Genomic DNA, 111761 nt, shown 5'->3' on the forward strand with positions numbered 1-111761 from the left:
GGTATCACCTCCATCATTTGAGAACATCTTATCAAATGATGGAAGGGATTTGAAGATACGGATGATTACCTACTTACAGATGATTTTTGCGGTGCCCTCTTCAACTTTTTTAATTAATATACTCTACATCCAAATCTGGAAGAGTCACCTGCTCTCCCATAACAGTATTAGCGGTCGTTGTTCCGTTGCATTTTCCATAAATCGTAACTAATCCTAATTCAGATATGACAGGTATTGCACAAAATGCACCAACTGATTAATTCTGAACAGCCACACTCAACTGATATGGCTGAATATCCTCTTCCCAATTTTCGCTGTACCCTTCAGCATAAAACTGGAAATCTGTATTTGCGTCAATCGTTGGGAACACTAAGACTCCTGAGCTCTCTGTGCCAGGAAGAACTTCTGATTGCAAATCAGGGTAATCCGCGTAAAAATTCGTTTCCGTTTCATACTGCTGTCCGTTCTGGATTAGTTTTGCACTATAACTAAATATACTGAATTTGCTTCCGCCATTATTCTTTACAGTAATATATATTCTAGTTTCTAATTCAGCATATTCCACTTTATCTATGGAAACAGAATATCCATATTGATCTATTGTTAAAGCATCAAACTCACATTCTTTTATTGTAGGACGTACTACATCTTTATAACTTGAGATTTCTACTTTTTCGGCATCAATTATAGGAGCACTTACTATTCCTCCAACTAAATTTGTCCCTGTTACCATTCCCTCAATTTTCCCGTCTACAACAACATATGATTCACTCGTATATTCTGTTCCATCTTTTGGTGCTTTAACCAAAAAATTATTTTTAGAATTTTCCGGGTCATTCCACACTTGAAGTTCAACGTATTCACCTGTATCTTGTGGAGCTGTAAAAACTTCCCCCGTAAGCTTTATATATTTTCCTTTAAAACTATCTGGATCTAAAAAGAACTGCGGAATTTCTTCATCGGTTAGATATACCTTTTCATCAGTTTCTATATCATCCGTATCTATGTTTGAATTCACATAATCCCCAAAATTCCATACTGTTTCATATTTCCCATCATCCTTTTTAATATCAATTCTTGCCAAATCCATTATTTCATAATCATCTACCACAACACTAACGGCCGGGAGATTCAGAACATCAGAAAATCCTTGGTATGTCCCAAATATTCTGACATTTTCACCACCTATTTCTTCTATTTCTGACTCAGACGGAACATTTACATCCCATCTATTCTTGTCCTCTTGTTCAACAACTATTGCTAATAGAGGCGGCTCACCTTCATCGCTATCTATTTTTGTCTGGTTTATAACTTTTCCCTCAATATAAATTAACGTTCCATCGAGTCCATTTTCAGAAGCATATGAATTAAATTTATCATATTCAGCTCTTTCAAATCCGTCGATTATTTCTTGTTCTTGTTTAAGTTCTTCTTTATTGTTATCATGTCCCTCACTAATACCTTTGGATGAATTACTAAACCAAACAAACATCATTACTACAATAAGAATAGCAAGAGCAGACATTGCAATTCCTGCTATGGCCATTCCCTTTCCTTTTCTTTTTTGTTTCAAAACAATTATACCTAAAACAAGTCCTATAATTGCAGGAATGACTCCAATCCAAACACATATCGTCAAAATTGAAACAATCCCTAAAACCATAGATGCAATTGATAACCCAATTTTTTCAGAATGTATTTCGTTATCAACTGTATTTCTCGTCTGAGATTGAATTGGATAACCACAATTCGGACAGCTATTCAGATTTTCATTAATTTCAGTTCCACATTCTGGACATCTTACCAGTGCCATACGTTCTTCCTCCTCATCCTTATCGCATATTCCCAATTATATATATTAACAGCAAAAAAATTATAAGAATTGTAATAATAATTCTTGCTGTAGATGAAAAATGTTTGTATTTCCACATCGTATACATGCCTACTGGCCAAAAGAATAAAAGAAATATAAAAGAACATAATGGCCTTTCTACAAACCTCATGTTTTCTTCATCAACTATATTTGAATTCGCTGTTCCTACATTCCTCTCTTGTATTTTTATGTTACTTATAGGATAACCGCAATTTGGACATGAACTTGCTTTATCACTTACTTCTTTTCCACATTCTGGACACTTTATTAATGCCATATTAATCCCCTCCCTTTTGTACAAATGTATTATATCATTATTAGATGCTAAAAGGAAGAATTATAGGGACAGACTAGAAAATTGTACTGTCCCTATAACCTTGCTGTTAATATGACGCAACCGGATTCATCCTGTAATCAAGGCTTTCAAATCCTTTTTGTACCGATCTGGCGAGAACCTCGTTATCTTCGGTACGGAGTTCTGAATATATCGTTAGATTGATTGGCTTCTGCTGCTGATTCATCATTGCCATAGCAACACCTTCAGCAACTGCTTGCTTCATTTCCTCTTTTGTGAGTCCAGACCCTGATGAAGCATTATCCAAAATACTGTCGGCTATCATAGACATTGTTCTTTTGTTCTCTAACGGCAATACTGCTTCATTCCCTGCTTCACCGATGCCCGCTATCGTTGCTTTTGTAAAAAGTCCACCGGTTTTGTACCATGAAATGCTAAAGTCTGGAATTGGAATCTCCCAATCACCAACTCCTATATAATTCCAATCCCAATTGATATGTGGAAGTGGAATATATAAATTTGAAAAAGCATTTTCTATGTTACTCGCGCTTCTGTTCGCCGAATCCTCTCCATCCCTAAATATTCTGCTTAAATTATCAAAAGCATTATTCATATGATCCATTATAGAATCTGCTATATTAATAATACTGTTTTTGGGCTTGTCGGATTCGGCATCAATTCCGTTTGAAAGTCCTTGTGCCACATTTTCGCCGTATCCCTCGAATACTTTTGAAGGAGAATTAATCTCTAATTTATTAGCAAATGGATCCATCAAGGCGTTCTTTGCGAAATCTTCCATCTTATCTCCTGTTTCGCCTTTTAATTCCTCCATTTTCTCTGTGTAACCTTTAACGGAAAAAGCGGCATAGCCAGAATATTTTTCTTTTAATTGTCTTTCTAGATCTACACCATCAACAAAAGCCTTTTTAACCGCTTCTGTGATAGAAGTTGGATCGCTTTGTAATCCAGATGCATATCCTTTAATAGTTGCTTCTCCGTTGTTGTAAGAGATTGTTACTCCTTTCGGCAAAACTTCGGATATTTTGTCTATTGTAGCTTTATTTAACGCACTTCCTACTGTGTCTCCATCTTCCTCTCCACTGATTCCGGCTGCATACTGTTGTATTGTCCACTGTCCATTGTTATACGCCAATGTACTTCCTTGAGGAAGAATCTCATTAATTTTAGCTATGGTTGCATTATTAAGATTTGTTAGTAGAGAATCGCCACCATCTGTTATACCGGCCGAATATTGGTCTATGGTAAGCTTTCCATTTTCGTAGGCGATTGTGTATCCCTCTGGTAATTTGTCTCTAATAGTCTGCATTAAAGAGGTATCAAGTGTACTTCTAAATCCTTCCGTTCCTTCTGACAGTCCTTGTCCTAAACTAACAAGCACACCATTACCGATGTCATAATATCCTTGTCCGTTATCTTTATAGATACCTTCCTGAATTCCTTGGTAGATTTCTAACGCTTTTTCTCCAGTTATCTGTTTCCAGCCATCCATGCCTTTTTGCCAGATTCCGCCTACTGAATCAATAGTTTGTGCTGCATCAATAGCTAGTTTAGAAAATTCAACATCGCCAATCGCCGTGGATGTCGATTCTAACTGAGATATTAGAGGAGTAAAATCTGTTTTGTTTATTTCTTCTTTTGCATTACTAGCCTTGGTAGATAAATTTTCAAAACTTCCACCTGCATTTTCAATCGCTTCTTTTGCAATATCGGATGATACGCCCATATCTTCCATTTTATCTGCAACATCAGAAAAAATTTCGGCAGCATCTTCCCCGGAAGCTTGACCATCTGTAATTACTGTATAAAGCTTTTCCCACTGTTCCGCAGTAATTTCCCCGGATTTTTTCATATCCATTAAGGAGTCTGCTAATTTTTGAGTATTTTCTGCTGTTTCTACGCTTTCTTTATTGAAGTATTTTACAGCCTCTGTAGCTCCCCATGCTAAGACAGCTGCTCCTCCAAAAATTCCTCCGAGAGACAATATACTAGAAGACAAGGCCTTCATTCCTGTTCCGCCTGCTACTGTTGTTGCCGCTTCACCAAGAGCCGAGTCAGTTGCCCCTCCGATCGCAGAACTTAATTTAGAAATAGCTGCTTTTTCCAAAAAGTATCCTGCTAGTTTTTCAATCATTTTAAAAACAAGTGAAGAAATCCCGCCGATATTCGCCACTTTTACAGCAATAAATGCTTTCGCTAAAAATGATGCTATCTTACCGGCTGTACTACCTTCTTCCATCCCTGTAAATAGACCGCCCAGGGTCTCTTTGATAATGTCTACAACGGTTGTGAGTATCCCCCACCAATCAATCTCTCCCAGGAATTCTCCAACTTTTCTTCCGAACTCTTCCCAGTCTGTATTTTCCGCGATATAAAGAAGCTCATTTAAAATGCTAAAGACAAAGTCATTAAATGCTTCTCCCGCTTCCTTAGCGTTTAAATTGTGAATAGCTTTGTTCAAGGCAGAAGATATTTTTTCGCCAAGTCCTTCAAATGGTTTTTCCGCATTAAAGCTTTTTAGAGCAGAAAATATCCCGTTGAACCCATTCGAGAACGTCATAGCGATTGTCTCAAAATCAATTCGGTCAATAACTCCTTTTACCGCTTTTCCAAGAGCCGTCCCAAGAGATTCCCATCCTGTAATTCCTGCATCGTCTTTCCGCGACATGTCAGTAACAAAGCCAGACAGGATATTCCATCCGACCATGAAACCATTACCAAGTGCGTTTCCAAGCTCCGTCCATTCAATCTCATTAATGGCACCTCTTAGTCCAACCGAGAGTTTCTCCCCGATTTGGTTAAAATCAATTCCCCCTGGGCCTACTAAAAGATTGAACGATTTCACCAAGGTATTAATCCCTGCACCGACAGTTCTTCCCATTAGATCCCAGTCGATATGCTCTACAAGGCTATTGAATGTCTTTGTAAACGCATTGATGAACTTTGTGATTTTGGGACCCACTTTTTTCCAGTTAATCGCATCGTATATGGCTTGTAAGCCTTTATTAATTCCCCAGGCAATTTCTTCTCCCAGTTTATCCCAATCATGGTCTAAAAAGGCTTTCCTGATTCTTTCCGCCCATTCATTTACGGCATCCGGAAGTTTACTTTTCCCTAATGCATCCGTAATATTGCCTGTCCCCATGTCCACTCCTGGAACACTGACATCATCTAAATCGCCCAGATCCCCTGCGTCGGAACTTGAACTTCCAATATCAGAAATTGCAGAACTTAATTGATTAAGTTCATCAAAATCCATGACAGACAGTGCTTTGTCCAGTTCTTTAGCAGAATCAGTTGCATCATCTAATCCGTCTGACGCATCATCTCCGGATGCACCTATATTCTCCAATCCTGTAGACGCATCGCCAAGTCCGGCCAAATCATTTACTACACCACTTTGTGATCCACCGCCGTCATATCCGGTTAAAACATACATGAAGTCCCGGAATGCTTCTGCCGCCCTCTGAAGAACCGACATCAAAGCGTTAAGAGCCTGAATAGCCGGAAGAATGGCCGCAATGAAACCTTGTCCGATAGTCGCGGATAATGTCTGGAAATTCAATGCGAGAAGACGTGTTTGGTTGGCATACGTATTTTGAGTCCGAGCGAAGTCCCCCTGTTGCGCTCCAGTTACTGATAATATGTAGTTATATCTCAGTAATGCCTGTTCCGCTTGCGTCATGGATTGCCACGATTTATCAATGCCTTGAGATAAAGCGTATGATTCCATCGCCGCCACTGTCATATTTATTCCAAGCTGACGCATCGGTTCTGTTTCTCCTGCGATTGCTGCACGGAGTTTGTAAAACGCATCATCCGTACTGATGTTGTAGAATGAAGCTAAGTCTCCGGCCAGACCTGCAAGATTTACTGACATCTCTGCCGCAGCATCCTGAGCCACTCCAGTAGAATTCAGCATCGCCATCATCGTTCCTGCATACTGTTTGGCAGCCAGTTCCGATAGCCCAAATTGCTCTTTCGCTGTAGAAGCAAACTCATAGGCTTTGTCCGCCATGTTTCCAAAAGATACATCTACAACGTTTTCTACCTCTGTTATATCAGAACCAAGTTCAATTGCTTGCTTTCCAAAATTAATCAGTCCATATCCTGCCCGAAACGCAATCGCTGTTTTTGCTAATGATAAAAGACTAAACTGTGCTGATTTAACTCCTTTACTGGATGTACCTATTTTTGAAAAAGCAGTTGAAATCCCCGACGCAATCTTTTTCATGGCAGACATCGCTTTGTTTCCAATGCTTATCACGCTGTTAAAGGACTTCTGTACAATATTTCCTACACTGGAAATCTTACTAAACGAATTCTTAACCATATTTGCAGAAGAGCCAACTCTTCCACCAACCGAAGCCAGTCTCGATAAAGCTTCTGTCATTCGCAGTGTGTTTTCACTTATTTCCGGTGCATCTTTCATGACATTGAAGAATTGTTTCGTTTCTTCCGCCAGATTTTTTAATCCGGATGCAGTACTTCCAGTTTTTCCTCCGGCATTTGCAAGTCGCGCAATCGAGGATATGAAAGAATTTACTTCTGGTGCAATGTTTCTAATTCCGGAAAATGTCCTTACTGTCTTTTTCAACTGTTTTCCAAGATTCGCCAAACCGGAAGCTGATTGTCCAGTTTTTTCCCCTGCATTCGCCAACCTCGCTATCGAATTTACCATTCGGTTCACGCTGTTTGAAATATCTGGTAGTTCTCCAATTTTCTGTATTTGTTTTAATGTACTATTCAGATTCCACGTCTTAATAGAGCCTATCTTCACAGATGCAAGCCTGCTTAGTGCGTTTGCTGTTTTGTTGATTCCAGAATCATTTAAGTTTGTTTTTTCAAGCATTGATATGGAATCCGCAACCGTTTTAATGCTGTTCGCTGTTTTGATGGCACTATCCCCATCTATATCCTTTATTGAATCAAAGACACTTTTTAGTCCTTTCACATCTGGCGATTCAATTTTTATATTCTTAAGTTCATTTAAGGACTTAACCGCACCGGATAAATCTGGAATCCGTATTCCCTTCAGCTCTGACATGGAATTCGAGAATCCATTCAGTGTTGTTGACAGTTTTGAGAATCCAGAGGTATTTAACCTGTTGACCGCCTTATCCATTCCAAGCAGAGAAGAGCTTAGCCTATCCAATGCCCTGCTTGCCCTTTGTGCATCTGCTGAAACTTTTATATTTAAATTATCCACTGTTCCATCTGACATATTCCCACCTCCAATTTTTTGAGGTCAATGGCTATTCTTCTGCTTAAATAGCCAAAAAGGGCAGGAAAGATTTCTCCTCCCTGCCCTAATTCTTATGATTATTTTCAAAATTAATCTGCATGAGCTGAAGCATAGATAGCAGATTTTTCCTTTGTTTTTTGGCTTCTTCTTCCGTTATGGTTTCCTGCGCTTTGGCTTTTTCTTCATGTTTCTGCATAAAAGGCATATCCGGATATTTCCCTTTCGCTTTCTTTCCAAGTAATATCCTGCTTACTGCTACAGAAACAGCAACCATTGTATACTGATTATGCATCCATGATAATTCATCCTCTTCTTTCCTTTTTAGTCTGTTAGCTTCAAGGAATGGTTTTAAATCGCTTGGTGTGCCATCCAAAATCCGTTCCTCCTGAACGCCAATAGATAAATAAAATGGAAGAACATTCTTGTAGAAGTTTTCAGAAAAACTTAGCTGGCTTTCTTTTTGTGATCCTGCGGAATTTTCGTTGCGTTCCGAGCTTCCGCTTTCTTCGCACTTTCCTCGGTTATCCTTGATAAAAAACCGTTCTTCATAAGCTCCTCTTGCAGTTTCTCAAACATGGTGTAACCGTCCTGCGGATTTTCTTCTGTACTCTCATCTTCATAGGTGTCTAACATATCGTAGATTTTATCCAATGCAGCCTCCTTTTCAGACTCTGTCTCATAACCAAACTCGTCCCTATGGGACTTCTGAAGTCCTGCTAACAGAAGTTCCGCTACGGTTGCCATCATATTCTGAAATGCGTGTTCTTCATCTTTCTGCTTTGTAATATTCACAACCCGGTCAATCAGGTTTGTTTTACAAAGTACCCTGTAGCCAAATCTTACCTTGTATTCCTTATCATTTACCTTAAATGAAAACATAGTATTCCCTCCACTAATAAAATTTCAAAAATTATATTTCTATTTCATTTAATTCCCAGATGCCCAGGCAACCTTGGCTTCTAATGCTTTGTACTCAACAATAACAAGTGAAATAGACATAATGGCTGCCTCGTTTCCGGCAATCTCAGGAAGAGGAATCTCTCGCCCGGTTTCTGCAATAACAAAGAATGCATCTTGCATATCCGGGAACATAACCTGGAACCAAACTCCTTTTCCATCTTCTTTTGCCGTTTTAGCATCTTCATAAAGTTTCTTAATTGCCGGTATACTTTTCTCTGGATCCATGTGGAATGTAATCTCCCATGTACCACCGGTATCCTGACGTCCTGCAACGTACTGAGATATGTAATCTTCCAGAGAAGATACATCAATCTGCTCTGTTTCCAGAGAAATTCCTCCAATAGATTCACACTCTGGTAACTGTGTAAATGTGGTTGGCTTTGTTCCGGCTGTGGTTTCAATTCCATAACCAAAAGTAACCGATTTGTTATCACAAGGCTTTTTATCCTTGTTTCTGCATCATTACAATGCAGTCCAGCGTACCTTTTTACCACGCCCTCTGCAGGCGTACCACCCGATAGTGAGGACTCTTGGGAAGATTATATTCTCATGCATCTCAGCATAAGGTTCACTTCCTACGCGTTGCGGTTGACTATACTTTTAAACATAGTCTTCACTCTCTGATTACCGTTGCAAACGGCTTTCCAGCTTATTTCCTCACTCATTATCCGTAATCTACTTGATGGTTTCATTACGGACGGCATTCTGATGACTACGCATTTATTACGCCATCAGATTTTTACCTAATGTTGATAACTTCGCCATAAATTCTCCTTTCTACCCCGCAACTGTTTGGGGTCAGCGACTACCTGTCTGGTAGCCGGTGAAAACCTATCGAATTCGATAGGTTTAACATAAAAATAACCGCATGGCTTTCCATACGGTTAAGTTCTACATATCCAATTCGATTCCTTCCATGACGGCTCTTGCCTCCAATACGGCAATGTAATCCGCCATAGCCTTATCTTGCATGTTGTATGTGCTCCTGGGACAGGTCGGTGTGAAATTCAGATCCCCATCATCCCACTTTTTAAGTATTGCCTTCAGCTTCTGCCAGCGGATAACCACCTGATAATACTCAGCCTTAAAACGTTCCTTGTAGTCAGCACTTTCCATCAGTGAAATTGTATCCTTCAATTCCATATTGCTTTCCCTTTCTTTAAAGAACCTCATGCGAACCATTCGGAAATTCCGAACAGTTGATGCTTAACCCTGCACCCGGAAGATAAGAAGGATCACCTCCTCTCCTATTTCTGCGAAATCTTTGTAATCTGGTTCGCTCCTGTACTGGCTAATCCGCTTACAATTCCGACCGCCAGCGCATTGATGACATCCGTAGCCGGGAAATCTGCAATCACATACATTCCAACCACTCCCAGAACCGCTCCGGCAATGCCAACAATAACCGGAATCCATTTGTTATTAACTGCTGTTGCCTTGGCAATCACGCCTACCAGATAACAGATAACCGTAATTCCAATCACGCTCGCTACTCCTGTGAAATCCATAATTCCATGCTCCTTTCCATAAAAAATAGAGCCTGTTGGCTCCGTTGATGGTTTCTTATATGGCAACGGGAAATCCCGGTGCTTTTAAAGTGAATCGCCAAAACCGATAACTCGTTCATATTCGCTTTTAAATCTACTTACAGATGGGTCAATATTGGGTGTTGGTTCCGGTCCTGAATACCGCCTAAATCCCATTGATTCAAGAGCTTTATCTGATACTTCATCTATGAGATATGCTTGTGATATATCCTTTTGCCCTGTTGTAAAAATATCTATTTGTATAGTTGGTCTTACAACTCCACAATTACCTTCTAAATCCCAATTAACTCCCGGAAGTCCTTTAAATATACAAGACGCATATGGGAAATTTGAAATAGTTCCGCTATTTTTCATCCCATAACTATCCCCAACATATTCCGATACCGCCTCAGCCCATTTCTCATAAACAGTTTCTACGATTGTTTTTACTGTCAGCATTTAATCACCGCCATAAATTTCTTCCAATGCAGATTCTAAACTTACATAGCGTCTTATATAAGGAGAAGAAAAGCCATTTTTTTGGTAAATTAATCTTTTCTCACTATCTGATTCTGTATTTAAAACCGATTCCAATGCCACTAAGGCATGTTTTACTCCATCATCATACTGCGCCAGATTTTCTTTTGTTTTCACTTCCTCTGCATGTTTTCTTAATTCGCTCAATACTCTTTGGGCTTCTCCCATAATGTCAACTTTTTCTACTGTCGTTTTCTTTAAATCCAAATCCATTATTCGAATACCTCCTTCGCAATCGCCAATATCTGCCGCCGGATTTCCACGCCAGTTTTATACATCGGCATAGTCGCTTTCACACCATAAGAATGATGCCATTCTCCATCATCCCCCAAGTAATACCAGCCATTTGGGTTAAAAGCATTTTTCTGATCTGGAAATGTACCAACTCCCATCCCAAATTCACTTGCCTTGGGATTTTCCGTGGCATTATACTTTATACCTGCGCCGAACTCCACCGCCAAAAGTAAATTGAAACTTCGCCCATCACTGCTTGTAACAGTCTTCCCAGTAGCCATTAAAATTGCTTTACATCCGGCTTTTTCTGGGCGAATATCTGTTGTCAATGTGATGGTTTTTCCTTGCGGAGATTCTGCAATGGCTGTTTCAGCTACCTGCACACCAGATTCTGCCAATCTCTGACATAGCAGTTCGCATTTCCTCGGCAAATCATCCCTGTATTGCTGAATCTGCTTAATGGCTGATTGCAGGCTTTTACGGTCAAACAGGTCAATTTTGATTGTTCGCTTCGCCATTACTCCACCGCCTCATATTTCTTATGAAACACATCCGGTTTACACGGGTAATATTCGCCTCGCAAACCACGGATAATGTAATCCCCCAATTCCGCCCGCATATTTCCCTCTAACGTTTTGACAACTGCATATTCATAATGCTCTAATGTTCCATATGGAGCAAAATTGCCATTGGTAAATTCCATAATTGAACAAACCGACTCATCCGAGTCCTCAAAAAGCAACGCTTCAATCTCGCACGGCTTTGTTCTGTATCTCGCCATTATTAACTCCCTCCAATTCGGCTTATCCCATACCGGGACATAAGCCCTTTACTCACGGTTCCGCCAAAACTTTCTAAAAATATTACTTAGCAAAAGACCGATTACAAACCATAAAATAGGATTATCAATCATTTCAAGTAACCTCATATTTATACATTTCCTCCGATTTTGACTATCCCATATCGGAACACAAGTCCCTTCTGCGTGACAAGTAACTTCACAATCCGGTAATCCGGCGGTGTAACAGGAATGCTATCCTCTTTCATCGCCAGTTCACCACTTGCGTCCAACTGCGGTTCCACATCAACAAAGCACATATCGCCCTCTTGAACATCCAGTTTCTTGTAGGAGGTTATGTATCGGTCATAATTAGGAACCACGCCCGCAGCAATTTCTTCAGGAGTACCGGATGTGGCGCTCACGGGCAATTCTTTCATAAAAGGCTTTGCATAAACCTTTACTTTGTCAATCCCGACATTTTTTTCCGTTACCCGGGTAAACCATACTTTCTGTTGTTGTCGCTTAAAACTCCTCATGCCGCCACCGCCTTATTTGTAAAACGTGCAATTTTTTTTGTATTTCCGGAAAACTATCTTTCCATTTACTAATCCCATCACCTGTAAATGAAAAGTATCTCATTTTTCCGCATTTTTTACAGCAATGTATTGCGCCAATTTGTTTACCATTCTCCTTAACGTCACACCAAGGAACTTCCTTATGCAACCCTATTGCACACAAAATTTTACTAAGCATAACTTCTCCTTACAAAAACGTTCCTTCGTCACTACATTCTCTGTAAATCCGCTTTATATTCTCAATCGCCAAAACAGCCTTGTTGTTTCGATAATCCGGGTGACTATTGCAATACTTCTCATATTCCGTGATGTCCTCAAGAATCTGGTCGAAATGCTCTTTGGTATGCTTTGCGTCATGCCGAATCTCGTCATCAAATCGAAGAATGCGGTAACGGAACGTAGAAGCCTGATTCTCCCCGTTCTCCCGTCGTAGTTCTCCAAGGGAATGATTTACTGAATCAAGTTTTTTCCCGAGACCATTAATAGAATCTGTCAGCTTCGTTCTAATGTCAATGCTTTGTTCATGCCATTTTGGATACTGCTCCACCTGGTCTATAACTTGATTAAATTTCTCGTTATTTTCCCTCTCTTTAAAAGCTTTATCTCTAATGTATTTTTCTATTTTTTTATATGTAGCAAACATAAAACCAATGGCGCACAGGAAAACCACTGCCTTACCAATAGTTATGTCGCCAAACAACTGCAAAAAATAATCCATCTCAAAACTTCTCCCTTTTAAGACTTGTTTGCTCCCCTGCCACCTCACACAAACTCCCTGCGCCGATAAGGAAGGTATCGACACGCTCCGTCTTTTATTAGCAGATAACTGCTATTGGAATTACATTATGCATAGAATAAATTTCTTTTTCGCTATCCCAAGAATGATTTTCCCCATTCCCAGAAAAGCTTTGATGAAACTCTACTCCCTGCTTGCTGCACCAATATAAGGTCAGATCAAATAAGCAGGCATAATATTTTTCCATGTCTTTTTCTTTTATCTCATCCGTATAACATTCAGGATAATTTCTTTTATTTTGGAATGAACAAATCGCTCTGCGAGCACAGAAGAGTAGAGAGCCTTCTTGTTCACTGTCATAATCACTTCCAAGATAATTTTTCAAATCTTGCAAAATTTCTCTCTCCACTCGACCTGCCTCCTTTAATTCTGTTGAGATAAGAATTCGCTAATCACATCTGCCTTAAGAATCTTTGTGATTTTATACCCTCTCTCCTCAGCAATTTCTTTGATTTTGCTAACCGTCATGTTTTCCAGCATTTCTTGCGTATACACTATATCGTCGGTTGTTTGCTCTGACAGAGACATTGTGCTTAAAGAATTCTCGTCTTCTGCTTTTTCTTCAAGCGTCACGGCTAAATAAATTGTACGGGGCTGAAGCTCGCCGTCCGTTCCAGTTGGAGTAGCAGTGATCACATCATCAGGGTCAACCACACGAAGAACAAGATAACTGTCGCCAGATGTCAGTGTTACTTTCTTCTGGTTTCCGCCAGTATGAGAAATCTCAATACTGGTCACTTTCTCATCGGTGAAGCTGTCTGCGAAATCAAGCGCCAGATAGTTTCCTTCCTGCTCTTCGGTGTCGCTGCCGTTAAATTCCGTGTATCCAGTCACATATTTCAAATTGCCAGAAAGGGTTATGCCGTCAAACTCCATGTTATCCATAAGCTCGGCGGCAGTCTTTCCATAATATGTTCCCTTACCTACCTCAACCTTTACAGCATCAGCCCCTGTTATTTTCCCTTATGTACCCCGATGGCCTCCTTTTTCTGATCCAGAACAAAACAATCATAACGAACACGTGCCTCTACCAGATAACCGGAGATGCCAGGCGCATCATCATGAATCTTGAATTCCTGAAGCTTAACCGGAGACGGAGAAGCAATTGGATTTGTGATAATAAAATCAACATCTGCAGGGAAGTAGGAAGTAGGCGCTTTAAACACTAAAACACCATCAACCTCACCAACAAGTCCCTTGATTGCAATCTGTGTTGCCATATCACCAACCTTTGTAAAAGACTCATCCAGTTTCAGGAAGTTATGGTATGCAGGTGTACAGATACATACTCTTCCTCCGGTCGGCGCTTTTGCATCATCCAGTTTTTCCTGAACCGCCAGAAATTCTTCATATGCATTCTCTTTTGTGACTGCTTTGGTAACGACATGTGCTGCTTTTCCCGCAATAACACCAAGGCGGTATTTATCCATTGCCGGAATTACGAGATTGTCAATGTTTTCTCTCAGAGTAGCTGCTGCCTCCATAGTTCCATTTGTGTCCTGCTGCGTCTTTTTATCAATGGTATAGGTAAAAGACTTGTCCTGGGTAATTTTCATTTCCTGAACGGCATTCCCCAGTTCATCCGGGGTACCATAACGATTTGCCCCAGTTAGATTATAATCATTTAAAGTTGTCAGCGCACGGCTGAATACCTTGACTGTCTCTACGCCGATCCAATCAAAGTTTTGGTTTACCAATGAAGCTGTCAGTGAGCCAAGCTTAAATCTCTCATCTACAATATTTGCGTATTTCTCAGCATAATTAACAGTTGCCATAAATTCTCCTTTCTACCGCTAACTGTTGCGGTCAGCGACTACCTGTCTGGTAGCCGGTGCTTTCTTTATTTTCCTGTAAAACCTTTAATAAATGGATCCTCTGCATTGGGGTCTTCCTCCGCCCCAGACTGCACATCTGGTCTGGATTTAATCCACTCTGCTTCTGCAGATTTCAGACTTGCAGCCATCATCTTTTTGATATTGGCAGAAACAGTTTCCTTATCTCCATCAAGTTCAGCTTCTGCCGTCTTTGCCGCAAGCTCCGGCTCCATTCCCATATCTGCGTATCTTGCCTTTGCTTCAATTAATGCCAGCTTCTTCTCCAGGCCAGCCACATATTCTTTGTGAGCTTCTTCTTGCTCCCTTTTTGCATCTTCGGCTGCTTCTTCCGCCGTCTGTTTTGCCCGAAGCTGTTTCTTCAGCGTTGCAATTTCACTGGAATACTTATCAGAAGCGACTTTCATCTTTTCTTTCTCAGCACGCTCCCTTGCCAATTCTGCCATCACTTCTTCAAGGGTAGGCTGCTTATCCTCCTGATTTTCCGTTCCTTCTTCCACTGTTTTTTCTTTGTTTTCTAATTCCTCATTTACATTTTTGTTCTCGTCCATAATTCCTTACTCCTTTTCTGCGAAACTTGGTATCCCGGCTTCTCTGCCGACCTGCGAAACTTAATATCCCGATTTCTCTACCGGCTTGCGCGATTATAGTCAATCTCCTGACTGTATATAAAAACAGCCGGTTTCCCGACTGCTTATATCAAAAATATTTCGTAACGCACCTGCAATTTGTCAGTTCTGATGTGCTTGCCCCCAGGCTTGCGTCATGTGCATGTTGCATTAAGGATCCGCCAACAAAAAACGGCTCATCAATGGGCAAAACAATTCCGTTTACTTCCCTGTGCGTTTCTCTTGTCTCGTGGTCTAAAATAGCGAACCACTGTTTTTTCTTTTTGCCTGTTTTCTTGGCATATTCAAAATCAGAATGGTTGAAAACCAAATTGCTTTCATTCTCAGCCATAAACATGGCCCTATCACTTGTATAAAAATAAGGGGTATCCTGATTCCTCTTAGTTGAATCCACAGCTTCTCGCGATATATCCTTTACATATCTTTTGAGGTAATTATCAGCTACCCCAAGGCTGTACAAAGCATTTATATAACCTTTTTCAAATTCCTTCTGCGCCCGTTCCCAATTTACCGAATTATATTGTTTCATGGTAAATAGCAAAGCCAGAACAAATAAAAAAGACTCCTCAAGCTTTTCCGCAAGAGAAATCCTCTGTTCCATTTGTTCATCAGTTAAATCCATTTCACCAAAATATTGTATATATGGAATTGCCTTGTGTGTTTGATTTAAACGGTTTAACTCGTCAAAAGAAATGTCAAATGTCATTTCAAATCACCTGCCCTGCACCGCCAAGAATTGGGCTATTGCTTGTCTGGTCACTCAAATCGGACATATTACGCTTATCTGCTTCACTTTCGGATTCCTTTTGTTTGTCCCACAAGGATGCCTGGTATTTTTCAATAAGAGGCCTGCTGTTCTCCCAGACAAGGTTGCTGTCCGGAAACAAGTCAACCACTTGAAATGCATCTCTTCCATAGCATCCAATTTTAATAAGCGTTGCTAAAGCATTACATTTTGTTGCCATATCATAAGTTTTGTTTCTAGTGAATTTTGGGATCATATCCGACACTCTTAATTTCAACAACGGACTATCTGCTGGAGTATCAGAAGATTTTGCAATGGCTGCAAGCATAACCTTTGCCAGCCGCATTTTGCTCTTTTTAATCAACTGTTCCTCCCTGCAGGCATCCACCTCAGCGTCGCTCCAACCGGAGCTCATACTCATTGCAGTCCCGGTAGAGCCCCCACCTGGTTCGCTTCTTAGAGGCACATGGCATTTTTGCAAAATCACATCACGTCGATATTTTATATCTGCCAAAATTCCTTCGTACTGTGTATCCATAACAAGAGGTTGTATTTTAGGACTCTTCCCCTCACCAGAAAAAGACATCACCCACTGGCCGCCAACAGGCTTTATAGTTTCTCCAGTCTCCGGATCCTTGGGAAATTCAATATCATTCCCCCACCACATCTCCTGCGTATCCTGCGCCACATTATTTGTAAAATCTGAAACCAGAATATTAAGGTTATCCATATCGGAGATCTGCCGTTCAAAGCACCCCATTCTATCAGGAGAACGGATAAATTCTATAATCGGAATCATTCCAAGAGGGTTTTTCTCTCCGCTCCTTGGGCGGAATCCCCATGTGTCCTTTTGTTCCCCATTTATGACTCTCGCCATGTTCTTAATTTCATACCGCCTGTCTTTAGTAAAACAGGTATAATATGTATTTCCATTTTTCAGAGTACGGAATGTGACTCCCATTACAGGTCTGCGATAGGGAGAACTGTCATATACAACAAATGTGCAAAGAGGATTAAGCGTCACGCAATCAAATACAGAACCACCCTCATATTCATTTTTAATATCGACCATCTGGTATCCAACGCCTGTAATTTCAACAAATCTTGCAAGCTCTTGGTCATTAGAAGGCATCCCTTCATCTTCCAACATTTCATTAAAAAGAGAAATTCCGTTATCATCGACTTCTGGTGGATTTTTTCCCAAGTCGCAATTACTTCTTTGCCCAAACATAATTGGAAATCCCCAGTTATATCCAAGCTTAAAGTCCGTCACTTCATTTGCAACGTTATCACATACTTTAATATCAATTTCTTTACGTATAATTTTCTTCCTTTTAAGAGGCTGAATTCCTTTTTCATAATTTAACAGAAAAAGTGACTGCACCGCATTAGATTCATGGATAAGCATTGCTTCTTGAAGTATAGAAATCACATTTTTTTCTGTAATCTCTTGAACGTCTAAAATAATTCGTTTTCTTCCCTTTAATTCAATGTCTGCATCAATTTCATGTGTATGGACATCCTGCAATCCTTATCACCACCTAATTATTTTCCACATATTTCCCTCCAAAAGTTACTCCGGAACCGCATGTCCTCTTTTTAAAAGTAACCGGAATATCTATCCATTTCTTTTTCTTATGTTCCTCATACTTATTTTTTGTTTTATCCATTTTTTCTCCACAAAAACAGCACCCAGCAATACGGATACGTCTCTTGTCAAGTAAACAAGAACTCCTGCCAGGTGCTAAACAATTTTTCTACCTTATCATGTTTCTTATTATAAATCATAAAAAACGGACATATCGGACAACTTTAAATTTTTTTCATAAATCTCTCAAACGCTTTTCTGATACTATCTTCTGTGTTATTCCCGCCAATTCTATCAGCGACCATATTCCAAGACAGGTTTTCAATAAACCGTAAACTAATGATTCTTCTCATTTGGCTATCCTGTATTCCCATAATGAATCTTTCTATTTCATTTGTTTTTTCAAGCAATTCGTATTCCAAAATTTCTAACGTGGATTTCCTCTGATTCAGCAAGATATTTTTCATCATCAGTTCTGATTTTTTTGTTTGGTACTCCCTTATTGGGAGTCCTTCTATTTGAAAACCTTGTATTCCTCCCATTCCGCCCTTTACTTTGTCTCTAACAGATTCCTTTTTCACTTCAATTTCTCTGAGCCTTTTTGAAATTTGGCAAATTTGTATTTCCAGACTCTTTATCTTTTCTTTCGTTTCTTTCACTTCATTCTTTAAACTTATATACTGCTTTAAAACCTTTTTTGTAACCATATGCCCCCTCCAATCAATACGGACTGTTGATGATTTCTGTTGGTTTCTGTACGGGTCTTGCTACATATTCCGCAAGCATAGCCAATGAATCAGGGCCATCATCATGCGGAGGCTTCACTTTGACTGTGTAAGTAACCACATTCTCCATAAATAAGCCGTAATCCGATTTCGGCGTATACAAACTTGGGTCTAAAAAGACGCAATGCTTTTTAATCCAGTCAGAATTAACCAGAATCTTAGTTTCCTTATTTGCCTGCGTGCGTTCCGGCTCAATCTGTGCCCGGCATTTCCCGTCAATCAATTTCTGTACATTGTGTGCGACCCTGCCCCCGGCGCTATTTGACTCAAATCGTATTTTATGCGGGTTATGCCGAATTAAAATGTTGGCAGATTTCATATCCAATGTGTCATAGTCTGTTGTATCGTCAAATACTACGTCTGGAATATAGAAATCTTCCCCGAATTGATACGCAATCGGCAATGACTCAAAGTCTGTACCGGTATCCTTCGTATCGCACACCGCCCATATAGCATCGGGTGTCCGTTCCGGCATGATGATAAATGCCGTCTGTTTCTCCGGTACTTGCTCCCGTTTAAAGAAGAAGCGGCGCAACTCATCTGTCGGGAACAATAATCCCTCACGTTCAATCGGCTGCTGCTGATACAGGCATTTAAAAGACAAATCATCCATAGATTCTTTGGCGTCCATGAAATACTTCTTTGAAAATCCGTTCACTGCAAACATGAAGTTACTCTCGCCATCCTCATTCAAAGCCGGAACCGCAATGAATCTGGCTCTTGGGTTTTCCTCATATAGCTGCTGAAGTTTCCCAATCGGGTCATGGACTGACCACCTTGTAGCGATATAGATCTCTTTACACCCTTCAAGTCTTCTGGAACGCAAGTCATTTACCACTTTTGTCCAGAGAGTTTCCAGACGTGCCTTATTCAATGCTTCCTCAATTCCTGATACCAAGTCGTCTGCGGTCAGAAAACGATTACATCTTGTGGCACCAGTCAACGAACCATCTATTGAACGAAAAGTCCATGTCTTGAATCTCCCGTTTCTTTCGAGATTCACCGTAGTTTCTTTCGCATTTGTTCCGGTCAAATTCACATTCGGAAATATCTCGTGCCATGTGTATTCCACCGGGTCGTTGATAATTTCCAGAACACCATCATACAGGGAGCGTGTCAAAATGCTACTATGCGCTGACGACAGATTGAAGTCATTTGGAAACCACCCGCCGACAAGGGATAAGAAGAAATCTTCCAGAGTGGAATTATGTGTAGGTATCAACGTTTTTCCAGCACAGTACACTCCACCCTCCACTTGAATGCAATTCCCGGTTTTGGGCTCCACTCTTTCAATAGATTTAATAGCAATCTTTCTTTGCTTTGAAAATTCATACAACTGTTTTCTTGGCAATTTGCATGGTATGTGAAAAGTTGGACTGAATCCAATCACATATACCTTTTTTCGCCCATGTATTCCGCTGCTACTTATTTTAGGTTCTATTTCTGTTACTGAACATCTCCATCCAAAAGTAGAAACCAGTTTTATAAATCCTTCTTTCAGCTCGTTTCCCGTTGTAGAAAAATGATATTTCCTTTCCTTTTTTGATAATGTTCCATCTGTGTCAAGCAGCCCCGCAAGTAATTCCAAACGCTGTTCAATACTTGCCGAAAAATATATATCCGGTATATATTTTTCTACACGTTTTCTGCTATAGCACATCCCGCATTTCTGCAAATCTTGTCGCAGTCCTTTAAGCCCTCTATATTCCACCAATGTTTCTTCGTGCGTTGTCTCCCATGAAATTGAATAACCTTCCTTCTCTATTGCTAAAAGCTCTATTCTTATATCATCTGCAGCACCGCAAATACTTGGCCCATTAGTTTTCCCATTTCCAAGCCAAGCTCCCAACGTATATGGTTGAACCGGAAGGCATTTTTCTTCCCCTTCAAACGCATTTTTCAAAGGAATTTGGTATATATATCTATGTCCTCTTTTTCCTGGAACACCTATATCAAGAGGTTTATTTAATAATTCTTTTGTTTCTACTATCCTTTCTCTGTGTTTGCACCTATCATAAATAATCCATTCATGATTTTCATGACACTGTATCTTCTCCCCATTCGTAAATGTAACAAGACAATCATCTTCGCTTTTGGGAAATACCCGAATTACCTTTTTGGATTTTCCGTCTATCCCAAAAACTTTATCTCCAACAACTAAGTCTCCATGATTTTTCCATCCATTAGTCGTTAATATGGGAGTATCATCCGCCAACTGTTTCCCGCAGCCCGGCGGGACGCTCAATCCGAAAATATCCAATTTGTCATCCATAAGATCTTGCAGGGATTGGATAATCTGGTGATTTGTAAATACCTCTCGGCGTGGTTCATAAAACCGTTCTTTGGGAATGCGATTTTTTTCAAGATACAGAAGCCCACTGTCTACAACATGGTTTCTTGCCTCCCACAGCATTGTGTTCCAATAGGTATCCGCCCAGCTTGCCTTTTGTTCTACTGCATACTTTCTGACTGCAGCCTTTTTCAGAAAATCCGAATACGCAAGACAATATTGACGTTCATTCGGAAAATCCCTTAATATGTACTGACATTGTGCAAATATCGCATTTAGAACCCGATAATCTATCCCTCGTTCCAACTGTGCTTTCAGTTTCTTCATATCAGACTTGTATTCTTCCAAAAGTTGCATAAAAAAGAGCCTCTCCTTTCCCGCAGGCGATTCCTGCGTTATTGGTTCGGCTCTCTAATGGCTCTCGAAATATTTTGTTAAATCAATGTGAAGGTCAAAATGATTAAAAGTAAAATTCCTATCAATCCGATAAATAAAGATATTGCATATACTGTAAATAACAGAATTTCTTTCCAGTCCATACTTTCTCCCGATCTGTAAGAAATACTTACAAGTTCATTTTTCTGCAATATGCGCCCATCCCACGAATAAAATGCTCTCTTTCATCATAGCTAGTCGTACAGCGAATTACTTCCCCGCTCTTTTCGCAGTGTTTTAAAAAGTCGCATTTATCACATTCAGTATCACGTTCTATTTATGGTTTACATTCTGGTTCTTTTCTTTGAAATAGTTTTCTGATAATATTAAGTATCATACATTTACCTCAAATAATCCATCAAGTTCGCATATAATTTCATCATTGTTCTTCAAAAAATATTCGCACATATCAATCGGATATTGCGCTGACATTCTGCACAAATCATTGTTTGCCTTTTTCCATCTCTCAATATCAAATGGCATCTTAAACTTTTCTCTATACCATTCAAAAATCTTTTTTCTCAATAATTCCGCATGATGAATAGAATATTTTCTCTGCTCCCCAACAACAAATGCTTCTGTTCTGTCAAAACGGCTTCTCCAATACGTTAGGCTTCTATCGTATATTTCACACTTGGCATGATAGAAGTATGCCATTTTCTCGTATATTGAATCTATTTCATCTTTCTGATAAGGGATGCACTGGTACCTACTCATAAATTCATGGCTCATACGTTTATTTCAAACTCCCTTTTACAATTTGACCCCTTGCACTTAAACTTCTGCCCCTGGATTTTGGCTCCGGGAGTTAGCTTTCTCATTTTTCTTTTTTATATAATTTCTTTCCGAACATTTTTTACACAAAACTTTTCCAGACACTGTGTTTTCATCTACTCTGTTGCAATCTCTACATATATGTAATCTTTTCTTTAGCTCTCTATACTCAGAAATCGTCATATTCCCGCGCACCGGCAGTTCTACCGTAACCAGCTTATCATTTTCATCTATGTATTTATCTAATACTGGAGTATTTACTTCAAATCTATGTCCGCAATCTTCATAGTCGCAAGTATACCAAAAATGCTCTATATAGGCGTGTTTTGTTATTTCAAATAACTTCCTTCCGCATTTAGGGCATACGCACCATCCATCCTTAATAGCAGACGAATCCAAATGTTCTATTTTACATACTTCTCCATGTATAATTCTTGTAATATGCGAACTACTCATTCCATATCTTTTTGCAAATGCTTGTATTCCATATTTCTGGTCTTTTGGAATATATCGTTCTCTCATATTCTGTATTTCGTATCGACTTAACTTAGAGTTCTTAACGTTTAGTTTTGTGGCATATGCGTGAACCATGTTGCCTTGATGTGTTACCCATTCCAAATTTTCTACGCAATTATTTTTCTTGTTCCCATCTATATGATTAACTTCTGGTAAATTTTCGGGATTGGGTATAAAGGCCTCTGCAACCAATCTATGTATTTTTACGCTTTTTACATTTCCATTCCGCCCTATCATTGTTGTCATATACCCACGACCATTATTCCCCGGCTTCATGACTTTCTCTACGATTCCAGAATATTTCTCAATATACCGAATACTTTTGAGCCTTCCCTTGTTGCTAATTTGGTATTCTCCCTCATACCCTTTTACATCTTTCCAGATTTCATCACTCAATTACTTTTCCCTCTTTCAGATTGACAAAAAAATTCTTCTTGCAGTTTGAACCTTTACACTTCAATTCTAAATCGCTTATTGACGTGTTGTCTTTAATTTTCAAATTTTTCTTTGAACAATACGGGCAACATACCCATAAATCTCCCGTCTTATAATCCCTCTGTATGTACGCTTGTCCATTCGGCGGAATTGGCTTGTTCATATATGGGAAATCGGATTCCCCGACCATCTCGTGTGCCATATCTTCAATAATCTCCGTCATACTCACTTCTTCATTATCCCCTCAAGTGATTTATTGAACATCTCGTCCATTTTCCTAATATACGGGTCATTCATGTCTTTGTCTGTAATAGTTGACATGATAAGCATATTTTCTGCATGAATGACATTCAGCATATTCATAAACGCCTTGATATAATCATTCACATCTGCCATATTTCATTTTTTCCTTTCTCTCCCTCTTTTTCCGTTCATCGTCCCTCTGAACTTTCAGCGCTTTGCACTATTACAATTATTCCGACTTTTACACGCCCAACAACCGTCATTCGCCCACCAATACCATCTCGGCGGCTGTGGTCTGGGCTTCCTTTTTGCTTTACCCATTATGCCGTCTATCCCCTGTCGCAACATACAATGTACCGGTTAAAATCTTGTTTCCAGTTTCATAATCGTCCTCAATATCCCAGTCTATAAACGGGGATATGTATTGTAATAAACCATGCTTCACTTTTTCTTTTGCATAATCGGCCGTCATTATATCATCTTGTCTGATTGTTAAGGCACTTCTTATCCTCTGCACATTCCTCTCAACCGTACAAACCGGCGGTTTTACTCTATGTAACATCTCCACCTGAGCCTTCAGCCGAATATTTTCTTCCCGCAGGCTTTTCTTGGTTTCCCGATTCTTCCATTTCTCAATCAGATTCATTTCCTAAACCTCCGTTTCATCGGAATCCCATGCAATTTCCTGAAATTATTGGTGTTCCAGATAATCCCCGTAGCAATAAATCTGGTACTCATCCATGCCGGATTCGGATTTTCTATTTCCTCGCTTCTCCATTTAATGTTTGTACAGCCCAATTTTTTTAAGGTCTGTATAAGCTGAATCAGAAATACTAACGTACTATCACATACGCAGGATGTTTCTACTACCAATTTCTCTCCATGTTGCGGAGAAGCCATTGAATAAATTTTTCGTGCTGTTTCTTTATCCACTTCAAAGGAAATTTCCCATTCTTTGTTGTCTTCAAAGCTATGAGATTCGTATTCCTCCAAATTAGAGGTTTCTATCATCTCAATACCATCATCTCCCAGCGGCGTAAGCGGCTCCCAACGTTCACCGCCTATTGTGAAGAACGGCTGTCCTTTTTCATATTCTTTCGTTGGCATAATCAATCCTCATCATTTTCAATCAATAACTACCAAGTTCTCTGAATGAAGATGGCGAATATAACGTTGTTCCATCGTTCGATTCATTCCACCAGTGACCGCCGCCGGAAGTTGTATAATCATCTGTTCCGACCATTCCGTATTTATTTTTAATAACATAATTCCCGCTTTTATCAGGCTTTCCAGAGACAAAGTCGGTAAATTTCTTTTTCCAATCTTTCTTAACCATAATCAATCTTCAACCTTTCTAAACCCACAAAAGTCTGCAAACCCATAAGAACCATCTTTGCAATGGTGTGGCATGTGTCTATGTAAATTCCTTTCACAGCGCACATTTTCCGTTGAATCCTTTACTGTCAAAGCTACTGTACAAGCCATAGCAATAATATCGCCTGTTTCCCCTTCCTGAAATTCTTCCCCGCACAGGCGGCATTTATAGATTGCTCGGTATTCTGGCATAATCACTCCCACCCATCTTGCACCATTCTTGGCTTATATTCATGTTCTGTATATCCTTCCCCATGACACAAGTCACATTCAACATATTTAGTGATCCATTTGTGCGCCCATCCGCTATCTGGAAGCCCAGGAGGGTAGTCGTCGTATTTAACGGCTACCTTTCCACTCCCACTGCACTTAGGGCATTTATGAATTTTATTTCCTTGGATTTGTTTAACCAAAGCTCCCAAAGTAGTATTGGCTCCATAATCCTTAGATAAAGCAATCGCTTCATTTATTTTCATATACCCATCTCCTTACCTTCCAATTCCAAACTGCTCTCTCAACTTCGCCAACTCGTCCACGGTCACAAGATACGCCGTCCTTAAATCATTTATCCTGATACAATCCTGCTGGTGCTGGTTTTGGAGTTCCTTATTCCGCTTCTTATAATTCATTTCTTCTGCAAAGCGCTTCACGCTTTCATAGTTAAAACGAGAAATATCATCATTTTCATCTATTTGTGGCTCATAGTCGCAAACATTTTCCAGCGATTGTCTAGCCGCCATGATAAGGTTCTGGATTTCTTCTTCAGTAAAAAGTCCAATTTTTCGCATTATGCTTTCGGCGCTTTCAGGGCGATAAATGGTTTCATAAGCATTCTTGTAATCCTCTAATTGGTGCTTGAGCGCTTTGTTATCAGCCTTTAATTTATCAATTTCCGCATTTAATTCATCAATGCTTTTCTGCATCACGGTTCTTGTCCTCCCTACTTTCCCAACAGTTACACACAAATTTTTCGTTCGTGAAATCCGCACGGCTCTCCGAATCTGGATTAAAACACACCCACGTCCAGTCATCATGATATACGCAGGTTTTGCAACATCTATCGTTATTTTCCATATCTCTCCTGCTTCCTGGCAATAAAAAACCAACCACCGAATATTGATGGTTGGCGTTGAACGGACGCTATGACGCTTTGTTTTCTACTTTTTCATTCATCGAACCCTTGTGCTTTTTCAGTTCTTCAAGCAATTTTTTCATTTCAATATTATCCGAAATCATTTCGTTAGAAACATATGATTCATTCAATGTATTTCTTAATTCCATTATTTCTGATAATTGTTTCTGTCGTATTTTTTCTAGTTCTAGCATCGTTTTTTCTATTTGTGCCTGAATCTTTTCCATTGATTCTTTTTTTTTCTTTTCTTTTTTTTTGTTAGAATTGTATTTTATTAGCGATGCCGCAAGACTCGCCATTGATAAAAAACATCCTATCCCCCCTAATATTCCAAGAAGTAGTTCATTAATCATTATTGCTTACACCTCCTAGTATCTGAATACTGAAGTTAATTATCAAACAACATACTGTAAAAAGTTTGGAATATAAATACAGCATATTAAAGCTTAACTGCATTGGTTTATAATCATTCAGCAACAATATTCCATATATTGCCGATAAAATTATGATTATAAACACCAATGATGCAAATAACAATACCTTTAAGTTTTTATCACTATCAACATCATACAATTCTTTTAATCCATCTGCAGCTAAAATCACATTAAAAAAGAACACTTCCGAACATACACTAGAATAAGTAAATGGCGTTTCAGCAACCTCGCATACAACCCACTTAAAGCCTATAGGTAAAACCCCTGCTACTATCGTGAAAAAGAGCCACATAATCAGTTTCTTAAACATAGTATTTCCTCTTTTGTTTTGGTAAATTTATTATATCTTATTTTCATTCAACCATCAATATTCAATTATCAAAGTACAAATGTGCAGGCGTGGATTTGCACCACGCATGAAAGCATTATTATCGACGGGTATCCGGACAACTGGATTCCGATGAATTCTTATTAGAGACATCTTCCCATTGAGCTATGCTTTTAGCACCGATGCGTATCTTTCTTACGTCTAAGCGTTTACCTATTCCGCCACCGCACATCACGCATTGATTATCCGGCTTAATACGCAAAGCCTCATTGTCTGGAGAGGACTCGAACCTCCGACGTCGTGCCAGTTCATGTGTACACCGCTCTACCGACTGAGCTACCAGACAACTAGGAGTTTTACAACCATCTTTTAACCTATTGGTTGTAGGATAGGTGGGGAACTCGAACCCCACACGTCTCAGCTACGATAGGCAAACAGCCTTATGCGTCCATAAGGTGGTAGCACGTTTTGTCTGTTTGCGTTGACTTTTCTACGTCTGCCACTTCCGTCACTATCCTTTCACTTTCGTATGCCCATTTTATGTCCACAAGGGCTGCGTGGGGCTAATCAATATCGGGTATTCACCCACCATGTAAGGCCACTCACCTGGTTTCAATATTGATAGCATACTATTGCGAACTTGCCGTATGCCAGGGCGCCTCCTTTAATTTCTCCTCGTCTCAAGAGATGGGATATGCCGCAAGGACATACCTGCGGATAGAGGACTGCGATATAAGTCCGGCGTCCCGCAAATCACAAGCCGTTTATCTTGTGACTGATGCCATATGTTTGACACGACTTATACATCGACTTACGTCCTTTTACCACGCCCCAGATTACCCGCCAGTCCGTGGCCACACTCGCGGAACGATTTAAGGAAATCGAAAACCATAAACCAGTAATCGCAATACGAAAACTGGATTCCTTTTCTGCACATGGCAGATAGGTAATTTCCCCTATAAAACCACTTTGCCAAAACACTTCCGGGAATCTTCCAGAATCACCGACTACTGCTCTTATCTCTCTGGAAAAGTTTTTTCACAGGACTTTCTAGCAGGTTGTTCCATCCTGTTCAGTGGAAAGTGGGACGAGAAGGCGTAGAACCTTCACCCTCTGGATTTTCAGTCCAGCGCTGCAGACCGCATAAGCTATCGTCCCATCGCGATGGCGCAATTCTTAGATACCCCATTCGCTCCATACCCACCCTGCGCCCGCCGAGTAATGAGCCCCTGGATAAATGAAATGGATTCTCTGGGACTCGAACCCAGGAACTTTCGGTTATGAGCCGAATGCTGTAACCATCTCAGCTAAGAATCCATAAACGGGGTTGCCCCCGTTACCACATTGTTTATCGTGCTGCTTCTGGCACTATGAAGTTTTCTCCTTATCGGATGAAGATTAATAACGTCCTTACTTACAACTTCTTACGAGTATGCGGTCATCACACCATCCCATGAAGCATACCAGTTCAGGCTCGGTTTAGTCACTCCGGCAAGCGTCGCAAAGAATTACCGCGGCTTCTCTGCAAAACCACCCGGGGCATTTGACGCCCCTTTCATCACAGCCTTACGCCGTAGGTGGTGAAAGGATGTTTCTATGCCAAAAATCAGAAAACCAACTGGGCTAGTGGGATTCGAACCCACGAACAATCAACACAGATTGTTTATGCCGGAGTCAAAGTCCGGTGCCTTACCGCTTGGCGACAGCCCATTAATAGCGGCGATATCAACGGTATTCATTGACACCGCCGCCAAATAATTATAAGTTTTTGCATTATACAAAATTTTCTGCCCATCCAGACTTCTGCAAGGTTTGGGGTTTAAGATATATCACAATATTTCCTTGTTTCTTTCCGAATGAGCTACATCTACACTGGATGCCTCGACCGATCCGCTTCAAAGGCAACCCCAAGCCGTTTAGAAACAGACGGTGGTTCTGTTTTTATAAATTCAACCAATTCAGCAGGAAGGCGAATTATCCGCCAACAAGGGCCGAACTGGAGAATTTCAAAAATGAATATCAGCAACTTTACCTCCACATCAAAAACATGCTTGCTATGTATCCAAATAACATTAGCGAAAATCCTGCGACAGAGAATTTATCTTTTTTGAAATCTATATTCCGCATAAAAAAGCAGATACATAAACACATCACAAAATCAATGAACATTACAAAATATCTGAACCACATATCAATCCTCCCCGATAATGCGTTTTAGCATCAACTCTGCTAATCTTTCCAAGTCTTCTTTCTTTTCATCATAAGAATTACATACCCAATCATTCTTCTCCCACTTTTCTGATTCTTGTATCACGCTTTTCATGCTTTCTAAAAATCCATTATATAAATCCCCATGCTTCAGAAGTTCTTCCCGTAGGATTTTGCAGGATTCCTCCACAACCTCCGGAAAATAATTAAAATAAACTTCTGAGATTCCCTCATAAACAATCCTGCTCACGATTCCAATATCAATTCGAGGAAATCCGTTTGGTTCAATGGTTAAATCAATGCCATTTACTCCCTTTATTTCTTCTCCGTCCTTAAAAACTATAGGTTTATACGGATTTTCCTTATCCTGTTCAATCTTCACGTTTGCTATCATTTTTCTCCGCTCCCTCCTCCATCGACTGTAAGCGCACTATGTATTTGAACATTCCACTGATTGACTTCCACCATGTAAAAGAGAAGATAACCAAAACTACGAAACAATATATATCTGGCTCAGTTATAAAAAGAGTGAAAGCGCTGCCTGCAAGCCCCATTGAGAAAATGCACATAACCATATATAAGATTCCATAAATTCTATACTTGGTTTTCGCTTTCATCTAAACCCTCCCGAAATCCATACTCATTGATTCTTCCATCCACGAACCGGATATTATGCGGTTCTACCTCGTGCATAGTACCATCCTCATATTCCACAAGACCAAAAGTAGCTGAAATCTGACCACCCGAATGTCCGCCACACAATGTAGATTCCCCAACCACTTCCGATTTGTGCGACCAACAATGAAATAGGGCTTTAACGTCTTTCCTCTGGCTCTGCGATTTCTTGATATGCTTTGCAGAATCCTCTGTCAACATGATGCCGGGTCTTCAATACTTCCCGAACATGCACAATACACGGCCTGTAATCAATTCCAATTTCGATTCTTCCATCAAGTCCTGCCATTATGCTTCTTCAACCTCTCCAAAAATTCTTATATATTCATCGACATAGTATCTTCCCAACATATCCTTCAAATAATCTTCCGTAATTATTTTTATTTCAACATACGATGTTCCAACATCTCCGTTTACACAGATTCCACTCATTTTTTTTGCCGAAAAATAACTTCCCTTTTTTGTTTTAAATATTGTTTCATCCGAAAAGTCTAAAATCACTTCTGCCCTTGCTGTATCATATAGTTTCTCGTTTAAAATTTCTTTATGATGTTTCTTTATCTCACCCATTCATTTTCCTCTCATAAATCTATCAAAATCCTTCCTGCATTTACTGCACAAATTAATTTCTTTTCTTGATGTTTTATATTTGATACAAATATCTGCAGAAAGAACTTTGGCATTACCCTCAATTTCTTTTATTTCTTGTTCTATGAATGGAACTAATCCTCCTGAAGTCACGTAATCAATGCTACATATTTTTCTTGGTAAGAAAAATACTGAATTTCTGGCCTTTTTTGGAGTCATATCAATTTCGTCCCCACATCTATCACAAGTTATCCATTTCCTTTCATGTATCATTCTGCTCTGCCCCTACATTATTTTTCTCCTTTATACGGAAGTCCGAAGTCTTCTTTGCTCGCCACCATATCGTCAATATAAATATCTGCCGCCACTTTTCTTGGATTTAACCCAAACAATTTCATATGTGTAAGATTATCATTTACAGCATCAAAAGTCAGTCCATATGACTCGCAATACTCTACCGCCTGCTTTAACCTCGAACCTTCACGACATGTCCATAAAATAATTTTGTCTCCCGCTTTTTTCCGATCAATTAGGTAATTTATCAATTTCATGTTGGGGGAATATATCTTACTGACATCAGTATCAGCGAGAGTACCATCAAAATCTACTGCTATGGTTTTTAGAAACATTTTATTTTCCTTTCCTGTGCAACCACCTGCGACCCACATTGCGGGCAATCGTAGCAGTCGTAGATTGTCTCTTCTTTCTTTCCGTTTACAGATTGGTTAATTCCTCCAGATATACTACAATCCCTTCCTATATAGTGCCTGCCCTGAACCGCCGGAAACTCTGTTCCACAGATTTTACATTTTAACATTTCAATCCACCAACTTTCTCCCACACATGGGGCAATAATTAATTTTACGAAAGGAAATCCCACTCCATAATTCGTATTGTCCATGTTTGTATCTGATATGCACAGCTTCGCTTAATTCTCCATCGGGAGATTCCGACCATATCAAATACTCATTATCATCTCTGACCTTCTTGCAATACTCACACATTCCCAATCTCCTTCCAGATCACCTCAAAAGAAGTATCAAATCCTCTCCACTCACCCACGCCAAAGTATTTCCGGCATCTAAAAATGTTATTTCATACTCATCTCTATCTTCATGTAAAACGCCTAACGCTTTATCCATGTGTTCCTTATAGGTTTTGCTTATATATGCCTTACGGTTGAAATAAGTGTCGTCTATGTATGGCTCAAAAGACGTTCTATCAGGATAAATACATAGCTTCTGTTTAATCTCAAATTTCTTGCATAAGACAACATCACCTTTTTGAAATTTTCTCATTTTCTCAATCTTCTTTTTCGTCTGATTGTCTTTCAAAAACAGTTTTACAAGAATCAATCCAAACAGGAGGTTGCGTTGAACCACTTAAAACGGACAGCCATACCTTTCCAAATAGCAACGCCGCAATCCGTTCTTTCCACCCAAGCTTCCAACAACTGATGCATTGCTCACCATCTGAATACACCCATAGAGAGCTGCACTCTTCATCTGCCATACTTGATGGTTTCAGTAAGTTTTTATTTGCTTCTTCAAATTTAATTGGTTTTACCATTCTCTTACCTCACAATTTCTTGATAAATTGCCCGGATAACCTCTGCGTCATAAAGCGAATTGTGCTTGTCCCCGGTCACAATGTCCTCTGGTCTGCATAAGTCATTCATAATCTGTTCCCGACTCATGCCAAATGCTTCATGGTCTGACATATGGAAGTGCTGCGCTATATCCATGTTTAAATCATGGCACACCGCCGAAATATTCCTCGGCAGGTCAAGCGCTGTACCACCATTTGTCAGCAGGTCAACCAGGAGAACGAAATCGTAATGGCATACATCGGAAACAAACTGGATTGTGTCGAAATCTTCAAGCCATATTTTCAAATTATCGGAAATAAACCTCTCATTTCCATAAACATTAAAGATGCCGTCTTCGATAATTTCGCCATTTATCTCTAACTCGTCAGCCCACGCACCGAGTCCCCTGTTTTTCAGGGACATATGTTTTATTACATTTTCCTTTATCCACTTATCACACTGGCTTTCGTTATAGTCCGTAAACTCCGCATAGAATCTCTTCCCATCCTCAGATACAATGCCGAGGCTGATGGGAGTAGTGTTCTGCCGCAAGCCAGTAAATTCCATATCAAAAAACAGCAAACTCATACTTCATTGAACCTCACATTTCCACACTTTTTGCATCGTTTCATAACAATAAATCCTCTGTCAGTTTTTACAGAACGTATTCTTTCGTAATCGTGACGGCAGAAAAGCCGTTTAAAGAACTTTCTCATTTTTCAATCTTCTTTCAAATCCCCAGTATAACTTCTACGTTGTAAAAAAAAATTATGCTTGTCCCCGGTTGCGAGAAAAATCAAGCCATTCTTTACCGCCATCGCTCGTCACTCTCAAAGTGCCTCCGCCCATTTCCATTTCCCACACAATAAGTGATTCTTCTAACCTTGGCTTGTCATGTGTATAAACAACGGTATCATTCACTCCTCTGTGAATTGTCGTTTTATATACCTCTTTAAGAAAATCTAAGGTATCCAGGGTTACTTCTGATTGTTTTTTATTTTCCCCAGAAATCTTTGACCGGATAATCTTTGCGCTACGTTCTTCTCCAGATTCCTCATAAGCCTCTGCTATGAAATTAGCATATGATAGAAACTTTTCTTCGTCATGCTCCATATGCGCTTCTATCAATTTTCCAATCGTGACGGCTGTAATACATTTCATTTCAATACGCTCCTTAAATACTCAATATCCCGGTTGAAATCCGCAATATCCTGTTCCTGCACTTCTTTCGACTTGTCGTTCCATAACTCGCGACCGGCGCGCTGGCCGTAAAAGAATTGCCATTTGTCCAGAATATCCAAAGCTTTGTTAATATCATTCTCCGGTAACAATTTTCAAAAGCTCCTCTTCGTCCTTAATCTGCTTTGAACCATGTTTTATTCTTGAAATACACCTCTTGTGCCATCCAGACCAATCCCATTTTGCTTCTCCCATGAAGATGTAACAATCAAAAGGATGTCGTTGGTATAATTCTGAATGATTAGATGTCGCTGAAGCAAAAACCATAAGCGCAGTTCCTGCTTTCAGTGTCCTTCTGTATTTGTCAATCTGAAAATCTAAGCCGTTTCCATGCAATAAATCACAGATTTGCTCCATCCACTGAATAGCTTCTTTTAATGTATCTGACGCAAAAAGAATTTTTGTCATGTAGTTAAAGTTCCTCCAACTGCTTTTCCAGTTCCTTAATCCGACCTGATATGTAGTCACCAATCATATCGATAATATTCTTGCTGTCTGAAATATCCAAGTGTGATATATGTGTTTCAACTATATCCGAATCTTTTTTCAATTCATATTCAACACATGAAATAATCCCGACATTGACACTTTTTTGAAAATCCTTATATTTTTGTATTTTTTCTAAAATCTTATTTCCAATCTCCAACTGTTCAATCGTCATATTCGCTCATCTCCTATAAGCTCTTTCAGAAACACTTTGTCCTCTGGTGTTTCTGCTATCAAGAAAATTCCTGTTTGCATTGAAAATATGTTTGCTAAATCTTTCTCAATGAGTTTTACTGTTGGATTATTATAATAACTTTCCCTAGCCTTTTTCTCCCCGACTATTTTCGCAAGGTCAGCATAATACATTTCCATCTTAGCAAGTATTTCTTGACACTTCTCAATCTTCAATTTGTCTGTTTCGGAAAATACCATCTCAGTCCTCATATTCGTTCAGCTCCTGTTCTGCCGCCAGTTCTCTCTTATCGTTCTTGTGTGTCCGATTCCCTTTGCACCATTCACAGCTTCCATGATTGCGGCAGGTGCAGTCTATTGCTTTTGCTCCACGGTACAGCTTTCGGTGTTCCTTTCCGGACTGGATGGATTTATCAAGACTCAAATTAAACCAATCCTTTCCTGTGGAAATATTCCGTTGCATTTATCATCGACCCATCATTTCGTTTCTCCCATTCCAGTAACTGTTTAACGCCATACTTGCTCCAATGTTCTTTTGGAAATTCTCCATGCCAGTTTCCAAAGTTACATTCTGAACACATTACGGGCTTTTTATCTCTCAAATTCTTCCAATAACCGCCCAACGCTGTATTTTCAATAGATCCGCATTTTTCACAAATGTAACTACTCATCTGGATTCCTTTCTGCACCTACCGGCTCCCTTGGATTTTCTATCGTAACAAGCCTTTGGTAAGGATAAATGTAACGGAATCTTTCTACCACTCCACAATTTTGGCATTTATGCGGATACAGCGGAGGATCGCTCATAAGTGCTCCTCCTATATATTTCATCAATCCACCACATTTATCACACTGCATATTCACTTGAAGAATTTTGGATTCAGCTACTAATTCTGCCATGTCATCACCTCTGCTCTGAATTATTTACTTTTGAGTAAATCATTTATCAAGACTCATTTCTGCCCTCTTTGACCTGTATAGCCGTTCTTCGCGTTATATCAAGAACAAACTGAGCGCCCGTCTTTCCATCATCAATTAAAATAATGTTTTCTTTTTCTCCTTGCGAAAATATAGGGTTTTCTATGTATAGTCTATCGAAAATATATTCCTCGCCGTTTTTGTATACATAAGTTTTGTGTTCGCCAAAATCACAAAAACCATAATGAAGCCTTGAATATCCAGTAACTTTCCCTGGAATATAATTCTTTAAAATTCTTTGTAGCCTTTCGTTTTGCTCAGAAACCGCCTTCATTGATTCCTGCAATGATTTAAGAACTGACGATTTGACTTCTTCTACATCTTCCTTCAGCGCAAACTTCTTTCTCCCAAACATAACTTCGCACCTCAAATCTGAATCGCCTGATAGCGTTCACTGTTCAGTACCGCATACATCATTTCAACCGGGGTCTTGTCCACACATCCGATTAAATTCTTGAATGTGCTTGCGGACTGCCCGGAAACAAGCTGCATGCCTTTACGATTTTTATCTGCCAGGAACACATCATGTCTGCTGTTTACATTCCAGAAAACCACATTCGGAATTCTATATCCATGTTCCTCGTACACTCTGGCAACATAGTCGTAAAAATTCTCTCCATGCTCCTGCTCTGTGCATCTATTGATTTCCATATCAGAAATGATAATGAGCGACTTCGGCATTTCTTCCTGTGTGCAGTGATTTTCAATCGCTACGTCAAGAATCTTTAACAAAGCAGCTTCAAGGTCAGTATCCATACCCCAGTTTGCTTTTTTAATGAAGTTGATTTTCTGGGTAATTGTATTCCCCTTGATTTCCACAAACTCCGGTCTACCCGAAAACGTCATAAACAGATTATGATACGCACCCTTATTTCGTTCTGCGAAATACATCGCCAGTCCAATAGAGGTTGCCATCGGCCTACCGTACATCGAACCAGAAACATCCGCCATAACCACGGCATTCACATCGTCGTCAACATAGTTCGGCAGATTATCCCACTGAGCCTCCAGAACCTTGCTATCTTCCCGGCCGTACAGAATTTTCCCAACAATGTCATACGGATAAAGTGTAGCTGCATTGATTTTCTGCTCTCCGGAGGAAACTTTATTTATGTACTCCGCGAACCGTTCCTGGTCATGACGGGCAAAAGCTTTTCGGTAATTCAGCATCGCCCTGGACGGCACCGCCGGATAATTGATGGTATCCCACTGACGGGCGGACATGCGCTGCTCCACTACATCAATGTGCTTTCTCAGGCGATTGCAAAGCCGCTTGTAGTCATAAACAGACATACCCAGTTTCTTTGCTGTGTAAATTCCCAGTTTCCGAGTGTTCGGACTGGAAGCATCAGCTTTTTTGAGCCATTTTGCAAGAAGGGAACACGGTTTATCATATTCCATTAAAGTTTTATCAACCTTCAATATCTCTTTAACAAGTTCCCACACTTCGCTTTCAAGCGGAGTATCAATAAGCGAATAAGCGTCATCCCAACGTCCGTACTCTGGGATTCGGTCTATATTCTTCTTTAATTCATTCGTGTGTTTTCTCGCAATATACGGAAGAAGAACCCGGAACACACGCCTCTCGCCCAGTCCCCCACGAATATCTCTGGCGTAAAACAGACACCGCATAGCGCCCAGAGGATCTTCCTGGAATGCCAGTTCAAATTTTTTAATAATCTCATCCTCAGGCCGGCTTCTCATGGAGCCGATTGTCGCAAACATATCCAGCAGCGCAGAATCCGTGGTATTCTTCACATCCGCTCCATTCTCTGTTTTTGTCCACTTGCTTTCTTCTCTCATTACATCTGAAAAATTCATAACTTCTCCTTTCATTACGCCATATACGGTCGCCTGTGACGGCGAACACGTTTAGGAATTGAACCCAAAATAGCCATCTTGTACTATTGCTGCAGGCGTGAACACAGGTTTTTAGTTGCTTTACAGTACGCATATTTTGCGGAATCGAACCACATCCTCTTTGTTTTGCAGACAAATTGTTTACCTTTGATGATTGCTGTTGCTGCGTACCACTTAATTTACAGTTCTCAAAATATAAATTCGATTGCCCTACCAACTGGGCGACACTCCATTTCTGAAATGATTGGACTTGAACCAATGACACATCTTAATTTTTGCTGTATGAGAACCAAAGCGGGAACAGAAGGGATTGAACCTTCGACAACATGATTAACAGTCATGCGCTCTCCCAACTGAGCTATGCCCCCAAACATTCCGCCATTTGAAATTTCGTTGCTCTACCCACTGAGCTACAGTCCTTTCCAGAACCGGCAAGACTCGAACTTGCGACACACGGCTTAACATGCATATTTTCATTCTTGCTGTTAGCGGAACTCTTTGTTATTTTCTTTTACATTTCCTGTTTTTCGCTCTTATAATCCCAAATTATACGCTTGTTAAATTGCAGTGCAGGAAACTATGATTCATTACGCCATAGGTCTTATGATTAGCAGTCATATCCAAAATCTGCGGTTGACGTAACTCTTTTTTGTTTTTGAAAAATTTTTAAATTGGAATTTTCGCCCGAATGGGTTTTATCTTTTGTGAAGTGATAAAAATTACTTGTTTGAGTATTTTTCTCGAAGGGATTTTACACTTTCCCTGTTCTGAATAGCCTTTTTAAGTATCGCTATCTGTTCGTCCAAGTCAATAACACACGAACCTACAATTTCGCCGGTTTTTGAGACAATCAGCTTATCACTTAAATCATACAATTTCTTATTACGCATATATTCAAGCCCCATAATAACGATTTTAGAAAACTTGAATATCCGGTTCAACATTTCCAACCGCCACCAGAATATCATCAGTGATATAGCAGCCAATCCTATAACCGCTATTATGTCGAATAAAGTGTTTTTAATTATTTCCATGTCCATAGCTTTTTCTACTTAACCACAGTCATATCATCAACCAGTTTGACCGTATTCTGAAATGCTTTATTTAAAATTTCTGAACTGATTTCCAGTTCCCGAACTTCTCCGCTCCTGGTCTTCCCGGCGCAGACGCAATCAACAATCATCTCGATCACGTCCAGAAGATTTACATCCTCCGGGCATCTGGATAACAAATGATGGCGTTCTTCATTGATGTGGAGCTGATACCATTCTCCGGAAACAAAGTCTGCTCCAACATTTATTGTTGCAAGGAAGTTGTTGTAAAACATCTTTTCATACTTCTTTTTCGTCCAGTCATGCCTTTCGCCATTCCTACTAAGCATACAACAAAGTTGACCCATCACAGCAGCAACATCTGTCATATGACTGCAGTTTGCCTCTTGGAACTGCTCGAAAGTTATACCCTTCGGGGCTGTCCTTGTGTCACCGTTTGGATTTTTGTGTAATTCAATTTGCATGATTCATTACTCCTTTTTTTGTTTTTAAAAAAATTTGAAATGGGTTATGTAAAGGGCTTTTTTATTTTTCGGGTGGTTGGAGAGGTCATTCCGGCTCAGCAAGTACTCCCTGTAGACCCCCGCCACCGTGAACAAGGTACTCTGTAATATCTTTCTCTCTAATTTCTTTCTGCTTTAATCTATACGACAAACTTATGTTTCTCGTATAGATTCATTGATTATTTTATGCATTTTGCTTAATTTATTGCTTTCGTTTTGTACGTATTTTACTTTAATGTGGAATTGTTCTTATTGTTTGTCTTATCTTTATTATTATCTGACTATTACTCATCCGGAAGCTGTCCGATCAGCTCCTCTGTGCTATACTGCAACGCCTCTTGTGCTATCTGATGCACTTCCTCCTTGGTTAGCATGGGCTTGCTCCATGCATCTGCCTGAGCTTGTATCCCCTTTTGCGTAAAGTTAAGTCCCATATCCTCCCAGTTATTAGCAAGACTCTGCTGCCCTATAGCATTATCATGCAAGTCTTTCAGCCCCATTCTTTTGGACGCTTCACGAATTTTTTTGATTATGTCGGAGTGTTTAAAGCTTGCCTCTGGTTCTGCCTCCCTATATTCTCCCTTTTCCCAACTATACAAGGTATCTCTTGCTATACCTGTTAAGGTACAAAAATCCTCTATTATTGGCAATATTTTGTATCTAAAACATAGCTCTATATAAATATCTAAAATATCATGTAATGTATATATATCACTATAATCTAATTTACTGGTTTTATTATTTACCCTTATTGTATCTCTATCAGGTTTAAAGAGATTATTATATATATAATGCCATATACAATATGCATCATTGTCATTTAAATCCCTATTCTCCAATTGCTCTGATAGATTATTGTATTGGCAATAATCTATAAACAGCGTCTCTATTCTGTTTTCGGTAACCTCTTCCCCTGAATATGTTTTAATCATATACACCACACTTTGCTACGTTAATTCGTTATATCAACAATCCTCTGCCCTCTGCAAGTTATCGCAATTCATCCAGTCCGGGCAATCCGCCCTGCTGACACTCGCCTGATTTATCATACATACATTCAAATTCTTTCATTCCTCAAAACCTCCAGAAAGCAAAAAAAGAGCCGGAATAAGCTACCCGTGCCTGTCCTCTCAAGGCTCCGAAGGTGCTTCCTAGCTCTATATGCGACTTTCCCTATTTAATTTTCTTGTACTAAACCATAGCATACTCTTCTTTATCTGTCAATAGTATATATTTTCAATTTATTATATGCTTTATAAGAAAAACAATATAATACATTAAAACAATAGATATATATACAGTAACAGTAAATTAGATACCCTATGGATACGGTATAGATACGGTATGCATACGGTATACATACGGTATAGATACGGTATCTCTTTATTATATCCTCTCTAATCATAAAAAAGACACGGGAACAGAAAATTTGCTCCTGTGTCTTTAATAAATTACAACTCTATACTAAATTCTGATTTTAAAACATCCTCAAAATCTGGATCGAGTTCCAAATACCGCTTTAAAAATTCCTCTGGTTCGCACGGTGCAAGCTCATCATGTACCTGCTCCCGTTTTTCATCATCCATGTAAAGAGCTATATCATTTAAAAATTGTTCCGTTAATTCAAATTCTTCCCCGTGTCTTGTCATAATTTCCACCTTTCCCCGGCTCTGCCGGTCTTGATTTATTTTAACCTCTGTGATATTCTTTCTTTGTCGGGGAGCGGTGGCAAGCCCGCCCTCCCTTGATTCCCTGAGCCGTTAGGCTCTTTTTTAATTGTCTTCGATACCTTTCTGGGTATCGTCGATAAGCTTATCAACCATCCTTTCGGCCTTTTCAGTTTCACCGTTTTTGATAGCTTCCTTCAAGTCTTTCAAGTCCTGCAACAGTCTCCTCAGATAACTTTTAAAAACGCTCATATCTTCCATCTTGCTCTCCTTTCTCCGCTTGCCCGGATATTGTCTTTCGGTTTCCCTCTTGACAATTATATTATAGTCTATTATCGTGTACTTGTCAATAGTCTATTTTCATGTATTTTATTTATTTTTATATTCCATGATCTGCCCAGGCTGACAGTTAAGCAATCTGCATAAATTGCATATAACTTCGCAAGTTACATTTTCGTTCTTTGTCAGCTTCGCAACTGTATTTGAGTGGATTCCGTTATTTTTTAACCATTGCTTATTCAGTTCTTTTTTCTCTATCAAAGCCCACAATTTAGAGAAATCTATATAGCCATTTTCGCCATAATTAGCCACATTCAACACCTTCTTTCTCTATATATGATAATAGATTTTTTTTGTTTCGTCAACGTCTATTTTTATGTACTATTTTTACAAATAACCGGTTCTTATTTTCGTCTATTTTTGTGTATTATCCCAATTGATTTTTCATCTATTATCGTGTATTATATAAACATAAAGAACAGCAAACAAAAAGCCGGAACCGCAAAGCCTGGACAGCACACACGGAACCGGCACCAATCAAAAAAAGAAAGGCACCCTGAGTATAACAGGGTGGAAAGGTAAAAGCAATGAAAATTACATTAAAGAAAATGGGTATGGATTTTATAACCGAAAACGTCTCCGACGTTGGAAATTATCGAGTACGGGCAGAATTTACGGATAAAGACGGGATTGAAGTTGTGGCCGATTTTGGCAGATATGACCGTATGGAAGTATACCAGAAAAAGAACGGGAAAACAGGCTGTAGAATAGCACAAAAGAACGCCCTGCACGTTGACGGAACATACAGAGACGAGGAAGGAACCGGCAGGGACTACGCCTATAGGATCCGGGAAAATGGCTTTGATTTTACAAAATACGATTTCACAATTTCCGGGATTTTGGCATTTTTATCAGATGTAACCGGAGAAAATTATACAGAAATAGAATTTTGCAATTAAACCAAAAAGAAACAGTCAGAACACGAAGTAAGCGGGGAGAAATCCCCGCTAAAGTCTTTTATACACGTCTCCGCGATTGTCTATATTTTCGATGGTTATGACTTTTATACCGTTATCTGTTATATACAATACTCGATAATCTCCCACGCGCAAACGATATTTTTCTTGCCCCTTTAGTTTTTTAATATCAGTTCCATCTGGTAATTTATAGATGGCTTTATACAGTCGCAAACGCTGCGGTTTGGGCTGCTTATCCAGGAATTTTTGAGCCGCCTTTTCAAATTTAATCTTGTAAGTCTGCATAGGTCAGCCCCTCTTTTTTCAGCAATTCGTCAAAGGATATTGTTGTTCCATCATTTTCTTTTTTGGCTTCCTCGATCATTTTTAAATCCCATTTGTCTGGCTCTACCTCTTCAATTTCTGGGATTGTTGCGCCCTCTAATATTCCTAGAATATAGATTATTTTATTTTCCGGTACTTTGTCTAACAATTGATGCGCTCTTTCTCTATTACTCATTTTTTAACGCCTCTCTTTCTATTTTTTCATTTACCGCAGAAATAATAAAACTATTCAGACTTTCCGCCCCAGTAGACAAAATTTTTTCTTTGGTTCCTTTTGGAAATCTGGTCAAAATTTTATCATATCTTTCTTTTTCAAATTTTGCCGTTGCTCTCTTTTGCGCTTCTGATACTGGCATAAAACCACCACCTTTTTATATATCGTATCTATATATTATGATAGCGTTATATCTTCCTTTTGTCAATGATATTTCGCTTATATCGTAGCTTTATACATGTTACACAAATCAATCTATATAGTAGCGTTATAAATTTGTTCACTATTCCATCTTGTTTTATATACCGTAGCGTTATATAATATAACCAAGATAAAGATAACGAACCACTAGAAAGGATGAAAAATATGTGTAAAATAATTCAATTCCCAACAAATAAAATCAGCCACACAAACGGCTACAATAATTTATCTGCACTCTTTGAGGTATGCGACAGTATGGAAATTTGTAATGTATATCTGGAGACAATCGAAAATCTGTACAACAACGGAAACATTACAGAAACCGAGATGTACACGCTCCGCCGGATTGGCAGACAGAAACGTTTAAAACTGGCAGAGCCTTCAAAACAGAAACCGCAGAAAGCAGACAAGCCCGGTACTTACCTTTACACCCCGGAAATGGGACAGGAAAAACCGGAAGGATGTAAGATCGAAGCCGGCCTTTGTTATTACGGCAGTCACTACTGGCTAAAAACTTCCCTTGAATTAAAAGGGCGCGGGATAACAGAAAATGAACCTACAAGGGACGGCATAAAAAACTATACAGTAACAAAAAGAGCTTTTGAAAAACTGAGAACGCAATACGCAATCAGTTATGAAAGCTGCTTAGATTAGCCGAAACGGGGAACTTACCCCGTCCGCTGCGGGATCGCCTCCCGGCGCTGATGAGGCAGGCGAGAAAGGGAAAACAATATGTTAAATGAAATTTATAAAAATCTTTTAAAACTGGAGCGACTGGAAGAAATCGCAAATCATGCTGAAGCAGATTATGTGCGAGAGCCAGGAAACGCCGAATATGAAGCTACATTGACCGAGCGTATAAAAATGAATTTGATGCATTTATGACCGTATCGAAGAAAATAGCGCAGTTTTCCGGAATTGACGAAAAAACAGCACGAGAAATAGTCAAGGGACAACGTGAAAAGCTGATGCAGACATTAACAGCCTAACCGTGGCAGAGGCTATCAGCCATGAGCGATACACAGAAAGGACGATTTTATTATGGAATGGAGAATAAGAAAGAATAGTCGTGGCAAATTTGTGGCAGAAAAGGGAATCAGGCATAATGGCGGCGAACCTTTTCCTGGAATAATAGGGTGTACAATGAAGGCATTTATTGTTTATGAAAGTGCTAATTTTGATACCGAGGAAGAAGCAAAAAGATACATACAGAACAAGAAAATCTGACCGCCGCAGAGGATGCCAGCCCGATCACTACGGGCGGCGGTTTTCGGAGGATTTACCCTTTTCAGACCGCAAAAGGAAAAGGGCGTTGACTGGGAACCGAGAAAGCCAGAACAAGACCGGCGGCGGCAAACCGGCAGAAAAACCGCAAAACATAAACCAGACCGGGGAGCATCGCCCCAGATGCCTTTTATCAAAAATCAGGAGGTAACGAAAAATGAAAACATTAAAAAATCAATTAGTCTATGATAATTGCAGGAATTGCAAAAGCAAATGTGAGCACGCCGGAAAAGATCGAGAATTTATCTGCCGCGGCGGTATTTCTTGCAAGGTAACTTATGCGCCTGAAGACGCAGAAAAGGCCGCGAAAGTTTTTATAGCGGCCATTAAAGAAATAGCAGCAAAACCAGAAAATTTAGAAAACTTAAAAAACTATCTTACTTTTCATTTTGCAGAGTGGTTGAACAAATACGCCGGCACCCCGGAAGGGATGGCCGAAGAAATGACACAATTTGCAAAGATGGATATTTAATTTTACTCTGTGACGGTTAAGCCGTGGGCGGTTCAGTCCGCCGCAGGGATTCCCGGAAAAGCCGGATATTTTAGAAAATGGAGGTAAAGAACATGAAACAGTTATCAGATTGCAAAGAATATTTTAATGATTTGCTTTTTAATTGCCTTGACGCCGGAGCATTCGAAAAAAGTATATTCGACAGCACGGAAAGGGCACAATTTGAAACGCTTTGTGATACTTTAAAATTTGTTTACGGCTCCGCTTTTGAGGCGATCCGCCCAACATGGACGCAAGAAGCATTAAACGAATATTATAGCAATCTTTAGGCACGCTGGAGCCGTTGCGGGGCGTTCGATTCGCCTCGGTGCTTTTTATATCCTAGCCCCCAGGGAAAAAGGGGAGAAAGCGAGAAGATGAAGCAAAAAACATATAACAATGTTTTAAAAGCCGGAAAACTGATACAGAAAAAAGGCTATGACAAAAAGGAAAGCTTAGAAATGGCCGTGAAACTGTTTGACGAATTAGGGTCCTTAAATAATGGAATGTCAATAGAATGGATGATTGACAAATTATCAATAAAGCAATAACTTGCTTTCCCGGCATCACGCCGGGATTGTTTGGCATGGAAGGAGGCGGAACACATGGCAGAATATCCAAAAATCGTATACATCCGGCGCGGGCTGAATGGTTTCCCATATGCCGCATATACGGCAGGCGGGCGATTTATAGCCAATTTCCGACACCTGCGTGACGCCCGGAAACACTGGGAAAAAGAAATAAAATGGGGACTTGTGCGTCTTGTCCGTGATTTGTAGGCGGGGAAAACCTGCATTTTCCCGTGTGCTGGTGCTTCTCGTCCGGTTCGATTCCGGCGGCACGATTTCCGCAAGCGGTTATTTTCTCCTTTAAGGCGTTTTATCTACCCAATGGATAAAAATACGGCTTGCATCGTTAAAACGCCCAGAACGGCAAAATAGGAAGCATGAGCGGCAAAAAATTCTTTACACCTTGACAATTCAAAGTTACGGCATTATGATATAAGCATTTAAAGGCGTTTAAATCCGCTTTTAGAAGACTAGACATAAAATAACGCATGACAGGTATAAAATGGATTTTAGAGCCTGTAAATGATTTGTGTAGTGTACTCCATGTTATATCATATTCAATCACGGGTACGCGCCAAAAACGGTACTAAAACGAGTACAAAAAAATATGCAGAAAAAACAGTCTTATGTATTTGATTTTCACCTATCAATTATGCACAGAAAAAGCCACAGCGTTCAAATCCGCGCCGTAACAATTCACAACTTCTAAAAATTTTCCCATTCAAAAATATGTACATAAAATCCTATAACGTTCAAACTCGCGTAGTGGAATTTGACTTATTCTCTAAAATAATTCCTTCTAAAACCTTCTTTTCGTCCTGTTCCCTATCCTTCTGGCTCTGACGCCGCTTCTTCCTTCTTGCATTCCTCTCTGTACTTGTTCCCATAGCTACTCCTCTCCGAACTTTTCTTTGATTCTCTGATTTCTGGATTTCAGGTTAATAATTTCAATCGGGCTATTCAGTTCATCCGGTATCCTGCCTATAATAACAACTCTTAATGGCTGCAATTTACCGCACATCTGATAGAAGCCCTCACAGAACTCCTCTCTTGCCCTTTTAGAACGTATTCTTCCGTTCGTGCAACAACTTACCACACTGCGCTGTGGAATCCCGTCTAAGAGCCATTCACGCCCTTCATATGGCAAAATATTTACGGACGGTATCACCGTAATTCCATTCAGAGACAAATACCAATCCAGAGCCATGCTGCGGTACTTGTTCCAGTATTGCATCACAAGGGGCATTTGAGTGTCTATGGAAAAGTCCAGTCCACATACAGAATGAAAGCATTTCAGATGTTCCAGATACTTGTCCGGGTTGTTCCACAGCTTTTGGAATTTTTCGTCGTCTATGTAAAAATTCACATTCAGTTTCCGGTGTCCTTTCAGGATACGGCTGAAGGATTCACCAAAATCCACTGTATCTTTAGGGCGAGTGTTTACTGCCGGGAGAATCGGAAATCCCATATCCGTCAGCTCTGCTCCATAGAGCAGGAACTCTTTCATCACATCATTTGATGTGGAATATCTATCATATATCATAAAAAAACCTCCATAAACACAAAAAAACACCGCAAAGTATCCTTGCGATGTCATACGTACAAGATTTCCTCCTTTATGTATTCTTTTTTGTTTTGATTACTTTTCCGCAAAAGGTAATCATAGGTAATCAAAATATTTGATAATCAAAAAACCGTGAAACCTTTGATTCTAAAGGATTTTCACGGTTTAAGAGTAGTGGACCTGGCGGGAATTGAACCCGCGTCCGAAAGCCTCTCCCTTGCGGCATCTCCCATTACAGTCGCTGTTTTAGGATTCCCCCGGCCATACGCCCGGCGACAGGCTTACAGCTTCGGTAGCTTCATCATACATCTACTGGTGCAAAGCTTAACCAGTAAGGTTTCTCACAAGTTCGACGCCAGACACTGAATGTGTGAGTGCACTCAGGCTGACGAGCAGCATTAGGCTGCTAACGCGTAATTTTCGTCTGCGTTTAAATTTAAGTTCCAGATTGATGACGCAGTTCCGGAGTCTGCGAATGGCTTCCTCAACTTCAAAGCCCCCGTCGAAACCAGTACAAGCCCTTACATCTGTCATACTGGTAAAACGAAATACTTCTTATGACTCTCCTATTATAAAAATAATTCGTTCTTCTTGTCAAGGGCTTTCCGCACATAAATTCCATCTCGCCCCAGATACGAAGATTCTCCCAGTTCTTTTTTCAGTTCTTCCAGGTGCTCCTGAATCCAGAAAGGGGATTCCTCCCGTTCAATAAAATTCCTGGGCATTCCGATGCAGATACACCTCTCTGTTTCCTGCAGGCTCTGTCCTTCCAGGAAATAGGGAACCGGAAGGAGCAATTCTACAAAATCAATTCCACACAGCCGGAGGTCTCTCATATTTTCACAATTATAGTATTCCAGAAATAATTCCCGGATACTGCGATAGTACTCCCGGATATAAGCCTCTTTGGAAAAGTCCAGTCCAATATCTCCCTGCCGACTCTCTTTCTGGATTTTGGCATTCAGATAGCCCCTTTCATAATAGGTCATACAGACCGCTTTCAGAACCGGAGATTTCCCATTTACATTTCCGATCTCCCCTGCCTGGCTGCAGCCTTTCTCCATGGCCTCTTTCATATTATTGCTTCTGCCTTTTGCTTCCCAGATACTCCAGGCATCCTGCTCTTTCTGATAGCCTATCAGCTCCTGTCGTTTCTTTTTGCCCGCTGAGTCATAAGCGTTCCCCTGTCCGTCTCTCATGTAATTCAGATGCAGCAGATACTCTGTATCAAAAAGCTTTCTGGTAATCAGAAAAGTAAAAAAGTTTCCCAGATAATAAGAGATCATGCTCTTTTCTGCCGAATCCAGATAGCTGATGCGGGAAGATTTGCGCAGATATTCCCCGTCGGTATCCAGAGCCGCTTCCGCCAGAGCCAGTTTATAGCAAAGCTCTGTTTTCCGTTTCCGTAAAAAAGCCGGAAACAGCAGGGAAATGGGCAGACTGCAGGTGAGAATCCCATGAAGAAGTTCATAATTTGTAAATTCCAGAAGAATGTCCTCTCCAATGAAAGACTCTCCCGCATCCATTTTTTCCACCAGCATTTTGTAAGTTTTTTCTTCCGTTAATGATACCAGCATTCTTCTCTCCTTAAGCAGCTTACTCGCCGAAGTCTTTGGCACATTTTTTCAGCATTTCCCGGATAGGCAGATGGTAAGGACATCTTTCCTCACATTTCCCGCATCCAATACAGGCAGAAGCCTTTACCTTTAAAGCACTGTAACGGTTCTTGGCCCATTCTGCCAGATCGTACCGTTCCAGATACCCGGCAAATAAAAAGGTGTTCGTAATGTCAATTCCCACGGTACATGGGGCGCAGTATCCGCATCTGCGGCAGAAAGAATTCCCCAGTTTTTCCCGGATAGCTGCCATCTCTGCCCTTTCCTCTTCCGTTATCTTGATTGTATTCTGACAGACTTCTAAATTCTGCTCCAGTTCTTCTACCGATCCCATACCCGGAATCGCCACAGTCACGGAAGGATTCGACAAAACATATTTCAGAGCCAGCTTGGGATTTTCGATAGCGCCTCCCGCCAGAGGTTTCATATCGATAAAGCCGATTCCTTTTTCTTCACAGGCTTTCATGAGCGCCTCTCCCTGATTTTCTACAATGTTATACGGGAACATAATCGTTTCTACCCAGTCCAGATCCAAAGCCTTTTCAAAAACTGCAGTGGAATGGGCGGTAAGACCTATATGTCCGATCTTTCCCTGAGCTTTGGCTTCCATCAGCGCCTCCAGCGCTCCGTCTGGCCCGGTCACCTGTTCCAATTGCTCCATGCTGGGATTATGAATCTGATATAAATCAATATAATCGGTTCTCAGGTTTTTCAGACTGATTTCCACATCTTTGGCCATGGCCTCTTTGGTTCTGGCCATACTTTTTGTGGCCAGTACAAACTGATCCCGGATTCCTTCCAGTCCGTATCCCAGATACTCCTCACTCACCGTATAACCTCTGGCTGTATCAATATAATTAATCCCTTCTGCAGCCAGTTTCTCCATGATTTTCTTTGTTTCCTCAGCGTCTGTTCTCTGGATGGGAATTCCTCCGAACCCCATTCTGGAAACTTTTAATCCTGTTTTTCCTAATTCACGATATTCCATCTTCCTCCACCCTTTCTTCTTAAGTTTCACTTTTATAACGATAAATAACGTAATTTCCATTTTCTGCAAACGGTTCGCATCCGGCCGCCTGTAAATACTCATGTTTGGAAAATGCCACAGGAATCACGAGATAGTCTGCTTTTACATAATTTAAAGCCCTCTGAAACGCAGGTATCTCCACTTCCTCCTGAAACATCACCACATCCATAATCCGCTTCTGCAGGCGGTACGCGTCATTTTCTTCTGTATAATGGCCTACCACCGTACTGCCATTACGAAACAGTACAAAGTCCCGGTTCAAACAGAGAATAAGCGAAGCGTCATACTGTCTTGCCAGGGTGTTCATCCCCTGATCAAAAACCACCCGCGGATTTTCTTTCTCCGAATCCTGGTGAATCATCTCACAGGCAAAAATCAAATCATCGGGAACCTTATAAGCATTCTCCGGCAGGTTCTCAACTGCCATTACGCTCTTTAACGGCGTGCCTGTACATACAAGAACCAGAACGATGAGAACCGCCAGAATTCCTTTTAATACCTTATTGGAGACCGCCAATACCAGACGCACACAGTAATAAGCCAGCCCTGCCGCCACGGGCAGAAGCCAGAAGAAGCGATAGTATACAGCCTCAAAATTCAATTTGGGTATTACATATTTTACCAGCAGCGGATTGTATACCGTCAGAAATAAAATCAGCGTATACGCCACAAACACGCGGCCTTCTTTCTCTTTTCTGTAAAAAATACTAAAGAGGATTCCTGCCAGAAAGAAAGCCGGAAACAGGCAGCTTCCCCAATAATTTTTCATACATTCCTGCACAAAGCGCAGACCGAATTCCTGGATGGTCACTCCGGCCAACGGACATCCACCTCCTTATACATAAAGGGTTATCACCCCTGTTTTCATAAGAAAATAACCGACGATTAAAACCAGATTTGGTATCACACTGAACATCAGCCAGCCTATCTGTTTCCACTTTCTGCGGTATAAAATAAAGGGCAGGGTCCCTGCCGCCGCAGCCGCCGGAAAAAACATGGCAGACTGGGAAAAGGCTATGCTTGCCAGATTGCATACAAACAGCAAAAGCCAGATTTTCCTGTCTTCTGCATCCTGGTACAGGCGGATACAGCAATAGAGAATCATTCCTGCCACAAGGTTTGCCAGAATCGCTTTTCCCTCGTAAATTCTGGTAAAAAAGAAAGTACCCGCCGTATAAATGGTATTGCTGAACAACTGAATCAGACAAATCAGACAGACCATTGCGTCCGATGCTTTGGCTTTTTCCTGAAAAAGGGCTTTACCAATCTGATAATAAATCATATTTCCCACGATTACATTCCCTGCAGCCATAATGGTCTTTGCCTGAATCAGCGGATGAATCCCGCTTATACGGCAGATTACCGCATTGTGCAGGGGATAGCAGGAAAACACATACCGGGGATTAAATGTTTCCAGTAAAAATCCACTGTATGGATTGTACCGGCTTAAGGTATCCGTATAAACTGCCGTGGTTGCTTCTCCCACATAATAAGCAGAATCTGCGCTGTAGTCCTGATAGAAAACCACCATCAGGCACTGCAGCCCCACACAGACAAGAACTGCAAAAATCCAAAAGGAATGTTCTCCCCAGACGGCAGAAATCATATGTTTTTTATTTTTCTCTCTGCTCCTCAGACACCACAAGGCAAGAAGCGCTATCGCTGCTGTAACTGCTGCCCAGGCCGCCGCCAGCAAAGTCAGCGAACCGTGAAAAATCTTCATTGGAAATGCAATACATTCAAATAAAGCAAAATAGCCAAAATAGCCCACCGCCACAGATAAGCCAAAGGGATACTTCTTTCTCTTTCCCAGCCGCAGCATGACAATGCCGAAACAGCCGAAAATCAGAATCTGCAGCGCCAACCACAATAAAATCGAAATATAAAGTGACATAAATTCTCCTTTTCAGTACCTTTTTTTCTGTAAGATACCACAACTTATATGATACTTGATATAATTCCATTCCGCAATATATAAAAAAGAATGTTTCACAAATTTATTTGTGTTATACTATATACCAAATACTCCAATGGAAAGGTGAGCAGTCATGACGCGATTTTGTGAAAAACTTCATTTACAGCTTACGCCTCCTTCCGCGGATGATACCTTATCCGATCAGGAGCGGATTCAGCAGGCATTACAGGCGACCCACGGACGGGTCTTTCTTTCTCTTTCGGTTCTTCAGAGTCTCTCTCCTTTATGTGCAGAATGTAACTGGAATCTGACCGTTACTTTAGTTGAGACTTATCAGGGGTGGCATCTGACAAAAGTCCAACCCTATGATACCACATCTTCCCTGTACGGGCTGGCGGTGGATTTGGGTTCTACCACAGTTGCCATGGAACTGGTAAATCTGAATACAGGTAAAGTCGAAGCTTCTGCCCGGGGAGAAAATAAACAGGTGCCCTATGGGGACGATATTTTAACCCGCATCATCTATGGAAAAGAAGACCCACAACGCCTTCAGAATCTTCAGAAAGCCGCCGTCTCTTCCATTGAAAAACTTCTGGACGAAATTACACGACTCTCCGGTATCCCGGCAAAAGAAAGCGCCGCCATGATTATCTCCGGCAATACCACCATGATTCATTTTCTCCTGAATCTGAATCCCTGGCCAATTTTTATGGAACCCAATGCTCCTGTTACCTGTGATCCCGGTTATTTTTACGGCAAGGAGCTGGGGATGGACTTTCCCGGAATTATTTATCTGGTTCCGGCCATTGCCAATTACCTGGGTGGAGATATTACCAGCGGACTTCTTACTACGGATTTTTATAAAAAAGATCAGTTGTCCGTGTTTTTTGATATTGGCACCAACGGGGAACTGGTTTTAGGCAACTCTCAGTTTCTTCTGGCAGGAGCAGGAGCCGCAGGTCCGGCTCTGGAGGGTGGCATCAGTCAATACGGAATGCGGGCGGCTGACGGTGCCATTGATTCTGTCTCCATACACAAAGAAACCCTTTCCTTTACCACCATCGGAAAGGAAAAGCCCCGGGGAATCTGTGGCTCCGGCATTATTGATTTAATGGCGCAGATGAGAATAAACGGCTGGATAGACATTACCGGCACGTTAAATCCCAACGCTTCCCCTCGCATTGTCTTTGACCCGGAGTCAGAAGAATACGTGGTTGTCTACGCCCTGCCCGGGGAATCTCAGTCCGGGAAAGCCCTTTTCTTTTCCCAGACCGATATTCTCCAGTATCTGGATACGAAAGCGGCTGCCCACACCATGGTGGACTGCCTGCTGGAAGCTGCCGGTATCGAAGAAGACCAGATACAGAACTATTATACAGCAGGCGCATTCGGTACCTATGCCAATCTGGAATCCGCCATTACGGTAGGTATCTTTCCGGATTTGCCCCGTAAGCGCTTCCACTGCCTTTCCAACAGTTCTCTGGCCGGTGCCCGGCTCCTTCTGCTGGATAAATCAAAGCAAAAAGAAATCGCATATCTGAGAAAAACCATTTACTATCTCCAGTTTGCCTCACAGAGCGACTTCCTGGTAAAAATGCAGGCTGCAAAATTTATCCCCCATACGGATACCACGCGCTACCCTACAGTAATGGAAAAATTAAAAGAAAGCCCGTCCTAATCCGGACGGGTTTTCGAAAGAAGGGCTGTTGTTGTTTCTGAAAATACAAGCATTCCCTTTTTTAATATTTCTTCATTAAAATCAAAATCGGGCTGGTGAAGAGCTGCCCTGGTCTCTGTGGCAAGCAGCATGAATACTGCCTGACCTCCGTGTTCCTGTACCCGTTTCATAAGATGGGCCACATCTTCACTGGCAGGAAAAGAAATCCCTGTTTTCCGGGAGGGAATCACCGGACTTTCCGGAGTGCCAAAGAGTTTCCGAATCCTTTCTGCCAGCTGCAAATCACTGTGAATGGACGGCGCGCTTCCGGTTGTTTCAATCTCAACCCTGGTATTATGCATCATAGCGCAGGCTTTTAAAATCCGTAAGGCATACTCTTCCATATACTGATTCAGTTCCGAAGTTTCTCCCCGGACTTCCAGCTCCAGCTTTCCCTGATCGGCAATTACATTTCTGCCTGTTCCCCCGTTTATGGTTCCCACATTAATAAAGGTTGCTCCCCGGCTGTTTCTGGGGATGGCCTGAAGGTTCAGAAGGGCAGATGCCAGAGATAAATTTACGTTATCCCCCTCCTGAGGCATGGAGCCATGAGCGGTTCTTCCATGGAAAACAGCATTCAGCTTGGTGGTAGCCAGAGAACCTTCCACTGCCGGAAGGAAATCAGCCTCTTCTCCCTTTAGAATTTCCCGACTGTAAATATGAGCTGCCAGAAAATAATCGGTGTTGTCCAGAATCCCGCTGTCTGCCATGGCTTTCGCTCCCCGGCATCCTTCCTCCGCCGGCTGGAACAAAAGCTGAATGGTTCCGGAAAGCTTTCCGCGCATCCGGGATAAAAGGATTCCTGTCCCGATTCCAATGGCTGTATGTCCGTCGTGTCCGCAGGCATGCATCCATCCTTCCCGGCGGGAGCAAAAACCCTCTTTCACAGGGATATGACTTTCTTTCTCACATTCAGAAACCGGCAGGGCATCCATATCAAACCGCATAGCAATCACCGGTCCCGGTCCGCAGTAAAGACTTGCCAGCACCCCGGTAAAGCTGCCCACTGCCTCTTTCCCCGTTTTTATGATATATCCGTGGGCTTTTAGTATCTGCTGCACCATCCGGGAGGTTTCCCATTCTTCAAATCCAGGTTCCGGATTTTCGTGCAGTTTTCTGCGGATGCGAACGACTTCCGGAAAAAGCTCCGAAGCCAGCGCGTCTAATTCTTCCATTCTCATACGGTCCTCCTGTCAGAACAGACATCCTATCTGATACACCGCAAAGGTTATAATCCATGCAGTTGCCAGCTGGAACAGGGCGGAAAATCCCATCCATTTCCAGCTTCCCGACTCTTTCTTTACCGTTGCAAGGGTGGCTGCACAGGGGATGTACAGCAGACAAAACAGCATCAGACAGTAGGCGTTTAAAGGCTCGAATCCCATACTTCCCAGGACACCGGCCAGAGACTGCATGCCGTCTGTGGAAGTCAGATTGGAAATTCCGAAAAGGACTGCGCAGCTTGAAACAACCACTTCCTTCGCGGAAATTCCCGCAAGCAGCGCCACATCCAACTGCCAGAAGCCAAGTCCGATAGGAGTAAAAAACGGCACCAGCCATTTGCCCAATACGGCTCCGAAGCTTTCTGACATGTTAATGGTATATCCATGGGGACCCAGATTCAGCAGAACCCACATTAAAATAGATGCCAGGAAAATTGTGGTGCCGGCCTTTGTCAGATAATCTTTTACTTTTTCCCATACATAAACCGCCACCGTTCTCCCGCTTGGCACCTTGTACTCCGGCAGTTCAATTAATAAATAATTGACGCTTTTCTTCTTATCAATGCCATGGAGAACTGCCGCCACACCTATGGCCACCAGAAGTCCGATCAGATACATGGAATATGCCGCCAGCATCGCCTGTTTCTCAAAGAACATTCCCGCAAACAGAATATAAATGGGAAGTCTGGCGCTGCAGCTCATAAAGGGAGTTACCAGCATCACTTTATAACGGTCTCTCTCATTTTCCAGCGCTCTGGAAGCCATAATCGCCGGAACCGTACAGCCAAAGCCCAGAATCATAGGGATAAAGGCACGGCCTGAAAGTCCCAGCTTACTCATAATTCCTTCCATAACGTAAGCCACACGGGCCATATAGCCACTGTCTTCCAGAAAAGCCAGGGCCAGAAACAGAATAAAGATGTTGGGAAGGAAGGTCAGAATTCCTCCCACTCCGGCAACGACTCCATCCAGAAGCAGGGACTGCACCAGAGGACTGACTCCCATCCGTTCCAGCCAGGTTTCGGCAAAAGCAGAGACCCCTTCGATTCCCATCTCAAAATATCCTTTCAGCCAGTCGCCCACCGTAAACGTCAGAAAGAAAACCAGGGCCATAACCAGCAAAAATACGGGAATCCCCCAGAAACGATGGGTTAAGACCCTGTCTACTTTCTCCGTAAAGACATCCTGACGCGCCTTATTAATCAATACCTCATCAATGATTTCCTGAATAAAATCATATTTTTCATTAATAATATCCGATTCATAATTCCGATCCAGAACACCCGGCATATCTACCGGATATTTCTCACAGATTTCTTTGTCCTGTTCCAGCAGTTTGAGCGCCAGCCAGCGATAATTACTGTGTCCCGGATACTTTTCTTCCAGCTTATCCATGATCAAATCGATCTTATCTTCCAGTTTATCACTGTAAACCATGGCATATTCCTGATGATGGTTGTGCCTGTGGAGAGACTGGTATGTATGCTGATGAATCAGTTGGTCCTGGCGCGGCCGGTCTTTGTGGTGCGCCGCCGCGTGAAGCAGAATATCCAGTCCGGTCCTCTTTCTTGCAGATACGGGAATTACCGGAATTCCCAGCATCTCCGGCAGACGGTGGGTATCGATTTCCATTCCCCGTTTCTCCACAATATCCATCATATTCAGAGCCAGAATCACCGGCTTGCCCAGTTCCAGAAGCTGCAGTGTCAGATACAGGTTTCTCTCCAGGGAAGAAGCATCTGCCACATCAATAATCACATCCACCTCGTCGCTTAGAATGAAATTTCTGGAAACCTGTTCTTCCATGGTATAGGATGTCAGGCTGTATGTCCCCGGTAAGTCCACAAGGCGGATATTTAAATTATGGGCGCGGATTGCTCCTTCTACTTTTTCCACCGTAACTCCCGGCCAGTTGGCCACCTTTAAATTGGCGCCTGTATAAGCGTTAAATAACGTGGTTTTCCCACAGTTTGGATTTCCGATAAATCCAATGGTTAAATCCTCTTTCATGATGCTGTCTTCACCTCTATGTTCTTCGTAATATTTCTTCCCATTGCAAAACGCGTGCCCCGCACTTTTACAATCAGGACTCCCTGGTTTTTACTATTTAAAACAGAAACTGTAGTTCCTCTGGTCATTCCCAGAGCTTCCAGATGTTTTTCCATAGGCACCGGAAGCTGAATACTCTGAACCTGATAGCGTCCTCCAATCTCTCCTTCACTTAGTCTCATTCCCGTCCCTCCCCTGATTTTTCTTTCCTGTAAAATTTAACTATATCTTTTCTCCCGGAAAAAGTCAATTGGTGTCTCTTTCTGCAGTCTGTGTCTAAACTCCGTTTTTCTGACAGATATCGGCAAGACAGCATTTGTTACAAAAGGGCTTTGTTCTGGCCGTACAGACATCTCTTCCATGATACACCAGTCTGTGGCAGAAATCACTGCCTTCCTCAGGCGGTATAAGCTTCCACAGAGCCATTTCCACCTTTTTCGGTTCTTTTATCTGATCCACCAATCCGATTCGGTTTACCAGACGGATGCAGTGGGTATCCGTCACAATGGCCGGTTTTCCAAATACATCTCCCATAATCAGGTTAGCGCTTTTCCTTCCCACGCCCGGAAGTTTTAAAAGAGCCTGAAAATCCTCCGGCACCTTTCCATTGTATTCATCCCTGAGAATTTTCATGCAGGCGTTAATGTCTCTGGCCTTACTCTTTCCCAGGCCGCAGGGACGGACAATTTCCTCAATCTCTTCCGGTGACGCCTCCGCCAGGGCATTGACGTCCGGATATTTGGCATACAAATCTTCCACCACTACGTTTACTCTGGCGTCGGTACACTGGGCCGCCAGCCGCACGCTCACCAGAAGTTTCCATGCATTATCATAATCCAGGGTGCATCCTGCATCCGGATATTCTTTCTTTAAACGCGTAATGACGTCCAAAGCCAGTTCCTCTTTTGTCATATTCTCCTCCTTTGGCCCACAAACGGACTTTTTCTTATGGATCAAAACAACGCCGGTAAAAAGACTTTCTCTCTTTTTACCGACGTCTTTATTATAACAGACCTGCACGTTTCTGTACAATCAGGAAATTCTCATCCCCACTCTTTTTCCAGAAATGCGGCTACCCCGTCTTCATCACAACCACCGATCACCTGATTGGCTCTCTCTTTAATTTCTTTCAGAGCGTTTTTGGGGGCATAACTTCTGTCTGCAATCTCCATCATAGAAAGGTCGTTCAGATTATCTCCGAATACCACCAGTTCCTGGCTATTGGTCATCTCCTTTAGTTTCTCAAGAGCATTTTTCTTGCTGGCTTTATGGCTGAAAATTTCCAGACAGTACCTGCCATTATAAATATTCAGATAGAAAGAATAACGGATACCTTCTATTTTATCCAGTTCTCTGCACAAAAGTTCCAGTTTTTCTTTCTCTCCTGAATAAGCAATATAAGCCGTCCTTTTTTCCGGAAGGATTTCTTTTATCTCTTTCACTCGTCTGATTTCTGCACATCTTTCCAGGGCCTGCCGACTGTAATACTGGGTCTGTTCTTCCATCTTTTGTTTCTCATAATAGATAGATATCCCTGTTTCATCATAAGTGTAGACGAAACAGGACAATCCGTGTCGGTGAAAGACCTCTGTCACCTGTACGGCTCCCTCTTCGGTCATTTCTTCCGCGGAAATAATTTTTCCTTTCTGAAAATCATAGAGAAAAACGCCATTGGTTAAAATCCCAGGAATATTCATATGAATATTTTCCAGACGGTAGTCACAGCCATAGGGCATCCGGGCTGTGGCCACTGCAAACCTCATACCTTTTTCAATACACCGGTTCAGTACCTCTGCCGTGTACCCGGTTATCTCTTTTTTCTTATTCAACAGCGTACCGTCCAGATCCGATACATAAAGTGTTTTTTCTTTCATCTTTTCATCCTCTTTTTACACTCTGGGTGCACAGCTCCACGCCACTACGGCAGTCTCTGTGCCGATGTTGGAGATTTGATGCGGTTCTCCTTCTTCTATAAGAAGGACACTTCCTTCTTTCAGCTCATAATACTTCCCGCTGTCTCTGTTAAACACCGCCACATGACCTCTGCTGCAAAAGAAGATTTCGTGACCCTCCGAGTGTCCCGGATCGGTGCCACCCGTCTGTCCGGGAAGCAGTGTGGAAGTACCAAAGGTGATTTTTTCTGTTGCAAGATACTCTCTGCATACCTCCGGACCGTCCATAAAAAACTTTGCATCTTTCGGTCGGATTACCTTCATATCAATTCCTCCTCTTATTCCTCTTCCTCCAGATATTCTCTTTCCGGCTGTATTGGTTTTGGGTTTACGCATCCCATCTTAAAACGGATGATACAAAACGCAGCCAGTACAACAGCTACAATGCTGTTCACAGCCAGGCTGATCGGTGTCAGACTGATGACGGCTGCTGCCAGAAGTACCAGTCTGACAAGGCTTGCAATTATCATCAGAACATGGAACTTCCACATCTCCATATGGAAGGTAGATTTCTTCCACAGTTCGGGATACTTCCGGGGCATCATCCACATGGCGAAATACTGACAGATGCCGGCCAGGTTGGTAAACAGCATAACGTTTGCCGTAATAAAGGTAATGTCCCAGTTAAAAATAACAGGAAGAATAATAATCAGAACTACAAATGTTGCGGAAACCCAGGGCATTCCCTTCTTGTTTGTTTTTCCGAATACTTTGGGAATCCAGCCCTCCTCTGCCGCAGGTGCGATCATAAGGGAGTAGGCCGACTGGTTCCCGTTTAAAGTGGTAGCCAGAGCCATCATCGGCGCACAGATAATAAAAACGTAGAACAGCCAGTTGGGAAAGATGAGTTTCGCCACATCCCCCAGGGTATTTCCGGCGAAGGTTTCCAGATCCACGCCGCCTACTCCGGCGAGAGTTACCAGTCCGTAAATTGCCATAATAATCGGCAGGGTGATAAACATCGCCTTGGGAACGCTCTTCTTAGGATTGCGTGCATATCTGGAAAAGGAAAGACTTGCCCAGTAAGACTGGGTGGAAAATGTAAGCATATTAACTGCCACAATAAATCCTTTCCATCCATGAGTCATAAACTGCGGGCCTGTAAAATTCACCGCTTCCGGGTTCAGATTCATCAGCCCGAAAATCGTAAAGATTCCCAGCCCTGCAAACAGAATATACACCATATACTTTTGTACACCGGCAATCACGTCGATTCCCCGCACGTTGCACAGCCAGAATAACAGTGCCATAATCACGGCAATGATTCGGTCATTAGCAGATGGAATCATGGTCTGAATATACATTCCGATTCCAAGAGCCACCGATGCCTGCCCCATAATCTCCGGAATCGTTCCCATTAAATATAATCCCCCGAATACAGGATGTCCGAAATACGAATTCAGAGAAAACATTCCGCCGTCTAAAACAGAAGTCCCTGCTGCCAGAACCTGTGGCCAGCTTCCGATAAATCCCAGTATAGTTGCCACAATAAAGGCCAGCCATACTGCATATCCTGTTTCTTCTGCAGCAGCTCCGGTAAGTACCATAATTCCGGATCCCACCATATTTCCAACCGTAATCCACACCAGAGAAGATGTGGTAAGTAATCCTTTGCTTTTCACCTTTTGTTTACCTCCTCAGACTGATTCTTCAAAACACCCCTCCAAATCCCGGAACAGTTTCTGGTACATCTGGTACCCCTGCTGATAGATTTCTGCATTTTCCGGATCTGGTTCTGTTCTTCTCTTTATATCCACCATACTTTCTACTGCCTGATAAATATCTTCAAAAACCCCCGTCCCTTTGCCTGCCAGGATTGCGGCTCCCAGAGAAGCAGCCTCCACAGATGTGACCGTTTCCAGAGGAATCTGACATATATCCGCCTTAATCTGGTTCCATATCTGACTTTTCGATCCGCCTCCCAGGCTCCGGATTTCCTTTACCTGAATTCCCATGTCTGCCAAAGAGTCTATGTTTCGTTTTACTATATAACCCAGAGATTCCATAACCGAACGCATAAAGTGCGCTCTGGTATGCTGCAGGGTAAATCCGAACCAGACGCCCTTGGCCCTGGCATTTACATCCGGAGCGTTCGAGCCTGCCAGATGGGGGAGCATGATAAGCCCGTCGCTTCCCGGAGGAATCTGCCCGGCCTCTTTACTGATCATATTGTAAGCGTCTTCAATTCCCAACTTTTGTGCCTGCATTTCTACCGGACAGAACTTGTCCCGGAACCATCGAAGAGTCATCCCGCCGTTGGTAAACGTATGAATCATATAGGTATCTGCTACAGCAAAATAGTGCAGAGGCATTTTCCGATTGGGATCCCACACCGGCCTGGATACAGGTGCACAGATGGCAAGGGCCGCTCCAATGGTCTCTGAGAAAAAACCCTCCCTGCAGTTGCCAGCGCCGATTGCCCCGGCCGCCTGATCCAGAGCCCCTGTGCAGACGGTCAGATTTACCGGAAGTCCCAGCTCCTCTGCCGTTTCTTTCTTTATCGTTCCTACCGCCTCTCCTGATTCATAGACCGGGGCCAGCTGAGATTCGGAAATCCCTATGTAATCCAGCATCTCTTTCCAGTAACGTTTTTCTCTGATGTCCCAGTAAGTGGAAGAACACACCAGAGAGCCTTCCGTGGCATAAAGACCGGTCAGCCGGTAAATAAAATAATCTTCAATCAGTAAAAATTTCCTGGTCTTTTGAAATACCTCCGGTTCGTGATTTTTCACCCACAGAATCTTTGAGGCCGGCCAGCAGGGCTCGAAGCTTACCTGCCCGGTTACTTTATAACAAGTTTCATCCCCAAACTTCTCCTTTAACTGTCTGGCCTCTTCCTGCGCCCGGTTATCCATCCAGACAATGGCGTTTCGCAGTAGCTTTCCTTTTTCATCCAGGAAGAAGAGAGTCTCTCCCTGGGCAGAAATTGCCAGAGCGGCCTCGTCTTCTCTGTCAAAAGGATATTTCTCATTTAAATCTTTTACTGCATTTTTCAGAGCATTCCAGTATACCTCTCCCGTCTCTTCCACATAATTAACCTGAGGTGTCAGCAGGGCATATTCCTGGGTGGATACTGCCAGCAGTTTCCCGCTGGTATCAAAAACGGCAGCTTTTAATGCAGTGGTTCCAATATCCAGTCCAATTAATCGTTTCATTGTTTCCTCCATTCTTGTTCCTTCTGAAACAGAAATTTCTCAGTACTCGGCCGATCTCTTCTTTTCTCTCTCACTTTCTGAATTCATTTTAACATTCCCTGCTTTTAAGAACCATTCACATTCTTGTAGTATTTATTTCTTATTTTGTCTTTTGAAATTCATTTTTCTTTACATAAAAAAGACAGCGCAAAATCCGCCTTTGGTTTTTGCACCATCTCTTTTTATTTCTACATTTCTTATTTTGTTCTTTCGGAACTCTTAGGCCATTTCCATTGCAGATTTTCTCATAGATCCGCCCACATTTGTCCAGTATTCTTTCAGAATGTCAAATTCATCGCCGATACAGAAATGTTTCACACCCATTTCTTTATATTTCTCAGCGTCTTCCGCATGATAAATTTCCACCCGGGGCTGAACACCGTGAGCCAGAGCAACCTCAATACAGTGTTTCTCTGCTGCGGCCACCTCTTCTTTATGTTCGCAGGTATTCCAGCCCAGACTCATGCAGTAGTCCGAGGGGCCGAACTGAATCATATCCACACCGGGAACAGAACAGATTTCTTCAATATTGTCTACGGCCTCTTTCTTCTCAATCATGAACGCTTTTACTGCGCTTGCATTCATCGCCGCATATTCCATCTGTTTCGGTTCCGGATTGTATCCCAGCCAACGGGCATTAGGATAGCCGAAACGTCCGCCGTACTGAGGCGCTTCCGGAGACACTGCCTTTAAGGTTTCTTTTACCTGTTCTGCATTCTGGTGATCGGTAAATAACACAGCCTGAAATCCCATGGCAATGGCTTTCTGCGCTACGAAGAAACGGTTCTGATAATCTACTTTGATCATAGAACCGCATCCGTGCAGTTCACAGGCTCTTACGAAATTTTCCAGTTCCGGCAGTGTATAGGGGGCATATTCTGCCAGAAATTCAAAATAATCAAAATTTCCGGTTGTGGCGGCCGCTTCTACAGTAGTGCCCCAGGTACTCCAGATACGGGTATTTACTGTGGGTTTTCCTTCCTTCAATAATTTGCGGATTTTGTTTTCCATCGTTACCATTTTTCTTTCCTCCTCCGTTTTTCGCCTTTTACTGACGATCTGTTTTTACTTCTTTCAGGAAACTTCCGTCTGCACCCAGTTCCCTGCCGATTTTTATTAAATCATCCACTAGTGTTTCCGGAAGCACTACCCCTTCTTCCAGATTCTTCTGTTTACTGGTATACTCAATTTCTCCCGGATATTTGGCGTCTCCTGCTCCTTCTTTCATTGGAAGCTGATGAAGACGATCCATGTAGGTCTGAGCGCTTTTCTGAAATTCTTCCAGATCCCGGAATGCGGAAATGTTGATACATCCAAAACACTGACTTGCCAGTTCCGGCACATCCGCAAGATCCTGATTATTAATATCCGGTGACAATACTCCCCCGGATAACAGGGTGGCAAACAGCTCCACAATCAGAGCAATCCCAAAGCCTTTGTGACCTGCCATAGGCGTCATCATATAGCAGTCTTCCAGTTTTGTCGTATCATTTCCATTTTTGTCCAACATCCATCCGCCCGGAATCGCTTTTCCCCGTTTCTCAAAATCTTTGCATTTTCCGAAGGCCACGCCGCTGGTTGCCATATCCACACAGAACTCCGGGTATTTCTCCCCGGCCTTAAAGGCTACCGCGAAAGGATTGTTGCCCATAAACGGTTCTTTGCATCCCGGAGGTCCCATGGTTAAATCGGTGGTAGAACACGCGAAACCGATCATGTCCTCTCCCGCCAGTTTTAAGGCCCAGTGAGCGCCCATGCCAAAGTGATTGCTGTTACGGACAACTACCATACTCATCAGATTCTTTTGGGCTTTCTCTCTGGCGATGGCCACGCCTTTTTCTCCCGCTAAGGCCCCGAGACCGCCCTGTGCATCTATTATTGCGGTATTTGCCGTTTCCTTTACCACCGGATACGTACTCGTCCTGGAAGCTCCTCCCTGTCTGATTTTCTCCACATAGGGAACTGTGCGGAGAACTCCGTGACTGCGTACATTACGAAGATCTGCGTGTATCAGCAGTCCGGCCACTGCGGCAGCGTCATTTTCTTCCAGTCCTGCTGCCCGAAAGATTTCTTCTGTATAAGCTGCCAGTTTCTTTGAATCAACCTGATAATTCTGCATCTTATCTGTCTCCTTCACTTAGAATTCCTTTTGTCTTTTGATGGTTCTATTGTAGCTCTCTTCTTCTCATTCCGCCATACATAATCTTGCCAATGACATTTCTTATTTTGTCCTGCTCTTTTTCTTTCCTTGACGTTTCACCCCGGTTTTATTACAATAAACCCATGAACGAAAGGAGGGGCCTCCATGAGCCATGCATTGTTTTTATCTCAGGCTTCCGTCTATCAGGACGACTATAGCTGCATTTTAAGAAATCCTCAAAACGAATTCGACTACGGCCTGCATTATCATGATTTTTATGAATGTGTCATTTATCTGGGCAACGCAGGCGCCTTCCGGATTGAAGACGGGGAATATCTGGTGAAGCGGGGAGATATTGTGTTGATTGATATGTTCAAACCCCATATGCTTGCCCACAGCAAAAACTGCTTTTATGAGCGTTTCAGCCTGTCCATCAATTTAAGCCTGCTGATTTCTTTCAGTACTTCCCATTCTAATTTATTGGATGTTTTTCATAACTGTAATGATCGCCATCCTATTTACCATCTGGATGAAAACCAACTGCAGAAATATCTGTTTTTGCTTGATAAATATAAAGAAATCAATCTGGAAAAAGGGAAAGATATTCTGGAGAAGGCGCTGATACACCAGCTTCTTGCCTATATATACAGCGACTGTTATTCCGGTTCCCACGTGGATGAGAAGGAGTCTCAGCACGCAGAAACCATTGTTCAGCTTCTCCAGTACATAAACCGGCATCTCAGCGAAGAAATTACTCTGGAACAGCTTGCCGCCCAGGTCAATTACAGCGAATTTTACGTAAGCCGCCTGTTCAAAAAAATATCCGGCAAGACTCTGACCAGCTATATTCAGGAAAAACGTATTGAGGAAGCCTCCTGTCTGATCCGAAGCGGCCTGCCGATCCATCAGGCAGCCGAACAGGTGGGATTTAATAATTACAGTTACTTTTATAAAACTTTTAAAAAGATTATAGGCTGCAGTCCCGCCGACTACGCCGGAAGCTTTTAAAGAGTACTCTCCTGCATACAAAAGGAGCCATACCTGTTTCAGGGTATCGCTCCTTTTGTATTTTAAGGATTATATAATATCATGTGCAGGACAGCGGTCTTTGTCCCTGTATTTCTCTTGCATGGAAAATATGGAAATCCAGTTCTGATTTTGAGACAGAAGAAAAAACGGCCTCTTTTTTCGCCGGAATGGTTCTGCAGTTTATGAACCCCAAAATTTATATTTATGCGATTACCGCCATGTCTCTGTACATATTACCCGTATTTCATTCAACTGTCTCTCTTATTGGATTTACACTTATCCTTACTGTCATCGGCGCCTCAGGGTCTTTCGTATGGGCCTTATTCGGATCTGCCTTCTGCAGATTTTTTGCCAGGCATACAAAAGCCGTCAACCTCCTTATGGCTTTCCTGCTGGTGTATTGTGCAGCTGCCTTATTTTTGTAAAAAAGAGGACAAGTCCTCTTCAACTCCCTATTTCCCTCACTCATGAGGGACTTGTACTCTTTGCGCGCCAGATGCAGGCTGCCGCAGGCAGTCAAATTCCATATGCATCTGGTCGCATCCACAGCGGAGCGATTTTTATGTAATAGGAAATCCGACGGAATTTCCTATTACATAAAAAAGAATCCTGCTCGCAGGATTCTCCGCCTGCGGCATAAAATTAAGCTGCTTTTTCCATTTTCGCTCTTCTTGCTTCCAGTTCCTGGGTCATCTCTGCGCGGATACCGTCCAGTTTATAGAAATACGTCAGAACCGCAATCAGAATACAAAGTACAACAGGTATCCAGATAAAACAAATCTCTATGTAAGACAGCGCTTTTTCGGTCTGCACTGCATTTGCCACATAACCGCCGTTTTTCAGAAATTCTCCGATAATAAAGCTGGTCAGTCCCATGCCGCCTTTTACAAAGAATCCCTGAAAAGCCGCTATCAGACCTGCTACACTGGCATTCTTCTTGTATTCCGAATAATCAATGACATCCGGCTGCATAGCGAAAGTCAGTCCGAAAATGCCGTAAATTCCAAGTCCCGTAATCACCAGTCCGGCCAGGAGACAGAAGGCAGAATTTTTTCCTGCAAAAATCAGCAGATCTCCTGCTATGTATAAGGCCACACTGAAAAACATCAGGTTTCTCTTACTGAATTTCTTCTCCAGGGCCGGCAGTAACAGAAGCATGGGAAGTCCCGATAAAATCCCCAGAATTCCAACCAGAGACAGCCAGTCTGTCCTGCCCAGGTTATATTTAAAGTAATAAATTACCGTTGTGCTTCTCACCACATATAAAGAGAAGTAAAACAGATTCAGAAGGAACAGAATCCAAGCCTGTCCGGTCAGTCCCTTAAAATCTTTCCTGAGAGAAGAATGTTTCTGAGTGACCGTTGGCGGAACCACTTCTTTGGTACTGGCAAAGGTAAGAAAGAAAATAAACATGGCTGCTATTCCGTAGATGGTCATGGTGACCAGATACCCTCTCGCCTCGTTTCCCCTGCCGAAAAACTCCACCAGCGGAGCGGTTATAGACATTACAATAGCCGTCCCTGCCATGGCGCAGACCATTCTTGTGGATACCAGAATGTCTCTCTCATGAACATCCGAGGTCAGTCTGGGAACAATGGTATTCAGCGGAATATTCACAACCGTATAGGCTGTGCAGAGCAGACAGTAAGTCACATAGGCCCAGATTAATTTTCCACTGCTTCCCAAATCCGGGATAAAAAAGGTCATAAACGTAAAGACGGCAAAGGGCACCGCACCCAGCAGGAAATATGGCCTTCCCTGTCCCCATTTAGTATGGGTCCTGTCTACTATCAGCCCCATTCCCGTATCGGTCAGGGCGTCAATAAATTTTGTAACCAGCATCATGGTTCCGGCTGCCGCCGCTGTGATTCCAAATACGTCTGTGTAAAAAACCATCAGATAAGAGGCCATTGTGCTGAAAACCAGGTTGCAGCCCAAATCTCCGATTCCATACCCAATACGTTTTCCCCATCTTTTCATAAGATTCTCCTTTCCCCGGTTTTAGAAACAGGTAAATGCCCCGTCAATGACAAAGTCTGACCCTGTGGTAAAGCTACTGGTATCTCCGGCCAGATAAACACAGATTGACTGCAGTTCTTCCGGTTTTCCCATTCTTCCCATCGGCGCCATCTCATTCCATTTCTCAATCAGCGGAACCAGTGTGGGAGAATTTAAGGTTAATTCCGTTCCAATATATCCCGGGCTGATGCTGTTCACCCGCACGCCCCGTTTCGCCCATTCAATGGCCAGGGATTTGGTCAGCTGAATGACGCCTGCCTTCGAAGCGTTATAAGCACACTGGGGCTGAGGTACGTTTACAATATGGGCGGACATAGAAGCCGTATTAATAATGGAACCGCCGCCATGCTCCAGCATGTATTTTCCTGCTGCAATATCGGTCAGGAAAATCCCGTTCAGGTTAATGTTAATTACTTTATTCCACTGTTCGTAAGTCATCTCTTCTGCCGGCGCATTGATGCAGATACCTGCGTTATTGTGGCAGAAATCCAGACCGCCCAGCTCTTCTGTCACCTGATTTACCATCGCGTCTACCTGTTCTTTACTGGTACAGTCTGTTTTTATGGCAATTATCTTTCTTCCGGTTTCCTCTGCCAGTTCTTTCGCTGTTTTTACTGCTTCCTCATAATCCAGATCTACAATCGCCACGTCTGCGCCTGCCTGGGCGAAGGCTGTAGCTGTACTCTTTCCGATTCCCCTTGCAGCTCCTGTTACGAATCCTTTTTTTCCATCCAATCTCATTTTTTCCATGATACCCATTTCAGCATCCTCCTTTTATAAATTAATTTTGTAAAATGATTTATCAAATTTAATTTTATAATAATAGCAGACCTGGTTTTCGTCAATCCGCAATAATATCCAATGATTTTCTTTAAATTTTATACAATTTTCACAGTACCCTCTGTCTCTTCTTCTGTGCTATAATATATTTTTGTAAAGTCATTTTACAAATTAAGGACGGATATTTATGAAAAAAAGTATTACTCCCAATCAGATTAAGCAGAATAACTACAGTCTGATTTATCACTATATTTATAAAAACAGGAATGTCTCTCAGCAGGACATCTCTTATAACCTCCGTCTGAGCCGCCCCACCGTCACTGCAAATCTTACAAAGATGGAAAACGACGGACTGATTCAGAAAAGCGGCCAGATCGATACGGAGTTTGTGGGAAGAAAGGCTTCTGCCTATTCCATTGTCCCTGATTTTCGTGTTGGAATTGGGGTTGAAATTCTGAAAAAAGAAGTGAAAATAATCGCGGTCAATTTATATGGAGAAAAAATCGACCGCCTTGCATTTGATTTTGATTATGAAGAAACGGAATCTTACTTCCGGACAGTATGCCATAAAATTCTGGAGTTTAAGGAACGTCTCGGCCTGTCAGAGGAACATATTCTGGGAATCGGCTTTGCTATGCAGGCGCTGGTTTCTCCGGATCGGAAGACGATTGTCTATGGCAAAATTCTCTCCTGCACCGGGTTATCCATTTCCCGTTTTACAAAATACCTGCCTTACCCCTGTTCTTTTATTCATGACGCCCAAAGCGCGGCGGTAGCTGAATTGTGGATTTCTCCGGAGCTGAAAAATGCTTTCTATCTTTCCATCAGCAAGCATCTGGGCGCCGCTGTCATTACCAACGGAGAATTCCTGACCGGAAAACACGGACACAGCTCCACCATTGAGCACATTCAGATGGAGCCCCGGGGGAAGCTTTGTTACTGCGGAAAACACGGCTGCATTGAAACCCTATGTTCTCTGACCGCACTTCTGGAAGAGAAAGAAACCCCCGACGAATTCTTCCTTTATCTTCGTCAGGGGAATCTTATTTATAAAAAACGATGGGAGCATTTCCTTACCAACCTGGCCAGATCAGTAAATATGCTCCACCTGGTTTATGACACAGATTTCATACTCGGAGGCTACCTGGCTTCCTACTTATGTCAGGAAGATCTGGATTTCCTTTACGAGAAAATCCGGCAGATTACTCCTTTTGAGGAAGCAGATGATTTTCTGCGTATCAGCAAAATGCCAAAACATAATATAACCATCGGCTCTGCACTGCCTTATATTCAAAAATTTCTGAACACGCTGGCAGAGTCCTGATGTTCCGGGGCTTGGCAGCCCCGGTTTTTTACTTATTCACCACATGAATCGGATTTCCATTCAGAAACTCTTTTATATTATCCGCCGTAATATCCATAATTCTCTGTCTGGAGGCCTGGGCAGCCCAGGAGATATGAGGGGTAATAAAACAGTTTCTGGCTTTCAGAAGCGGATTGTCTCCTTTGATTGGTTCAGTGGATACCACATCCAGTCCGGCTGCATAGACTTTTCCTCTGTTCAGGGCTTCTGCCAGATCTTCTTCCACTACAAGCTGTCCCCGGCTGTTATTAATAAGAATTACGCCGTCTTTCATTTTTCCGATGTTTTCTTTGTTAATCATGCCTTCCGTCTCCGGAAACAGAGGACAGTGAAGGAAGATTACGTCTGATTTTGCCAGAAGGGTATCTAAATCTACGTATTCTGCCAGTTCCCTGCCCGCCTCACAGGGATAAGAGTCATAGGCCAGAATTTCCATATCCATAGCCTTTAAAATTCTGGCGGTGGCCTGCCCGATACGGCCAAGACCGATAATTCCCGCTGTCTTTTTATATAATTCAATCATAGGATAATCCCAGTAACACCAGTCCTGATTATTCTCCCACTTTCCTTCTTTCACTGTTTTATCGTGATGTCCATAATGGGAACAGATTTCCAGAAGCAGTCCCACTGCATACTGTCCCACAATCTGAGTTCCGTAGGTGGGGACGTTTACTACCGGAATGCCTTTTGCTTTTGCATATTGACAGTCCACCACATTGTAGCCCGTAGCCAGTACTGCAATCAGCTTCAGATTGGGGCAGCGATCGATGGTTTCTTTCGTAATCGGGGTCTTATTGATAACCGCAATTTCCGCCTCGCCGATTCTTTCCGCAATCACCGGAGAATCCACGTAGGAAGTCCGGTCATAAACAGTAACTTCCCCCAGGGCCTCAAGTTTCTCCCAGCTTAAATCCCCTGGATTTTCCGTATAGCCGTCTAATACGACAATCTTCATGGTATTTTCCTCCTTTTCACTTTTCAGAAGGTGACTTTCTTTACCTTCAGATACTTGCAGAGCAGAGACAGAATTTCCGTATAATCACCCTCTTTTACCAGAAGATGATGATCCATGCCTGCTTCTATTAACCGATCTACCGCCTCGCTTGCCTTTTTTTCAATTCCCAGTTTCACCAACAGCTTTTCACCGCCGTCAATCCATTCCTGTCTGTGGGCTTCCACCACCCTGCCTGATTCCACCAGAATCTGATAGCCGTCCCTGCCGTTCCCCTGAATACTGGAGACAGTGACTTTCTCCATAGGACGAAGAGGCAGCCCTACGAAACAGCCTTTTTCTCCGCTGGGGGAAATCTGTACCTTACTTAAGTCTTCTGCAAGAGAATGGGCCGTGCTTCCCTCATGAGCCAGAGCCAGAATCCGATTCTCATCATCCATGCTTCCAACCTCGCCCAGAGCGGTGGCTCCCCCTTTCGCCGCCAGGTTCAGCATATACATCACCATTGTATGGCCAATATCCCCCTCTGTATCTACAATAATCCCCTCATCTGCCAGCCAGCTTGAGGGAAGGTTCATCTGTCCGCTGTAGAAAGGATAGCATTCTGCTGCCAGAGCATCCAGAGAGTATTTCTTAACAATTTCTTTCACTGCCAGATAAACGCTCGTCATATGCAGCATAGTTTCTTCGTCTGCCAGCACCTTTCCTGTCCGCTTCCTCAGATATTTATAAGTCTGGACTGCTTCTTCCTCAGAGATTTTTCCGGCCAGTTCCAGAATCTCTTCCATCTCAATGTGAATCAGGGTGACGCCGAACTTCTGCGAAAACTCCCACTCTTCATTGGTGGTATCCTGAGGACCTGCCACACGCCAGGTCTGTCGGGGTCCCACTAAAGCCAACTTCATATTTTTCACTGATTTCAGAATTCGTCCTGCTTCTGCAATCTTTGCCACTTTTTCCACAACGGCCTCCTGATCTGCCAGGCCGTAAACATAGTCATAGGGAATGCCGTGGGTAGTAAGGGCGCTTCCAAAGTGCTGAACACATCCGATGGAGAAAGTTTCTGTATAGGGCACTGCCCAAAAAACTACCGGGAGCTGCATTTCCTGTACTAATATGTAGAGCAGAGAATCTGTTACCCAAGTGCTTAAAACAATGGTAAGAGAATCCACCTCTTCCTCTTTCAATTCTTTACATACATCAATGGCGTCTGCTCCGTCCCAGATCACTTTAGAACCTGTAATAACCCTGATATTTTTCTTTTCCAGCGCTTCCTTTGCGGAATCTGTTAATTCCCGGGCCCGCTGACCGCCGCTTTCGTACTGACTGGCCACAACTACCAGACCTGTTTTTGTTTCTGTCATAACAAACCTCCTAACTTTTTCCGTATGGGACTCCTGCCCCGGCAGACATGTCCTTTACTGTGCTTTCAGAAAATCCACAACCTCTTCCAGGTTCTCCCGAAAACTTCCGTCTTTTACAAAGTTTTTGGTAAACAGTGCCGAACCCATGGTAAAGTAAGCCGGATTCATCTGTTTTACCAGAAGCATTCTCTCTTTGGACCCGATACTGCCTGCCAGAACGGTTGGAAGACTGCCTGCCTTTACAAAGGCTGCAGAAAGAATATTCGGATCTCCCTCCATGTAACGGTATCCTAATAAATCAACTCCTTCTGCTCCGGCTTTTGCGTATTTCTCTGCCTGTTCTAACATGAAATCACAGGAGCCTTCCAGAATGGACGGACTTTGGGAAACTTTTCCCACAAAAGGGAAATATTTCAAATCTGTGGTCTTAACATATTCCATAACAGAATCATAGAAAATTGTTCCCAGCAGACAGTCAAATCCGCATTCTGCAGCCAGCCTGGCCCCTCTCATACACTCTTCTTCTGAGTAGGTAACCACTTCCAGGTATGTTGTCTTTCCGGCATCCTTCATCATCCGGCAGAGTTCTTTCATCTTTTCCGGTTCCAGTCCCACATCCTTAAATCCCCAGTTGGTTACCGGAAGATCTTTGTTTTCTTCAAAGATTTCTTCTGCATCTTTTACTGTTACATCATTGTGTGTCAGCATGACAATTAATTTTTCTAACATTTCTTTACCTCCATGGAAATTCTGTTTTTTATTTTCAATTTCTGAGCTTATTATAAATTTCCATGTGCTGAAAATCCATTCCGCCTGTTGTCATCTATATTTCTTATTTTGTCTTGCTTGTTTCTTTAATTTCAGAAAGAAGCACGGCGGCCAGCATACAGACACACCCCGTAAATATCCTCCAGGTAACTACTTCGTGCAAAAACAGCACGGAAAACAACATCCCAAAAACAGATTCCAAAGATAAAAGCACTGCAGCTACATTCGGATTGGTATATTTCTGACAGACAATCTGCAGCAAAAATCCCAGCATGGTACTGCCAACTCCGATATAAAGCAGATTTAGCAGCAGCTCCCTCTCCCAGATCTGAACCGGAAAGGGAATTCCTGTGGCCCCAATCATCCCCCAGGAATAAATTCCTGCAAAGAAAAACTGAAGCAGAGTCAGAAGAATGGGATCGGTTTTCCCTGTATACCGGTCAATGAACAGAATATGAAAAGCCAGCATTCCTCCGCAGACCAAAGTCAGAAAATCTCCTGTCTGTATCCTGAGGCTTCCTTCCAGAGACAAAAGAGCAATTCCCGCCAATGCTGCCAATGCTGCGAAAATCTGGGCTTTCCTTGGTTTTTCTTTCTCCAGCCACCAGCACAGAAACGGAACTAAAATCACATAGGTGGTTGTAAGAAAAGCATTCTTTCCGGCAGTGGTATACTTACATCCCAGAGTCTGAAAAAACTGCCCGGCACATAAAAAGAAACCTAATACCATCCCCTGCCTTACCGCCTCCTTTGTAAGACCTTTCAGCTTTTTAAAAAAGAGAATTCCCATGCCAAATTCCGCCAGAAGATACCGCAGGGCAACCAGATAGAGCACCGGTACGGCGTCTGCAGAATCTTTTACCACAACAAAAGAAAGCCCCCAGATTAAGGCAGCTCCTGTTAATCCCAGGCTTCCTAAAATCTGATGGCTTTTACTGGTTCTTCTCATCTTCCTCACCTCCTGCATTTTTTATAGCATACAGGAAAAAGGAAGTTCCTTTCCATCTTCTATCTTGTCCATTCTATTTCTTATTTTGTCCTGTCATGATACCCTCATCCCTATTCTAAATGATTTATCAATCCCTCCTTTTCTGAAATTATATCACAGCAGTTCTTATGAAACAATCGGATTATCCATCAAAAAACGGATGCCGTCTGTACAACCCAGAAGGCATCCATTTCTGTTATGCCGGAATCAGCACCTCCATATACTTTTTCGCTGACAGAATCGCCTTTTCTATCTGTTCCCGGGAATCCTCAAATGCCCGATCTTCGATTTCCAGGCAGGCGCATCCCCGATAGCCTATATCGGTCAGCGCTGAGACAAAGTGATTCCAGTTTACATCTCCAAGCCCCGGCAGTTTCGGCAGCATATAGGAAAGAGGCAGGGCCATCACTCCCACTTCCTTTCGTCTGTTGTGCAGAATTTTAATGTCCTTAAAGTGCACATGGAAGATTTTCTCTCTAAATTCATACAGCGGTTCGATGTAGTCCATTTCCTGCCAGATAAAGTGGGAAGGATCAAAGTTCAGACCCAGATTGGGACTTGGCACTCTCTTAAAAATCTCTCTCCAGATTTCCGGAGTGGAGGCCAGATTCTTTCCGCCCGGCCATTCATCCTCTGTAAAAAGCATCGGGCAGTTTTCAATCCCGATTTTCACCTGGTTCTCCTCTGCAAATTTCATAATGGGATTCCAGATTTCCTCGCAGAGCTTCAGATTTTCTTCCACCGTCCACTGAGGAATCCTTCCAATAAAAGTATTTACAAGGCCGATGCCCAAGTCCTTCGCCGCCACAATTAATTTTTTCAAATGCCGGATATTTTCTTCACGCTTTGTCAGATCTTCTTCCATCATATTCGGATAGAAAGCCAGCGCCGAGATTTCAACCTTCTTCTTCGCACAGTAGTCCTTTATCTCCTGTATCTTTTGTTTATCCAGTGCATCCACATCCAGATGACTGACCCCCGCGTATCTTCTGTCTGCCTCTTGTTTCGGCCAACAGGCCAGCTCCACACAGGCAAACCCCTGTCTTGATGCAAAGTCGATTACTTCATGAAAAGATGCCTTCTCCATAATTGCGCTTACAAAACCCAGTTTCATTTTTCATCCCCCTGACTTAAAGATACTGTTCTTTTTTCCTTTGCCGACTGTTCCATGGCAAAAATCACATCCATTACTTTTGCAGCCTCTTCTCCTGACAGTTCTAAAGCGGCTCCCTGTCCGATACTTTCCAGAAACAAATCAATCACTCCGGAACTGGTCTGGCTGGTATTGGTCTGGATGGCGTCCATCTGATAATTAACAACCGTACCGTCTTTTTTCTGAATGGTAACTGCATACCGGGGATCCGAAAAGATTTTCATTACGCCTTTGGTTCCGTAAATTACAGTGGAATTATCTTCCTCTCCATAATTGGTCCAGCCTGTAGTAACACTTCCCACAGCTCCGTTTTCCATTTTCAAAACAGAAATGGAATTATCGTCAATTTCAATCAGACTACCGTCCTCATATCTCTTATCTTCCGTAAATAAAGCGGAAGTTACCTCTTTTACTTCGCTTTGCAGCAGCCACCGGATTAAGTCCACTTTATGGATTCCCAAATCCGCCAGAGAGCCCAGTCCTGCCGCTCCTTTCTGAAAAAACCAGGTGCTTTTGCTTTTATCTGCACTCCAGCTCTCCGGCCCTGCATGGCAGAACGTGGTGCGAAACGTAAGAATTTTTCCCAGTTCTCCCTGCCCGATAAGCTTTCTTGCCATCTGATGAGCCGAAACCAGCCGCTGGTTATGGCCAATCATCAGAATGCGGTTTTGCTTTCCGGCCTCGTCTACCATTTCTCTGGTCTCTTCTTTTGTCAGAGCCATCGGTTTTTCACACAGAACATGTTTTCCGGCTTTTAAAGCCTGTACTGTCATCCTGCAGTGAAATGCATTGGCCGTGCAGATACTGACCGCATCAATGGAAGGGTCGTTTAGCATTTCTTCATATGTGGGATATACCTTCCCTCCAAATGTCTCTGCCATTTCGTTGGCTCTTTCTGTTTTATAATCATAAAAACCCGCGATTTCCGCCTGGGGATTCTGTCTGTATTCCGGCGCGTGTCTGAATTTTGTAATCGACCCGCAGCCGGCTATCCCAACCCTGTACATAAATACCTCCTGTCCTTTTTCCTAATCCGCCCTTAAAAGAGTCTCACCCCATCAGACATTTTTTAAGGTGGATTCTCTTATCAGCAATTCATATTCAAATATCAGTTCTTCATTGGCAATGGTTTCATTGTGCATTTTCTGAATCAGCAGTTCCATCGCCGCACACCCCATTTCGTAATTGGGCTGCTTGATGGTAGTCAGACCGGGAACGGAAACGGCAGAATATTCAATTCCGTCAAACCCGGCCACTGCCATCTCATCCGGCACCCGGATTCCCTTTTTATGGAGGGCTTTTAAGGCGCCGATTGCCATGATGTCCGACATACTGAAGATTGCAGTGGGATCGCTTTTATACAAAAGGGTTTCCACCGCTCTTTGTCCCATCTGAAAACTGCTTTCACTGCTTTGAAAAATAAAGTTGTCTTCCATTGCAATTCCATGTTCTTTTAAAGCATCCACATACCCATTATAACGAAGCATGGTGGATTCCAGATGTCTGTCTCCGCAGATTAATCCGATTTTCCGATGTCCGAACCCAATCAGATGTTCCACAATGGTTTTCGCCGCCCGGTAATTATCGATCATCACGTGGGGGACGTTCACCCCTTTTCTGTATTCACAGCATAATACAAGAGAATTATTCTCCGCCAGTTCATTGAGCTGTTCCGTGGACATTTCTGTATCCAGAAATATGGCTCCCTGAACCATTTTCTTATAAAGAAGGGTCAGATATTCCTTCTCTCTTTCCAAATCCGAATCTGTATTGCACAGCATGATGCTGTATCCATGTCTTCTGGCCACATCCTCAATCCCTCTTACGATCGTGGCATAAAAGGGATTGGAAATGGTCTGCAGAAGCACCAGAATCCGGTTGGATTCTGCTTTTCTCAAATCTCTCGCCAGAAAATTGGGATGGTAGTCCAGTTCCCTTATGGCTCTTTCTACTTTTAACGCGGACTTTTGTGTCACTTTCTGATTTTTATTAAGGACTCTTGATACGGTAGCTACAGACACCCCGGCCTTCTTCGCTACATCCTGTATGGTTGCCATTTATGTACCTCTTTTCGTTTTCATTCAGGGATTCTTTTGTCGAATCCCCGAATCAATTATAGCATAATCTTTATACAGAAGTAGCAGCCTCCAGCATTTTTATGTAAGATATGGAAATTTCGGCATATTTATCCATAAGACTTTTATGGGTTCCCATTTCTTTTGCCGCATAGGGATTTGCAATTCTCGGCAGAAATTCCATGGTCAGGGCTCCCTGATAACCGATTTCCTTCAAAGTCCTGAGAACTTCCTTAAAATCCGTTCCTCCCATGCCGGGCGCTTCTCTTGTATTATCCGCCAGATGAACGTGCCGCAGCCAGGGAGCAATTTTCCTCAGACTCTGCCCGATGTTTCGCTCTTCAATTCCCATATGAAACAGATCGGCCATCAGTCCTACGGACGGATGATTGATTTCTTTCACAAACTCCAATGCTTTCTCCAGATTATTTACCAGATAGGTTTCATAGCGGTTGATGGCTTCAATCACAAAGCAGATCCCCTTTTCCTGTGCATAATCTGCAGCAGTTCGTATATTATTTACAGCCTGTTTCCACGCCTCTTCATATCCGTACTCCTCCGGCGGCTGGGTTCTTCCCACCGGGGAGGGCACAACGATTAGACACGCCGCTCCTACTTCCACGGCAAAGTCTACGCTGTCCTTTAAATACTGGATTGCCTTTTCTGCTTTTTTTGGTTCCCCTGCCGTTAAATCTCTCTCATCGTTAAAAATCCCGCACAGGGAGGTACAGATGAGCTGATAGTTGTTCATCAGCCTTCTCATCTTTTCTCCTTCCAGACTGTAGGGTTCTGCCGCAAACTCTATTCCGTCATATCCGTATTTCTGTAATCTCTGAAAACTCTCTTCTATATTTTCATTTCCCACAATCCACTGGGTCATGCTGTACTTGTACATATCTGATTCCCCTTCCCATTATTTCTGAGGATAAAGTACCACTTCCAATGCCTCTCCCTTTCTCATTGCTTCCAGGCCTTTTCCAAAGTCTTCTAAAGGAAGCCTGTGGGTAATGATCTTTTCCAGGGGAAGAAGGTCTGAGGACAGCATTTTCACTGTGGGGGTCATGCTGTACAGACCGATATAATTCCCATAAACCGTCAGTCCGTTTCTGGTAATATCGTTCTGGCAGATTTTCTCTGTCACAGCCCCGTTTTGTCCGAAAAGGACAATCTTCCCTGCCCTTCTGGTGCAGGCAATGGCATCCGGAGACAGCACGCCCACCGCGTCTACGGTTACGTCCGCTCCCAGCCCCTGTGTCAGTTCTTTCACTTTCTGGGACAAATCCTCTTTTATGGGATTAATCACAACATCTGCGCCGCATTCCAGGGCATATTTGGCCCGGTATTCTGATGGTTCTGAGACAATGACCTTACCGGCTCCATTGCTCTTTAACAGCATGACAAAATATAATCCGATTGGGCCTGCTCCCAGTACTAAAACCGTCTCTCCCGGCAGAAGCCGGATCTTATTGACCGCCCCCATGACACAGTTGACCGGTTCTGCGAAAACAGCAATGTCCGCCGGCAGGTCCTGAGGGATTTTGGTCAGCGCTTTTTCCGGAGCAACGAAATATTCTGCAAAAACCCCGTCTGCCGTAACACCCAGTATCACGTCGTTTTCACACATATTGGGAACTCCCGTCTTGCAGTAATGACAGTATCCGCAGGCAACATTTGGTTCCAGCACCACTCTGTCTCCCGCCTTTAAGCCGGATACTCCCTCTCCTACAGATTCCACTGTGCCCACACACTCGTGTCCCAGGACGATTCCTTTTGTTCCGATAAATCCCGGAGGATCGTTTAATAAATGAACGTCTGTTCCGCAAATGCTGGCTGCCTCAACGGCTACTCTTACTTCATCCAGTCTGGTAATCTCCGGTACCGCCCGCTTTCCAATCTCATAAGTCGCAATATCTTTAAATGTAACTGCTGTCATTTCTTTCTTCATACGATGCAGTCCTCCTTCCTACTCTTCTTTTGCTGCTTTCATGTCAAATAATACTGCAATCAGAATAATGATTCCTTTTACCACCTGCTGCCAGTAAGTGGATAAATTCATCATGGTAAGTCCGTTTGTAAGCACACCGATTACAAATACGCCGGTGATAACGCCCCACAGCTTGCCTTTTCCGCCGTTTAAGCTGGTTCCTCCAAGGATTACCGTGGTAATCACATCCAGTTCGGAACCGTTTCCGGTTCCCGGCAGTCCTCCGCCCAGACGGCCCGCCAGTATGAGGGAACTTAATCCCACGAAACATCCGGAAATGGTAAAGACTGCAATCCGAATCCGATCCGTCTTAATTCCCGACCACCGGCTGGCCTGTTCATTACCGCCGCTGGCATAAATGTACCTTCCGAACCTGGTAAAACCCGTCAGGAAAAATCCGATAGCGAAAACCACAATCATCAGTACCACAGGAACCGGGATCCTTCCGAATAAGTATCCGGCTCCCAGATACGTAAACTTGGGATTCACAATTCCAATGGGCGTACCGTCTGTTAAAATATAAGCCACTCCTCTGCAGATACTCATTACAGACAGTGTCGTCACAAAAGCCGGTATCTTCCCTTTTGCGGTAACAAACCCGCTGGCAAATCCGATAAAGGTTCCAAGAGCCAAAGCAGCAATTACTGTTATCACCGCACTTTCGGTTCCCTGAAATACGTAGGCACAAAGTACGCCGATCAGGGCATATACGGATCCCACAGACAAATCAATGTCTCCCAGAAGGATAATCATAAACATTCCCACCGCAGAAATGGCCGTTACCGATGTCTGGCGCAAAACGTTTACCAGGTTCGAACCGGTTAAAAAGCTGTCTGATAAAGCAGTAAAAAGAATCATTTCTAACACTAAGACGATAATCAGGGTTCCCTGCCTGATAATATCCGCATTTTTTAATACATTTTTCTTCATTTTTTCACCTCTAGCTAATGGCTGCATGCATAATTTTTTCCTGATCCAGATTCTCTGTCTTTTCATTCAGACGTATCCCGCCGTCGTGCATAACCAGAACCCGGCTGCTGACCCGTAAGATCTCCGGCAAATCGGAAGAAATCATAATAATACTCATGCCTTTCTCTGTCAGTTCTCTCATGATTTCGTATATTTCTGCCTTGGCGCCTACATCTACGCCTCTTGTGGGTTCGTCCAGAATTAATACGTCCAGATTCATCGCCAGCCATTTGGCAATGGCTACCTTCTGCTGGTTGCCACCGCTTAGCCGTTCTGCTTTCTGTGCAGAGCTCTGATAGACAATGGATAACAGCCTGCCATATTGCTCTGTCAGCTTTTCCTCTCTTTCATGGGACTTTAAAACCCAGGGCATATCCCTTAATTTCGCCAGCGCCAGATTATCCCGGATACTCATCTTCGTAATCAGTCCCAGCTGTTTCCGATCCTCCGGAACCATGCCAATCCCATTTTCAATTGCATCCTGTGGACAGGAAATCTTTAATCTCTTTCCGTTTTTATACAGATTTCCCTCTTTCGTTTTATCAATTCCAAAAAGAATTCTGGCCAGTTCTGTCCTGCCCGCTCCCACTAAGCCGAAGATTCCCAGGATTTCTCCTTTATAAAGCTGAAAGTTCACCTTCTCCTTAAACTTTCTGATTTGAAGATCTTTTCCTTCCAGAATCATTTCACCGGATATTCTGCCCTGTCCATAGGTCTCAGAAGGGTCAAATTCTCTTCCGATAATCAGCTTCACCAGTTCTTTTTCTGAAGTGTCCTTAACATTCAAGGTGTCAATATACTGTCCATCCCGAAAGACAGTAATCCGATCCCCCAGTTTGAAAATTTCTTCCATTCTGTGAGAAATGTAAACGATACTGACTCCCTGCTTTTTCAAATCTTCAATAAGATGAAACAGATTGGCAACCTCTTTTTCCGACAAACTGGAAGTAGGCTCGTCCAGAATCAGAATTCTGGCATGATGAGACAGACATTTGGCAATCTCCACACACTGCTTCTGGGCAACTGTCAGGGAGCTTACGGTCTTTCCCGGAGATACGTTCAGGCCTGCCATTTTCATATATTTCTCTGCATGCCGATTCATGGCCTTTCTGTCTAAGATACCTGCTTTATTCACCGGTTCGGCTCCGATGCAGATGTTTTCTGCAATTGTCATATTCTCCATCAGATTAAATTCCTGGAAAACCATACTGATTCCTTTATCCAGCGCATCTTTGGGCGAATGAAACTCGATGGTCTGCATACTTCCGTCTTCCTCTGCCAGCCGCATCCGCCCTTTGTCTTTCTGATAAATGCCTGTTAAAATTTTCATCAGCGTGGATTTTCCCGCGCCGTTTTCACCGATTAAAACATGAACTTCTCCTTTTTTTAACCGAAATTCCACGTTATCGAGTACAGTAACTCCGGAAAACTTTTTGGTTATATTTTCCATTTCTAAAATAAAGGTCCCCATGAATTTTTCTGCCTCCAATTTTTTATCTCTGTCCGTTACGGATTCAGAAATGCCTCATCTCTGTCGATAATTTCCTGTACGTTTTCGGAGGTAACAAGCTCCGCCTCAATGGCAGCATCTTCTACCTCTTCTCCATTTAATGAAGCAATGGCTGTCTCCATGGCCTTATGTCCCATCTCATAGGGATTCTGTGCGATCGTCGCTTTCAGGTTTGTCTCTCCTTTGATGGCCTCCATTACTTCGCTGTCTGAATCCACTGCCACAATATTAATATCTGTCCGATTCACTGACTGTGTGGCATTGTATGCCCCCAGAGCACACTCTGCATTGCATCCGAAAATAGCATTAATATCACTGTTGGACTGAATAATGTTTTCGCAGGTCTCCAGAGATTTGGTTCTGTCGCCGCCCACATCCTGGGAGGTGATAATCTCAATATCCGGATATTTTTCTGTCAGTGTATCCGTAAATCCGTCTTCTCTGTCTTTCGTAGCTGAAGCAGAAGCCCATCCTACAATGGCAATCTTTCCTTCTCCTCCTAACATTTCTCCCATGTATTCTGCAGCCATGGTTCCGATTTTGTAATTATCCGACGCTACGTGGGCAACGACTTCTGTTCCGGTAATTCCAATATCGCTTGTCATGACCGGAATTCCTTTTTCTTTCAGTTCATTTACTGTAGGAACAATTCCTTCGGAATTACAGGGACCTACAATCAGCATATCAATTCCCATCTCTACCATATTTTCAATATCCTGAATCTGCTTTTGCTGATCGCCGTTGGCAAACTGATAAATCATCTCTACCCCTGCTTCGTCTGCTGCCGCCTGCGCACCGCCGATTTCCAGTTCCCAGTGCTGTACTTTACTGTAACCGGCTGAGAAACCAACTTTATATGCAGAATCATCGCTTTCCCCGGAATCTGCACTTTCTTCCGATGTGGTCTGCTCTTCCTTAGCCGTCTGTTCCTGGTTCCCTTCTTCGCTCTGGCATCCCATCAGTGTCATTCCCATAAGCGCCGCCATAAAAATCCCCAAATACCTTTTTTTCATCTTTTTATTCCTTTCTCTAGCGTATCTTATCAAACAGTTTCCTTAAATAGTCAACGGATTCTCTCGAATACTGGTCATAAAATTCTTCGCAAATCTTTCCTCCGAAAGGATCTGCTGCCGCCGGAAGTAATTCCATGGCAACCCATCCTTCATAGTGAATATCTCTTAAAGCCCAGGCAATTTCTTCAAAGTCAATATGCCCTCTTCCCGGCGCCGCCCGGTTACTGTCTGCAATATGGAGATAATAAAGTTTGTCTCCCAGCTTCCGGATGGCATCTCCCATATGTATTTCTTCGATGTTCATATGATAGGTATCCCCCATCACACCCACACTGGGAAGATTAATTTCCTTTACCATCTGCAGCGCTTGTTCCACCCGGTTAATCAGATACGTCTCATACCGGTTCCATGCCTCTAAAGTAAGACGGATTCCCTTTTCCTGTGCATAAAGTCCGGCTTCCCTTAATCCTTCCACCGCCCATTTCCATTCCTGTTCCAAATCCGCTTCCGGATTAATTTTCATACAGGCCGTTGCCTGTACAGAGATAAATTTCGCGCCCACCCCAACAGCAAAATCCACACATCGTTTCACATAATCAACTGCCTGTCTGCGGATTTTCGGATTACTGGAAACAAAGTCTCTCTCTTCATTAAAAACTGCACAGATCGAAGATGCTTCTATCCGGTATTCTTCCAGCCACTTGCAGATTTCTGTCACATCATACTTGTCCGGCTCTCCTACAAAATCCACACCGTCATATCCGTATTTCGCTAACCTTGCGATCCCTTTTTCAATGGGTTCTTCTCCGTAAACCAGTGTGTTGTAGGATATTTTAATCTCACCCATAAGTTGTACCTCCTCATTCGTTTTGTAATCGATTACATTTTTAATCTTATCATATACCTGATTAAAGTCAATATATTTTCGACTTATATTTATATATTCTGTATATTTTAACAGTATTTGTGTTTACTTTTTGTTTATTATTACATTTCCTCTTTTCCAAAAATGTAATCTATTACATTTATTTACCACTTGACTTTTTACAGACAGTTTTGAAGATACAAAAATCCCCGAAAACCTGTCTCAGGTTTTCAGGGATTTATTACTTTACGCCTTTTTTATCAGGTATTCTTTTTATTCATAACCATATCCAACAATACTGCAAGAATGATTACAATACCCTTCGTCATAGATTGGTAATAGGAATCAATTCCAATTAAATTCATACCATTATAGATAAATCCGATAATAAAGATTCCCATAAGCACTCCGGGAATCGTGGTAATTCCTCCTGCGAAAGATGTTCCTCCCAGAACACAGGCCGCAACCGCGTCCGTCTCATAACCAACTCCTATATTGGATTGAGCCGATCCTGTCTTAGCAGTAAAAATAATTCCTGCAATGCCTGCCAGTAGCCCGGAAATTGTATAAGCAATCGTCTTTACTTTAAAAACATTAACGCCGGAGGCAATGGCTGCCTGCATATTATCTCCCACCGCAAAAACATATCGTCCATATTTCGTCCAGTGGAGTAACAGATACATCACCACAGTGACTACAATCAGCAAAATAATAGGAACCGGGAGAATTCCCGCCTTTGCTGAATAAATCTGTTTAAAAGTGCTGTTCGTTACCGGTATGGACTGACCGCCGCTGATTACCTGGGCAAACCCCCGGATAATCAACTGGGTAGATAGGGTAACTACAAAAGGAAACATATTAAACTTTGAAACCAAAAATCCATTTATGAACCCCCATACCGTAGCTACCAACAGTGCCACTATGCAGGCACTCCATACGTTCCATCCGCTATTTGTAATCAATTGTCCGATGGTACAGCTTACCAGTGCTAACTGGGCTCCCACAGATAAATCAATTCCTTCTGTGGTAATGGCCAGACACATTCCATAAGAAATCATAGCATTAATAGAAACCTGTGTAGCCACATTAATCATGTTACTGCCGCTGCGAAATGCCGGCTCGATAATCGAAATCCCAATCATCATAAACAGAAGAACTACACCAATCCCGTATTTTCCCATAAACATTCTGGTTTTTTCTCTGTCTGTGACTCTTCCCGCTTTCACATTCTCCATAAGTCCTTCCTCCTGCTACTGCCCAAACGCTTTATTTAAAATCGTCTCCTGATTTTGTGTACCTGCCAGGAGTTCCTCCCTTTTCACTTCTCCATTAATTCTGCCTTCATGATAGACTAAAATCCGATCACTCATCCCCATCACTTCCGGGAGCTCCGAGGAAATCATAATTACGGCCATGCCTTTTGCTGCAAACCTGCACATCAGAGAATGTATTTCCGATTTTGCACCAACGTCCACACCTCTTGTCGGTTCATCCAGTATCAGAACTTTCGGATCTGCCAGAAGCCATTTTGCAAGCACCACTTTTTGCTGATTCCCTCCGCTTAAAGAAAACGCATCATGTTCTATACTTGCCGCTTTTAGTTTCAGAAGTTCCCCGATTTCTTTACATTCCTTTTCTTCCCGTTTCTTATTCAGAAGAAGCCGCTTTTGTTTAAAAGGCAAAGTGGCCACCGACATATTTTCTCTTATAGAACGGTGCAGGGAGAGTCCCCAGCTTTTCCGGTCTTCATTAACCATACAAATTCCTTTTCGGATCGCCTGTCCGGGATTTTTAATCTTTACTTCCTTCCCTTCCAGAAACAGCTTTCCCTCTTCCAGAGGTTCCAGTCCGAATATCGCCCGCATTGTCTCACTTCTTCCTGAACCAACCAGCCCTGATATTCCCAGAATTTCTCCTTTACGGACCTCAAAAGAAACATTTTCAAAACCGTTTCCTTTCAGGTTTTCTGCACGAAATACCACCTCTCCTATTTCACATTCTGTTTTAGGAAAAACGTTTTCAATTTTCCGTCCTACCATCATGGAAATCAAATCCTCTTTTGAAACATGTTCCAGATCCTTCTCCCCCACATAGGTTCCATCCCGAAAGACCGACACTCTATCACAGATTTCAAAAATTTCTTCCATTCTGTGAGAGATATAAATCATTGCTACACCCTGTTTTTTTAAATCGTTAATCGTTCTGAACAATTGCCTGGTTTCTTCACTGTCCAGAGAGGAAGTCGGTTCATCCATGATAATAAGCCTTGCATTGCAGGATACCGCTTTGATAATCTCAATCATCTGCATTTGCGCCAGTGTGAGTTTTTTCATCAATGTTCCGGCTCCGTAGGGAAAATCAAACTTTTTTAAAATTTCATCTGCTTTTTGATTCTGCCTTTTTTTGTCCAGAAAAATCCCTCGTGTACTTTCCCGGTTTAAAAAAATACTCTCTGCGATTGTTAAATGGGGTTCCGGATTCAATTCCTGATGTATCATGGAGATTCCTGCATTCAAAGCCTCCACCGGACCTCTGGCACGGAATGGCTTTCCTTCGTAAAGAATCTCTCCCCCGTCGAAGGAATAAAGTCCGATAATACATTTCATCAGCGTGGATTTTCCTGCTCCATTTTCTCCAAGCAGGGCATGTACCTCTCCCGGACGGATATACAGCTCTCCGTTTTTCAGCGCCTGCGTACCTCCAAAAGCTTTCCGGATATTATGACATTCTAAAATATAGTTTTCTTTATTCAAAGATTCCACCTCGTCCTCTTTGTGCTTAGCTGTCTGTATCTTCTTTCTGGTATTTCACGGAATCCCGGACAATAACCTCCCCATTGAGCAGGCAGTCTTCTGGTTTTTCATCTCCCTGCACAATCTGCAGCAGGCACTCGGCAGCTTTTCTTCCCACGGCTTCAATGGGGTGATGAATCGTCGTCAGCTTTGGTTTCACCAGTTCTCCAAGCTGAAAATCGTCGTGCCCGATAATAGAAATATCCTCCGGTATAGAAATTCCGTTTCGTTCAAATAGCTGATACAGTTTCATCGCAATTAAATCGTTAAAACAAACTATGGCTGTACAGCCTTCAAATTGTTTTAATATGTACGGATCGGCTGCTTTGCCAAACATACTTTCAATATCTTCCGTATGATACCACACGGTATTCCCATCCACATTGTCAGCTCCATATTCATTTAATACCTCACGATATCCCAGATAACGCATCTGTCCGGCCCAGTCATCTTCCTTCATACATGCTCCTATCCGTCTGTGCCCGCATGCCAACAGATATTGCGCTGCTTTTCTTCCGCTTTCTTTATCGTTAATTGAGACCATGGGAACCGATAGGCCGGGAATCTTTCCATTCATCATCACACAGGGAATTTTCAGATTCTGAATGCTCTCAAAAATCTCTCTGTTAGACCAGATCAGTGCACTTTTTGCAGGTTCAATTAAAATTCCTGCCGGCCTTTGATTCATCAAACTTAAAAGCTGCTGTTTTTCCATACTTACGTTATTATGGGTAATGCTTAACTGCATCCGATAACCCCTCTGAGTCAGAGCGTCATCGATCCCCCCAATTAGTCTGGGAAAAATGTAATCGTCTACATAAGTGGCGACTACCCCTATCGTCATAGCAGAAACGGGATTTTCATTTTTCCGTTCCAGTACATAGGTGCCACTTCCCTTTATGGTTTCCACCAGTTTCTCTTCTTTCAGACGCACAATGGCCTGCCTTACTGTCTGTCTGCTGATCCCAAACTCTTCACATAACTCGATCTCCGGCGGAAACTTGCTTCCTGCCAGTCGTTTCCCTGTGATAATCTGGTTTTTTAAGATATTATATAACTGAACGCTTTTTGAAGGTTTTGACAATGTTATTACTCCTTATCTTCTATTTTTCTTCGTAATAGTCATCCACGTTCTCTTTCGTTATTGTCACAAAGGGAACCAGGATTTCCTTATCGTATTCTTCGCCTTCAGCCATTTTCCGAATGACATCTACTGACTGTTCCACCTGTGCTTTTCCGTCCTGTAAAATTGTGCCTTTCAGAGAGCCTTCTTTTATCATTGCCATGGCCGTCTGGCTGCCGTCTACGCCTATACAAATAATATCATCTCTTCCTGCATTATTGCAAACCTGTTGTGCCGCGCTTGACATATCATCATTGTCGCAGATAATCGCCTTTAATTCTTTTCCGTATTTATTCAGCATGTCAGTAGCCACATTGGCCGCCTTGTCTGCCGCCCATTCACAGGGAAACTCACCAATACATTCAAATTCCGGATGTTCTCCCATTACGTTTTCAATTCCTTCTCCTCTGGCAATCTGTGCCGAATTCCCCACAACTCCCAGACAATGGGCATATTTTCCGCCTTCCGGTACCTGTTCGATTACATACTGTGCCAGTTTCTCGCCGGCTTCTACATCATCAGAACCACTGTAAGAAGCTGCCACTTCATCTGTACTGTCTGTTTTTGCATTTAACATCAGTACTTTTATTCCCGCATCTGCCATACTGGTAAGCGCCGGATCCGAAGCGGTTGTCTCTGCCGGAAGCATAATCACAATATCACACTGTTTAGAAATACACTCCGATGCCCTGTCTACCTGCTTTCCCGCATCGCTTTCCGCATCCAGAATCCCAGTCCATTCGTCCACAATTCCTTCTTCCATCAGTGCTTCCACCCCTTCTTCTACTGCACTGTTTAAAACTACCTGGAAAGGATCCACCAGATTTTTTGCCAGACAGCCCACTACTACTTTCCCGTCACCGTTAATGTCTGCTCCGTTTTTCGCTTCCTTGCTTTCCTCTTTTTGTGTTCCGCATCCTGCAAGTGCTGCCGCCATCACCATACATAACGCTGCTGCCATCCATTTTTTCCTCATATCGTACCTCCTACAGTTTTTGTATATATCGTCCGTTTTCCAGTGTCACTAAATCCGGATTTTTTCTGGCTTCTTCTGATTCCTCTTCCACCATGATCCATCCTTTATAAGATTTTTCTTCCAGCATCTTTACAATCCCCGGAAAATCAATTTTCCCTTCTCCCATAGATTTCCAGGAACCATCCGCCCCCATATCCTTAAAATGAACGTGTTTCACTTTTTCATAATACGTACTGATAACTTCTTTCGGATCCATTCCTCCATGGGCAATATGTCCGGCATCCGGGGCGTATCCCAGACAGCTTCCGGCAATACCGTCAAACAGATATTCATAATCCTCTCTGGTGCGGAATATGGATCCATACGAAGAATTGGGATGATAAACGGTGGTTACTCCTTCTGCCTCTGCCCTTTTTGCCACTTCTGTGATGCAGCGAATCTGATGATCCTGGCGCTGCCTCAGGTCCTTCCGATCACGTCCCGGTAAATGACACAGAACCAGAATACTCCCTTTCATTCCCTTTACAAATTCAATGGCGGTATCCGCTATCTGCCGTTCTTCTTCCGTTTCTTCCTCTTCCCTCCACAAAAGTGGAAGCGCCAGTGCTGCAAACTGTAGTTTTTCTTTTTTCAGCACATGGTTTAGTTTTTCTCTGTCAGGAAAATATTTATTTCCCAGCATACAAACTTCTGCCTCTATTCCCTGAAATCCGGCCCGCTTCATAACCGATGCAATCTGTGGTATCTTCCCTGCATACTTTTCAAAAGACATTTGCCAGCTATACGTCTGACAGCCATATGAAATTTTATCCATGTCCTCTCCTTGTCTGTCTCTTATGATTTCTTCTGTTCTCTCAGAAATTCCATTGTCACTTTGTTAAACTGCTCCAGCTCCTCCCAGTGATGTACGTGGCCTCCTTCTCTGCATAAATACAGTTTGGAATTTTTAATCCCTTTATGCAGCTTCTCTGTCAGGGAAGGGGAAACAAATAAATCCGCATCCCCTGCCGTAATTAATGTGGGAGCATTAATTTTATGCAGCTCACCGGTCAGGTTGTGATTCCTGCAGGCCCGGCACTGTGCACGGTATGCATAAGGGCTCATTTTTATGGGATCTTCTTCGTCCTGTTTTTGCGCCGCTTCTATTTCTTTTTTATGTTCATTATGATATTTTCTGGAATAAATCATATAATTACATAGTTCGGCAAAGGCTGTCCCTTCCATTTTCCCTACGTTATCACTTAAAATTTTCAATCCCTGTTTAAAATATATATCTGCCTCAGAGAAAGTACTGGTTAAAATTAATGACTTTACTCTCTGGGGCCACTTTACCGCTAATACCTGTGCAATTGCCCCGCCCATGGAAATACCGTGAATATGAGCGCTGGCAATCCCAAGGGCATCCATGGTTTCTATGGTATCTTCTGCCATCATCTCCGTCGTATACTCTTCCATTCTGGGAGCCTCTGACCGTCCGCTTCCCCGGTTATCCATACTGATACACCAGAATTCTTTCTCATAGACTTCTCTGTGGGGCTCCCACTTTCTTGCATAAGCCCCAAGTCCCATCAACAAGATCAGCGGTTCTCCCCTTCCCGATTCCTCCACATGAAGGCAGATTTTTCCTGTTTTCTGATCAGTCATATTCTTCTCTCGGCTCCTTTCCATCATACAGTATCCTTGGTTTCGTTCCTATATCAGGAAATTCTTTTTTCATACGAGTCAGCACAGGTTCATAATCCAGCTTAGCAATTGGAAAGTCTACTCTCACATGGTTCAGTGCGCTCAAACACATTCCTTCTAAAATTTCATAGCCGTGATAACTGATTTCCACATTGCAGGAATGTATTTTCTTATCATCATCCAGCCAGTCGGCAAATTCTGTATAATACGGTGTCTGTATTTGTTTTTCCTGGTGATGATACCAACCCGGTTCTTTGCCTGTCAGCAGTTCTCCCTGTGTCTGAGAGGTAAATGCCCCCCAGTATCCGTCTGTCTCTGCCCACACATATCCCCTGGTACCATATACTGTAATTCGGTTGTCAATATCTGCATATTCTTCCGGATGGTGAGATTCGCTTAAATATCCACATTCCAGATAGACTCTCACTCCATTTTCCAGAAGCATTTCTCCTTCCAGAAAATCAGGAGAAGGATGGGAATCCCCCAGCTCGGCTCTTCCATGGGCGTGTCCAATCACCCATTTTGCTCTTTGCCCTCCAGCTGCCCATAAGGCATAATCTACATAGTGGGTACCAAGCTGCGCCATCCATGGCTGTGTTTCCACATGTATTTTTTTAATTTCTCCAATCTCGCCTGCAACTATTCTTCGTTTCATTTCCTGCATCTGTTTTAAATACTTCTGCTGGTGGCAGACCACTGCTTTCATATGATTTTCTTCACAGATTTTCTTAATCTCACAGGCTTCTGCCAGAGACTGGGCCATCGGCTTTTCCATGGAAACAGCTTGTACCTGATATTTCGCCGCCAGCTTTACCATCTCCAGCCTTACATCCGGATGGGTTACAAATATAAGTACTTCCGGCTTACATTCCCTCAGCATAGTCTCTGCATCTTCATAGACAGGTACTGATAATTTGTATTTTTCTTTTAGTATATTTGTCTTTTTTATATCCAAATCACAAAGCCCTGCCACCTGGTATCTGTCCTTATTTTCCAAAACCCCCTTTAAATGCGTACTTCCACGCACTCCAGCTCCAACCAAAACGGTTCTCCATCGTTTCATGAAATACCTCCTTACTTTTCCTCCTTTATTTTGTAACTTCATTATTGCACTTGTACTTTTAATTGTCAATTATTTTCTTAAATTTGTAATTTTATTCTATATAATTTGTATTTTATTTGTATTATTTTCTGTCCGTTTTATTGTTAAATAATATACAATTATTTTTAGATAAAAATGAAGATGCAACCAACTATAACAATTTTTGCTTGTCCTGGTTGGTGGAATTTCCGAAAAACCAAGAGTAAAATGAGTAGTAGGAGGTGTGAAATATATGAAAATGCAGAAAAGTAATATCGCCCGTAATTTGTCTACACTGCGGCAGCTTAATAAATTTTCCCAGGAAGAGGCTGCAGAACGAATCGGTGTTTCCCGGCAGGCTGTTGCCAAATGGGAAACCGGCCAATCAGTCCCCGACATTCTGAATTGTGACGCGCTGGCGAAACTGTATGATGTGGAACTCGACGATCTCATCCATTACGACCAGGAGAAGACCGGCAAAAGTATACCACCCAAGGGGAAACACATATTCGGAACTGTTCACGTAGGGGAACGCGGTCAGATTGTACTTCCTAAACAGGCCAGAGATGTATTCAAAATTAAGCCCGGCGATATGTTAGTTGTTTTAGGGGATGAAGATCCGGAACATCCGGGAATTGCACTAATGAAAGAAGACTTTTTTCTGAATATTGCCCGGCTGTTCAAAACTGCTTTAAATATAGCAGATACACCCGACGGAAAGGAGAAAGAATAATGGAAACTGTATTGTGCGTCCAGAATATCAATAAGCACTATCCCGGATTTGATCTGGAAAATGTCAGCTTTTCTCTTGCACCTAACCGCATTATGGGGTTGATTGGTAAAAATGGGGCAGGGAAAAGTACTACCTTAAAATCTATCCTCAACATGGTGTCGCCGGAAAATGGGAGCGTCACCATGTTCCAGAAGAATTTCTATCAGCATGAAAAAGAGTGTAAGCAGCGAATAGGTGTTGTGTTTGGCGGGATTGACTTTTATCCGCTGAAGAAACTCTCTGCGATTACGGCTGTTACCCGGAATTTTTACACGAACTGGGATCAGGCCCGGTATCAAAAATATATCCGGCATTTTGCTTTGGATGAAAGCAAAAAGTTCAAAGAGCTTTCAAATGGAATGAAAGTAAAATACCTGCTTGCACTGGCATTGTCCCATCACGCCGAATTACTGATTCTGGATGAACCAACTTCCGGTTTAGACCCAGTATCCCGTGAGGAGCTGCTTCATATTTTCCGGCAGACTGTGAAAAACGAAGAATGTTCTATTCTGTTTTCTACACATATTACTTCTGATTTGGACAGATGTACCGATGATATTACCTACATTCAGAATGGGAGGGTATTGCTAAGCGCAGATAAAGATACATTTTTACGTTCCTTTGCGCATTTAAAAACCTCAGATGATACGAATCCCCTCACGTTGGAAGAAATTATGCTGCGTACAGAAAGGAGTGAATGGGATGATGACTTTACTGTATAAGGAAATAAGGCTTGCAGCCCATCCGAGTTCGATTGTTTTTGCCTTTTTAGGCTGTCTTGTTCTGGTGCCCTCCTACCCTTACAGTGTAATTTTTATGTTTGGCTGTTTTGCGCCCTGCATCACTTTTTTAAATGCGCGGGAAACAAATGATGTCTGGTATACAGCCGTTTTACCAGTGACAAAACAGGAAAGCGTTCTGGGAAAATGCCTGCTTGTTGTTATCTTTCAGCTATTTCAACTGCTTTTCTCTATTCCCTTTGCACTTATGCGAAATGTCCTGCAGATACCAAATAACCCCGTAGGTTTAGACGCGACCGTTGCCTGGTATGGTTTTGGGTTTATCTTATATGCGGTATTTGATTTGGTATTCCTCACGGTATTTTATAAAGACGGTTACAAGGTCGGAAAATCATCTATCCTTGCAGCAATTCCTATGGTTTTTCTTATGGTAATGATAGAAGCCACGGTCCACATTCCGGCACTTGTCTGGATGGACAGCTTCCAGCCAAAGGATCTGCTCATGCAGCTGCCCATTTTAATAGCCGGAATTGTCTGCTATGGCGTACTTGTTCCATTCGTATATCGGATTTCCGCAAAACGCTTTAAGAAGGTTGATTTGTAAAAGCAATGGTGGTCTGTACGGCTTGTAGTAAAAATGCCAACGTCAAGAATAGGCAAAGGGATTGCTTTTATATTTTCTTTCTGTTACAATAGTCTAAAAGGGGACTATATAATGAAAGAATTAAACAGACCGAAAAACTTAAAGCGCTTCTATCTTGCATGGCAGAGATTAAACCACGTCTATGAGGAGTATGCAAAGGAACACGATTTGACCTACATTTCCATGTTTGTCTTACAGTTGATTGACGGCGGGACGACGCAAAAGGAACTATGCGACACGCTGTATTTTCCAAAACAGACAGTCAACAAAGTAATCCTCTCTTTTGAAAGGAAAGGATATGTAACATTAGTGGAAAATCCTGACGATAGACGCGCCCGTTCTATTATATTGACGGAAAAGGGGCGCATATTTCAAAAGCAAGTCATCTCCCATATTGAAAAGGCAGAGTTAGAAACCTTTGCGTCTTTGACAGAACGGGAGCAGCAGATTATGACAGACCTTTGGGACAAATATACTGCTGCTTGTATATCCAAAATCAAAGGGCTTTAAGCATTTCAGAATGGAGGAAAGCACATGAAAAAACTGGGTTTTGGGCTTATGCGCCTGCCGCTTATAAACGATGATTTTTCACAGCCGAATAAGAAACAGTTGTGTGATATGATTGACTTCTTTCTCGAAAAAGGATTCCAATATTTTGATACGGCATGGTTTTATCATAATGGGGAATCGGAAGCTGCCGTGAAAGAGTGTCTTGTGGAGCGTTATCCTCGTTCTGCTTTTCTGCTTGCCGATAAAATGCCCCTTATCCTTATCCATAAGGAAAGCGAGTTAGAAGAATATTTCACCACACAACTTAAGCGGTGTGGTGTGGATTATTTCGATTACTATTTAATCCATGACATGGGCGGCAATCGTCGCAAAGCGGCAGAAGAAACCCATATCTTTGAGTTTCTTTCCGAAAAGAAAAGAGCCGGACTCGTAAAGCATATCGGATTTTCATTTCACGATACCGCCGATGTGCTGGACGAGATTCTGACCGAACACCCTGAAGTTGATTTTGTCCAAATACAACTAAATTATCTCGACTGGGAAAACGACACAATCCAATCCCGTAAATGCTATGAAACCGCAAAAAAACATGGGACGCCCGTTATTGTTATGGAGCCGGTAAAGGGTGGGACGCTTGCCAATGTCCCACAGGAAGCAGAAAATCTGTTTTGCTCCTATCATCCCGATCTGTCTGTCGCTTCATGGGCAATCCGCTTTGCGGCAAGCCATGAGAATGTGATGTTGGTTTTAAGTGGCATGAGCAATTTGGAGCAGGTCAAAGATAACTCGTCCTATATGGAAAACTTCACTCCGTTTACAGAGGATGAATATACACTGGTTCAGAAAGCGACAGACATCATCAATGGCAGTATTGCCATACCTTGTACGAACTGCGCTTACTGCATCAATAAATGTCCGAAAAATATAGCCATTCCAAAATATTTTGCTCTTTATAATGCGGATATGCGAGAATTGGAAACAAAGACATGGACGGCACAGACCATGCTTTACAGCCACTTTTCAGAACAGTTTGGAAAAGCGGGCGACTGTATTGAGTGCGGACAATGTGAAAAAATGTGTCCGCAGCATCTTCCTATCCGAGAATGGCTAAAGAAAGTTTCCGCCAGATTTGAAAGATCTTGAGTTCTGCTAGTTGGCTATTGACATAAATTTTTTATTCAGTTACCCTTATAAACAGAGTTGCCGGCAGCTCTCTGATTTTACTAAAGGAGAGTGTTCTTATGTATCATGGAAGATTTCATGGGAACCACTACGAAATCGGTTTTCGATGGGGTTCCCGGCTGGCAAAACACGCAAATTATATTTTGAACAATATTCCATTTCATATTACCGAGGAACGGCTTCGCTTTGCCCAATACTGCCTTCCCATCTATCAGGAATTCTTTCCGGAGATTCTTGATGAAATACAGGGAATTGCAGACGGACAGTCCTGTGACGTAAAGCTTCTGCAGGGACTGCTATTCAGCATCTACGCCATACCCCCTTCCTGTCAGTGTTCCTGCTTTGCAGTATCCAATGAAAATACCATCCTGCTTGGCCGTAACAGTGATTTCCTGACTGCCATTGAAAAAAACAACCTGAATGTAATCTACCATTTTTCCACTGATTCTTTTTCATTTACCGGAAATACAACTGCCTTTGTCCAAATGGAGGATGGCGTCAATGAAAAGGGACTGGCTGTTGGATTAACTTCCGTATATCCCCCTTCCATTCGTCCCGGGATAAACGCCGGACTTCTGCTCCGCTTCTTTTTGGAAAAATGCAGCAGCGTGGAGGAAGTAATTTTCCATCTGGACAGACTTCCAGTCAGCTCTGCACAAACATTCACAGTGGCAGATTCCTTTGGAAATCTGGTCGTTCTTGAAAGTTACTGCGGCCAAACAGTCAAAATATCTCCCTCCGGAGAAAGACCTTATGTCTGTGCCACCAACCGTTTTCACTCTTCTGCGCTTTCTGCGATGAACAGCGAAAAAATCGACGACTGGCAGGCGGAACCACGCTACCAGACCCTGACACGTTTTCTGGAAGCCCACGCAAAGGAAATGGGGTTAGAAGAAGCTAAAAGATTGCTGCGCGGAGAATACGGATTTCTTTGCCAGTATGACAGAACTACCGGTAAAGATACCGTCTGGTCCGTCTTATATGATCTAAAGCAGAACCGTATTTACCGTACAGAAAAAAATCCCGCTCGAACCCCTTTCAAACCCGATACCCGGTTTCCTTTTTAACAGAAGATGATGATGATCTCACAGGGAAGGTGTGGTAAGATAAAGACATCCAAATAGAATGTATACGAAATTGACCATACCCTCTCTTTATCGACCGTGTGTGCTCTTGTAAAGAGAGGGTAGAAACGGCGAATACAGTTAGAAAGGTAATTGAAATGTAACTATACTGTACGTAAGGGGTTGGATGGCTGTTCATTCAAGCTGAATGGAAGAAAGGATATGCCACAGAAATTACAAAGTCTTTGTTGAAGTATTGTTTTAAGATTCTTAAGGTTCATCGTGTGTGCGCCCTCTGCCATCCGAAAAATATCGGTTCGTGGAAAGTACTGGAAAAGTGCGGACTGAGACGAGAAGTTCATTATATTAAAAAAGTAAAATACTTAAGTAATTCCGGTATTCATTGGGAAGACGAACTGGAATACGCCATTTTGAAAGAAGAACATGAACTTCTATTGCGTAACACAGCCATTGAAAACTGGATAACCGCCGTCCCAAAGCCACAAACCATAGGCACAAAATCAATCAACTTTCTTATTCAAGCATAAGAAGTGCAGACCAAACCGCGCTGCACTCCTTATGCTTTTTTCCTTTCTCACTTTATTTGTTACTTTCTTTCTATTATACATTTTATACTCAAAAAGTCTTTATTCAATTTTGCTTTCTTCGTTTATTTTTTACAATTTTAGCACCTTTTCTATAGCATCCACAGTATCTGCTCTTATCTTCACTTCTTCCGGCAGGTTCCCTTTCTGAAATCCGAATCCATAAGTAACCGCCAGAAAATCCACTTCTGCCATCCCGGCGCCCTGTGCGTCAGACAGACTGTCTCCGATAAGAACCGTCTCCTTTCTGGACGCTCCTGCAAGACGTCTTCCTTCCTCGATCAGATCCGCCTTGGTTTTGGTATCCTTTTCATCCATACCGCAGACTGCATCAAAGAAAGACAGCAGCCGGAAAGTATCCAACATCTCTACTGCAAAGTCGGTTCGCTTTAATGTGGCTGTTCCCAGAAAGCAGCCGGCTTTTTTCAGTTTCTTCAGCAGAGTCTCAATCCCCGGATAGGGAAATGCCTCATACTTTCCCTGCCTTGCATAATATTCCCGGTAATCTTTTGTCAGTTCTGCAATCTCATCTTCCGAAAACTTTCCCAACCGTTCCAGTGCCTGGGGAACGGTCAGACCGATGGCCTTTTGTACAAATCCTTCCCCGGGAAATGAATGACCGCTTTTTTTTAATGCCCACTGGTAAGAATGATAAATCCCCTCATAGGAATTAACCAGAGTCCCGTCCATGTCAAATAAAATACACTTATACATGCTCTTTCTCCTGCTGATAAATCGAAGGAGTCAAAAAGGTAATCTCCATTTTTTCCGAGAGTTTCCGAATCTGCCTGCGGATTCTCTTCTGTTTTTCCTGAAGTTCTTCTTCGTTCAGAGGAAGACTCCATTTCCGATTATAATAATTTCCATCATACCGATAATAGAATCCGTCGAAACCTGCCAGGCAGACTTTCTTAATCCCGCAGCGCAGCAAAAGTGACAGAAGCATCAGACCTGCGTTGTCGGAAATCATCTCATCCCCGTTGGTATAATGATCGTAATCCACATAAAGGCCGTACTCCCTCCCCGCCGGCAGATTGGAGGTGAGAATGACCTGAAGTTCTCCCATATACCGGAGTTCTTTTTCTATAATATCCATTCGCTTATGATTGCTTACAAAACAGGCATGGATGGGAAATCCGGGCTCCACAAAGTTTACAGAAATGACACAGGGGTTATTTTCTTTTATATAGGCTCTGATTTTTTCCTCTTCTGCAGAAAGGCTTTTTCCGGGAGCTAAAAGCAGAATCTCCTTTCCCTCCAGCAGATTTCTGATTTTCTCCACGGCCCTGCTGTCGTCGATTTTCCTGCTCTGAAACTGATGATAAAGTTCCCGGATTCGTTTATGACTATAGATCCCTCTGTCTTTTTTCGGAATGGAACGGATGATCTTTTCAATGTCTTTCATGGTCAGTGTCTGTTTGTTGATTAGATAGGAGGCGTAATTCGGATGGCAGACATGGCTGGCCGCTATATGATAAGGCATCGTATAGCCCCACTCATACTCCTTGCGTATAACGGAAATATATTCGTCATAAATCTCCATAACCATCGCCGCATCGTAGCGGGATGCAATGTTTTTATTAATGTATTGGGTAATTAATTCTGTGGGCAGATTTCCGGCTCCTCTTCCCATTCCATAGACGGAGGAATCCAGGATCAGGGTTCTTTTTGTCTGGATTTTTCCCAGTACCTGGGCGTTGGAAAATGCAAGCTGCAGATTATTATGGCCGTGAAATCCCAGCCGGATTTCCGGGCTCATATTTTCATCAATTAAATAATAGCGGTGGGAGACATCATTGCGGTACATACTTCCCAGAGTGTCTACAATATAGAAGGCAAAGGGATGTAGTTCATTCATCTTCTCCACCAGTTTCAGAAGTTCTATATCACTGTAAAATACAGTCCCCACCGGCTGCATAAACACTTTATAACCCTTTTCCATCAGAATCCCGGCCCATTCCACAGCCAGCTCCACTTCTTCTTTGTGGAAAGTCAGCCGGATTCCGTCTATGCTTGTGCCGTCCCAGGGAGAAAGCATAGACGGATGCAGTTCCTTTTCTCCCATGGCGATCATGGCCACGAACATAGACGTTCTCTTTCTTTCCGGCAGAACTTTCCTAAGCTCTTCCACACCGGAGAAAAGAGAGCTCTCTTCATCTTCTGCCATTTTTGTCAGAAAACCGCACTCGATAATATCGATGCCAGCCGTCTCCAGCTTGTCTAAAACTGCCTGAATGGTCTTTCGGCCAAATTTCCAGTCATTGATATAACCCCCGTCCCTTAGGGTGCAGTCCAGTACCTGAATACTCATAAACGCAGTTCCCCCTTTTCCAGTTTTTTCTGAATTACGGCCCTGACATATTCCAGATCTTTGGGCGTATCCACAGACAGAGTCTGCGCCTGTACAGGAATCATTTTCAGTTTCCTTCCATGTTCGATAAAGCGCAGCTCATTAATGTCTTCTGTCTTCTCCAGCTCTCCTTTTTCCGTTTCTGCGAAAAATCGAAGAGCCTCCATGGAATAAGCCAGCACGCCCAGATGTTTGTAATAATCGAATTCCAGGCGGGCCTTGGGGTGGGGAATGGGACTTCTGGACATCATAAGGGCATACCCTTCCGGATCCGTCACCACCTTTATATTGGATTCATCTACCACTTCTGCAGGACGGGACATTGTGGTCATCAGATTCGCAGCAAAAAATCCCTCTCTTTTCCGTGGAATAACTGCCTCAACAATTCCCGGTTCTATAAGGGGTTCGTCCCCATTGACGCAGATATAGAGATCTGCGGGGATTTTCTGCGCCGCTTCATAAATTCTTTCCGTACCGGAAGCATGATCCGCTCTGGTCATCAGCACCGGAATCTGATACTGTCTGCAGGTCTCTTCCACTTCTTTGTGATCTGCAGCCACATAGATCTGCTTTATTTTTTCGGACTTTTTTATCTGATGGTATACCCACCAGATCATGGGCCGGTTACATATGTCTGCCAGAGGTTTTCCCCTGAACCGGCTGGAATTATAACGGGCCGGAATAATCACTGCCGTATCCATATCTTGCGCCTCCTTTATTTTTTCAGCAATTTTCCCACTGCTCTTACTGGTTTCGTCAGTTTCCAGCAGGTAGAATTTTCATAGGAATTTACCACCTTCTCAATCTCTTCCTGGGCTTCCCGGCTGGTTGCCGTTCCCAAAAAGGAAGGCTGCAAAGCCGCGGGCCGTTTGAGAAGACCCGGATTTTTCTTTCTCTGTTCTGCTTTATACAGGTTCCAGTTATTTAACAGTCGATCCGACCACATCTGTAATACCTGGCTGCTGATTACTTCATAGCCCTCCGGAACTTCAGCCACCATCCTTTTACAGCAGTTCTCTCCATCCTGCATGTCATAGGACAATATATTAGGCATGTAGATCTGTACTTCCTTTCCCAGAAACTGAGTTCTTCCATTTACCTTTAACTGAAAATGCACGATTAAGAAATCCCGAAGCCGTTCTTTCAGAGGCAGAAACGCCCGGTTATACACCGTATCTTTTTCATAAGAATCCAGCAGACCCTGAATGATATAATGCCCTTTCAGAGCTCCGAAGCACCCGGTGGTAAGTTCTTCCTGATTCTCAAATCCGAAAAAGATCCGGTTCAGCCGAAGCTTTTTCAGATTCAGAGAGGCCTGCATCCAGGGCTCCAGTATAATCCCGCCCTGTTCAAAAAGGGCTTTCAGTCCATAATACTCCCGGACATATTCCGTCTTTCCCTGCTCCATGGCCTCCCGGATCATGGGCGGAAGCTCCTCTTTCCTGTAATCTTCCTCCCGGATCTGCAGCACTTTTGCCTGTGGGAAATTCTTTTTCAGAGTATGGAAATATTCTTCCGGAATCTCTTCCTGAAAGGAAACACACAGAAACTGTTCCGGTATTACTTCTTCCTCTGTAAACTTCAGGATTTCTTTTACCTTTTCGTCTTTTTTCAGATAAGAATTCAACAGAAAATCTTTTTTATATTCTTTCAGAAGTTCAATGAAATCTGCCCGAAACAGAGGGCGTGACTGCATCATATTCCAGTATAACTGTCTGGCCGTACAGTAAATAACTTCCTCCCGGTAAGCAGGTTCACTCTCATTGATAAAATCACGGAAGGCCTGAATAATATCTGTCATTTCTCCCGTATACGTAGTGGAAAGGGTATTGGCCCGCCGGTAATAATGATAAAAGGGACGGGGCACATATCCCACATTGGGATATCTGGTCATCAGGGCAGGAATCAGGGAAATGTCCTCAAAGAGCATCTTTTTATATCTCCGATTCTTCCAGATTTCTCTACGAAACAGCTTATTCACACTGTATGTGATGTTATTTCCTCTGACGATATAATCTGCCATCTCCACCCGCTCTTTATGGTAGGAAGAGACTGCCGTCTCCCGATTTTCCTCTACGTATATAATTTTCACATCACACATTACAATATCAAAGTCTTCTTCCACGGCTTTCTGATACATGGTTTCGTACATTTGCGGCTCTACCGTATCATCCGAATCCAGAAAGGCAAGATATTCTCCGGAAGCTCTCTTTATTCCTGTGTTCCTTGCCATCCCCAGACCTTCATTCTCTTTGTGAATCACCTGTATCCGCTCCGGATAGCGGGCAGCATAGGCGTCGCAGATTTCCCCGGATCCGTCCTGGCTTCCATCGTCCACCAGTACAATTTCTGTCTCCTGTAACGTCTGGGCCAGAACGCTGTCCACGGCCCTCTCTAAATAATCTTCCACCTGATATACCGGGATAATCACCGATACTTTCCATTTACTGTCCATAGCTTCCTCCTAGATACTCAAGAATGCTTTTCAGCTCATAAATCGTTTGGGGCACATAGTAATTTCTTCCGGCAAACTGTCTGCGAAATTTCTCCAGATATTCTTTTAGAAGCTCGTCTTCTTTCCACAGAACCCTGCCTTCAAACAGCGGGTACAGCATTACTGTGGGAATATCCATTCCAAATAGCAGCCGGCCCGTAAGGGCCGCATTGGAACATACGGTAAGCAGCACCAGTTTCTCCGGTTCTTCATTGAGTAAATACAATTCCCAGGGCGCCTCTTTTTCTCCATGGGGAGCGATTCCCCTGCGGTAAGGAAGGATCTGGGTATTTCTGGGATGAGGTTTTACCCGAAAAGGTTTCCCTCTGGTCAGTTCCCGGCAGCTTCTGATTAAATCCAGCTCATTGCTTACAATTCCCTCGGCCCGAAAAGACTGTTCCAAAAACAAAAAACCCTCCATCTTATCCGGTTTTTTATAATCAAACACCTGATTTAAAATCTCTTTCAGTTCGGTATCCTCCCGGCTGATTTTAGGGAGGGCTTCGTTTGGTACTGTATCCTGGCGTACGGCAAGATGAGGTTCGTACAGCAGTACTTTCTTCAGCTTCTCTTTTATCTTTCGGCCTTCCTGGGTCCGGTTCACGCTGGCCCGGTCTTCTCTCAGATAGTCGATCACATAGGTGGAAAATCCGTCCTCAAAACAAATAAATTCACAGGAAGAAGCGTCATATTTACAGGCCAGCATCCTGGTAAAAGTATCAAAATTTGAAAAATAAACCTGGTCATATGAAGCCAGAGAATCACTTAAGATCCACCGGAAAATCTGTTCCCGGTTTCTAAATCCTTCCTTAATTTCCTCCTCTTTTCCCACCGCATATTTCCTGCTCAGCTCCTTTGTTTCCCCGTAAAGGATCCGATCAAATAAATGGAGTTTTTCCAGATTCCTCCCATAATCCTTTAAGGAGGGGATAATGTCAGTGAGCAGCAGATCCGCCCCGGCGCCTTTCAGAAAAGTTCTTTGAATCTGTATGGCTGTAATTAGCTGGTATACGGAATTTACAAGGATTAACCCTTTCACTGTGTTTCCTCCTCTCTTCCCAGTTTCCTGATAATGAAATGGTTCTCCAGATTCTCGCATCCTGTGGAATTTACAGAATACAAAGTTCTGGGCTTTTTCCAGAACACGTAGGGAAGCAGTTCCGAAGGAAAGGTTTCCTTTATGACCTCTGCTTCGGGAAAGATTCCGCTGTAATTCATCGAATCATCGGGATGTTTTTTAATAATCACTCTCACCTTTTTTGGCATCTGCTCTTTTACCCGGGTATAAAGCCGGTATTGTTCCTGCTCTGTCATATATCCCAGATTACTGAACTGCTGGGTCAGCAAAATGGCCTGCGCCTTTGTACGAATCCGCTTTTTCAAAAAGAAATGGATGAGCTTTTTCCGTTTCCCCACAGAACATTTCTCCAGAGCTTCCTCCACCGAAAAATTTTCATAAATGGGATCGGAAACATCTATGGTCTGAGCCTTCTTCAGGCAGATAATCCTTTCCACACAGGGGTTGGCTCCATTGAAAAGCCCGTACTTTCCGGCAATTTCTCCGTGAACGGGGAACTTCTTTTTCAGCCCTTCACCAAGTTCTTCCCAGCGGCTCAGCATCCCCGCCGCATCCTCAAAGAATATGAAGGGAATCTGATTCAGCAGCAGATAAAGTGAGAAATAGAAATGGGCTCCCGCCACATAGATTTTATCAAATTCTGTAATTTCGCAGGGAATATACTGTCCGTAGAATTTCACGGTATCTTTTAAAATCTCTTCTTCTTCCCGATGGTAGATATGAAGGTAAGGGAAAAGATACACCTGATCGAAGAAATGATCTGCCTTCAGTTTTCTGTACTGGGGGTACTTTTTCGTAATGAAATCCGGAAGAATAAGGACGGCTCTGTCCTCACTGTGGTACGTCATTTTATGCAGCAGAACTTCCAGAAGCTGGTAGGAGCTTACTGCGTGATACAATACTTTCCTGCCTGAGTTTTTTTCATCCCACATGTATGTCATCCATCAAATCCTCCAACTCTTCCATAAATCTGTGATTTTTCTCACTTTCCGCCAAAAGCATGGGGCCATAGGCATCCCTTCCGCTGACTGGAATTTCCATCCCCAGCCGCTGTTCCGTCTGAAGAAACAATTCTGCAAAATCCAGGATGCCTCTGTGGATGTCCCGGATTCGTTCTGCCTGTGCCGGAGGCTCTTTCAGCCGTATTTCATAAGTATTATCGTCTTTTAAATAAAACCCTCTCAGACTTCCCTGGGGCGCGCCTAAAAGAAGTTCCCAGTACAGATTGTGGCCTTTTTCCGGATGGTGAGACCTCCATAAATCCCGGTTTTCTCTCTGAGAATACAGATAGCTGGTGACTTTCCCCTGAAAGAAGAAAGGCTCATACCCGCTGGTCTCCGGGGAGCCTGCCCCAACGGCCCCTGCTAAAATTCCTGTCACCGGGCAGGAGAGTTTCCACATCTGGTTCACGGCATAATCCAGCATCAAAGCTCCGCTTCCGGCCCAGCCAATATCCACTGCCGCAGCCTTTTTGCTATCCTGCAGAAGCTCCTTATAATAAAGGCCGCCTGCCTTTTGCTGTCTGCTGTAGCAGGCCAGAACCTCACTCCAGGAATCTGTTAAATATTTTTTTACTTTTTCCACATTTCTATTCGTCAGTTCTTCCCCGGCCTCTAATTTCATAGTCCGGCACAGAGGGAACAAAAACTCCTTCAGATCCATCTGATTCAGTATCTGAGCGATCGTAAATTTCTGATTCTGCTTGTGGTAAAGGAATCTCTGGAAATATTCCTGCCGGAAGTAGGGAGCCGTTATTTTCAGAGCCGCCAGCCGGGACCAGAACGCATACCGGGTGTTCTTTATTTCTTCAGGGAACAAAAGCCGGTAGACTTTTAACAGTACATACCCGTCCCTGGAGAGAAAGAGCAGTCTGTCAATCTGATGTTCTTTTTTATAACAATGAATATACCGGCAGTACCCCACTGCAAACAGGCCGCCGTATAAAAAACCATACTCATACTCTCTGGAATATATTTTCAGTCCGTTGTAAATCCAGCTATTGGAGATTCCTCTGTAGATGCTCCCGGTTATCTCTGACATAGAAAATGTCCGGTATGGGTTTCCCTTCTGATTTACGTTTATCACCGGATATGCATCCATCCCGTGCTCTTTTGCCTGCCTGTAATCCGAATGAAACTGATCTCCTATATGAATATAGCCCCGGGATATTTTCATGGTTTTTCTGACTACTTCATAGAGGCCTCCCTGGCTTTTGGAGGTTTTGTAGTCGCAGGAGACGAAACATTGATAAAAGTTCCCGTAGCCGGCATGTTCCAGCAGTTTTTCTATCCTTTCCCGGCCTAAATACATATCCGATACCGCAAGGATTCTCTTTTTCTGTTTCTTTAATTCTCCAACCAAAGCAATCATATAGGGGTTGGCGTAACAGCAGTCGTATTCCGTCTCCCACTCTGCCTGCATCCCCGCCTCTTTGGGAATTCCTGTCTCCCTCTCCATCACTTCCCAGATCTCTTCAAAGGTGACCTCCCTTGTGTTCTCCTTATCATATTTTTCCTTTCTTGCCCTTTCTTCCGCCTGCATCCGAAGCTTCTTAAAATTGGGGTATCCCAGCTTTATTCCCACCAGGTAAAACAGATCTTCCGGTGCGGAAAACGGCCGAAACAGAAGGGTATCAAATACATCGAACGAAAGAATTTCATATTTCCCCAGTCTTTTGGCCAGTTCCCGGGGACTTTCCTTTGCTGCCCGTGAGGACTCGCTGCCCCGGGTATAGAGCAGTTTTCCTTCTTCCTTTATCTTTCGATACTTCTCGCGTATCCAAGGCATGCGATTTCCTATTTTTTGGTAAATCCAATCCTTTTTACTTCCCGTTTTCTTCATAAGCTCTGCAGACTGCCTCCGGTTCTCCCACTGCTTTTAAGATTCCTTTTTCAATCCAGATTACTTTCGTACAATTTTGGCGTATGACGTTTGTGGAATGGGAGACGATTATAACGGTAGAGCCGCTGTGGATCATCTCCTGGATCCGCTTTTCGCTTTTTTTGCGGAAGAACAAATCCCCTACACTGAGGACTTCGTCCAGAATCAGAATTTCCGGGGTATCTCCCGCTGTGGCAATGGCAAATCCCAGCCGGGAGACCATACCTGAAGAATAGTTTTTCACTTTCTCTTCCATAAAGTCTTCCAGTTGGGCAAACTCGATAATCTTTCCATAGTTCCGGTCCAGAAAGTCTCTGGAATAACCGATGAGCGCTCCGTTCAGATACACGTTTTCCCTTCCTGTCAGTTCTCCGTCAAATCCCGTTCCCAGTGTCAGTAACTGCACCTTGCTTTTGTCCACTTCCACCCTGCCCCGGGTGGGAGTCAAAACCCCGGAAATAATCTTCAGCATGGTACTTTTTCCGGATCCGTTGGTGCCAATCAATCCCGCCACTTCTCCCTTATGAATCTGAAAACTGACATCGTCAAGGGCTTTTTGCACCTGGCAGGTATACTCTCTGCGGATTTTTCTGAGGATAGCCTCTTTCAGACTGGAGGCTTCGTTTTTCACTCTTTTAAATTCCATACTCACATGTTCCACCAAAATTTCTGTCTCTTCCATTACTGCCTCTCCTCCTCAGATTTTCTGCATCAGCAGATTCCTGTTTTTCCGAAACACAAACACACCTGCAAAATAAAGTCCCGCCGACCAGATCAGAATCTGCGCCCACTGAAGCAAAGAGGGAAGGGTTCCGTACATCATGACTTTTCTGGCCCCGTCAATCATCGCAAACAGGGGATTGTTTAAAACCACAATCCGGATAACGCCCTCCAGTTGTTCCACCGGATAAAAGATGGCAGAACAGTACATCCATAAGGTCAGCATCACGGAATACAAATGTTTCATATCCCCGAAAAACACATAGGCCACAGCCAGAATCTGCGCCATCCCCAGAGAAAACAAAAACAGGCCGCCCAGGATCAGCGGAGTAAGCAGCATCGTCCAGGAAAGACGGAGGCGAAAAACAAACAGCATGATCAGATAAGCCAAAAACGAATATCCCAGATTAATGAAAGAGGTATAAACCCTCGACAGAAGGAAGATTTCCATAGGGACTTTCACCTTCATCAGCAGAGCCTTATTATCCACCAGCGCAGTCATGGCTCCGTTGGTGGCTCCCGTAAATGTCTGCCAGATAAGAAAACCTGTCAGATAGTAAATGGGGTAGTTTTCAATGGAGCGGCGAAACATCCGGGAAAAAATCAGGGACAACACTGCCATGGAGAGCAGAGGGTTTAAAACACTCCAGAAAATCCCCAAATAGGATCTGGCATATTTTCTTTTTAACTCCCGTTCGGTCAATTGCCCAATCACAAACAGGTACTGTTTTCTCCCTCTGCTTTCAGCCATGTCTTAAAGCCGTCTCCTTCCTGATTCTTTCTGCCTCCTTCTTAAGAAAGCGCAGGTATTTGTACCGGGTATAGGATCTGAGATTTCTGTTTACATTCTTTCTGGAAAGGACAATACTTCCCTCCTGCCAGGCGCTCCTTCGCCCTTTTCTTTTCGTTCCTTTCAGGCGGTGCATCAGTTGTCTGAAGATCCTGCTGCCTTTTAAATCCTGCGGTTTTATTTCTGCCGCCAGAGGCGCCTCTTCCCTTCCCAGCCCTTCATCGGAGAAAGGGATTCTTCCGAAAACGGCCGCTTCTTTGCCTGTAGGACGACACATAAAAAGACGGAATAATTTCTCAATTACTTTCCTGTCCTGCCAAAAGCCAATCTCCTTTATTCCGAAAGTCCCCGTATTTTCCGCCAGATTCCGGACGTACTCCATAAGATAAGAGCCCTCTTTTTGTGTAAAATCCTTTCTCTTTTCTACGATTTCTTCATATATGGGGTAATACAGTTCTCCCCGGCGGACATACCCCAGAGTCATCCCATGGGGCGCTGAATATACCGCCTCAAAGAGACAGTTATTAAAATAAACTTTCCTCCTGATTTTGCCTCGGGGGCCAAAGTAATAGCATCGGTAGTCCTCCCTGCGCACATGAGCCGGAATCTCATAGAGCCCCCAGTAATAACCTTTCAGAGATTTTTTTCTTCCCATGCAGCTTAATACTTCGTTCAGTGTTTTTTGCAGAGATCCTGTCCATCCGCTGTCTACCACCGCGTCTGAAATCCCGTCCAGCAGCCCTTCCTGTCTCAGATACCCTTCCAGGTTAGGCATTTCCTTCTGAGAATGCTGATTCATATAGTGCAGGAACCGCCCGCAGTGTTCCAGCTTCTGCCGGATTTTCGGCAGATCAGAAGAAGCCAGTTTCTCAGATAAGGACCAGGGAAAGGGACAGACCGCCAGAACTTCCTGCATCTCTTCCGTGGTCAGTCCCGCCCGGCTGAAAACAGTGCCCAGAGTCACTTCCAGCGCATCCCTGCAGATGTACTCCAACGCTGCCTTCTGATTCAGATGGAAAGCAGGGAGACGGACGCAGTAACGGGAACAGCTTAAATATCTGCATTCCACGGGAAGGTGGAATCTTCCGCAGAAAATCAACGCCGCCCGGTACATGAAATATCCGTCTCTTGCCATAAAATAAAGGCGTCTCTTCCCGGTCTTTACTGCATCGTTTAACACCCACAGCAGGAAACCGGCAAGGGCCGGTCCCAGCACATAATTACAGACTACACTGCATTCCTCATTCTTATTTCTTTCTCCCAGTTTTGCGGCCTGGTACAGGCAGGGCCTCTGAGCTAAATATCTCTGATACTTCTTTCTTCGTTCTCTGGCGCTTTCCATTTTCCTTCCACCTATAGTCCTTCCTTTTTTCTCCCGGATTGTTCCATACCCGTCTCAGATAATAATGAACCGGAACCGGAATAACCCCCGCGGCCAGCGGCCTTAACACATAGAAAAAGGTCCTCTGCTTAAGAATTCCCAACTTCCTGAATCCGTGATACTTAAGCCGCACTTCTCTGAGACGGCGGAGAAGCCGTCTCTTTTTGTAGGAATTATAGGTTTCCCGGTACTGCAAAAGAGGTTTCTGAATGTTATATCCTCTGTAATGGTTTCTATACAGCTTCATAAAGAGCTGATAATCCTCGCACAGCAAAAGTCCCCTGGACGTACAGTAACCGTTTACTTTTATCAAAGTCTCCTTACGGAACATGACCGAGGGGTGAACAAAGGGCGAATACAGCAGGAAGTCCCATTTTCCCGGTATCCGGGGCATTCTCTGCAGGCCCCAGACGCCGTATTCATCTATCAGTTCCACATTGCTTCCCACCCACTGGTACTGAGGATGGGATTCCAGGAACCGGTACTGTATCTGCAGACGCTCCTTTTTAGCAATATCATCGGCGTCCATTCTTGCCACATATTTCCCTGCTGCATAACTGATACAAATATTTAAGGCGGCAGCCAGCCCCAGATTCCGGCTGCCTCTCAGGTACACAATTCTCTCATCCATGGCAGCAGCTTTCCGGATAAAATCTGCGCTTTCTTTCCCGGAACCATCGTCATACAAAAGAAGCTCCCACTCCTTAAAACTCTGAGCGATGACGGAACGGACAGCCTGCAGAAATATCTTTTTCTTTTCCGGATTATACACGCTCATAATAATACTGATTTTCACACGGTTTCTCATAGAAATTCCTTTCCACCTTCTGATTCACTTCCAGATAAATTCTCTTCATAACGGCATTTGCGTATTTTTTATCAAAAGGTTCGGCCGAGGCAATACAGTAACGGGACATCTGCTCCCTTTTCCTTTTACTCATCTCTTTTAAAGTCAGAATCCCTTTTGCAAATCCACCGGCATCTTCATAATGACAGACAAAACCATTTTTCTTATGTTCCATATATTCTCTGGTTCCCCGGTTGTCTGAGGCAATAACCGGAATCCCCATAGCCAGAGACTCCAGAGCCGCCATTCCCAGGCCTTCTCTTTTAGAGGGAAATAAAGAAGCATCCGCACAGCCCAGAATTTCCCAGACTTTGGGACAGTAGCCGTAAATGGAAACCATCTCATCCAGTCCCAGTTCCTGAATCTGACGCTCCAGTTCCCTTCTTAAAAACCCGTCTCCGCAGATTCCCAGACGGAAGTTTCCGGCATCGGGATAATTTTCTTTTACTATCTGAAATGCTTTCAGAAGGATTCTGTGATTTTTATTTTCATTTAATTCTCCTACGGAAACCAGGAAAAAGTCCTCTTCCTGAATTCCCAGTTTTTTGCGAAAAGCCTTTCGGGCATTTTGGCTCAGAGGCCGAAACCGTTTTCTGTCCAGACCGATGCCCGGAATTTTGTACACCTTCCCGCCCTTCTTCAGATGAAATCTCTTTGCATGACGGTAGTCTTCTTCGTTAATTACAATCAGAATATCGGTAAACCTGGCCAGCCGCTTTTCGATTCCGTAATATACCAGACGGTTCCAAAGGGGCGCCTGTTTATAAAAATGAAATCCGTGGGCCGTATAGATTACCGTAAGATTTTTATCTCCGCTTAACTTCCCTGCCAGTCTTCCCAGAACTCCGCCCACAGGTGTATGGCAATGCAGAATGTCAAAATGATAGAGCTTTATCAGCTTCAGGATCTGTTTTAAAGCTTTCTGGTTGTCCCGCAGGACGTACGGGGAACGGGCGATTTCAATGGAATGAATCTGTACGCCCATTCTTTCCAGCCTTTCCCTGTCCGATATATAATGAGGTTCCTCCATCCTTGCCGCATAATGCACCACATAGCCCATGCGCTGCAGCAGCTTTACGTTTTCCATCTCAAACTTCCCGAGAAAATCATGAGTTGTAGTTAAAATTAAGACCTGCTTTTTCATACCCTTATCGCCTCCCGCAATCTTGCGCAGCCGCCCGGAATTTTCATAAGAACAAAGAGGAATTTCCTGTTACATAAAAAATCTCTTACAAACAGTTTCCCATTTGTAAGAGATTTTATTCATCTTAACTTTCTGCGATTATTTTTCAGCATTATGAAATTTTCCATTTTTCGATTCCATAAATTTGAGGAAGTTTTCTTTCTCTCCGATTACAAAATCGTCTTTTATCCAATATCCTTTCTGATTGGCTTCCAGATATATTCCGTCTTTGATATATCTTACTTCCTGTATTGCGGAATATGGTATGGTTTCAAACTGTGATCCCCAGCCATACTGAAAGTTCTTCTGATAGAAATAAAAATTGGCTTTTAAAACGCCTCCCGGACATTTTTTATACACTTTCCTTGCCTGTAAATACGGCAGGAGAAAAATCAGCCCCACGCAGACTGCCAGCAGTCCGATGAGGATTCCGTCCACAATGTTTCCGCCGATGTGAAAGAGACTCCCGGAACTCTGCCCGGTAACCTGATTATAAATAAAAAGTCCGATGTATATCACTCCAACAGCCAGGCAGATGATCAGATTCCGGACGGCTGTTTTCTGTCCTGTCATCCACTGCAGCTTCAGAATCTCTTTTTTGTTATACTGGGTTTGTATTTTAAACATTACCGCTGCCATCTGTCTCTCCTTTTCCCACTACCACAGTTAATTCTGCCTGGTTGGACATATGATTCTCCGAATCTGTCACATAATAGGTCAGTGTGTAGGTTCCTTCAGCAGCCGTATTCACTTCTCCCTGAATCTGGATTCTTTTGTATAAGTCTCCTGACTGATCTTTGTCATCCTGTATATCGGAAACGTAACTGAGCTGTTCAAAGGTATCCCCCACCTTCATCTCAACATAATACTCTTTCAGATAAATTCTGGGCGCTCCCGCATCCAGACTCTGTATCTTCTCTTCCTGAAGCTTCTTTGCCTCCTGGGCTTTTTGATCCGAAGATGCTTCGGTTTCCTGTTTTTCTGTGGAATCTCCCTGCACAGTTTCGTCCACTACTGTTTCATCTGTGGTATTCTCTCCCTGTGAAGTTTCTTCCTGAGTCTCTTCCTGTTCTGTATTCTCATCTGACTCCTGCAGGCTGCCCTCTTTACATTTCACAGCATGCCGCAGCTTTGCCACGTTGTTGCTGGAATCTTTGGCTACGTACACAACCGTCGCCGTCTCTTTCTCTTCTGATATGTAAATGGATTCTACCTCCAGAGAACTGGATACATTTCCGTCTCTGTTATCTTCTGCAGTTACTCCCTCCAATAGCTGTTCTTCATCCATTCCTGCCTGATACTCCAGGTTCTCATTGTCCACATGAATTTCAGGAGGGGTTGTATCTGCATCTATCTTTAGATATAAGAAGATTCCGCCCAGAACCAGACAGCCAAGGATCACGAGAGTCATAATCCCTTTTTTCATAACGGGCCCTCCTGTTTTCTATTCGTAACGAATGTACTTTCCATATCGTTTGTATTTACCATATTTTCTGTAACGGCCATATTTTCCGTATCCTTCTTTGCTAATATCGACTTTATTCAGAACCGCCCCCAGAATCGGACAGTTTCCTTTCTCCAGCTGCCGCTTTACTTCCTGGACAAAACGGTAGCTGATTGCTTCTGCTTCGATTACCAGAACCACGCCGTCGCAGCATTCTGAAACAACGGCACAGTCGATTACACTTCCAAGCGGCGGGGTATCGATAAGAATATAATCGTAAATATCTCTCATTGTCTGGACAAATTCCTTAAAATATCTGCCGCCTAAAAGTTCTGCCGGATTGGGCGGAACAGGGCCTGCAAACACAATATGGAAATTAGGGATGTCTGTCACACAGACAACCTCTGAGAGTTTCGCCTGTTTTGACAGATAATGGGTCATCCCCTTTACTTCTTCCTGAACCTGAACTCTGCCTAAAAGTACCGATTTACGAAGATCCGCGTCTACCAGTAGAATTCTTTTTCCCGCTTCTGCAAGAGAGACTCCCAGATGAAATGCCACATTACTTTTGCCTTCATTCTGGGTACAGCTTGTTAAAGCAATTACTTTTTTATCATCTCCGCAGAACTGCAGATTTGTACGCAGAGATTTATAAGCCTCATCTGCGGCATAATCCAGAGCAGTGCGTACCACTTTTACCTTATTCACTATTCATTCCTCCTGTACTTTTACGCTTTTTGTCCGCGAAGCCGGTTTTTCTTTTTGCTCTTTTGTTTTCCCCTTTTTTCGCTCTCCGTTATAGGAATACTGCCCAGGGTACTCAGATTCAGATACCGTTCTATATCTTCGCTGTTCTTAATGGAATCATCCGTTAAATAAATCAGCAGCACCACTGCAGCCGACACAAAGATTCCTGCAAGGCCTCCAAGCAGACCGTTTCTGGAGATATTAGGGCTGATGGGAGACGTGGGAATATTGGCATCTTCCACCACGTTTACCGCCTCAATATCCATTACGTTTTTAATATGTTCGGAAGCCACGTCCCGGATTGCATTTGCAATCTCCGCAGCTACATAAGGATCTTCATCCTGAACGTTGATGGAAATAATACGGGTATCCGTAGGGCTGTCCACGACCAGTTTCCCCAGAAGCTGGTTATAATTCATATTTAATTCCAGTTCGGCAATCACATTTTCGATTACCGTTCTGCTCTTAATCAGTTCTGTGTAGTCTTTGGTCAGAAACGTACTGGTCTGAATGTCATTGCTGGTCAGTGTACTTCCGTCCTGCCTGGTCAGCACGTACATTTTTGTGGTAGACTGATAAACAGGCGTAATCATCAACTTCGTCCCGATGACTGCCGCCAGCATGCCCAATACGCCAACCAGAAGAATAATTCCCAGTCTGTTCAGCAGCGCTCTTAAAATTTCTCCTAAATCCAGTTCAATTTCCTCTGTACTTCGTAAATTCTGTTCCATTCTTCTCTCCTGTCATTTATTTTCCAATAGTTTCCGGGGATTTTCCCAAAAAATTCTGCGGGCGTAAGCACTTCCCTCTTTCTTTTCTACATAAGCTGCACAGGCCCCCATCAGAGGTTTCCGGTACTTACTTCCATGTCCGTCTGTTCCAATGAAATCCAGCAAATCTGCTCTCATTAATTTTTTACAGAACCTTTTAGCTGCTCTTCCGCTTTCTCCCATGATGCTTCCGGCATTTACCTGGATTCTGGCCCCCATACTTACCAGATCTTCCAGAAAATCCAGATCTTTCTGCACACATTCATAACGCTCCACATGGGCGAGAATGGGCGCATACCCGAAACGAATCAATTCATAAAGGGATTTCTGCATGGATTCCTGATGGATGTAATAGGGGAATTCCGTTAAAACGTATCTGGAATCTGCCATGGAGGAAACTTTTTTCTCTTTTAATAAAGATACCATCTCTGTACAGATATGTAATTCGCATCCCAGGTACAGCTCCATCTGCAGGTTCTGCCTGTGCATACATTCCTTCACCCGGTGAAACTGGCGGATGATTTCTTCCTGTGGTGTCTCAAACATTCCTCTGCGGTAATGGGGGGTTGCAATAATTGTCCTTACCCCGTTCTCATACTCCAGTTTCAGCATTTCCATGGTTTCTTCCAGGCTTTTGGATCCATCGTCAACATGGGGAAGCAGATGGCAGTGTACATCTGTTAAACCTGTCACTTCTCTCTGCCCTCTCTGAAAACTTTCAGTTCTCATCTTACTATGTTTCCAAACTCTCTACAACTGTGTTGAACTTTTTATTATCTGAAGTGTAAAAATCTGAACTTCCTTTTCAATTTTAATCTATCTCCTGTCAGAATACAAGACAAAATCTGCTTTCGTTCCCTGTTTCATTCAAAACACCGGCGCAGCTTCTGCCGCACCGGTGTCCCCGAGGCTTTTTTATATAA

137 protein-coding genes, 5 tRNA genes and 2 other RNA genes (1 of these 144 running past the window's edge) are annotated in these 111761 nt (G+C 42.8%); 19 read left to right on the top strand and 125 right to left on the bottom strand.

All coding sequences use genetic code 11. The annotated features are described in order from the left end of the window. Positions 1-256 precede the first annotated feature (256 nt). The 65 genes from B5F53_RS11790 to B5F53_RS20970 all read right to left on the bottom strand — a co-directional run bounded on the left by B5F53_RS11790 (position 257) and on the right by B5F53_RS20970 (position 40016). A complete protein-coding gene (locus B5F53_RS11790; RefSeq protein WP_087223655.1) occupies positions 257-1813 on the bottom strand; it encodes a DUF4190 domain-containing protein in 1557 nt (518 codons plus the stop codon). A gap of 19 nt (positions 1814-1832) precedes the next feature. Beyond that, the gene (locus B5F53_RS20355; RefSeq protein ID WP_087223657.1) at positions 1833-2150 is read right to left on the bottom strand and encodes a zinc-ribbon domain-containing protein; all 318 of its coding nucleotides are present in this window, start codon (positions 2148-2150) and stop codon (positions 1833-1835) included. Between the two features lie 106 nt (positions 2151-2256). Further along, entirely contained in the window at positions 2257-7410 is a 5154-nt protein-coding gene (locus B5F53_RS11800; RefSeq protein ID WP_087223659.1) for a hypothetical protein, read from the bottom strand. Positions 7411-7495: 85 nt separating this feature from the next. Further along, positions 7496-7804, bottom strand: a complete 309-nt coding sequence (locus tag B5F53_RS11805) for a hypothetical protein (RefSeq protein WP_087223661.1) — start codon at positions 7802-7804, stop codon at positions 7496-7498. 71 nt (positions 7805-7875) lie between these two features. Beyond that, a complete protein-coding gene (locus B5F53_RS11810; RefSeq protein ID WP_087223663.1) occupies positions 7876-8310 on the bottom strand; it encodes a hypothetical protein in 435 nt (144 codons plus the stop codon). A 48-nt stretch (positions 8311-8358) separates the two neighbouring features. Then, positions 8359-8616 carry a hypothetical protein gene (locus B5F53_RS11815; RefSeq protein WP_087223665.1) on the bottom strand — a complete coding sequence of 86 codons (258 nt, stop codon included), beginning with the start codon at positions 8614-8616 and terminating at the stop codon, positions 8359-8361. Between the two features lie 666 nt (positions 8617-9282). Further along, positions 9283-9534 carry a crAss001_48 related protein gene (locus B5F53_RS11820; RefSeq protein WP_087223667.1) on the bottom strand — a complete coding sequence of 84 codons (252 nt, stop codon included), beginning with the start codon at positions 9532-9534 and terminating at the stop codon, positions 9283-9285. Positions 9535-9638: 104 nt separating this feature from the next. Continuing rightward, positions 9639-9899 (bottom strand): phage holin family protein, encoded by a 261-nt coding sequence (locus B5F53_RS11825; protein ID WP_087223669.1) that lies wholly within the window; start codon positions 9897-9899, stop codon positions 9639-9641. A gap of 84 nt (positions 9900-9983) precedes the next feature. Beyond that, entirely contained in the window at positions 9984-10376 is a 393-nt protein-coding gene (locus tag B5F53_RS11830) for a hypothetical protein (protein ID WP_087223671.1), read from the bottom strand. Beyond that, positions 10377-10667 carry a hypothetical protein gene (locus B5F53_RS11835; RefSeq protein ID WP_087223673.1) on the bottom strand — a complete coding sequence of 97 codons (291 nt, stop codon included), beginning with the start codon at positions 10665-10667 and terminating at the stop codon, positions 10377-10379. It abuts the gene before it with no gap. After that, positions 10667-11206 (bottom strand): hypothetical protein, encoded by a 540-nt coding sequence (locus B5F53_RS11840; RefSeq protein WP_087223675.1) that lies wholly within the window; start codon positions 11204-11206, stop codon positions 10667-10669. Before B5F53_RS11840 ends, B5F53_RS11835 begins: the two co-directional genes overlap by 1 nt. After that, positions 11206-11469: a hypothetical protein gene (locus B5F53_RS11845; protein ID WP_087223677.1), complete on the bottom strand. Its 264-nt coding sequence runs from the start codon at positions 11467-11469 to the stop codon at positions 11206-11208. The genes B5F53_RS11840 and B5F53_RS11845 overlap by 1 nt, the downstream gene beginning before the upstream one ends. Before the next feature lie 149 nt (positions 11470-11618). Then, positions 11619-12005, bottom strand: a complete 387-nt coding sequence (locus B5F53_RS11850) for a hypothetical protein (protein ID WP_087223679.1) — start codon at positions 12003-12005, stop codon at positions 11619-11621. After that, positions 11992-12222 carry a hypothetical protein gene (locus tag B5F53_RS11855; protein WP_087223681.1) on the bottom strand — a complete coding sequence of 77 codons (231 nt, stop codon included), beginning with the start codon at positions 12220-12222 and terminating at the stop codon, positions 11992-11994. Before B5F53_RS11855 ends, B5F53_RS11850 begins: the two co-directional genes overlap by 14 nt. Positions 12223-12231: 9 nt before the next feature. After that, positions 12232-12762 (bottom strand): hypothetical protein, encoded by a 531-nt coding sequence (locus B5F53_RS11860; protein WP_087223683.1) that lies wholly within the window; start codon positions 12760-12762, stop codon positions 12232-12234. A 97-nt stretch (positions 12763-12859) separates the two neighbouring features. Then, positions 12860-13189: a hypothetical protein gene (locus B5F53_RS11865; RefSeq protein WP_087223685.1), complete on the bottom strand. Its 330-nt coding sequence runs from the start codon at positions 13187-13189 to the stop codon at positions 12860-12862. A 14-nt stretch (positions 13190-13203) separates the two neighbouring features. Then, complete coding sequence (locus B5F53_RS11870; protein ID WP_087223687.1) at positions 13204-13725, bottom strand: hypothetical protein; 522 nt, start codon at positions 13723-13725, stop codon at positions 13204-13206. A 68-nt stretch (positions 13726-13793) separates the two neighbouring features. Then, a complete protein-coding gene (locus B5F53_RS11875; protein WP_087223689.1) occupies positions 13794-14615 on the bottom strand; it encodes a N4-gp56 family major capsid protein in 822 nt (273 codons plus the stop codon). A 65-nt stretch (positions 14616-14680) separates the two neighbouring features. Further along, positions 14681-15223, bottom strand: a complete 543-nt coding sequence (locus B5F53_RS11880; RefSeq protein WP_087223691.1) for a hypothetical protein — start codon at positions 15221-15223, stop codon at positions 14681-14683. A 148-nt stretch (positions 15224-15371) separates the two neighbouring features. Continuing rightward, on the bottom strand, positions 15372-16007 hold the full coding sequence (locus B5F53_RS11885; protein ID WP_087223693.1) for a phage minor head protein: 636 nt from the start codon (positions 16005-16007) through the stop codon (positions 15372-15374). A 1-nt stretch (position 16008) separates the two neighbouring features. After that, the gene (locus tag B5F53_RS11890) at positions 16009-17574 is read right to left on the bottom strand and encodes a phage portal protein (RefSeq protein WP_087223695.1); all 1566 of its coding nucleotides are present in this window, start codon (positions 17572-17574) and stop codon (positions 16009-16011) included. A gap of 13 nt (positions 17575-17587) precedes the next feature. Further along, entirely contained in the window at positions 17588-17716 is a 129-nt protein-coding gene (locus tag B5F53_RS20580) for a hypothetical protein (RefSeq protein WP_275532205.1), read from the bottom strand. A 142-nt stretch (positions 17717-17858) separates the two neighbouring features. Further along, positions 17859-18341 carry a hypothetical protein gene (locus B5F53_RS11895; protein WP_087223697.1) on the bottom strand — a complete coding sequence of 161 codons (483 nt, stop codon included), beginning with the start codon at positions 18339-18341 and terminating at the stop codon, positions 17859-17861. Positions 18342-18354: 13 nt separating this feature from the next. Next, a complete protein-coding gene (locus B5F53_RS19890) occupies positions 18355-21066 on the bottom strand; it encodes an LAGLIDADG family homing endonuclease (protein ID WP_162610593.1) in 2712 nt (903 codons plus the stop codon). A 411-nt stretch (positions 21067-21477) separates the two neighbouring features. Beyond that, complete coding sequence (locus B5F53_RS11905) at positions 21478-21876, bottom strand: hypothetical protein (protein WP_087223699.1); 399 nt, start codon at positions 21874-21876, stop codon at positions 21478-21480. Between the two features lie 42 nt (positions 21877-21918). Further along, positions 21919-22830, bottom strand: coding sequence for an NUMOD4 domain-containing protein (locus B5F53_RS11910; RefSeq protein WP_087223701.1), 912 nt, complete (start codon positions 22828-22830; stop codon positions 21919-21921). Beyond that, positions 22823-23092, bottom strand: coding sequence for a cysteine-rich KTR domain-containing protein (locus B5F53_RS11915; protein ID WP_087223703.1), 270 nt, complete (start codon positions 23090-23092; stop codon positions 22823-22825). The genes B5F53_RS11910 and B5F53_RS11915 overlap by 8 nt, the downstream gene beginning before the upstream one ends. 2 nt (positions 23093-23094) lie before the next feature. Continuing rightward, positions 23095-23265 (bottom strand): hypothetical protein, encoded by a 171-nt coding sequence (locus B5F53_RS19895; RefSeq protein ID WP_162610594.1) that lies wholly within the window; start codon positions 23263-23265, stop codon positions 23095-23097. A gap of 160 nt (positions 23266-23425) precedes the next feature. Then, positions 23426-23758: a hypothetical protein gene (locus B5F53_RS11920; RefSeq protein ID WP_087223705.1), complete on the bottom strand. Its 333-nt coding sequence runs from the start codon at positions 23756-23758 to the stop codon at positions 23426-23428. Then, positions 23755-24219, bottom strand: a complete 465-nt coding sequence (locus B5F53_RS11925; RefSeq protein WP_087223707.1) for a hypothetical protein — start codon at positions 24217-24219, stop codon at positions 23755-23757. Before B5F53_RS11925 ends, B5F53_RS11920 begins: the two co-directional genes overlap by 4 nt. Before the next feature lie 22 nt (positions 24220-24241). Next, a complete protein-coding gene (locus B5F53_RS11930) occupies positions 24242-24448 on the bottom strand; it encodes a hypothetical protein (RefSeq protein ID WP_087223710.1) in 207 nt (68 codons plus the stop codon). 2 nt (positions 24449-24450) lie between these two features. Next, positions 24451-24678 (bottom strand): hypothetical protein, encoded by a 228-nt coding sequence (locus B5F53_RS11935; protein WP_087223712.1) that lies wholly within the window; start codon positions 24676-24678, stop codon positions 24451-24453. Between the two features lie 2 nt (positions 24679-24680). Further along, a complete protein-coding gene (locus B5F53_RS11940) occupies positions 24681-24962 on the bottom strand; it encodes a hypothetical protein (protein ID WP_087223714.1) in 282 nt (93 codons plus the stop codon). A 12-nt stretch (positions 24963-24974) separates the two neighbouring features. Continuing rightward, positions 24975-25412: a hypothetical protein gene (locus tag B5F53_RS11945; protein ID WP_140398244.1), complete on the bottom strand. Its 438-nt coding sequence runs from the start codon at positions 25410-25412 to the stop codon at positions 24975-24977. A 214-nt stretch (positions 25413-25626) separates the two neighbouring features. After that, a complete protein-coding gene (locus tag B5F53_RS11950; protein WP_087223718.1) occupies positions 25627-25971 on the bottom strand; it encodes a hypothetical protein in 345 nt (114 codons plus the stop codon). Next, complete coding sequence (locus B5F53_RS11955; protein WP_087223720.1) at positions 25964-26362, bottom strand: hypothetical protein; 399 nt, start codon at positions 26360-26362, stop codon at positions 25964-25966. The genes B5F53_RS11950 and B5F53_RS11955 overlap by 8 nt, the downstream gene beginning before the upstream one ends. A gap of 287 nt (positions 26363-26649) precedes the next feature. Continuing rightward, positions 26650-26726, bottom strand: a tRNA-Ser gene (locus B5F53_RS11960). Between the two features lie 737 nt (positions 26727-27463). Next, a tRNA-Phe gene (locus tag B5F53_RS11965) sits at positions 27464-27538 on the bottom strand. 85 nt (positions 27539-27623) lie between these two features. Continuing rightward, positions 27624-27697, bottom strand: a tRNA-Ile gene (locus B5F53_RS11970). Positions 27698-27998: 301 nt separating this feature from the next. Then, a tRNA-Gln gene (locus B5F53_RS11975) sits at positions 27999-28090 on the bottom strand. Positions 28091-28571: 481 nt separating this feature from the next. Next, positions 28572-28970 (bottom strand): hypothetical protein, encoded by a 399-nt coding sequence (locus B5F53_RS11980; RefSeq protein ID WP_140398245.1) that lies wholly within the window; start codon positions 28968-28970, stop codon positions 28572-28574. Continuing rightward, positions 28960-29205, bottom strand: coding sequence for a hypothetical protein (locus tag B5F53_RS11985; protein WP_087223724.1), 246 nt, complete (start codon positions 29203-29205; stop codon positions 28960-28962). Before B5F53_RS11985 ends, B5F53_RS11980 begins: the two co-directional genes overlap by 11 nt. Before the next feature lie 346 nt (positions 29206-29551). Next, positions 29552-29833, bottom strand: coding sequence for a hypothetical protein (locus B5F53_RS11990; protein ID WP_087223726.1), 282 nt, complete (start codon positions 29831-29833; stop codon positions 29552-29554). After that, positions 29834-30124, bottom strand: coding sequence for a hypothetical protein (locus tag B5F53_RS11995; protein WP_087223728.1), 291 nt, complete (start codon positions 30122-30124; stop codon positions 29834-29836). It abuts the gene before it with no gap. 17 nt (positions 30125-30141) lie between these two features. After that, positions 30142-30480 (bottom strand): hypothetical protein, encoded by a 339-nt coding sequence (locus B5F53_RS12000; protein WP_087223730.1) that lies wholly within the window; start codon positions 30478-30480, stop codon positions 30142-30144. Between the two features lie 393 nt (positions 30481-30873). Further along, on the bottom strand, positions 30874-31149 hold the full coding sequence (locus tag B5F53_RS12010; RefSeq protein ID WP_087223735.1) for a hypothetical protein: 276 nt from the start codon (positions 31147-31149) through the stop codon (positions 30874-30876). 4 nt (positions 31150-31153) lie between these two features. Next, positions 31154-31420 carry a hypothetical protein gene (locus tag B5F53_RS12015; protein ID WP_087223737.1) on the bottom strand — a complete coding sequence of 89 codons (267 nt, stop codon included), beginning with the start codon at positions 31418-31420 and terminating at the stop codon, positions 31154-31156. Positions 31421-31424: 4 nt separating this feature from the next. Next, positions 31425-32027 (bottom strand): 3'-5' exoribonuclease, encoded by a 603-nt coding sequence (locus B5F53_RS12020; protein ID WP_087223739.1) that lies wholly within the window; start codon positions 32025-32027, stop codon positions 31425-31427. Between the two features lie 180 nt (positions 32028-32207). Beyond that, a complete protein-coding gene (locus tag B5F53_RS12025; RefSeq protein WP_087223741.1) occupies positions 32208-32600 on the bottom strand; it encodes a hypothetical protein in 393 nt (130 codons plus the stop codon). Next, positions 32597-32770 (bottom strand): hypothetical protein, encoded by a 174-nt coding sequence (locus B5F53_RS19900; protein ID WP_162610595.1) that lies wholly within the window; start codon positions 32768-32770, stop codon positions 32597-32599. Before B5F53_RS19900 ends, B5F53_RS12025 begins: the two co-directional genes overlap by 4 nt. Beyond that, a complete protein-coding gene (locus B5F53_RS12030) occupies positions 32754-33086 on the bottom strand; it encodes a hypothetical protein (RefSeq protein WP_087223745.1) in 333 nt (110 codons plus the stop codon). The genes B5F53_RS19900 and B5F53_RS12030 overlap by 17 nt, the downstream gene beginning before the upstream one ends. A 4-nt stretch (positions 33087-33090) precedes the next feature. Then, positions 33091-33339 carry a hypothetical protein gene (locus B5F53_RS12035; protein WP_087223747.1) on the bottom strand — a complete coding sequence of 83 codons (249 nt, stop codon included), beginning with the start codon at positions 33337-33339 and terminating at the stop codon, positions 33091-33093. Next, positions 33336-33608 (bottom strand): hypothetical protein, encoded by a 273-nt coding sequence (locus tag B5F53_RS12040; protein WP_087223749.1) that lies wholly within the window; start codon positions 33606-33608, stop codon positions 33336-33338. The genes B5F53_RS12035 and B5F53_RS12040 overlap by 4 nt, the downstream gene beginning before the upstream one ends. Next, the gene (locus tag B5F53_RS12045; RefSeq protein ID WP_087223751.1) at positions 33598-33780 is read right to left on the bottom strand and encodes a hypothetical protein; all 183 of its coding nucleotides are present in this window, start codon (positions 33778-33780) and stop codon (positions 33598-33600) included. The genes B5F53_RS12040 and B5F53_RS12045 overlap by 11 nt, the downstream gene beginning before the upstream one ends. A gap of 1 nt (position 33781) precedes the next feature. After that, the gene (locus tag B5F53_RS12050; protein WP_162610596.1) at positions 33782-34045 is read right to left on the bottom strand and encodes a hypothetical protein; all 264 of its coding nucleotides are present in this window, start codon (positions 34043-34045) and stop codon (positions 33782-33784) included. After that, positions 34020-34256 carry a hypothetical protein gene (locus B5F53_RS12055; protein WP_087223755.1) on the bottom strand — a complete coding sequence of 79 codons (237 nt, stop codon included), beginning with the start codon at positions 34254-34256 and terminating at the stop codon, positions 34020-34022. Before B5F53_RS12055 ends, B5F53_RS12050 begins: the two co-directional genes overlap by 26 nt. Before the next feature lie 46 nt (positions 34257-34302). Next, the gene (locus tag B5F53_RS12060) at positions 34303-34689 is read right to left on the bottom strand and encodes a hypothetical protein (RefSeq protein WP_140398246.1); all 387 of its coding nucleotides are present in this window, start codon (positions 34687-34689) and stop codon (positions 34303-34305) included. An 11-nt stretch (positions 34690-34700) separates the two neighbouring features. Then, positions 34701-36155 (bottom strand): DUF2828 family protein, encoded by a 1455-nt coding sequence (locus B5F53_RS12065; protein WP_087223759.1) that lies wholly within the window; start codon positions 36153-36155, stop codon positions 34701-34703. 334 nt (positions 36156-36489) lie between these two features. Further along, positions 36490-36562, bottom strand: a tRNA-Asn gene (locus B5F53_RS12070). A 351-nt stretch (positions 36563-36913) separates the two neighbouring features. After that, positions 36914-37234: a hypothetical protein gene (locus B5F53_RS12075; protein WP_087223761.1), complete on the bottom strand. Its 321-nt coding sequence runs from the start codon at positions 37232-37234 to the stop codon at positions 36914-36916. A gap of 8 nt (positions 37235-37242) precedes the next feature. Then, positions 37243-37710 carry a DUF5662 family protein gene (locus B5F53_RS19645; protein ID WP_140398247.1) on the bottom strand — a complete coding sequence of 156 codons (468 nt, stop codon included), beginning with the start codon at positions 37708-37710 and terminating at the stop codon, positions 37243-37245. 323 nt (positions 37711-38033) lie between these two features. Further along, positions 38034-38681 (bottom strand): hypothetical protein, encoded by a 648-nt coding sequence (locus B5F53_RS12085; protein WP_087223765.1) that lies wholly within the window; start codon positions 38679-38681, stop codon positions 38034-38036. Between the two features lie 519 nt (positions 38682-39200). Then, positions 39201-39398 carry a hypothetical protein gene (locus B5F53_RS12090; protein WP_087223767.1) on the bottom strand — a complete coding sequence of 66 codons (198 nt, stop codon included), beginning with the start codon at positions 39396-39398 and terminating at the stop codon, positions 39201-39203. A 123-nt stretch (positions 39399-39521) separates the two neighbouring features. Beyond that, a complete protein-coding gene (locus B5F53_RS19905; protein WP_162610592.1) occupies positions 39522-39677 on the bottom strand; it encodes a hypothetical protein in 156 nt (51 codons plus the stop codon). A gap of 108 nt (positions 39678-39785) precedes the next feature. Continuing rightward, positions 39786-40016, bottom strand: coding sequence for a helix-turn-helix domain-containing protein (locus B5F53_RS20970; RefSeq protein WP_087223769.1), 231 nt, complete (start codon positions 40014-40016; stop codon positions 39786-39788). A 266-nt stretch (positions 40017-40282) separates the two neighbouring features. On the opposite strand from B5F53_RS20970, the gene B5F53_RS12100 reads away from it, so the two are divergent. Beyond that, positions 40283-40654, top strand: a complete 372-nt coding sequence (locus B5F53_RS12100) for a hypothetical protein (RefSeq protein ID WP_087223771.1) — start codon at positions 40283-40285, stop codon at positions 40652-40654. A gap of 48 nt (positions 40655-40702) precedes the next feature. Here B5F53_RS12100 and B5F53_RS12105 read toward each other — a convergent pair whose 3' ends face one another. The 3 genes from B5F53_RS12105 to B5F53_RS12115 are packed head-to-tail and all read right to left on the bottom strand — an operon-like array spanning position 40703 to position 41352. Next, entirely contained in the window at positions 40703-40957 is a 255-nt protein-coding gene (locus B5F53_RS12105) for a type II toxin-antitoxin system RelE family toxin (protein ID WP_087223773.1), read from the bottom strand. Continuing rightward, the gene (locus B5F53_RS12110) at positions 40938-41171 is read right to left on the bottom strand and encodes a hypothetical protein (protein ID WP_087223775.1); all 234 of its coding nucleotides are present in this window, start codon (positions 41169-41171) and stop codon (positions 40938-40940) included. Before B5F53_RS12110 ends, B5F53_RS12105 begins: the two co-directional genes overlap by 20 nt. Continuing rightward, on the bottom strand, positions 41164-41352 hold the full coding sequence (locus tag B5F53_RS12115) for a hypothetical protein (protein ID WP_087223777.1): 189 nt from the start codon (positions 41350-41352) through the stop codon (positions 41164-41166). The genes B5F53_RS12110 and B5F53_RS12115 overlap by 8 nt, the downstream gene beginning before the upstream one ends. 224 nt (positions 41353-41576) lie before the next feature. On the opposite strand from B5F53_RS12115, the gene B5F53_RS12120 reads away from it, so the two are divergent. The 8 genes from B5F53_RS12120 to B5F53_RS19920 all read left to right on the top strand — a co-directional run bounded on the left by B5F53_RS12120 (position 41577) and on the right by B5F53_RS19920 (position 43964). Beyond that, a complete protein-coding gene (locus tag B5F53_RS12120; protein ID WP_087223779.1) occupies positions 41577-42065 on the top strand; it encodes a hypothetical protein in 489 nt (162 codons plus the stop codon). Further along, positions 42064-42130, top strand: an RNA gene (locus B5F53_RS12125) — hammerhead ribozyme type II. Before B5F53_RS12120 ends, B5F53_RS12125 begins: the two co-directional genes overlap by 2 nt. A 13-nt stretch (positions 42131-42143) precedes the next feature. Next, the gene (locus tag B5F53_RS19910) at positions 42144-42296 is read left to right on the top strand and encodes a hypothetical protein (protein ID WP_162610598.1); all 153 of its coding nucleotides are present in this window, start codon (positions 42144-42146) and stop codon (positions 42294-42296) included. Between the two features lie 156 nt (positions 42297-42452). After that, a complete protein-coding gene (locus B5F53_RS12130; RefSeq protein ID WP_087223781.1) occupies positions 42453-42638 on the top strand; it encodes a hypothetical protein in 186 nt (61 codons plus the stop codon). 214 nt (positions 42639-42852) lie between these two features. Further along, on the top strand, positions 42853-43167 hold the full coding sequence (locus B5F53_RS12135; protein WP_087223783.1) for a hypothetical protein: 315 nt from the start codon (positions 42853-42855) through the stop codon (positions 43165-43167). Between the two features lie 92 nt (positions 43168-43259). Beyond that, positions 43260-43475 carry a hypothetical protein gene (locus B5F53_RS12140; RefSeq protein WP_087223785.1) on the top strand — a complete coding sequence of 72 codons (216 nt, stop codon included), beginning with the start codon at positions 43260-43262 and terminating at the stop codon, positions 43473-43475. Between the two features lie 87 nt (positions 43476-43562). Further along, complete coding sequence (locus B5F53_RS19915) at positions 43563-43736, top strand: hypothetical protein (protein WP_162610599.1); 174 nt, start codon at positions 43563-43565, stop codon at positions 43734-43736. Between the two features lie 54 nt (positions 43737-43790). Further along, a complete protein-coding gene (locus B5F53_RS19920) occupies positions 43791-43964 on the top strand; it encodes a hypothetical protein (protein ID WP_162610600.1) in 174 nt (57 codons plus the stop codon). Between the two features lie 679 nt (positions 43965-44643). On the opposite strand, the gene B5F53_RS12145 is transcribed toward B5F53_RS19920, so the two are convergent. The 6 genes from B5F53_RS12145 to B5F53_RS12170 all read right to left on the bottom strand — a co-directional run bounded on the left by B5F53_RS12145 (position 44644) and on the right by B5F53_RS12170 (position 49855). Next, positions 44644-45297: a DUF4417 domain-containing protein gene (locus B5F53_RS12145; protein WP_162610601.1), complete on the bottom strand. Its 654-nt coding sequence runs from the start codon at positions 45295-45297 to the stop codon at positions 44644-44646. 193 nt (positions 45298-45490) lie between these two features. Beyond that, positions 45491-45839: a transfer-messenger RNA gene (gene ssrA / locus B5F53_RS12150) on the bottom strand. A gap of 48 nt (positions 45840-45887) precedes the next feature. Further along, the gene (locus B5F53_RS12155) at positions 45888-46895 is read right to left on the bottom strand and encodes a hypothetical protein (protein ID WP_087223789.1); all 1008 of its coding nucleotides are present in this window, start codon (positions 46893-46895) and stop codon (positions 45888-45890) included. Between the two features lie 19 nt (positions 46896-46914). After that, on the bottom strand, positions 46915-47922 hold the full coding sequence (locus B5F53_RS12160) for an aldo/keto reductase (protein ID WP_087223922.1): 1008 nt from the start codon (positions 47920-47922) through the stop codon (positions 46915-46917). A gap of 19 nt (positions 47923-47941) precedes the next feature. Continuing rightward, the gene (locus tag B5F53_RS12165; RefSeq protein ID WP_087223791.1) at positions 47942-48781 is read right to left on the bottom strand and encodes a hypothetical protein; all 840 of its coding nucleotides are present in this window, start codon (positions 48779-48781) and stop codon (positions 47942-47944) included. Positions 48782-48796: 15 nt separating this feature from the next. Then, entirely contained in the window at positions 48797-49855 is a 1059-nt protein-coding gene (locus B5F53_RS12170; RefSeq protein WP_087223793.1) for a DUF6077 domain-containing protein, read from the bottom strand. A 154-nt stretch (positions 49856-50009) separates the two neighbouring features. Between B5F53_RS12170 and B5F53_RS12175 the strand changes: the two genes are divergently transcribed. Then, on the top strand, positions 50010-51554 hold the full coding sequence (locus tag B5F53_RS12175) for an ASKHA domain-containing protein (protein ID WP_087223795.1): 1545 nt from the start codon (positions 50010-50012) through the stop codon (positions 51552-51554). On the opposite strand, the gene B5F53_RS12180 is transcribed toward B5F53_RS12175, so the two are convergent. The 10 genes from B5F53_RS12180 to B5F53_RS12225 form a co-directional block, all read right to left on the bottom strand. Continuing rightward, positions 51551-52774 carry an amidohydrolase gene (locus B5F53_RS12180; protein ID WP_087223797.1) on the bottom strand — a complete coding sequence of 408 codons (1224 nt, stop codon included), beginning with the start codon at positions 52772-52774 and terminating at the stop codon, positions 51551-51553. The two genes, B5F53_RS12175 and B5F53_RS12180, sit on opposite strands and share 4 nt — an antisense overlap. 12 nt (positions 52775-52786) lie before the next feature. Then, the gene (feoB, locus tag B5F53_RS12185; RefSeq protein ID WP_087223799.1) at positions 52787-54826 is read right to left on the bottom strand and encodes a ferrous iron transport protein B; all 2040 of its coding nucleotides are present in this window, start codon (positions 54824-54826) and stop codon (positions 52787-52789) included. After that, a complete protein-coding gene (locus B5F53_RS12190; RefSeq protein ID WP_087223801.1) occupies positions 54823-55047 on the bottom strand; it encodes a FeoA family protein in 225 nt (74 codons plus the stop codon). The genes feoB and B5F53_RS12190 overlap by 4 nt, the downstream gene beginning before the upstream one ends. 94 nt (positions 55048-55141) lie before the next feature. Beyond that, positions 55142-55777: an endonuclease III domain-containing protein gene (locus tag B5F53_RS12195; RefSeq protein WP_087223803.1), complete on the bottom strand. Its 636-nt coding sequence runs from the start codon at positions 55775-55777 to the stop codon at positions 55142-55144. 131 nt (positions 55778-55908) lie between these two features. Further along, a complete protein-coding gene (locus B5F53_RS12200) occupies positions 55909-56739 on the bottom strand; it encodes a Cof-type HAD-IIB family hydrolase (protein ID WP_087223805.1) in 831 nt (276 codons plus the stop codon). A 15-nt stretch (positions 56740-56754) separates the two neighbouring features. Beyond that, on the bottom strand, positions 56755-57081 hold the full coding sequence (locus B5F53_RS12205; protein WP_087223807.1) for a cupin domain-containing protein: 327 nt from the start codon (positions 57079-57081) through the stop codon (positions 56755-56757). A 14-nt stretch (positions 57082-57095) separates the two neighbouring features. After that, positions 57096-58439 (bottom strand): APC family permease, encoded by a 1344-nt coding sequence (locus tag B5F53_RS12210; RefSeq protein WP_087223809.1) that lies wholly within the window; start codon positions 58437-58439, stop codon positions 57096-57098. 15 nt (positions 58440-58454) lie between these two features. Further along, complete coding sequence (locus B5F53_RS12215) at positions 58455-59972, bottom strand: xylulokinase (protein ID WP_087223924.1); 1518 nt, start codon at positions 59970-59972, stop codon at positions 58455-58457. 258 nt (positions 59973-60230) lie between these two features. After that, positions 60231-61031, bottom strand: a complete 801-nt coding sequence (locus B5F53_RS12220) for an HpcH/HpaI aldolase family protein (RefSeq protein WP_087223811.1) — start codon at positions 61029-61031, stop codon at positions 60231-60233. A gap of 28 nt (positions 61032-61059) precedes the next feature. Further along, entirely contained in the window at positions 61060-62130 is a 1071-nt protein-coding gene (locus B5F53_RS12225) for an Ldh family oxidoreductase (RefSeq protein WP_087223813.1), read from the bottom strand. Positions 62131-62316: 186 nt separating this feature from the next. On the opposite strand from B5F53_RS12225, the gene B5F53_RS12230 reads away from it, so the two are divergent. Next, positions 62317-63159, top strand: a complete 843-nt coding sequence (locus tag B5F53_RS12230) for an AraC family transcriptional regulator (protein WP_087223815.1) — start codon at positions 62317-62319, stop codon at positions 63157-63159. Positions 63160-63424: 265 nt separating this feature from the next. Here the strand turns inward: B5F53_RS12230 and B5F53_RS20715 are convergent, their stop codons facing one another. From B5F53_RS20715 to B5F53_RS12245, 3 genes are all read right to left on the bottom strand, one after another. After that, positions 63425-63649, bottom strand: coding sequence for a hypothetical protein (locus tag B5F53_RS20715; RefSeq protein WP_162610602.1), 225 nt, complete (start codon positions 63647-63649; stop codon positions 63425-63427). A gap of 173 nt (positions 63650-63822) precedes the next feature. Then, positions 63823-65160, bottom strand: a complete 1338-nt coding sequence (locus tag B5F53_RS12240) for an MFS transporter (protein WP_087223817.1) — start codon at positions 65158-65160, stop codon at positions 63823-63825. A gap of 21 nt (positions 65161-65181) precedes the next feature. Next, the gene (locus B5F53_RS12245) at positions 65182-65958 is read right to left on the bottom strand and encodes an SDR family oxidoreductase (RefSeq protein ID WP_087223819.1); all 777 of its coding nucleotides are present in this window, start codon (positions 65956-65958) and stop codon (positions 65182-65184) included. Positions 65959-66166: 208 nt separating this feature from the next. Between B5F53_RS12245 and B5F53_RS12250 the strand changes: the two genes are divergently transcribed. Then, complete coding sequence (locus B5F53_RS12250; RefSeq protein WP_087223821.1) at positions 66167-67303, top strand: ROK family transcriptional regulator; 1137 nt, start codon at positions 66167-66169, stop codon at positions 67301-67303. 28 nt (positions 67304-67331) lie between these two features. Here B5F53_RS12250 and B5F53_RS12255 read toward each other — a convergent pair whose 3' ends face one another. From B5F53_RS12255 to B5F53_RS12350, 20 genes are all read right to left on the bottom strand, one after another. After that, positions 67332-68297 (bottom strand): D-2-hydroxyacid dehydrogenase, encoded by a 966-nt coding sequence (locus tag B5F53_RS12255; protein ID WP_087223823.1) that lies wholly within the window; start codon positions 68295-68297, stop codon positions 67332-67334. 23 nt (positions 68298-68320) lie between these two features. Further along, a complete protein-coding gene (locus B5F53_RS12260; RefSeq protein ID WP_087223825.1) occupies positions 68321-69658 on the bottom strand; it encodes a hypothetical protein in 1338 nt (445 codons plus the stop codon). A gap of 54 nt (positions 69659-69712) precedes the next feature. Further along, positions 69713-70387, bottom strand: a complete 675-nt coding sequence (locus B5F53_RS12265) for a hypothetical protein (RefSeq protein ID WP_087223827.1) — start codon at positions 70385-70387, stop codon at positions 69713-69715. A 103-nt stretch (positions 70388-70490) separates the two neighbouring features. Continuing rightward, the gene (locus B5F53_RS12270) at positions 70491-71375 is read right to left on the bottom strand and encodes a DMT family transporter (RefSeq protein WP_162610603.1); all 885 of its coding nucleotides are present in this window, start codon (positions 71373-71375) and stop codon (positions 70491-70493) included. A 235-nt stretch (positions 71376-71610) separates the two neighbouring features. Next, positions 71611-72528, bottom strand: coding sequence for a sugar phosphate isomerase/epimerase family protein (locus B5F53_RS12275; protein ID WP_087223831.1), 918 nt, complete (start codon positions 72526-72528; stop codon positions 71611-71613). Then, positions 72525-73574 (bottom strand): Gfo/Idh/MocA family protein, encoded by a 1050-nt coding sequence (locus B5F53_RS12280; RefSeq protein ID WP_087223833.1) that lies wholly within the window; start codon positions 73572-73574, stop codon positions 72525-72527. Before B5F53_RS12280 ends, B5F53_RS12275 begins: the two co-directional genes overlap by 4 nt. A gap of 51 nt (positions 73575-73625) precedes the next feature. After that, entirely contained in the window at positions 73626-74624 is a 999-nt protein-coding gene (locus B5F53_RS12285) for a LacI family DNA-binding transcriptional regulator (protein WP_087223835.1), read from the bottom strand. 70 nt (positions 74625-74694) lie between these two features. Continuing rightward, positions 74695-75537, bottom strand: a complete 843-nt coding sequence (locus tag B5F53_RS12290) for a sugar phosphate isomerase/epimerase family protein (protein ID WP_087223837.1) — start codon at positions 75535-75537, stop codon at positions 74695-74697. Between the two features lie 18 nt (positions 75538-75555). Then, positions 75556-76587 (bottom strand): zinc-dependent alcohol dehydrogenase, encoded by a 1032-nt coding sequence (locus tag B5F53_RS12295; RefSeq protein WP_087223839.1) that lies wholly within the window; start codon positions 76585-76587, stop codon positions 75556-75558. 18 nt (positions 76588-76605) lie between these two features. Continuing rightward, positions 76606-77556: an ABC transporter permease gene (locus B5F53_RS12300; RefSeq protein ID WP_162610604.1), complete on the bottom strand. Its 951-nt coding sequence runs from the start codon at positions 77554-77556 to the stop codon at positions 76606-76608. Between the two features lie 10 nt (positions 77557-77566). Then, entirely contained in the window at positions 77567-79066 is a 1500-nt protein-coding gene (locus B5F53_RS12305) for a sugar ABC transporter ATP-binding protein (RefSeq protein WP_087223843.1), read from the bottom strand. A gap of 35 nt (positions 79067-79101) precedes the next feature. After that, positions 79102-80118, bottom strand: a complete 1017-nt coding sequence (locus tag B5F53_RS12310) for a sugar ABC transporter substrate-binding protein (protein WP_087223845.1) — start codon at positions 80116-80118, stop codon at positions 79102-79104. A 16-nt stretch (positions 80119-80134) separates the two neighbouring features. Next, positions 80135-80965 (bottom strand): sugar phosphate isomerase/epimerase family protein, encoded by an 831-nt coding sequence (locus tag B5F53_RS12315; RefSeq protein ID WP_087223847.1) that lies wholly within the window; start codon positions 80963-80965, stop codon positions 80135-80137. 278 nt (positions 80966-81243) lie between these two features. After that, positions 81244-82218, bottom strand: a complete 975-nt coding sequence (locus tag B5F53_RS12320; RefSeq protein ID WP_087223849.1) for an ABC transporter permease — start codon at positions 82216-82218, stop codon at positions 81244-81246. Between the two features lie 15 nt (positions 82219-82233). Next, entirely contained in the window at positions 82234-83736 is a 1503-nt protein-coding gene (locus tag B5F53_RS12325) for a sugar ABC transporter ATP-binding protein (RefSeq protein WP_087223926.1), read from the bottom strand. 25 nt (positions 83737-83761) lie between these two features. Then, on the bottom strand, positions 83762-84859 hold the full coding sequence (locus B5F53_RS12330) for a GntR family transcriptional regulator (RefSeq protein WP_087223851.1): 1098 nt from the start codon (positions 84857-84859) through the stop codon (positions 83762-83764). 19 nt (positions 84860-84878) lie between these two features. Then, complete coding sequence (locus tag B5F53_RS12335; protein WP_087223853.1) at positions 84879-85874, bottom strand: substrate-binding domain-containing protein; 996 nt, start codon at positions 85872-85874, stop codon at positions 84879-84881. Positions 85875-85884: 10 nt separating this feature from the next. Continuing rightward, a complete protein-coding gene (locus B5F53_RS12340; RefSeq protein WP_087223855.1) occupies positions 85885-86688 on the bottom strand; it encodes a sugar phosphate isomerase/epimerase family protein in 804 nt (267 codons plus the stop codon). A gap of 20 nt (positions 86689-86708) precedes the next feature. Beyond that, positions 86709-87518 carry an alpha/beta fold hydrolase gene (locus B5F53_RS12345; protein ID WP_162610605.1) on the bottom strand — a complete coding sequence of 270 codons (810 nt, stop codon included), beginning with the start codon at positions 87516-87518 and terminating at the stop codon, positions 86709-86711. Further along, a complete protein-coding gene (locus B5F53_RS12350) occupies positions 87511-88620 on the bottom strand; it encodes a Gfo/Idh/MocA family protein (RefSeq protein ID WP_087223859.1) in 1110 nt (369 codons plus the stop codon). Before B5F53_RS12350 ends, B5F53_RS12345 begins: the two co-directional genes overlap by 8 nt. A gap of 271 nt (positions 88621-88891) precedes the next feature. Here B5F53_RS12350 and B5F53_RS12355 point away from each other — a divergent pair, with 271 nt between their 5' ends. The 7 genes from B5F53_RS12355 (at position 88892) to B5F53_RS20855 (ending at position 94097) form a co-directional block, all read left to right on the top strand. Further along, complete coding sequence (locus B5F53_RS12355; protein WP_087223861.1) at positions 88892-89371, top strand: helix-turn-helix domain-containing protein; 480 nt, start codon at positions 88892-88894, stop codon at positions 89369-89371. After that, complete coding sequence (locus B5F53_RS12360; protein ID WP_087223863.1) at positions 89371-90132, top strand: ABC transporter ATP-binding protein; 762 nt, start codon at positions 89371-89373, stop codon at positions 90130-90132. Before B5F53_RS12355 ends, B5F53_RS12360 begins: the two co-directional genes overlap by 1 nt. Further along, the gene (locus tag B5F53_RS12365; RefSeq protein ID WP_242970309.1) at positions 90113-90754 is read left to right on the top strand and encodes an ABC-2 transporter permease; all 642 of its coding nucleotides are present in this window, start codon (positions 90113-90115) and stop codon (positions 90752-90754) included. The genes B5F53_RS12360 and B5F53_RS12365 overlap by 20 nt, the downstream gene beginning before the upstream one ends. Positions 90755-90865: 111 nt before the next feature. Beyond that, entirely contained in the window at positions 90866-91303 is a 438-nt protein-coding gene (locus B5F53_RS12370) for a MarR family winged helix-turn-helix transcriptional regulator (protein ID WP_162610606.1), read from the top strand. A 24-nt stretch (positions 91304-91327) separates the two neighbouring features. Further along, a complete protein-coding gene (locus B5F53_RS12375) occupies positions 91328-92446 on the top strand; it encodes an aldo/keto reductase (protein WP_087223867.1) in 1119 nt (372 codons plus the stop codon). A gap of 98 nt (positions 92447-92544) precedes the next feature. After that, entirely contained in the window at positions 92545-93552 is a 1008-nt protein-coding gene (locus B5F53_RS12380; RefSeq protein ID WP_087223869.1) for a C45 family autoproteolytic acyltransferase/hydolase, read from the top strand. A gap of 188 nt (positions 93553-93740) precedes the next feature. Further along, positions 93741-94097, top strand: a complete 357-nt coding sequence (locus tag B5F53_RS20855; RefSeq protein ID WP_275532206.1) for a GNAT family N-acetyltransferase — start codon at positions 93741-93743, stop codon at positions 94095-94097. 129 nt (positions 94098-94226) lie between these two features. Here B5F53_RS20855 and B5F53_RS12390 read toward each other — a convergent pair whose 3' ends face one another. From B5F53_RS12390 to spoIVA, 18 genes are all read right to left on the bottom strand, one after another. Next, the gene (locus B5F53_RS12390; protein ID WP_087223871.1) at positions 94227-94868 is read right to left on the bottom strand and encodes an HAD family hydrolase; all 642 of its coding nucleotides are present in this window, start codon (positions 94866-94868) and stop codon (positions 94227-94229) included. After that, complete coding sequence (locus tag B5F53_RS12395) at positions 94861-96465, bottom strand: aldolase catalytic domain-containing protein (protein WP_087223873.1); 1605 nt, start codon at positions 96463-96465, stop codon at positions 94861-94863. The genes B5F53_RS12390 and B5F53_RS12395 overlap by 8 nt, the downstream gene beginning before the upstream one ends. After that, positions 96462-97205 carry a 3-deoxy-manno-octulosonate cytidylyltransferase gene (gene kdsB / locus B5F53_RS12400; RefSeq protein WP_087223874.1) on the bottom strand — a complete coding sequence of 248 codons (744 nt, stop codon included), beginning with the start codon at positions 97203-97205 and terminating at the stop codon, positions 96462-96464. Before kdsB ends, B5F53_RS12395 begins: the two co-directional genes overlap by 4 nt. A gap of 14 nt (positions 97206-97219) precedes the next feature. Then, positions 97220-98959 carry a glycosyltransferase family 2 protein gene (locus tag B5F53_RS12405; RefSeq protein WP_087223876.1) on the bottom strand — a complete coding sequence of 580 codons (1740 nt, stop codon included), beginning with the start codon at positions 98957-98959 and terminating at the stop codon, positions 97220-97222. Next, positions 98949-100037 (bottom strand): polysialyltransferase family glycosyltransferase, encoded by a 1089-nt coding sequence (locus B5F53_RS12410; protein WP_087223878.1) that lies wholly within the window; start codon positions 100035-100037, stop codon positions 98949-98951. The genes B5F53_RS12405 and B5F53_RS12410 overlap by 11 nt, the downstream gene beginning before the upstream one ends. After that, entirely contained in the window at positions 100034-101017 is a 984-nt protein-coding gene (locus B5F53_RS12415) for a polysialyltransferase family glycosyltransferase (protein WP_087223880.1), read from the bottom strand. Before B5F53_RS12415 ends, B5F53_RS12410 begins: the two co-directional genes overlap by 4 nt. Continuing rightward, entirely contained in the window at positions 100998-102863 is a 1866-nt protein-coding gene (locus B5F53_RS12420) for an HAD family hydrolase (protein ID WP_140398248.1), read from the bottom strand. The genes B5F53_RS12415 and B5F53_RS12420 overlap by 20 nt, the downstream gene beginning before the upstream one ends. A gap of 34 nt (positions 102864-102897) precedes the next feature. Next, positions 102898-103638: an ABC transporter ATP-binding protein gene (locus B5F53_RS12425; RefSeq protein ID WP_087223884.1), complete on the bottom strand. Its 741-nt coding sequence runs from the start codon at positions 103636-103638 to the stop codon at positions 102898-102900. 15 nt (positions 103639-103653) lie between these two features. Then, entirely contained in the window at positions 103654-104427 is a 774-nt protein-coding gene (locus tag B5F53_RS12430) for an ABC transporter permease (RefSeq protein WP_087223886.1), read from the bottom strand. Continuing rightward, positions 104420-105808, bottom strand: coding sequence for a hypothetical protein (locus B5F53_RS12435; protein ID WP_087223888.1), 1389 nt, complete (start codon positions 105806-105808; stop codon positions 104420-104422). The genes B5F53_RS12430 and B5F53_RS12435 overlap by 8 nt, the downstream gene beginning before the upstream one ends. Beyond that, positions 105714-106655, bottom strand: coding sequence for a glycosyltransferase (locus tag B5F53_RS12440; RefSeq protein WP_087223890.1), 942 nt, complete (start codon positions 106653-106655; stop codon positions 105714-105716). Before B5F53_RS12440 ends, B5F53_RS12435 begins: the two co-directional genes overlap by 95 nt. Then, positions 106612-107838: a glycosyltransferase family 4 protein gene (locus tag B5F53_RS12445; protein WP_087223892.1), complete on the bottom strand. Its 1227-nt coding sequence runs from the start codon at positions 107836-107838 to the stop codon at positions 106612-106614. Before B5F53_RS12445 ends, B5F53_RS12440 begins: the two co-directional genes overlap by 44 nt. Before the next feature lie 138 nt (positions 107839-107976). Beyond that, the gene (locus B5F53_RS12450; protein WP_087223894.1) at positions 107977-108516 is read right to left on the bottom strand and encodes a YcxB family protein; all 540 of its coding nucleotides are present in this window, start codon (positions 108514-108516) and stop codon (positions 107977-107979) included. Next, entirely contained in the window at positions 108497-109303 is an 807-nt protein-coding gene (locus tag B5F53_RS12455; RefSeq protein WP_087223896.1) for an immunoglobulin-like domain-containing protein, read from the bottom strand. The genes B5F53_RS12450 and B5F53_RS12455 overlap by 20 nt, the downstream gene beginning before the upstream one ends. Positions 109304-109321: 18 nt before the next feature. Continuing rightward, entirely contained in the window at positions 109322-110029 is a 708-nt protein-coding gene (locus tag B5F53_RS12460; protein WP_242970310.1) for a polysaccharide biosynthesis tyrosine autokinase, read from the bottom strand. A 20-nt stretch (positions 110030-110049) separates the two neighbouring features. Next, positions 110050-110799 carry a YveK family protein gene (locus B5F53_RS12465; RefSeq protein WP_087223900.1) on the bottom strand — a complete coding sequence of 250 codons (750 nt, stop codon included), beginning with the start codon at positions 110797-110799 and terminating at the stop codon, positions 110050-110052. A 12-nt stretch (positions 110800-110811) separates the two neighbouring features. Then, entirely contained in the window at positions 110812-111567 is a 756-nt protein-coding gene (locus tag B5F53_RS12470; protein ID WP_242970311.1) for a CpsB/CapC family capsule biosynthesis tyrosine phosphatase, read from the bottom strand. Positions 111568-111753: 186 nt separating this feature from the next. After that, positions 111754-111761, bottom strand: partial view of a stage IV sporulation protein A gene (gene spoIVA / locus B5F53_RS12475; RefSeq protein WP_087223902.1) — the 3' end only. 1462 nt of this gene lie beyond the right edge of the window; only the last 8 of its 1470 coding nucleotides appear in the window; its start codon lies beyond the right edge, outside the window — the gene reads right to left on this strand; its stop codon occupies positions 111754-111756.

It is taken from the genome of Blautia sp. An249 (assembly GCF_002159835.1).
GTDB lineage: Bacteria > Bacillota > Clostridia > Lachnospirales > Lachnospiraceae > Blautia_A > Blautia_A avistercoris.

Bases quoted from the DNA above. Each gene is read 5' to 3' on its own strand.
- B5F53_RS11790 (WP_087223655.1), bottom strand. From the start codon at position 1,813: ATGGCACTGGTAAGATGTCCAGAATGTGGAACTGAAATTAATGAAAAT.
- B5F53_RS20355 (WP_087223657.1), bottom strand. From the start codon at position 2,150: ATGGCATTAATAAAGTGTCCAGAATGTGGAAAAGAAGTAAGTGATAAA.
- B5F53_RS11800 (WP_087223659.1), bottom strand. From the start codon at position 7,410: ATGTCAGATGGAACAGTGGATAATTTAAATATAAAAGTTTCAGCAGAT.
- B5F53_RS11810 (WP_087223663.1), bottom strand. From the start codon at position 8,310: ATGTTTTCATTTAAGGTAAATGATAAGGAATACAAGGTAAGATTTGGC.
- B5F53_RS11815 (WP_087223665.1), bottom strand. From the start codon at position 8,616: ATGGATCCAGAGAAAAGTATACCGGCAATTAAGAAACTTTATGAAGAT.
- B5F53_RS11820 (WP_087223667.1), bottom strand. From the start codon at position 9,534: ATGGAATTGAAGGATACAATTTCACTGATGGAAAGTGCTGACTACAAG.
- B5F53_RS11825 (WP_087223669.1), bottom strand. From the start codon at position 9,899: ATGGATTTCACAGGAGTAGCGAGCGTGATTGGAATTACGGTTATCTGT.
- B5F53_RS11830 (WP_087223671.1), bottom strand. From the start codon at position 10,376: ATGCTGACAGTAAAAACAATCGTAGAAACTGTTTATGAGAAATGGGCT.
- B5F53_RS11835 (WP_087223673.1), bottom strand. From the start codon at position 10,667: ATGGATTTGGATTTAAAGAAAACGACAGTAGAAAAAGTTGACATTATG.
- B5F53_RS11840 (WP_087223675.1), bottom strand. From the start codon at position 11,206: ATGGCGAAGCGAACAATCAAAATTGACCTGTTTGACCGTAAAAGCCTG.
- B5F53_RS11845 (WP_087223677.1), bottom strand. From the start codon at position 11,469: ATGGCGAGATACAGAACAAAGCCGTGCGAGATTGAAGCGTTGCTTTTT.
- B5F53_RS11850 (WP_087223679.1), bottom strand. From the start codon at position 12,005: ATGAGGAGTTTTAAGCGACAACAACAGAAAGTATGGTTTACCCGGGTA.
- B5F53_RS11855 (WP_087223681.1), bottom strand. From the start codon at position 12,222: ATGCTTAGTAAAATTTTGTGTGCAATAGGGTTGCATAAGGAAGTTCCT.
- B5F53_RS11860 (WP_087223683.1), bottom strand. From the start codon at position 12,762: ATGGATTATTTTTTGCAGTTGTTTGGCGACATAACTATTGGTAAGGCA.
- B5F53_RS11870 (WP_087223687.1), bottom strand. From the start codon at position 13,725: ATGGATAACATGGAGTTTGACGGCATAACCCTTTCTGGCAATTTGAAA.
- B5F53_RS11875 (WP_087223689.1), bottom strand. From the start codon at position 14,615: ATGGCAACTGTTAATTATGCTGAGAAATACGCAAATATTGTAGATGAG.
- B5F53_RS11880 (WP_087223691.1), bottom strand. From the start codon at position 15,223: ATGGACGAGAACAAAAATGTAAATGAGGAATTAGAAAACAAAGAAAAA.
- B5F53_RS11885 (WP_087223693.1), bottom strand. From the start codon at position 16,007: ATGACATTTGACATTTCTTTTGACGAGTTAAACCGTTTAAATCAAACA.
- B5F53_RS20580 (WP_275532205.1), bottom strand. From the start codon at position 17,716: ATGGATAAAACAAAAAATAAGTATGAGGAACATAAGAAAAAGAAATGG.
- B5F53_RS11895 (WP_087223697.1), bottom strand. From the start codon at position 18,341: ATGGTTACAAAAAAGGTTTTAAAGCAGTATATAAGTTTAAAGAATGAA.
- B5F53_RS19890 (WP_162610593.1), bottom strand. From the start codon at position 21,066: ATGCAACTTTTGGAAGAATACAAGTCTGATATGAAGAAACTGAAAGCA.
- B5F53_RS11905 (WP_087223699.1), bottom strand. From the start codon at position 21,876: ATGAGCCATGAATTTATGAGTAGGTACCAGTGCATCCCTTATCAGAAA.
- B5F53_RS11915 (WP_087223703.1), bottom strand. From the start codon at position 23,092: ATGACGGAGATTATTGAAGATATGGCACACGAGATGGTCGGGGAATCC.
- B5F53_RS19895 (WP_162610594.1), bottom strand. From the start codon at position 23,265: ATGGCAGATGTGAATGATTATATCAAGGCGTTTATGAATATGCTGAAT.
- B5F53_RS11920 (WP_087223705.1), bottom strand. From the start codon at position 23,758: ATGAATCTGATTGAGAAATGGAAGAATCGGGAAACCAAGAAAAGCCTG.
- B5F53_RS11925 (WP_087223707.1), bottom strand. From the start codon at position 24,219: ATGCCAACGAAAGAATATGAAAAAGGACAGCCGTTCTTCACAATAGGC.
- B5F53_RS11930 (WP_087223710.1), bottom strand. From the start codon at position 24,448: ATGGTTAAGAAAGATTGGAAAAAGAAATTTACCGACTTTGTCTCTGGA.
- B5F53_RS11935 (WP_087223712.1), bottom strand. From the start codon at position 24,678: ATGCCAGAATACCGAGCAATCTATAAATGCCGCCTGTGCGGGGAAGAA.
- B5F53_RS11940 (WP_087223714.1), bottom strand. From the start codon at position 24,962: ATGAAAATAAATGAAGCGATTGCTTTATCTAAGGATTATGGAGCCAAT.
- B5F53_RS11950 (WP_087223718.1), bottom strand. From the start codon at position 25,971: ATGATTAATGAACTACTTCTTGGAATATTAGGGGGGATAGGATGTTTT.
- B5F53_RS11955 (WP_087223720.1), bottom strand. From the start codon at position 26,362: ATGTTTAAGAAACTGATTATGTGGCTCTTTTTCACGATAGTAGCAGGG.
- B5F53_RS11985 (WP_087223724.1), bottom strand. From the start codon at position 29,205: ATGAAAGCGAAAACCAAGTATAGAATTTATGGAATCTTATATATGGTT.
- B5F53_RS11990 (WP_087223726.1), bottom strand. From the start codon at position 29,833: ATGGGTGAGATAAAGAAACATCATAAAGAAATTTTAAACGAGAAACTA.
- B5F53_RS11995 (WP_087223728.1), bottom strand. From the start codon at position 30,124: ATGATACATGAAAGGAAATGGATAACTTGTGATAGATGTGGGGACGAA.
- B5F53_RS12000 (WP_087223730.1), bottom strand. From the start codon at position 30,480: ATGTTTCTAAAAACCATAGCAGTAGATTTTGATGGTACTCTCGCTGAT.
- B5F53_RS12010 (WP_087223735.1), bottom strand. From the start codon at position 31,149: ATGAGAAAATTTCAAAAAGGTGATGTTGTCTTATGCAAGAAATTTGAG.
- B5F53_RS12015 (WP_087223737.1), bottom strand. From the start codon at position 31,420: ATGGTAAAACCAATTAAATTTGAAGAAGCAAATAAAAACTTACTGAAA.
- B5F53_RS12020 (WP_087223739.1), bottom strand. From the start codon at position 32,027: ATGAGTTTGCTGTTTTTTGATATGGAATTTACTGGCTTGCGGCAGAAC.
- B5F53_RS12025 (WP_087223741.1), bottom strand. From the start codon at position 32,600: ATGAAATGTATTACAGCCGTCACGATTGGAAAATTGATAGAAGCGCAT.
- B5F53_RS12030 (WP_087223745.1), bottom strand. From the start codon at position 33,086: ATGACAAAAATTCTTTTTGCGTCAGATACATTAAAAGAAGCTATTCAG.
- B5F53_RS12035 (WP_087223747.1), bottom strand. From the start codon at position 33,339: ATGACGATTGAACAGTTGGAGATTGGAAATAAGATTTTAGAAAAAATA.
- B5F53_RS12040 (WP_087223749.1), bottom strand. From the start codon at position 33,608: ATGAGGACTGAGATGGTATTTTCCGAAACAGACAAATTGAAGATTGAG.
- B5F53_RS12055 (WP_087223755.1), bottom strand. From the start codon at position 34,256: ATGGCAGAATTAGTAGCTGAATCCAAAATTCTTCAAGTGAATATGCAG.
- B5F53_RS12060 (WP_140398246.1), bottom strand. From the start codon at position 34,689: ATGTTTGGGAGAAAGAAGTTTGCGCTGAAGGAAGATGTAGAAGAAGTC.
- B5F53_RS12065 (WP_087223759.1), bottom strand. From the start codon at position 36,155: ATGAATTTTTCAGATGTAATGAGAGAAGAAAGCAAGTGGACAAAAACA.
- B5F53_RS12075 (WP_087223761.1), bottom strand. From the start codon at position 37,234: ATGGACATGGAAATAATTAAAAACACTTTATTCGACATAATAGCGGTT.
- B5F53_RS19645 (WP_140398247.1), bottom strand. From the start codon at position 37,710: ATGCAAATTGAATTACACAAAAATCCAAACGGTGACACAAGGACAGCC.
- B5F53_RS12085 (WP_087223765.1), bottom strand. From the start codon at position 38,681: ATGATTAAAACATATTCAGGGGAAGAGGTTACCGAAAACAGAATAGAG.
- B5F53_RS12090 (WP_087223767.1), bottom strand. From the start codon at position 39,398: ATGACAAGACACGGGGAAGAATTTGAATTAACGGAACAATTTTTAAAT.
- B5F53_RS19905 (WP_162610592.1), bottom strand. From the start codon at position 39,677: ATGGAAGATATGAGCGTTTTTAAAAGTTATCTGAGGAGACTGTTGCAG.
- B5F53_RS12100 (WP_087223771.1), top strand. From the start codon at position 40,283: ATGAAAATTACATTAAAGAAAATGGGTATGGATTTTATAACCGAAAAC.
- B5F53_RS12105 (WP_087223773.1), bottom strand. From the start codon at position 40,957: ATGCAGACTTACAAGATTAAATTTGAAAAGGCGGCTCAAAAATTCCTG.
- B5F53_RS12110 (WP_087223775.1), bottom strand. From the start codon at position 41,171: ATGAGTAATAGAGAAAGAGCGCATCAATTGTTAGACAAAGTACCGGAA.
- B5F53_RS12115 (WP_087223777.1), bottom strand. From the start codon at position 41,352: ATGCCAGTATCAGAAGCGCAAAAGAGAGCAACGGCAAAATTTGAAAAA.
- B5F53_RS12120 (WP_087223779.1), top strand. From the start codon at position 41,577: ATGTGTAAAATAATTCAATTCCCAACAAATAAAATCAGCCACACAAAC.
- B5F53_RS19910 (WP_162610598.1), top strand. From the start codon at position 42,144: ATGTTAAATGAAATTTATAAAAATCTTTTAAAACTGGAGCGACTGGAA.
- B5F53_RS12130 (WP_087223781.1), top strand. From the start codon at position 42,453: ATGGAATGGAGAATAAGAAAGAATAGTCGTGGCAAATTTGTGGCAGAA.
- B5F53_RS12135 (WP_087223783.1), top strand. From the start codon at position 42,853: ATGAAAACATTAAAAAATCAATTAGTCTATGATAATTGCAGGAATTGC.
- B5F53_RS12140 (WP_087223785.1), top strand. From the start codon at position 43,260: ATGAAACAGTTATCAGATTGCAAAGAATATTTTAATGATTTGCTTTTT.
- B5F53_RS19915 (WP_162610599.1), top strand. From the start codon at position 43,563: ATGAAGCAAAAAACATATAACAATGTTTTAAAAGCCGGAAAACTGATA.
- B5F53_RS19920 (WP_162610600.1), top strand. From the start codon at position 43,791: ATGGCAGAATATCCAAAAATCGTATACATCCGGCGCGGGCTGAATGGT.
- B5F53_RS12145 (WP_162610601.1), bottom strand. From the start codon at position 45,297: ATGATATATGATAGATATTCCACATCAAATGATGTGATGAAAGAGTTC.
- B5F53_RS12155 (WP_087223789.1), bottom strand. From the start codon at position 46,895: ATGCTGGTATCATTAACGGAAGAAAAAACTTACAAAATGCTGGTGGAA.
- B5F53_RS12160 (WP_087223922.1), bottom strand. From the start codon at position 47,922: ATGGAATATCGTGAATTAGGAAAAACAGGATTAAAAGTTTCCAGAATG.
- B5F53_RS12170 (WP_087223793.1), bottom strand. From the start codon at position 49,855: ATGTCACTTTATATTTCGATTTTATTGTGGTTGGCGCTGCAGATTCTG.
- B5F53_RS12175 (WP_087223795.1), top strand. From the start codon at position 50,010: ATGACGCGATTTTGTGAAAAACTTCATTTACAGCTTACGCCTCCTTCC.
- B5F53_RS12180 (WP_087223797.1), bottom strand. From the start codon at position 52,774: ATGAGAATGGAAGAATTAGACGCGCTGGCTTCGGAGCTTTTTCCGGAA.
- feoB (WP_087223799.1), bottom strand. From the start codon at position 54,826: ATGAAAGAGGATTTAACCATTGGATTTATCGGAAATCCAAACTGTGGG.
- B5F53_RS12190 (WP_087223801.1), bottom strand. From the start codon at position 55,047: ATGAGACTAAGTGAAGGAGAGATTGGAGGACGCTATCAGGTTCAGAGT.
- B5F53_RS12195 (WP_087223803.1), bottom strand. From the start codon at position 55,777: ATGACAAAAGAGGAACTGGCTTTGGACGTCATTACGCGTTTAAAGAAA.
- B5F53_RS12200 (WP_087223805.1), bottom strand. From the start codon at position 56,739: ATGAAAGAAAAAACACTTTATGTATCGGATCTGGACGGTACGCTGTTG.
- B5F53_RS12205 (WP_087223807.1), bottom strand. From the start codon at position 57,081: ATGAAGGTAATCCGACCGAAAGATGCAAAGTTTTTTATGGACGGTCCG.
- B5F53_RS12215 (WP_087223924.1), bottom strand. From the start codon at position 59,972: ATGAAACGATTAATTGGACTGGATATTGGAACCACTGCATTAAAAGCT.
- B5F53_RS12220 (WP_087223811.1), bottom strand. From the start codon at position 61,031: ATGGTAACGATGGAAAACAAAATCCGCAAATTATTGAAGGAAGGAAAA.
- B5F53_RS12225 (WP_087223813.1), bottom strand. From the start codon at position 62,130: ATGCAGAATTATCAGGTTGATTCAAAGAAACTGGCAGCTTATACAGAA.
- B5F53_RS12230 (WP_087223815.1), top strand. From the start codon at position 62,317: ATGAGCCATGCATTGTTTTTATCTCAGGCTTCCGTCTATCAGGACGAC.
- B5F53_RS20715 (WP_162610602.1), bottom strand. From the start codon at position 63,649: ATGAGTGAGGGAAATAGGGAGTTGAAGAGGACTTGTCCTCTTTTTTAC.
- B5F53_RS12240 (WP_087223817.1), bottom strand. From the start codon at position 65,160: ATGAAAAGATGGGGAAAACGTATTGGGTATGGAATCGGAGATTTGGGC.
- B5F53_RS12245 (WP_087223819.1), bottom strand. From the start codon at position 65,958: ATGGGTATCATGGAAAAAATGAGATTGGATGGAAAAAAAGGATTCGTA.
- B5F53_RS12250 (WP_087223821.1), top strand. From the start codon at position 66,167: ATGAAAAAAAGTATTACTCCCAATCAGATTAAGCAGAATAACTACAGT.
- B5F53_RS12255 (WP_087223823.1), bottom strand. From the start codon at position 68,297: ATGAAGATTGTCGTATTAGACGGCTATACGGAAAATCCAGGGGATTTA.
- B5F53_RS12260 (WP_087223825.1), bottom strand. From the start codon at position 69,658: ATGACAGAAACAAAAACAGGTCTGGTAGTTGTGGCCAGTCAGTACGAA.
- B5F53_RS12265 (WP_087223827.1), bottom strand. From the start codon at position 70,387: ATGTTAGAAAAATTAATTGTCATGCTGACACACAATGATGTAACAGTA.
- B5F53_RS12270 (WP_162610603.1), bottom strand. From the start codon at position 71,375: ATGAGAAGAACCAGTAAAAGCCATCAGATTTTAGGAAGCCTGGGATTA.
- B5F53_RS12275 (WP_087223831.1), bottom strand. From the start codon at position 72,528: ATGAAACTGGGTTTTGTAAGCGCAATTATGGAGAAGGCATCTTTTCAT.
- B5F53_RS12280 (WP_087223833.1), bottom strand. From the start codon at position 73,574: ATGTACAGGGTTGGGATAGCCGGCTGCGGGTCGATTACAAAATTCAGA.
- B5F53_RS12285 (WP_087223835.1), bottom strand. From the start codon at position 74,624: ATGGCAACCATACAGGATGTAGCGAAGAAGGCCGGGGTGTCTGTAGCT.
- B5F53_RS12290 (WP_087223837.1), bottom strand. From the start codon at position 75,537: ATGTACAAGTACAGCATGACCCAGTGGATTGTGGGAAATGAAAATATA.
- B5F53_RS12295 (WP_087223839.1), bottom strand. From the start codon at position 76,587: ATGAAGAAAGAAATGACAGCAGTTACATTTAAAGATATTGCGACTTAT.
- B5F53_RS12300 (WP_162610604.1), bottom strand. From the start codon at position 77,556: ATGAAGAAAAATGTATTAAAAAATGCGGATATTATCAGGCAGGGAACC.
- B5F53_RS12305 (WP_087223843.1), bottom strand. From the start codon at position 79,066: ATGGGGACCTTTATTTTAGAAATGGAAAATATAACCAAAAAGTTTTCC.
- B5F53_RS12310 (WP_087223845.1), bottom strand. From the start codon at position 80,118: ATGAAAAAAAGGTATTTGGGGATTTTTATGGCGGCGCTTATGGGAATG.
- B5F53_RS12315 (WP_087223847.1), bottom strand. From the start codon at position 80,965: ATGGGTGAGATTAAAATATCCTACAACACACTGGTTTACGGAGAAGAA.
- B5F53_RS12320 (WP_087223849.1), bottom strand. From the start codon at position 82,218: ATGGAGAATGTGAAAGCGGGAAGAGTCACAGACAGAGAAAAAACCAGA.
- B5F53_RS12335 (WP_087223853.1), bottom strand. From the start codon at position 85,874: ATGAGGAAAAAATGGATGGCAGCAGCGTTATGTATGGTGATGGCGGCA.
- B5F53_RS12340 (WP_087223855.1), bottom strand. From the start codon at position 86,688: ATGGATAAAATTTCATATGGCTGTCAGACGTATAGCTGGCAAATGTCT.
- B5F53_RS12345 (WP_162610605.1), bottom strand. From the start codon at position 87,518: ATGACTGATCAGAAAACAGGAAAAATCTGCCTTCATGTGGAGGAATCG.
- B5F53_RS12350 (WP_087223859.1), bottom strand. From the start codon at position 88,620: ATGAAACGATGGAGAACCGTTTTGGTTGGAGCTGGAGTGCGTGGAAGT.
- B5F53_RS12355 (WP_087223861.1), top strand. From the start codon at position 88,892: ATGAAAATGCAGAAAAGTAATATCGCCCGTAATTTGTCTACACTGCGG.
- B5F53_RS12360 (WP_087223863.1), top strand. From the start codon at position 89,371: ATGGAAACTGTATTGTGCGTCCAGAATATCAATAAGCACTATCCCGGA.
- B5F53_RS12365 (WP_242970309.1), top strand. From the start codon at position 90,113: ATGATGACTTTACTGTATAAGGAAATAAGGCTTGCAGCCCATCCGAGT.
- B5F53_RS12370 (WP_162610606.1), top strand. From the start codon at position 90,866: ATGAAAGAATTAAACAGACCGAAAAACTTAAAGCGCTTCTATCTTGCA.
- B5F53_RS12375 (WP_087223867.1), top strand. From the start codon at position 91,328: ATGAAAAAACTGGGTTTTGGGCTTATGCGCCTGCCGCTTATAAACGAT.
- B5F53_RS12380 (WP_087223869.1), top strand. From the start codon at position 92,545: ATGTATCATGGAAGATTTCATGGGAACCACTACGAAATCGGTTTTCGA.
- B5F53_RS12390 (WP_087223871.1), bottom strand. From the start codon at position 94,868: ATGTATAAGTGTATTTTATTTGACATGGACGGGACTCTGGTTAATTCC.
- B5F53_RS12395 (WP_087223873.1), bottom strand. From the start codon at position 96,465: ATGAGTATTCAGGTACTGGACTGCACCCTAAGGGACGGGGGTTATATC.
- kdsB (WP_087223874.1), bottom strand. From the start codon at position 97,205: ATGGATACGGCAGTGATTATTCCGGCCCGTTATAATTCCAGCCGGTTC.
- B5F53_RS12405 (WP_087223876.1), bottom strand. From the start codon at position 98,959: ATGGACAGTAAATGGAAAGTATCGGTGATTATCCCGGTATATCAGGTG.
- B5F53_RS12415 (WP_087223880.1), bottom strand. From the start codon at position 101,017: ATGACATACATGTGGGATGAAAAAAACTCAGGCAGGAAAGTATTGTAT.
- B5F53_RS12420 (WP_140398248.1), bottom strand. From the start codon at position 102,863: ATGCCTTGGATACGCGAGAAGTATCGAAAGATAAAGGAAGAAGGAAAA.
- B5F53_RS12425 (WP_087223884.1), bottom strand. From the start codon at position 103,638: ATGGAAGAGACAGAAATTTTGGTGGAACATGTGAGTATGGAATTTAAA.
- B5F53_RS12430 (WP_087223886.1), bottom strand. From the start codon at position 104,427: ATGGCTGAAAGCAGAGGGAGAAAACAGTACCTGTTTGTGATTGGGCAA.
- B5F53_RS12435 (WP_087223888.1), bottom strand. From the start codon at position 105,808: ATGGAAAGCGCCAGAGAACGAAGAAAGAAGTATCAGAGATATTTAGCT.
- B5F53_RS12440 (WP_087223890.1), bottom strand. From the start codon at position 106,655: ATGAGAAACCGTGTGAAAATCAGTATTATTATGAGCGTGTATAATCCG.
- B5F53_RS12445 (WP_087223892.1), bottom strand. From the start codon at position 107,838: ATGAAAAAGCAGGTCTTAATTTTAACTACAACTCATGATTTTCTCGGG.
- B5F53_RS12450 (WP_087223894.1), bottom strand. From the start codon at position 108,516: ATGGCAGCGGTAATGTTTAAAATACAAACCCAGTATAACAAAAAAGAG.
- B5F53_RS12455 (WP_087223896.1), bottom strand. From the start codon at position 109,303: ATGAAAAAAGGGATTATGACTCTCGTGATCCTTGGCTGTCTGGTTCTG.
- B5F53_RS12465 (WP_087223900.1), bottom strand. From the start codon at position 110,799: ATGGAACAGAATTTACGAAGTACAGAGGAAATTGAACTGGATTTAGGA.
- B5F53_RS12470 (WP_242970311.1), bottom strand. From the start codon at position 111,567: ATGAGAACTGAAAGTTTTCAGAGAGGGCAGAGAGAAGTGACAGGTTTA.